95 protein-coding genes and 6 pseudogenes (1 of these 101 cut by a window edge) are annotated in these 113695 nt (G+C 73.2%); 39 read left to right on the forward strand and 62 right to left on the reverse strand.

All coding sequences use genetic code 11. The features are described from left to right. The 11 genes and pseudogenes from AB0I68_RS11410 to betA all read right to left on the reverse strand — a co-directional run. A protein-coding gene (locus tag AB0I68_RS11410; RefSeq protein WP_363177008.1) for a SpoIIE family protein phosphatase crosses the window boundary here: on the reverse strand, positions 1 to 819 show its start. Its footprint begins 1368 nt before the window's first position; 819 of the gene's 2187 nt are visible here — the first part of the coding sequence; its start codon is at positions 817 to 819; its stop codon lies beyond the left edge, outside the window. A gap of 136 nt (positions 820 to 955) precedes the next feature. Then, positions 956 to 1615, reverse strand: a complete 660-nt coding sequence (locus tag AB0I68_RS11415) for a sarcosine oxidase subunit gamma family protein (protein WP_363177009.1) — start codon at positions 1613 to 1615, stop codon at positions 956 to 958. Then, positions 1608 to 4708: pseudogene (locus tag AB0I68_RS11420) on the reverse strand (sarcosine oxidase subunit delta family protein). The gene AB0I68_RS11415 and the pseudogene AB0I68_RS11420 overlap by 8 nt, the downstream one beginning before the upstream one ends. Positions 4709 to 4720: 12 nt before the next feature. Continuing rightward, entirely contained in the window at positions 4721 to 5953 is a 1233-nt protein-coding gene (locus AB0I68_RS11425; protein WP_363177010.1) for a sarcosine oxidase subunit beta family protein, read from the reverse strand. After that, the gene (locus tag AB0I68_RS11430; protein WP_363177011.1) at positions 5950 to 8424 is read right to left on the reverse strand and encodes an FAD-dependent oxidoreductase; all 2475 of its coding nucleotides are present in this window, start codon (positions 8422 to 8424) and stop codon (positions 5950 to 5952) included. The genes AB0I68_RS11425 and AB0I68_RS11430 overlap by 4 nt, the downstream gene beginning before the upstream one ends. Before the next feature lie 207 nt (positions 8425 to 8631). Beyond that, positions 8632 to 9648, reverse strand: a complete 1017-nt coding sequence (locus AB0I68_RS11435; RefSeq protein ID WP_363177012.1) for an ABC transporter substrate-binding protein — start codon at positions 9646 to 9648, stop codon at positions 8632 to 8634. Between the two features lie 23 nt (positions 9649 to 9671). Next, positions 9672 to 11696: an ABC transporter permease subunit gene (locus tag AB0I68_RS11440; protein WP_363177013.1), complete on the reverse strand. Its 2025-nt coding sequence runs from the start codon at positions 11694 to 11696 to the stop codon at positions 9672 to 9674. After that, positions 11696 to 12778: a glycine betaine/L-proline ABC transporter ATP-binding protein gene (locus AB0I68_RS11445; RefSeq protein ID WP_363177014.1), complete on the reverse strand. Its 1083-nt coding sequence runs from the start codon at positions 12776 to 12778 to the stop codon at positions 11696 to 11698. Before AB0I68_RS11445 ends, AB0I68_RS11440 begins: the two co-directional genes overlap by 1 nt. Before the next feature lie 28 nt (positions 12779 to 12806). Next, on the reverse strand, positions 12807 to 14276 hold the full coding sequence (locus tag AB0I68_RS11450; RefSeq protein WP_363177015.1) for an aldehyde dehydrogenase family protein: 1470 nt from the start codon (positions 14274 to 14276) through the stop codon (positions 12807 to 12809). Positions 14277 to 14432: 156 nt separating this feature from the next. Further along, the gene (locus AB0I68_RS11455; protein WP_363177016.1) at positions 14433 to 15317 is read right to left on the reverse strand and encodes a 5,10-methylenetetrahydrofolate reductase; all 885 of its coding nucleotides are present in this window, start codon (positions 15315 to 15317) and stop codon (positions 14433 to 14435) included. Positions 15318 to 15328: 11 nt separating this feature from the next. Then, the gene (gene betA, locus AB0I68_RS11460; RefSeq protein WP_363177017.1) at positions 15329 to 17023 is read right to left on the reverse strand and encodes a choline dehydrogenase; all 1695 of its coding nucleotides are present in this window, start codon (positions 17021 to 17023) and stop codon (positions 15329 to 15331) included. Positions 17024 to 17191: 168 nt separating this feature from the next. On the opposite strand from betA, the gene AB0I68_RS11465 reads away from it, so the two are divergent. Beyond that, a complete protein-coding gene (locus AB0I68_RS11465; RefSeq protein WP_363177018.1) occupies positions 17192 to 17989 on the forward strand; it encodes an IclR family transcriptional regulator in 798 nt (265 codons plus the stop codon). 57 nt (positions 17990 to 18046) lie between these two features. On the opposite strand, the gene AB0I68_RS11470 is transcribed toward AB0I68_RS11465, so the two are convergent. From AB0I68_RS11470 to AB0I68_RS11480, 3 genes are all read right to left on the reverse strand, one after another. Beyond that, complete coding sequence (locus AB0I68_RS11470) at positions 18047 to 19186, reverse strand: aromatic ring-hydroxylating dioxygenase subunit alpha (RefSeq protein ID WP_363177019.1); 1140 nt, start codon at positions 19184 to 19186, stop codon at positions 18047 to 18049. A gap of 99 nt (positions 19187 to 19285) precedes the next feature. Continuing rightward, positions 19286 to 20470: an FAD-dependent oxidoreductase gene (locus AB0I68_RS11475; protein ID WP_363177020.1), complete on the reverse strand. Its 1185-nt coding sequence runs from the start codon at positions 20468 to 20470 to the stop codon at positions 19286 to 19288. Further along, positions 20467 to 20847 (reverse strand): bifunctional 3-phenylpropionate/cinnamic acid dioxygenase ferredoxin subunit, encoded by a 381-nt coding sequence (locus AB0I68_RS11480; protein WP_363177021.1) that lies wholly within the window; start codon positions 20845 to 20847, stop codon positions 20467 to 20469. The genes AB0I68_RS11475 and AB0I68_RS11480 overlap by 4 nt, the downstream gene beginning before the upstream one ends. Before the next feature lie 290 nt (positions 20848 to 21137). Between AB0I68_RS11480 and AB0I68_RS11485 the strand changes: the two genes are divergently transcribed. The 4 genes from AB0I68_RS11485 to AB0I68_RS11500 all read left to right on the forward strand — a co-directional run bounded on the left by AB0I68_RS11485 (position 21138) and on the right by AB0I68_RS11500 (position 24077). After that, positions 21138 to 21854, forward strand: coding sequence for a response regulator transcription factor (locus AB0I68_RS11485; RefSeq protein WP_363177022.1), 717 nt, complete (start codon positions 21138 to 21140; stop codon positions 21852 to 21854). Continuing rightward, entirely contained in the window at positions 21851 to 23296 is a 1446-nt protein-coding gene (locus AB0I68_RS11490) for a HAMP domain-containing sensor histidine kinase (RefSeq protein ID WP_363177023.1), read from the forward strand. Before AB0I68_RS11485 ends, AB0I68_RS11490 begins: the two co-directional genes overlap by 4 nt. Positions 23297 to 23442: 146 nt before the next feature. After that, positions 23443 to 23862 carry a hypothetical protein gene (locus AB0I68_RS11495; RefSeq protein WP_363177024.1) on the forward strand — a complete coding sequence of 140 codons (420 nt, stop codon included), beginning with the start codon at positions 23443 to 23445 and terminating at the stop codon, positions 23860 to 23862. Continuing rightward, positions 23859 to 24077 carry a hypothetical protein gene (locus tag AB0I68_RS11500; RefSeq protein ID WP_363177025.1) on the forward strand — a complete coding sequence of 73 codons (219 nt, stop codon included), beginning with the start codon at positions 23859 to 23861 and terminating at the stop codon, positions 24075 to 24077. The genes AB0I68_RS11495 and AB0I68_RS11500 overlap by 4 nt, the downstream gene beginning before the upstream one ends. Positions 24078 to 24140: 63 nt before the next feature. Here AB0I68_RS11500 and AB0I68_RS11505 read toward each other — a convergent pair whose 3' ends face one another. Both AB0I68_RS11505 and polX read right to left on the reverse strand, forming a co-directional pair. Next, positions 24141 to 24230: a hypothetical protein gene (locus tag AB0I68_RS11505; RefSeq protein WP_363177026.1), complete on the reverse strand. Its 90-nt coding sequence runs from the start codon at positions 24228 to 24230 to the stop codon at positions 24141 to 24143. A 12-nt stretch (positions 24231 to 24242) separates the two neighbouring features. Then, complete coding sequence (polX, locus tag AB0I68_RS11510; protein ID WP_363177027.1) at positions 24243 to 25967, reverse strand: DNA polymerase/3'-5' exonuclease PolX; 1725 nt, start codon at positions 25965 to 25967, stop codon at positions 24243 to 24245. Between the two features lie 172 nt (positions 25968 to 26139). Here polX and AB0I68_RS11515 point away from each other — a divergent pair, with 172 nt between their 5' ends. Then, positions 26140 to 27513, forward strand: coding sequence for a GH1 family beta-glucosidase (locus AB0I68_RS11515; protein WP_363177028.1), 1374 nt, complete (start codon positions 26140 to 26142; stop codon positions 27511 to 27513). Next, the gene (locus AB0I68_RS11520; protein ID WP_363177029.1) at positions 27510 to 28748 is read left to right on the forward strand and encodes an MFS transporter; all 1239 of its coding nucleotides are present in this window, start codon (positions 27510 to 27512) and stop codon (positions 28746 to 28748) included. Before AB0I68_RS11515 ends, AB0I68_RS11520 begins: the two co-directional genes overlap by 4 nt. 50 nt (positions 28749 to 28798) lie before the next feature. On the opposite strand, the gene AB0I68_RS11525 is transcribed toward AB0I68_RS11520, so the two are convergent. Continuing rightward, on the reverse strand, positions 28799 to 29035 hold the full coding sequence (locus AB0I68_RS11525) for a chaplin (protein WP_363177030.1): 237 nt from the start codon (positions 29033 to 29035) through the stop codon (positions 28799 to 28801). 413 nt (positions 29036 to 29448) lie between these two features. Here AB0I68_RS11525 and AB0I68_RS11530 point away from each other — a divergent pair, with 413 nt between their 5' ends. The 3 genes from AB0I68_RS11530 (at position 29449) to AB0I68_RS11540 (ending at position 33538) form a co-directional block, all read left to right on the forward strand. Next, a complete protein-coding gene (locus AB0I68_RS11530) occupies positions 29449 to 31314 on the forward strand; it encodes an ABC transporter ATP-binding protein (protein WP_363177031.1) in 1866 nt (621 codons plus the stop codon). Further along, on the forward strand, positions 31311 to 32198 hold the full coding sequence (locus AB0I68_RS11535) for a serine/threonine-protein kinase (RefSeq protein ID WP_363177032.1): 888 nt from the start codon (positions 31311 to 31313) through the stop codon (positions 32196 to 32198). The genes AB0I68_RS11530 and AB0I68_RS11535 overlap by 4 nt, the downstream gene beginning before the upstream one ends. Before the next feature lie 68 nt (positions 32199 to 32266). Beyond that, complete coding sequence (locus AB0I68_RS11540) at positions 32267 to 33538, forward strand: pyroglutamyl peptidase (RefSeq protein WP_363177033.1); 1272 nt, start codon at positions 32267 to 32269, stop codon at positions 33536 to 33538. Between the two features lie 55 nt (positions 33539 to 33593). Here AB0I68_RS11540 and AB0I68_RS11545 read toward each other — a convergent pair. After that, positions 33594 to 33719 (reverse strand): annotated as a pseudogene (locus AB0I68_RS11545) (DUF885 domain-containing protein); the annotation flags it as partial. 124 nt (positions 33720 to 33843) lie between these two features. On the opposite strand from AB0I68_RS11545, the gene AB0I68_RS11550 reads away from it, so the two are divergent. From AB0I68_RS11550 to AB0I68_RS11560, 3 genes are all read left to right on the forward strand, one after another. Further along, the gene (locus AB0I68_RS11550; protein WP_363177034.1) at positions 33844 to 34842 is read left to right on the forward strand and encodes a WGR domain-containing protein; all 999 of its coding nucleotides are present in this window, start codon (positions 33844 to 33846) and stop codon (positions 34840 to 34842) included. 114 nt (positions 34843 to 34956) lie between these two features. Then, positions 34957 to 35364, forward strand: a complete 408-nt coding sequence (locus tag AB0I68_RS11555) for a hypothetical protein (RefSeq protein ID WP_363177035.1) — start codon at positions 34957 to 34959, stop codon at positions 35362 to 35364. A gap of 630 nt (positions 35365 to 35994) precedes the next feature. Next, a complete protein-coding gene (locus AB0I68_RS11560) occupies positions 35995 to 36192 on the forward strand; it encodes a hypothetical protein (RefSeq protein WP_363177036.1) in 198 nt (65 codons plus the stop codon). A 42-nt stretch (positions 36193 to 36234) separates the two neighbouring features. Here the strand turns inward: AB0I68_RS11560 and AB0I68_RS11565 are convergent. From AB0I68_RS11565 to AB0I68_RS11590, 6 genes and pseudogenes are all read right to left on the reverse strand, one after another. Beyond that, positions 36235 to 36507 (reverse strand): annotated as a pseudogene (locus AB0I68_RS11565) (MFS transporter); the annotation flags it as partial. Between the two features lie 10 nt (positions 36508 to 36517). Next, complete coding sequence (locus AB0I68_RS11570; RefSeq protein ID WP_363177037.1) at positions 36518 to 38533, reverse strand: prolyl oligopeptidase family serine peptidase; 2016 nt, start codon at positions 38531 to 38533, stop codon at positions 36518 to 36520. Positions 38534 to 38617: 84 nt separating this feature from the next. Then, positions 38618 to 40267 carry a glutamate synthase subunit beta gene (locus AB0I68_RS11575; protein ID WP_363177038.1) on the reverse strand — a complete coding sequence of 550 codons (1650 nt, stop codon included), beginning with the start codon at positions 40265 to 40267 and terminating at the stop codon, positions 38618 to 38620. Positions 40268 to 40370: 103 nt separating this feature from the next. Next, entirely contained in the window at positions 40371 to 41213 is an 843-nt protein-coding gene (locus AB0I68_RS11580) for an alpha/beta hydrolase (protein ID WP_363177039.1), read from the reverse strand. A 407-nt stretch (positions 41214 to 41620) separates the two neighbouring features. Continuing rightward, on the reverse strand, positions 41621 to 42502 hold the full coding sequence (locus tag AB0I68_RS11585) for a GNAT family N-acetyltransferase (RefSeq protein WP_363177040.1): 882 nt from the start codon (positions 42500 to 42502) through the stop codon (positions 41621 to 41623). 298 nt (positions 42503 to 42800) lie between these two features. After that, positions 42801 to 43283: a MarR family transcriptional regulator gene (locus AB0I68_RS11590; protein ID WP_363177041.1), complete on the reverse strand. Its 483-nt coding sequence runs from the start codon at positions 43281 to 43283 to the stop codon at positions 42801 to 42803. Between the two features lie 61 nt (positions 43284 to 43344). On the opposite strand from AB0I68_RS11590, the gene AB0I68_RS11595 reads away from it, so the two are divergent. After that, a complete protein-coding gene (locus tag AB0I68_RS11595) occupies positions 43345 to 44193 on the forward strand; it encodes an alpha/beta fold hydrolase (protein WP_363177042.1) in 849 nt (282 codons plus the stop codon). A gap of 45 nt (positions 44194 to 44238) precedes the next feature. On the opposite strand, the gene AB0I68_RS11600 is transcribed toward AB0I68_RS11595, so the two are convergent. Continuing rightward, positions 44239 to 44526 (reverse strand): DUF6225 family protein, encoded by a 288-nt coding sequence (locus AB0I68_RS11600; protein ID WP_363177043.1) that lies wholly within the window; start codon positions 44524 to 44526, stop codon positions 44239 to 44241. 74 nt (positions 44527 to 44600) lie between these two features. Continuing rightward, the gene (locus tag AB0I68_RS11605; RefSeq protein ID WP_363177044.1) at positions 44601 to 45203 is read right to left on the reverse strand and encodes a TetR/AcrR family transcriptional regulator; all 603 of its coding nucleotides are present in this window, start codon (positions 45201 to 45203) and stop codon (positions 44601 to 44603) included. A 146-nt stretch (positions 45204 to 45349) separates the two neighbouring features. Between AB0I68_RS11605 and AB0I68_RS11610 the strand changes: the two genes are divergently transcribed. After that, the gene (locus AB0I68_RS11610) at positions 45350 to 46765 is read left to right on the forward strand and encodes an amidase (protein WP_363177045.1); all 1416 of its coding nucleotides are present in this window, start codon (positions 45350 to 45352) and stop codon (positions 46763 to 46765) included. A 175-nt stretch (positions 46766 to 46940) separates the two neighbouring features. Here AB0I68_RS11610 and AB0I68_RS11615 read toward each other — a convergent pair whose 3' ends face one another. The 3 genes from AB0I68_RS11615 to AB0I68_RS11625 form a co-directional block, all read right to left on the reverse strand. Next, positions 46941 to 48077 carry a S8 family serine peptidase gene (locus AB0I68_RS11615; protein WP_363177046.1) on the reverse strand — a complete coding sequence of 379 codons (1137 nt, stop codon included), beginning with the start codon at positions 48075 to 48077 and terminating at the stop codon, positions 46941 to 46943. Between the two features lie 268 nt (positions 48078 to 48345). Then, positions 48346 to 48552, reverse strand: coding sequence for an aldo/keto reductase (locus AB0I68_RS11620; RefSeq protein ID WP_363177171.1), 207 nt, complete (start codon positions 48550 to 48552; stop codon positions 48346 to 48348). 64 nt (positions 48553 to 48616) lie between these two features. Then, entirely contained in the window at positions 48617 to 49231 is a 615-nt protein-coding gene (locus AB0I68_RS11625) for a TetR/AcrR family transcriptional regulator (RefSeq protein WP_363177047.1), read from the reverse strand. Between the two features lie 74 nt (positions 49232 to 49305). Here AB0I68_RS11625 and AB0I68_RS11630 point away from each other — a divergent pair, with 74 nt between their 5' ends. Then, entirely contained in the window at positions 49306 to 49818 is a 513-nt protein-coding gene (locus tag AB0I68_RS11630; RefSeq protein WP_363177048.1) for a DUF3995 domain-containing protein, read from the forward strand. A gap of 311 nt (positions 49819 to 50129) precedes the next feature. Here AB0I68_RS11630 and AB0I68_RS11635 read toward each other — a convergent pair whose 3' ends face one another. The 3 genes from AB0I68_RS11635 to AB0I68_RS11645 all read right to left on the reverse strand — a co-directional run bounded on the left by AB0I68_RS11635 (position 50130) and on the right by AB0I68_RS11645 (position 53909). Then, positions 50130 to 51764 carry an isovaleryl-CoA dehydrogenase gene (locus AB0I68_RS11635; protein ID WP_363177049.1) on the reverse strand — a complete coding sequence of 545 codons (1635 nt, stop codon included), beginning with the start codon at positions 51762 to 51764 and terminating at the stop codon, positions 50130 to 50132. Then, the gene (locus AB0I68_RS11640; protein ID WP_363177050.1) at positions 51748 to 52362 is read right to left on the reverse strand and encodes a TetR/AcrR family transcriptional regulator; all 615 of its coding nucleotides are present in this window, start codon (positions 52360 to 52362) and stop codon (positions 51748 to 51750) included. Before AB0I68_RS11640 ends, AB0I68_RS11635 begins: the two co-directional genes overlap by 17 nt. 203 nt (positions 52363 to 52565) lie before the next feature. Beyond that, positions 52566 to 53909 (reverse strand): cytochrome P450, encoded by a 1344-nt coding sequence (locus AB0I68_RS11645; RefSeq protein WP_363177051.1) that lies wholly within the window; start codon positions 53907 to 53909, stop codon positions 52566 to 52568. A 173-nt stretch (positions 53910 to 54082) separates the two neighbouring features. Between AB0I68_RS11645 and AB0I68_RS11650 the strand changes: the two genes are divergently transcribed. Continuing rightward, the gene (locus AB0I68_RS11650; protein WP_363177052.1) at positions 54083 to 54775 is read left to right on the forward strand and encodes a formylglycine-generating enzyme family protein; all 693 of its coding nucleotides are present in this window, start codon (positions 54083 to 54085) and stop codon (positions 54773 to 54775) included. A 173-nt stretch (positions 54776 to 54948) separates the two neighbouring features. Here AB0I68_RS11650 and AB0I68_RS11655 read toward each other — a convergent pair whose 3' ends face one another. After that, positions 54949 to 56322, reverse strand: a complete 1374-nt coding sequence (locus tag AB0I68_RS11655; protein ID WP_363177172.1) for an MFS transporter — start codon at positions 56320 to 56322, stop codon at positions 54949 to 54951. 209 nt (positions 56323 to 56531) lie between these two features. Between AB0I68_RS11655 and AB0I68_RS11660 the strand changes: the two genes are divergently transcribed. Beyond that, a complete protein-coding gene (locus tag AB0I68_RS11660; protein WP_363177053.1) occupies positions 56532 to 57413 on the forward strand; it encodes a helix-turn-helix domain-containing protein in 882 nt (293 codons plus the stop codon). A 27-nt stretch (positions 57414 to 57440) separates the two neighbouring features. On the opposite strand, the gene AB0I68_RS11665 is transcribed toward AB0I68_RS11660, so the two are convergent. Together AB0I68_RS11665 and AB0I68_RS11670 are read right to left on the reverse strand one after the other, a co-directional pair. Next, positions 57441 to 59717, reverse strand: a complete 2277-nt coding sequence (locus AB0I68_RS11665; RefSeq protein ID WP_363177054.1) for a helicase — start codon at positions 59715 to 59717, stop codon at positions 57441 to 57443. Positions 59718 to 59859: 142 nt separating this feature from the next. Then, positions 59860 to 60996, reverse strand: a complete 1137-nt coding sequence (locus tag AB0I68_RS11670; protein WP_363177055.1) for a permease — start codon at positions 60994 to 60996, stop codon at positions 59860 to 59862. Positions 60997 to 61210: 214 nt separating this feature from the next. Here AB0I68_RS11670 and AB0I68_RS11675 point away from each other — a divergent pair, with 214 nt between their 5' ends. Next, the gene (locus tag AB0I68_RS11675; protein ID WP_363177056.1) at positions 61211 to 61402 is read left to right on the forward strand and encodes a hypothetical protein; all 192 of its coding nucleotides are present in this window, start codon (positions 61211 to 61213) and stop codon (positions 61400 to 61402) included. A 12-nt stretch (positions 61403 to 61414) separates the two neighbouring features. Here AB0I68_RS11675 and AB0I68_RS11680 read toward each other — a convergent pair whose 3' ends face one another. Continuing rightward, a complete protein-coding gene (locus AB0I68_RS11680) occupies positions 61415 to 61657 on the reverse strand; it encodes a hypothetical protein (protein WP_363177057.1) in 243 nt (80 codons plus the stop codon). Between the two features lie 106 nt (positions 61658 to 61763). Here AB0I68_RS11680 and AB0I68_RS11685 point away from each other — a divergent pair, with 106 nt between their 5' ends. After that, the gene (locus AB0I68_RS11685; RefSeq protein WP_363177058.1) at positions 61764 to 62486 is read left to right on the forward strand and encodes an aspartate/glutamate racemase family protein; all 723 of its coding nucleotides are present in this window, start codon (positions 61764 to 61766) and stop codon (positions 62484 to 62486) included. Here AB0I68_RS11685 and AB0I68_RS11690 read toward each other — a convergent pair. Together AB0I68_RS11690 and AB0I68_RS11695 are read right to left on the reverse strand one after the other, a co-directional pair. Then, positions 62467 to 62565, reverse strand: a pseudogene (locus tag AB0I68_RS11690) (SGNH/GDSL hydrolase family protein); the annotation flags it as partial. The gene AB0I68_RS11685 and the pseudogene AB0I68_RS11690 overlap by 20 nt on opposite strands. Next, a complete protein-coding gene (locus tag AB0I68_RS11695) occupies positions 62552 to 63121 on the reverse strand; it encodes a PadR family transcriptional regulator (RefSeq protein ID WP_363177059.1) in 570 nt (189 codons plus the stop codon). The gene AB0I68_RS11695 and the pseudogene AB0I68_RS11690, both read right to left, overlap by 14 nt. Positions 63122 to 63221: 100 nt before the next feature. On the opposite strand from AB0I68_RS11695, the gene AB0I68_RS11700 reads away from it, so the two are divergent. From AB0I68_RS11700 to AB0I68_RS11710, 3 genes are read left to right on the forward strand one after another with little or no spacing between them, the layout of a single operon-like run. Next, entirely contained in the window at positions 63222 to 63668 is a 447-nt protein-coding gene (locus AB0I68_RS11700; protein ID WP_363177060.1) for a nuclear transport factor 2 family protein, read from the forward strand. A 44-nt stretch (positions 63669 to 63712) separates the two neighbouring features. After that, positions 63713 to 64051, forward strand: coding sequence for a hypothetical protein (locus AB0I68_RS11705; RefSeq protein WP_363177061.1), 339 nt, complete (start codon positions 63713 to 63715; stop codon positions 64049 to 64051). Beyond that, on the forward strand, positions 64048 to 64923 hold the full coding sequence (locus AB0I68_RS11710) for a hypothetical protein (protein WP_363177062.1): 876 nt from the start codon (positions 64048 to 64050) through the stop codon (positions 64921 to 64923). The genes AB0I68_RS11705 and AB0I68_RS11710 overlap by 4 nt, the downstream gene beginning before the upstream one ends. 104 nt (positions 64924 to 65027) lie before the next feature. On the opposite strand, the pseudogene AB0I68_RS11715 reads toward AB0I68_RS11710, so the two are convergent. After that, positions 65028 to 65648: pseudogene (locus tag AB0I68_RS11715) on the reverse strand (endonuclease/exonuclease/phosphatase family protein); the annotation flags it as partial. 21 nt (positions 65649 to 65669) lie between these two features. Then, on the reverse strand, positions 65670 to 67619 hold the full coding sequence (locus AB0I68_RS11720; protein ID WP_363177063.1) for a glycoside hydrolase family 9 protein: 1950 nt from the start codon (positions 67617 to 67619) through the stop codon (positions 65670 to 65672). Between the two features lie 72 nt (positions 67620 to 67691). On the opposite strand from AB0I68_RS11720, the gene AB0I68_RS11725 reads away from it, so the two are divergent. Both AB0I68_RS11725 and AB0I68_RS11730 read left to right on the forward strand, forming a co-directional pair. Further along, entirely contained in the window at positions 67692 to 68402 is a 711-nt protein-coding gene (locus AB0I68_RS11725) for a response regulator transcription factor (protein ID WP_363177064.1), read from the forward strand. Continuing rightward, a complete protein-coding gene (locus AB0I68_RS11730) occupies positions 68399 to 69664 on the forward strand; it encodes a HAMP domain-containing sensor histidine kinase (protein WP_363177065.1) in 1266 nt (421 codons plus the stop codon). Before AB0I68_RS11725 ends, AB0I68_RS11730 begins: the two co-directional genes overlap by 4 nt. A gap of 163 nt (positions 69665 to 69827) precedes the next feature. On the opposite strand, the gene AB0I68_RS11735 is transcribed toward AB0I68_RS11730, so the two are convergent. Further along, positions 69828 to 71849, reverse strand: a complete 2022-nt coding sequence (locus AB0I68_RS11735) for a SpoIIE family protein phosphatase (RefSeq protein ID WP_363177066.1) — start codon at positions 71847 to 71849, stop codon at positions 69828 to 69830. A 558-nt stretch (positions 71850 to 72407) separates the two neighbouring features. On the opposite strand from AB0I68_RS11735, the gene AB0I68_RS11740 reads away from it, so the two are divergent. From AB0I68_RS11740 to AB0I68_RS11755, 4 genes are all read left to right on the forward strand, one after another. Continuing rightward, a complete protein-coding gene (locus AB0I68_RS11740; protein ID WP_363177173.1) occupies positions 72408 to 72773 on the forward strand; it encodes a hypothetical protein in 366 nt (121 codons plus the stop codon). A gap of 290 nt (positions 72774 to 73063) precedes the next feature. Beyond that, a complete protein-coding gene (locus AB0I68_RS11745) occupies positions 73064 to 76873 on the forward strand; it encodes a helix-turn-helix domain-containing protein (protein WP_363177174.1) in 3810 nt (1269 codons plus the stop codon). Between the two features lie 192 nt (positions 76874 to 77065). Then, positions 77066 to 77908 (forward strand): NlpC/P60 family protein, encoded by an 843-nt coding sequence (locus AB0I68_RS11750; protein ID WP_363177067.1) that lies wholly within the window; start codon positions 77066 to 77068, stop codon positions 77906 to 77908. Positions 77909 to 78036: 128 nt separating this feature from the next. Then, positions 78037 to 79299, forward strand: a complete 1263-nt coding sequence (locus tag AB0I68_RS11755; RefSeq protein ID WP_363177175.1) for a serine hydrolase domain-containing protein — start codon at positions 78037 to 78039, stop codon at positions 79297 to 79299. A gap of 105 nt (positions 79300 to 79404) precedes the next feature. Here the strand turns inward: AB0I68_RS11755 and AB0I68_RS11760 are convergent, their stop codons facing one another. The 5 genes from AB0I68_RS11760 to AB0I68_RS11780 all read right to left on the reverse strand — a co-directional run bounded on the left by AB0I68_RS11760 (position 79405) and on the right by AB0I68_RS11780 (position 83662). Then, positions 79405 to 80232 carry a hypothetical protein gene (locus AB0I68_RS11760; RefSeq protein ID WP_363177068.1) on the reverse strand — a complete coding sequence of 276 codons (828 nt, stop codon included), beginning with the start codon at positions 80230 to 80232 and terminating at the stop codon, positions 79405 to 79407. Continuing rightward, the gene (locus tag AB0I68_RS11765) at positions 80216 to 81142 is read right to left on the reverse strand and encodes a sigma-70 family RNA polymerase sigma factor (RefSeq protein ID WP_363177069.1); all 927 of its coding nucleotides are present in this window, start codon (positions 81140 to 81142) and stop codon (positions 80216 to 80218) included. Before AB0I68_RS11765 ends, AB0I68_RS11760 begins: the two co-directional genes overlap by 17 nt. After that, complete coding sequence (locus AB0I68_RS11770) at positions 81139 to 81366, reverse strand: hypothetical protein (protein ID WP_363177070.1); 228 nt, start codon at positions 81364 to 81366, stop codon at positions 81139 to 81141. The genes AB0I68_RS11765 and AB0I68_RS11770 overlap by 4 nt, the downstream gene beginning before the upstream one ends. A gap of 144 nt (positions 81367 to 81510) precedes the next feature. Continuing rightward, positions 81511 to 82992: a HAMP domain-containing sensor histidine kinase gene (locus AB0I68_RS11775; protein ID WP_363177071.1), complete on the reverse strand. Its 1482-nt coding sequence runs from the start codon at positions 82990 to 82992 to the stop codon at positions 81511 to 81513. Next, the gene (locus tag AB0I68_RS11780; protein WP_363177072.1) at positions 82985 to 83662 is read right to left on the reverse strand and encodes a response regulator transcription factor; all 678 of its coding nucleotides are present in this window, start codon (positions 83660 to 83662) and stop codon (positions 82985 to 82987) included. The genes AB0I68_RS11775 and AB0I68_RS11780 overlap by 8 nt, the downstream gene beginning before the upstream one ends. Before the next feature lie 133 nt (positions 83663 to 83795). On the opposite strand from AB0I68_RS11780, the gene AB0I68_RS11785 reads away from it, so the two are divergent. Next, positions 83796 to 84425, forward strand: coding sequence for a hypothetical protein (locus tag AB0I68_RS11785; RefSeq protein ID WP_363177073.1), 630 nt, complete (start codon positions 83796 to 83798; stop codon positions 84423 to 84425). A 161-nt stretch (positions 84426 to 84586) separates the two neighbouring features. Here the strand turns inward: AB0I68_RS11785 and AB0I68_RS11790 are convergent, their stop codons facing one another. Further along, positions 84587 to 85495: an aldo/keto reductase gene (locus AB0I68_RS11790; RefSeq protein ID WP_363177074.1), complete on the reverse strand. Its 909-nt coding sequence runs from the start codon at positions 85493 to 85495 to the stop codon at positions 84587 to 84589. Between the two features lie 111 nt (positions 85496 to 85606). Between AB0I68_RS11790 and AB0I68_RS11795 the strand changes: the two genes are divergently transcribed. Beyond that, positions 85607 to 86557: a DUF5937 family protein gene (locus AB0I68_RS11795; protein ID WP_363177176.1), complete on the forward strand. Its 951-nt coding sequence runs from the start codon at positions 85607 to 85609 to the stop codon at positions 86555 to 86557. On the opposite strand, the gene cynS is transcribed toward AB0I68_RS11795, so the two are convergent. Both cynS and AB0I68_RS11805 read right to left on the reverse strand, forming a co-directional pair. After that, complete coding sequence (gene cynS, locus AB0I68_RS11800; protein ID WP_363177075.1) at positions 86554 to 87024, reverse strand: cyanase; 471 nt, start codon at positions 87022 to 87024, stop codon at positions 86554 to 86556. The genes AB0I68_RS11795 and cynS overlap by 4 nt on opposite strands. Positions 87025 to 87106: 82 nt before the next feature. Next, positions 87107 to 87739, reverse strand: a complete 633-nt coding sequence (locus tag AB0I68_RS11805) for a carbonic anhydrase (RefSeq protein WP_363177076.1) — start codon at positions 87737 to 87739, stop codon at positions 87107 to 87109. 123 nt (positions 87740 to 87862) lie between these two features. Here AB0I68_RS11805 and cynR point away from each other — a divergent pair, with 123 nt between their 5' ends. Continuing rightward, positions 87863 to 88750 carry a transcriptional regulator CynR gene (gene cynR / locus AB0I68_RS11810; RefSeq protein ID WP_363177077.1) on the forward strand — a complete coding sequence of 296 codons (888 nt, stop codon included), beginning with the start codon at positions 87863 to 87865 and terminating at the stop codon, positions 88748 to 88750. Between the two features lie 65 nt (positions 88751 to 88815). On the opposite strand, the gene AB0I68_RS11815 is transcribed toward cynR, so the two are convergent. Further along, positions 88816 to 89514: a hemerythrin domain-containing protein gene (locus AB0I68_RS11815; RefSeq protein ID WP_363177078.1), complete on the reverse strand. Its 699-nt coding sequence runs from the start codon at positions 89512 to 89514 to the stop codon at positions 88816 to 88818. A gap of 116 nt (positions 89515 to 89630) precedes the next feature. Between AB0I68_RS11815 and AB0I68_RS11820 the strand changes: the two genes are divergently transcribed. Beyond that, positions 89631 to 90374, forward strand: a complete 744-nt coding sequence (locus AB0I68_RS11820) for an IclR family transcriptional regulator C-terminal domain-containing protein (protein ID WP_363177079.1) — start codon at positions 89631 to 89633, stop codon at positions 90372 to 90374. An 86-nt stretch (positions 90375 to 90460) separates the two neighbouring features. Next, the gene (locus AB0I68_RS11825; RefSeq protein WP_363177080.1) at positions 90461 to 90787 is read left to right on the forward strand and encodes a putative quinol monooxygenase; all 327 of its coding nucleotides are present in this window, start codon (positions 90461 to 90463) and stop codon (positions 90785 to 90787) included. Positions 90788 to 90898: 111 nt separating this feature from the next. Here the strand turns inward: AB0I68_RS11825 and AB0I68_RS11830 are convergent, their stop codons facing one another. The 6 genes from AB0I68_RS11830 to AB0I68_RS11855 all read right to left on the reverse strand — a co-directional run bounded on the left by AB0I68_RS11830 (position 90899) and on the right by AB0I68_RS11855 (position 100075). Further along, complete coding sequence (locus AB0I68_RS11830) at positions 90899 to 92164, reverse strand: hypothetical protein (protein ID WP_363177081.1); 1266 nt, start codon at positions 92162 to 92164, stop codon at positions 90899 to 90901. Between the two features lie 6 nt (positions 92165 to 92170). Further along, positions 92171 to 92758: a hypothetical protein gene (locus tag AB0I68_RS11835; RefSeq protein ID WP_363177082.1), complete on the reverse strand. Its 588-nt coding sequence runs from the start codon at positions 92756 to 92758 to the stop codon at positions 92171 to 92173. A gap of 93 nt (positions 92759 to 92851) precedes the next feature. After that, on the reverse strand, positions 92852 to 95752 hold the full coding sequence (locus AB0I68_RS11840) for a M56 family metallopeptidase (RefSeq protein WP_363177083.1): 2901 nt from the start codon (positions 95750 to 95752) through the stop codon (positions 92852 to 92854). After that, positions 95752 to 96372, reverse strand: a complete 621-nt coding sequence (locus tag AB0I68_RS11845; RefSeq protein WP_363177084.1) for a hypothetical protein — start codon at positions 96370 to 96372, stop codon at positions 95752 to 95754. The genes AB0I68_RS11840 and AB0I68_RS11845 overlap by 1 nt, the downstream gene beginning before the upstream one ends. A gap of 116 nt (positions 96373 to 96488) precedes the next feature. Further along, on the reverse strand, positions 96489 to 98132 hold the full coding sequence (locus AB0I68_RS11850) for an AMP-binding protein (RefSeq protein WP_363177085.1): 1644 nt from the start codon (positions 98130 to 98132) through the stop codon (positions 96489 to 96491). Between the two features lie 119 nt (positions 98133 to 98251). After that, the gene (locus AB0I68_RS11855) at positions 98252 to 100075 is read right to left on the reverse strand and encodes a hypothetical protein (RefSeq protein WP_363177086.1); all 1824 of its coding nucleotides are present in this window, start codon (positions 100073 to 100075) and stop codon (positions 98252 to 98254) included. A 214-nt stretch (positions 100076 to 100289) separates the two neighbouring features. On the opposite strand from AB0I68_RS11855, the gene AB0I68_RS11860 reads away from it, so the two are divergent. Together AB0I68_RS11860 and AB0I68_RS11865 are read left to right on the forward strand one after the other, a co-directional pair. Beyond that, positions 100290 to 101495 (forward strand): serine hydrolase domain-containing protein, encoded by a 1206-nt coding sequence (locus AB0I68_RS11860; protein ID WP_363177087.1) that lies wholly within the window; start codon positions 100290 to 100292, stop codon positions 101493 to 101495. A gap of 113 nt (positions 101496 to 101608) precedes the next feature. Next, on the forward strand, positions 101609 to 103135 hold the full coding sequence (locus AB0I68_RS11865; RefSeq protein ID WP_363177088.1) for an alpha/beta hydrolase: 1527 nt from the start codon (positions 101609 to 101611) through the stop codon (positions 103133 to 103135). 54 nt (positions 103136 to 103189) lie between these two features. Here the strand turns inward: AB0I68_RS11865 and AB0I68_RS11870 are convergent, their stop codons facing one another. From AB0I68_RS11870 to AB0I68_RS11885, 4 genes are all read right to left on the reverse strand, one after another. After that, complete coding sequence (locus AB0I68_RS11870; protein ID WP_363177089.1) at positions 103190 to 103882, reverse strand: RraA family protein; 693 nt, start codon at positions 103880 to 103882, stop codon at positions 103190 to 103192. 98 nt (positions 103883 to 103980) lie between these two features. After that, entirely contained in the window at positions 103981 to 104229 is a 249-nt protein-coding gene (locus tag AB0I68_RS11875; RefSeq protein ID WP_363177090.1) for a hypothetical protein, read from the reverse strand. A 91-nt stretch (positions 104230 to 104320) separates the two neighbouring features. Beyond that, the gene (locus tag AB0I68_RS11880; protein ID WP_363177091.1) at positions 104321 to 105541 is read right to left on the reverse strand and encodes a cytochrome P450; all 1221 of its coding nucleotides are present in this window, start codon (positions 105539 to 105541) and stop codon (positions 104321 to 104323) included. A 20-nt stretch (positions 105542 to 105561) separates the two neighbouring features. Then, positions 105562 to 106671 carry an alpha/beta hydrolase-fold protein gene (locus tag AB0I68_RS11885; RefSeq protein WP_363177092.1) on the reverse strand — a complete coding sequence of 370 codons (1110 nt, stop codon included), beginning with the start codon at positions 106669 to 106671 and terminating at the stop codon, positions 105562 to 105564. 361 nt (positions 106672 to 107032) lie between these two features. Here AB0I68_RS11885 and AB0I68_RS11890 point away from each other — a divergent pair, with 361 nt between their 5' ends. Then, entirely contained in the window at positions 107033 to 107533 is a 501-nt protein-coding gene (locus AB0I68_RS11890; protein ID WP_363177093.1) for a hypothetical protein, read from the forward strand. Between the two features lie 115 nt (positions 107534 to 107648). On the opposite strand, the gene AB0I68_RS11895 is transcribed toward AB0I68_RS11890, so the two are convergent. After that, positions 107649 to 109295 carry a phospholipase D-like domain-containing protein gene (locus AB0I68_RS11895; protein ID WP_363177094.1) on the reverse strand — a complete coding sequence of 549 codons (1647 nt, stop codon included), beginning with the start codon at positions 109293 to 109295 and terminating at the stop codon, positions 107649 to 107651. A gap of 318 nt (positions 109296 to 109613) precedes the next feature. Between AB0I68_RS11895 and AB0I68_RS11900 the strand changes: the two genes are divergently transcribed. Both AB0I68_RS11900 and AB0I68_RS11905 read left to right on the forward strand, forming a co-directional pair. Next, the gene (locus tag AB0I68_RS11900; RefSeq protein WP_363177095.1) at positions 109614 to 110255 is read left to right on the forward strand and encodes an RDD family protein; all 642 of its coding nucleotides are present in this window, start codon (positions 109614 to 109616) and stop codon (positions 110253 to 110255) included. 176 nt (positions 110256 to 110431) lie between these two features. Then, positions 110432 to 110740 (forward strand): annotated as a pseudogene (locus AB0I68_RS11905) (transcriptional regulator); the annotation flags it as partial. A 132-nt stretch (positions 110741 to 110872) separates the two neighbouring features. Here the strand turns inward: AB0I68_RS11905 and AB0I68_RS11910 are convergent. Continuing rightward, positions 110873 to 113539 (reverse strand): DUF6493 family protein, encoded by a 2667-nt coding sequence (locus tag AB0I68_RS11910; RefSeq protein ID WP_363177096.1) that lies wholly within the window; start codon positions 113537 to 113539, stop codon positions 110873 to 110875. Between the last annotated feature and the right edge of the window lie 156 nt (positions 113540 to 113695).

The raw sequence follows: 113695 nt of genomic DNA on the forward strand, positions 1-113695 counted from the left end.
CCGGGGCAGCCGGCTGATCGCCGTGGCCCGGTAGTGGTCCTCGATGGTGGGGGTGTCCATCCAGGGAAGGGCCTCCCAGGGCAGGGCTCCGAGCAGCCGGGAGACGGGTGCGCCGAGCAGCTCGGCCGCCTCGGGGGTGATGAAGGTGATCGTGCCGTTCAGATCGAGTGCGCAGTTGCCTCCGGGCAGCCGGCGGATGAAGGCCATGGCGACGGCCGCCTCGACCGGTCCGGGTGTGGGAGGGGGAAGGGGCCGCAGGATGACCGGGTGCGCCGGCGGATGGATCGGGCGGCCGTCGTCGGCGGCCTGTCGCAGGATGTGTGCGAGTCGGATGCAGGCCGACTCCACGCTGTGACGTTCCCGGTCGGTCAGGTGGGGCTCGTGCGAGCCGGGCCACAGGAGGACGAGACCGGCCCCCGTGGGCCCGGCCCGGTCGCAGGCGTGTGCGGCGAGCGGGGCGGCGGCCAGGGCGAAGTCGTACGGCAGGACGATGCCGACGCGCGGGTAGCGGCGGGCCGTCTCCTGCATGCCGCCCAGCCAGACGAGCCTGCTCTCACGGACCGCGTCGGCCACCGGAATGGGGTCGTCCAGGCCGACGCGGGACCAGGGCAGCGCGAACTCGCGGGACAGCCCGCAGACCGTGGCCAGATGCAGGACGCGCCGGGCGGGGTCGGGCAGGTAGAGCATGCCGATGGACGCCCGAGTCTCACTGCAGGCCTCGAGCAGCGCCTCCCCCAGTGCCCGCCGGCCGGGCTCCTCGGCCCGCTCGGCAGCCGCGTCCCCCGCGGCCCCCTGGTCACGCCCTGGAAGGTTTCGCACCCGACCATGTTCCCTCCACACCCTCCCGCACGTCTGCACCCGCCGCCCCGGGCGAGCCCGCGACCGGGTCGCCACGGGTGACCGCAGCGTGCCGGGCTGTCACGGCCGTCGGCTCGGGTTCCCCCGGGGCCGGTGGTCAGGACCGGGTCGGGTCCGTTGCTCCCCGGGTGTACTCGGATGCGGCGTCTGCTCCCCGGGTGTACTCGGATGCGGCGTCGAGGAGCCAGTCGGCGAGGTAGCCGGCGAACGAGGAGCGCACCAGGACCCGGAATCCCGGCCTGTGTCCGTCGCGCGGGACCAGCACCACCTGGGCCCGGGCCAGTGTGGTCTGGGCGCAGCGGCCGGCGCCGAAGGAGCGGGGATGCAGATCGAGGGAACAGCCGTGGGCGAGGAGTTCGGCGGCCCGGGCCCCGCCGACGAGCAGGGTGGTGCGCTGCGCCGAGACGTCGACGACTGCCGCGTGCCGGTCGCCGACGGCCTCGCGCAGCCGGGCTTCTAGGTGCGTCCGGGTTCCGGCCGGGCCGACGACGAGCCATTCGTCCGGGCCCAGCCACAGCGCCGCGAGCTCGCCGCCGCGCGCGACGGTGCCGGGCTCCAGCGGCAGCGGGAAGCCGAGCGCGAGTCCGGCGGCGTCCGCGGCCGGGCCCTTGGGGTCGAGCCGCACGTCGACCTGGGCGAGGAAGGGGAGTTCCGCCAGGCGCAGTGCCCCGCCCGAGGCCCGGGTGGCGGCGGCGAAGCGTTCGGCGTACTGCGCCAGCGGGCTCGGCCCGGCTCGACGGGCGGCGGTGTCAGCCATCGCGGCGGGCCCCCTCGGGGTCGTAGAGAACGGGACCGGTGACCGTGACCGGGACGAGGCCGCCGGCCACCGGTGCGTACAGCCGGTCCCCGATGCGGTCCCGGCCGCCCTTGACGAGGGCGAGTGCGAACGTCCGGCCGAGCGCCGCGCTGCGGTAGCTGGAGGTGACGTGTCCGAGCATCGGCACCGGAGGTTCGGGGAGCGGGGCGGCGGCGACGAGTTGGGTGCCTTCGGGCAGCAGGGTGCCGGGGTCGTCGGGCAGCAGCCCGACGAGGTGCTTGCGGTCGGGCCGGGCGGTGTCCGTCCGCGCGTGCGAGCGCTTGCCGATGAAGTCGGGCTTCTTCCGGGACACGACCCAGCTCATGCCGAGGTCCTGCGGGGTCACGGTGCCGTCGGTGTCCTGGCCGACGATCGGATAGCCCTTCTCGGCGCGCAGGACGTGCATGGTCTCGGTGCCGTACGGGGTGATGCCGAGGGGGCGGCCCGCCTCGTACAGCGACTCCCACAGCTCGGGGGCTTCCCACGGCAGTACGTTGATCTCGTACGCCAGCTCGCCGGAGAAGCTGATCCGGCACACGCGGGCCGGGATTCCCGCGACGGCCGTGTCCCGCCAGGCCATGAACGGGAAGTCGGCGGCGTCCACGGCGAGCCGGGGGGCGAGGCCGCGCAGGACGTCCCGGGAGCGGGGCCCGACGAGGGCGACGGTGGCCCACTGCTCGGTGACCGAGGTGCAGTGCACGCGCAGTTCGGGCCACTCCGTCTGGAGCCACTCCTCCATCCAGTCCAGTACGGCCGCGGCGTTGCCCGTCGTGGTGGTGACGAGGTAGCGGTCGTCGGCGAGGCGGATCGCGGTGCCGTCGTCGAAGACCATGCCGTCCGGGCGGCACATGACGCCGTAGCGGATCATGCCGGCCTTCAGGCTGCTCATCACGTTGGTGTAGAGCCGGTCCAGGAAGACTCCGGCGTCCGGCCCCTGTACGTCGATCTTGCCGAGGGTGGAGGCGTCCATGAAGGCGACGCCCTCGCGGGCGGCGCGGCATTCGCGCAGCACCGCCGCCGCCTTGTCCTCGCCGGCCCGGGGGTAGTACCAGGGCCGTTTCCACTGGCCGACGTTCTCGAACTCGGCCCCGTGCGCGACGTGCCAGTCGTGCAGCGCGGTCACGCGTACGGGGTCGTGCAGCGGGCCGCGGTCGCGGCCGGCGAGCGCGGCGAAGGAGACGGGGGCGTACGGGGCGCGGAAGGTCGTCGTGCCCAGCTCGCCGACGTCGATGCCCAGCAGGTGCGCGACGACTCCGCTCGCGAGCACGCCGGAGGTCTTGCCCTGGTCGTTCGCGGTGCCCGCCGTGGTGTAGCGCTTGAGGTGTTCCGCCGAGCGCAGGCCCGCGCCCGTCGCGCGGGCGAGGTCGTCGACGGTGACATCGCGCTGGAGGTCGACGAAGCAGCGGGCGGTGTCCGCCCCGGGGACCACCCACAGGTGCCGGGCGGGTGTCCGGTGCTGTTCGGCGACGGACGGGAGCGGGAGCGCTTCGTGGGCGGCGAAGCCCTCGGCTTCGAGTGCCCGGACTCCCGCGGCCCGGCCGTCGGCCAGGCAGCGGGCGAGGTCGAACTCACCGCGTGCGGAGCCTGCGGCCTCCACCGCCTGGCGGCAGCCGTCGGGTACGAACGTCCCGAGCGCCGGGTCGTGGCGCAGGCGGCCGCCGGCCTGGCTGAACAGGTGGACGACCGGGTTCCAGCCGCCGGAGACGAGCAGGAGGTCGGCGGGGATCTCGCGGGCGGCGGAGCCTTCCCCGAGCGCGGACACGGTCACCGAGGAGATCCGGGGTGCGCCTGCCGTGCCCGTCACCGCTTGCCCGGCGAGCACCTCGATGCCGGCCTGCGCGGCCCGGCCCGCCCACTCCCCCGGCTCGGACCGGGCGTCGACGACCGCCGCGATGTCCACACCGGCCGCGGCCAGGTCGAGTGCCGCCTCGTACGCGCTGTCGTTCGTGGTGAACACGACCGCGCGGCGGCCCGGGACGACGCCGAACCGGTGGAGGTACGTACGAGCGGCCCCGGCGAGCATCACGCCGGGGCGGTCGTTGTCGGCGAAGGCGAGCGAGCGTTCGTGCGCGCCGGTCGCGAGGACGACCCGGCGCGCCCGGATCCGCCACACCCGCTCGCGGGAGACGTGCGCGGGGGCCTGCGCGCCGAGGTGGTGGGTGCGGCGTTCCACGGCGAGCACGTGGTTGTCGTCGTAGTGGCCGAAGACGGTGGTCCGGAGCAGCACCCGGACCTCGGGCGCCGTGTCGAGCTCCGCGCCCGCCGCGACGGCCCACTGCGACAGCTCGCCCGTGCCGAGCAGGCTGCCGCCCGGCTCGGGGCGGTCGTCGGCGAGGATCACGCGCGCCCCGCTGCGGGCGGCCGCCGTCGCCGCGGCGAGGCCGGCCGGGCCGGCGCCGACGACCAGCAGGTCGCAGTGGGCGTGCAGGGCGTCGTAACGGGCGGGGTCGGGTGTGGTGGCGAGCCGGCCCTGGCCGGGGAGGCTGCGCGCGACGAGCCCGTCGTACAGCTCGATGGTGGTGGCGGGCAGCATCGGTTCGGGGAAGGGCGCCTCGATCTGTACGACGGCGTTCGGCTCCTCGGCTCCGGCGGTGAAGATCCCGCGCGGGCGGCCGAGTCTGACGCTGCTGCCGGTTTCGTGGACGCCGTGCGCGAGCAGCGCCGAGGCGAGGGTGTCGCCCCGGTAGCCCTGGTAGTCGACGCCGTCGAAGCGGAAGCGGAGCGGCTGGTCCCGCCGGATGCGGCCCCGGTCGGGCAGGCGGAAGGCGTGTGCCGTCATGAGGTCACCGGCCTCGGCTCGCCGGTCCGGTGGACGGAGAGGATCTCGTTGGTCGCGGTGTCCCGGACGGCGTTGAACCAGCGGCGGCAGCCGTCCGCGTGGCTCCACCGCTCGGCGAAGGGGCCCTTGGGGTTGTCGCGGAAGAAGAGGTAGCGGGCCCATGCCTCGTCGCTCAGGGCCGCGGGGTCCGCGGGGTAGGGCACGTGCGCCTGGCCTCCGTAGTGGAACTCGGCCTCGTCGCGAGGTCCGCACCAGGGACAGGGGATGAGCAGCATCGTCTCGGCTCCTCAGTGGGCCACCGCGGCCGCGCCGTGCTCGTCGACGAGCGCGCCGGTGGTGAAGCGTTCGAGCGTGAAGGGGGCGTTGAGCGGGTGGGGGGCGTCGTGGGCGACGGTGTGCGCGAAGGCCCAGCCGACTCCCGGTGTGGCCTTGAAACCGCCGGTGCCCCAGCCGCAGTTGAGGTAGAGGTGCTCCACGGGGGTGAGTCCGGTGATCGGTGACGCGTCGGGGCTGACGTCGACGATTCCGCCCCAGGTGCGCAGGACGTGCGCGCGGGCGAAGACGGGGAAGAGCTCGAGGGCGGCCGCCATCTGGCGTTCGATGATGTGGAACGCGCCGCGCTGCGTGTACGCGTTGTACGCGTCGATACCGGCGCCCATGACCAGCTCGCCCTTGTGGGCCTGGCTGACGTACACGTGCACCGCGTTGGACATGACCACGGTGGGGTGTACGGGCTCCAGCAGCTCGGAGACCAGCGCTTGCAGGGGGTGGCTCTGGAGGGGTACCTCGAAGCCGGCCATCGCGGCGAGAACGGAGGAGTGGCCGGCCGCGCAGAGGGCGACGCGGCCGGCGGCGATCGGGCCCAGCGAGGTCTGCACCCCGGTGACCCGGCCGCCCTGCACGTCGATGCCCGTGACCTCGCAGTTCTGGATGAGGTCGATGCCGGCGGCGTCGGCCGCGCGGGCGAGACCCCAGGCGACGTGGTCGTGCTTGGCGATGCCCGCGCGCGGCTGGTAGGTGGCGCCCATGACCGGGTACCGCACGTCCGGCGAGGTGTCGACGATCGGGCAGACCTCCTTGACCTGCGCGGGGTCGAGCCATTCGGCGTCCACGCCGTTCAACCGGTTGGCCTCGACGCGGCGCACGCTGTCCCGTACGTCCTGGAGGGTGTGCGCCAGGTTCAGCACGCCGCGCTGGGAGAACAGGAGGGGGTAGTCGAGCTCCTCCTCCAGCCCTTCCCACAACTTGAGCGCGTGCTCGTAGATGCCGGCGCTCTCGTCCCAGAGGTAGTTGGAGCGGATGATGGTGGTGTTGCGGGCCATGTTGCCGCCGGCGAGCCAGCCGCGTTCGAGGACGGCGACGTCGGTGATGCCGTGGTTCTTCGCCAGGTAGTGGGCGGTGGCGAGGCCGTGTCCGCCGCCGCCCACGATGACCACGTCGTAGCTGCGCCTGGGCTCGGGCGTGCGCCACAGCCACGCGGGGTGCTCGGGCAGGTCGGCGCCCGGCGTCCGGGGGCTCATCGGGCGTCTCCCGACGGGCCGCGCAGGCGCCGCATCGCCGGGTCGAACAGCGGCTCGGCGGCGACGACGGCCGCGATGCGCCGGTCGAAGTAGCCGATGTCCAGGGCACGGCCCGGTGTGGAGAGTTCCGCGGGCAGCCAGGCGTAGGCGATGCCCTTGCCGATCGTGTATCCGTAAGCGGCGCTGGTGACGTGGCCGACCGGCCGGCCGCCGTCGTACACGGGCTCCTTGCCCATGACCACGGCGGCCGGGTCGTCGATGGTCAGGCAGGTGAGGCGGCGCCGTACGTCGGCGGCGCGCCGCTCCAGTGCGGCCCGGCCGATGAAATCGCCCTTGCCCCGCTTCACGGCGAAGCCGAGGCCGGCCTCGTACGGGTCGTGTTCGTGACTCATGTCCGTGCCGAAGGCGCGGTAGCCCTTCTCCAGGCGCAGGCTGTTGAAGGCGCCCCGGCCGGCCGCGATGCCGCCGTACGGCTGTGCGGCCTCCCAGAGGGTGTCCCACAGCTTCAGCCCCAGGTCGGCGGTCGTGTACAGCTCCCAGCCGAGCTCGCCCACGTAGCTGAGGCGCATCGCGGTGACGGGGACGGCCCCGATGTGGGCGCTCCGGGCCCGGAAGTAGCGCAGGCCCTCGTCGGAGAAGTCGGCGTCGGTGAGCGGCTGGAGCACCTCGCGCGCCTTCGGCCCCCACAGGCCGATGCAGCAGGTGCCCGCGGTGATGTCCCGTACGGTCACGGAGCCTTCGTCGGGGAGGTGGCGGGTGAACCAGTCGAGGTCGAGGTTGCCGTTGGCCCCGACCTGGAAGCGGTTCCGGGCGAGCCGCGCCACCGTGATGTCGCTGCGGATGCCGCCGGCCTCGTCGAGCATCAGCGTGTACGTCACCGAGCCGACGGACTTGTCCACGTCGGAGGTGGTCAGGCGCTGGAGGAAGGCTGCGGCTCCGCGGCCCGAGACCTCCAGGCGTTTCAGGGCCGACATGTCGTACAGGGCGACGCTCTCCCGGGTGGCCAGGGCTTCGGCGCCCACGATCGGCGACCACATCCGTGCGGCCCAGTCATTGGGGACCGGGATGTCCCACCGGTCCAGGAGGGGCTCGTTGGCGGCGTACCACTGGGGCCGTTCCCAGCCGGAGGCCTCCAGGAAGAAGGCTCCGAGCTCGCGTTCGCGGACGTGGAACGGGCTGGTGCGCAGCGGACGGGGCGCCCCGGCGGGCTCGAGCGGGTGGAGGATGTCGTAGACCTCGGCGAAGTTCTGGCAGTCGCGGGCGAGGACGTACGCGGGGGCGAGCTGGTGCGGCTCGAAGCGGTTGACATCGCATGCGTGCAGGTCGAAGGAGGAGCAGTGGCCGTCCACGAGCCATTCGGCCATGGCGCGGCCGACTCCGGCGGAATGGGTGACCCAGACGGCCTCGGCGACCCAGAAGCCCTTGACGTCGGGTGATTCGCCGAGCAGGGGCATGCCGTCGGTGGTGAAGGAGAAGAGCCCGTTGATGCCCTCCTCGACCTTGGCGTCGCGTGTCGCGGGCAGCAGCGACTGGGTCTCGGTCCACGCGTCGGCGAAGTCGTCGGCCGTGAACCGCAGTACGGAGGGCATCTGATCGGAGGAGTCCGGCCGGGCGATGTCGTCGGCGGAGACCGGCATCGGGCGGTGGCCGTAGAAACCGATGCCGAGCCGGTCGAAGCGGTCGCGGTAGTAGAGGTCGGCGTCCTGGTGGCGCAGGATGGGGCGGACCGCTTCCTCGGTCTGCCCGGCGAGTGCGGGGACGGGGCCCGTCCATGCGAGCTGGTGGGCGAGGGGGGTCAGCGGCAGGCTCATCCCGGCCATGCGCGCGACCTTGGGGCCCCAGATGCCGGCGCAGCACACGACGATGTCGGCGGGGATCTCGCCGCGGTCCGTGACCACGGCGGTGACGCGGTCGCCGCCGGTGGTGTCGTCGGTTTCGGTACGGATGTCCAGGACCTCGTGGCGGTCGAGGAAGCGTACGCCCCTGGCCCGGGCGGCCCGGATCTGCGCCTCCACGGCGAGCACGGCCTTGGCCAGGCCGTCGGTGGGGACCAGCAGTCCGCCGAGCACCCGTTCGCGGTTCACCAGGGGGTGCAAGGCCACGCATGCGTCCGGGTCCACGAGCCGGCCCTCGACGCCCCAGGACGTGAGCCAGCCGTGCCGGCGCCTCAGGTCGGTGAGGCGCTCCGGGGTGGTGGCCACTTCGAGGCCGCCGACCTGGAGGAAGCACGGCTGCCCGTCGACGTCGAGGGCGCAGAGCTTCTCGACGGTGTAGCGGGCCAGTTCGGTCATGGTCTTCGACGGGTTGGCCTGGAACACGAGGCCCGGGGCGTGGGACGAGGAGCCGCCGGTGGCGGGGAGCGGACCCTGGTCGACGACGGTGACCTCGGTCCAGCCGCGGGAGGACAGTTCGTCCGACAGCGCTGCGCCCACGACACCCGCTCCGATGATGACCACGCGCGGTCCCGCCATCTCCGCCCCTCCGATTCGAACGCAATCGAGTTGCCGTCAGCGCAACGTGGTGCAGGTTGCGCAACTCACACTGCCGGTCGCCCCGTGCGGTGTCAAGAGGACCGATCGCGCCGCAACTCCCCTGTGCGGACTGCGGAAACAGCCGTGCCCGGCGGGCTGTCGCAGCAGCCCGCCGGGCACGGTGCGGTACGGGGGAACGCGGCCGGCTCAGCCCTTTTTCCCGAGCCAGGCGTCGGCTTTCGCACGGTTGGCCTCCACCCATTTCCGCGCGGCGTCCTCCGGCGACATCTTGTCCTGCGCGATGTACTTCGCCACGAGGTTCTGGTCCTCGTTCGACCAGCTGAAGTTCTTCACCAGCTGGTACGCCGGGCTGCCCGAATCCGCGAACTTCTTGCTGACGATCTTGTCCAGCGCGTACACGGGGTAGTCGCAGGCGACCTTCTCGAGGTCGTCGTCGCAGCCCGCCTTGTACTCCGGCAGCTCCACCTTCACGAGCTTCAGCTCGGAGAAGAGCCACTGCGGTTCGTAGAAGTAGCCGATGACGGGCGTCTTCTTGGCCTCGGCCTGGCGGAACGCCTGGATCAGCGCGGCCTCGCTCCCCGAGTACACCACCTTGAAGTCGAGGTTCAGGTTCTTCACCAGAGCGCCGTCGTTGGTGACGAACGACGGGTCCCCGTCGAGCAGTTGACCCTTGTCGCCGGACTCCGAGGTCTTGAACTGTTCCGCGTACTTGTTGAGGTTCTGCCACTTGGTGACGTCCGGGTACTTCTGCGCCATCCACGGCGGGACGTACCAGCCGATGACCCCCTTGTTGCCCGTCTCCCCGGCGGCGACGGCCGTCTTCTGCTGCTCGATGTACTTCTTCTTCAGGTCCGGGTGGCCCCAGTTCTCGACGATCGCATCGACCTCACCCGTGCCGAATCCCTGCCAGGCGACCTCTTCCTTGAGATCCTTCTTGGTCACCTCGCAGCCGAGGTCCTTCTTCGCGACGTAGGCGATGACCGCCGCATTGGCCTCGTACCCGACCCACGGGTTGACGGCGAGGCTGAAGGAGCCGCACTTCCCGGCGCCGGCGCCGCCGCCCGAAGGCCCGGCGCCCGCCTCCCCCACCTTCGCGCCGCTGCATCCGCCGAGCGCGAGGGCCAGCGCCGACAGTCCGGCCAGAGCGGCCAGCCGGCCCGGGCGCCGTAGCGGCGCCGGTCCTGTGTTGAGGTTTCCTGCCATGTGTCCTGCCCCTTCTTTCCGCCTCAGCGCCCGCCGGGGGCTGTTGCCGCCCGGTGCGCCGCCGCCTGGGTGATCCGGTCGAACATGACCCCGAGCAGCACGATGGCCAGGCCCGCAGCCAGCCCCTTGCCGTACAACTGGCCCTGCGAGAAGCCCGCCACGACGTCGTAGCCGAGGGCGCCCGCCCCGACCAGCCCGCCGACGACGACCATCGACAGCACGTAGACCAGCCCCTGGTTCGCGGCGAGCGCGAGGGAGCCGCGCGCCATCGGGAGCTGCACCTTCGTGATGATCTGCCAGGTGCTGGAGCCGGCCGACAGCGCCGCCTCCACCGTGCTCTGCGGCACTCCTCGCACCCCGTCCGCGATGATCTTCACGGTCACCGGGGCCGCGTAGACGATCGCCGCCACGATCGCCGTGAACCGGCTCGCGCCGAACAGGGCCAGGAACGGCACCAGATAGACGAACGCCGGCATCGTCTGGCCCGCGTCGAGTACGGGACGGATCAGCCGGTCGGCCACGGCGCTGCGCCCCATCCACACGCCCACCACGACGCCGAGGGCCATGACGATGACCGTGGCGACCATGCTGGAGGCCAGCGTCGTCATACTGTCCCGCCACAGGCCCGTGCCGACGATCAGCGCCACGCACACCGCCGCGGTGGCCGCCGCACGCCGGCCGCCGAGCAGGGCGCCGACGGCCACGGCCACCGCGCCGACGAGCCACCACGGGGAGCCCGTCAGCAGCGCCTCGAACGGGTTGAGCAGCAAGGTGGTGACCACCTCGCGCAGAGCGCCCGTCACACCGGCGAAGCTGCCCTGCGCCCAGGCGGTGGCGGAGTCCGCCGTACGGGCGATCGCCGCTCCGACACCGGTGTCGGAGGGGAACTGCGCCGCCCAGACGTAGGTGTGGGAGAGCCAGATGCACACGGCGGTGAGCACGCCGCCGGCGAGGAGCAGGGGGCGGCGCCACCGCGCCGAGCGGCCGCCGCCCCGCCGGGCGTCCTCGGCCCTCCCCCGGCCCCCGGCCGGAGGGACCCGTATCTCGCTGCGCTCGCTCGCCGCGGTGGTCACGCGGTCGAGCACGATGGCCAGTACGACGATGGCGAGGCCGGCGTTGAACGCCGTGCCCACGTCGAGCGTCTCCAGCGCCTTGACGACGGTCTTGCCCAGCCCGGGCGCGTCGATGAGGGCGGCGATGGTGACCATGGACAGCGCGGCCATGATGGTCTGGTTCACGCCCAGCACGACGGTCCGCCTCGACATCGGCAGCAGCACGGTGGCGAGCGTCTGACTCCGGGTCGCACCGAGCGACTCGGCCGCCTCGACCGCGGCGGCGGGGACCGAGCGGATCGCGTGGGCGGTGATGCGTACCGCGGGCGGGGTCGCGAAGATCAGCGTCGCGATCGTCGCGGACGCCGGGCCGATGAGGAAGAACAGCGTCAGCGGGGCCAGGTAGACGAACGTCGGCATCGTCTGCATGAAGTCGAGCACGGGGGTCGCGAGGCGGTGCACCCGGTCGGACAGCCCGGCCCAGACACCGAGCGGAATGCCGACGAGCAGGGAGACGAGGACGGCCGCCACGGTCAGGGCGAGCGTGTCCATGCTCTCGCGCCACAGTCCCTGGAGGCCGAAGAGGACGAACCCGGCGACGGCGAGGGCCGCCACCCGTACGTTCCCGAACACCCACGAGACGTATCCGACGAGGGCGACGACGCCCAGCCAGCCGACCACCGGGACCGGGCGGCCGTAGGACGGCTGCGCGACCAGAGCCTGGAGGAAGGTGACGAGGTCGTCGATGACCAGCCGGATCTCGTTGAAGACGTAGAGGAAGACCGGGTTGCTGTTGCGGTCCGCGCCCACGGCATCGTTGATCTCGTTGAACCGCCGGTGGAGCGGGGTCAGTTCGGCGGTGCCGAGGGGAAGCGTGTGGATGCCGCGCAGCACCAGCCACAGGACGACCCACCCGATGAGGACCGCGGCCGCGACCAGTGCGCGCCCGCCGCGTACCGGCGCCCGCCGCGCGGTCGCCGCTGCCAGGACGGCCATCACGCACCGCCCTCGGCGCCGGCGACGACCGCGAGGATCTCCTCGTCGCCGACGAGGCCCAGCAGCCGCCCGTTCTCGACCACCTTCACGGGCCGGTCCGCGGCGAGGACGGCACGCGTCGCCGCGCGGACGACGGTGTCCGGGCCGAGCTCCGGTCCGTCGAGTGCGTCGTCCGGGCGGGCCGGGCGCATGATCCAGCGCAGGGTGAGCACGTGCGAGCGCGGCACGTCCGCCACGAAGTCCCGGACGTAGTCGTCGGCGGGCGCACCGACCAGCTCGTCGCCCGTACCGCACTGGACGGTGCGCCCGTCGCGCATGATGAGGATGCGGTCGCCGAGCTTCAGCGCCTCGGACAGGTCGTGGGTGACGAACACCATCGTCTTGCCGACCTCGCGGTGCAGCCGGATGACCTCGTTCTGCATGTCCCGGCGGATCAGCGGGTCGAGCGCGGAGAACGGCTCGTCGAAGAGGAGCACGTCCGGGTCCCCGGCGAGGGCGCGGGCGAGGCCGACCCGCTGCTGCATGCCGCCGGAGAGCTGGTCGGGGTAGGAGTGCTCGTACCCCGCGAGGCCGACCAGCTCGACCACCTCCATGGCACGCCGGGTGCGCTCGGCCCGGCCGGTGCCGCGGATCTCCAGGCCGTACGCGACGTTGTCCAGGACCCGGCGGTGCGGCAGCAGACCGAAGTGCTGGAAGACCATCGCGAACTTGCGCCGGCGCAGCTCGCGCAGCCTCTTCTGATCGGCGGCGCGGATGTCCTCGCCCTCGAAGACGAGCTCGCCCGCAGTCGGCTCGATCAGCCGGGTCAGACAGCGCACCAGCGTCGACTTCCCGGAACCGGACAGGCCCATGACCACGAAGACCTCGCCGGGCGGCACGTCGAAGTCCACGTCCCGCACGGCAGCCGTGCAGCCGGTGCGGTCCATGAGTTCGCGGCGGGAGAGGGCGCACAGCTCGGGCGAGTCGGGTACCCGCGCCGCCTTGGGCCCGAAGACCTTCCACAGGCCGCGCACGGAGATCACGGGGGTCCCGTTCCCGGACGCGCCCCGCTGCGACGGCAGTTCTGTCTTCGTTGCGGTCACTGTCGGCCTCTCTTCGGATGGCACCGGCTCAGCCGCGGAACCAGTGCTGCGCCCTGGGCTGGATGTTCTGCCAGATGTGCTTGGGTTCGCGGTACTCGTCCAGGCCGGTCGGGCCCAGCTCGCGGCCGACGCCCGAATGCCCGAAGCCGCCCCACTCCGCCTGGGGGACGTAGGGGTGGTAGTCGTTGATCCAGACCGTGCCGTGCCGCAGCCGCCGGGCGACCCGCTGCGCCTTGCCCGCGTCCTGGGTCCACACCGCCCCGGCGAGCCCGTACTCCGTGTCGTTGGCGATCCGTACGGCCTCCTCCTCGCCGGAGAACCGCTCGACGGTGAGCACCGGTCCGAAGGACTCCTCCCGTACGACGCGCATGTCCCGGCGGCACGCGTCCAGCACGGTCGGCGGGTAGTAGAAGCCGTCGGCGAGCGCGGGGTCCTCGGGGCGCCGGCCACCGCAGCGCAGTACGGCGCCCTGCGCGAGGCCCGCCGCGACGTACTCCTCGACCTTGGCCCGGTGCGCGGCGGAGATCAGCGGCCCGGTGTCGGCGGCGGGGTCGAAGGGGCCGCCCAGCCGGATGATGCGGGCGCGGCGCACGACCTCGTCGACGAAGGCGTCGTGCAGCGGGTCCTCGACGATCAGGCGGGCGCCGGCCGAGCAGACCTGCCCGGAGTGCAGGAAGACGGCGGTGAGGGCGAAGTCCACGGCCGCCTCGAAGTCGGCGTCGGCGAAGACCACGTTGGGGTTCTTGCCGCCCAGTTCCAGCGCGACCTTCTTCACGGTGGCCGCGGCGGCCGCCATGACCCGCTTGCCCGTCTCGAGCCCGCCGGTGAACGAGACCAGGTCCACGCCCGGGTGCTCGGCGAGCGGCGCGCCGGCCTCGGCCCCCGCTCCCAGCACGAGGTTGGCCGCACCGGCGGGGAGTCCGGCCTCCTCCAGGGCGCGCATCAGCAGGAGGGAGGTGGACGGCGTGAGCTCGCTGGGCTTGAGGACCACGGTGTTGCCGGCGACGAGGGCGGGCGCGACCTTCCACGCGGCTTGGAGCAGGGGGTAGTTCCACGGGGTGATGAGCCCGCACACCCCGACGGGCTCGTAGACGACCCGGCTGACGGCGTCCTCGCGGCCGGTGTCGACCACCCGGCCGGCGCTGGTGCCCGCGATCCCGCCGAAGTACCGGAAGCAGGCCACGACGTCGGCGATGTCGTACCCGCTCTCCACCAGGCGTTTGCCCGTGTCGAGGGATTCGGCGCGGGCGAACGCCTTCGCCTCGCGCTCCAGCACGTCGGCGGTGCGCAGCAGCAGCGCGCCGCGCTCCCGCTCGGGTGTGTGCGGCCACGGCCCCTCGTCGAAGGCACTGCGCGCGGCGGCGATCGCAGCTTCGGTGTCGGCCCGCGTCGCCTCGGACACGGTCCGCACGTGTGTGCCGTCGGCGGGGCAGTGAATGTCCCGCCGGCCGCCCGCCACCGCTTCGCGCCACTTTCCACCGACGTACAGATCTGCCACGCGCGGAGCCCTTCTTACGGGTGACACCGGTATGTGCGTTGCGTATTGCGCATCGTATTGCTCGGAATGGAACGACACGATCGCCCACGAGGTGCGGTACGTCAAGGGGACGGACGGCCGGGCGGCGTCGGGCCCGCCGGTTCCGGGGCGCCGTGCTCAGCCGCCGATGCGCTCCAGCATCGCGCGGCGCCAGCGCTCGGTCTCGGCGATCTGGTTGAACGTGAACAGGTGCAGCCCGGCCACTGCGGCCTCGGGCGTGCCCAGCGCGGAGGCGCTCCGGCGCAGCAGCCGCTCCGGGGAGTAGCCGCCGGGCGCCGCGAAGCGCAGGAACCACGAGGGGTGCCGGGTGAGGAACTTGGCCGACTCCCCCACGCCGATCTTCGTGGCCATGGACAGCAGCTTCGCCCGCTCGACGGGGCCGGCGACGCCGATGTGCACGGGCAGCTCGATCTGCCGGCGGCGTATCCGTGCGAGCCAGTGGCGCAGGGTCGCCGGGTCGAAGCACAGGTTGCTGACGATGTACGTCGCATGGCGCTGCTTGTCCCACATCGCCTGGACGGTGACGTCGTCGTCGATGAGGGGATGGCTCTCCGGGTAGCCGGTGATGCCGACGTGCGCGAACGGGCTGCCCAGCTCGCCGAGCCGGCGCAGGACGGGCAGGGCCGCGTCGTACGCCCCGGCCGGCGGGTCGGCGTCGCCGGCGGGCACGAAGACGTCCTCGATGCCGGCGGCGACGAGCCGGTCCACGATCTCCGCGAGGTGGCCGGCGCCGGCGATCTGCCGGGCCGGGACGTGCGGGACGACCCGGTAGCCGTGCCCGGCCAGGCGGACGGCGAGGTCCAGGGTCGGGCCGAGGCCCTTGGCCGGGGAGGCGGTGACCGTGACGGGCACGTCCGCCGGGACGTGGGCCAGGACCTTGTCCTCGGTGGCCTTCGCCGGCAGGACCTCGTAGCGGACCCTGCGCAGGAGCTCGGCCAGGCCGCCCCCGGTGACCGGGGCCTGCGCGGGACGTTCGGGATACGGCGTGGGCCGGGCGGACATGCCGCTCCTCCTCAGGTGTGGCCGGGGCTCTGCCCCTGCTCTGCCTCGCTGCGGAGGCGGTGGTGCCGGTAGAACTCGGCCTTGGACGGCGGCAGCGGCTCGTTGCCCAGGATGAGATCGGCGGCCTTCTCGGCCACCATCATGACGGGTGCGTAGATGTTGCCGTTCGTCACGTAGGGCATCACGGAGGCGTCCACGACGCGCAGCCCCTCCAGGCCGTGCACCCGCAGGCTCGCCGGATCGGTGACCGCCCCGTCGCCGGTGCCCATCCTGCAGGTGCAGGACGGGTGCAGGGCGGTCTCGCCCTCCCTGGCCACCCAGTCGAGGATCTGCTCGTCCGTTTCGACCTCCGGCCCGGGCGAGATCTCGCCGTCGTCGTACGGGGCCAGTCCGGGCTGGCCGAGGATGGCGCGTGCGCTGCGGATCGCCTCGATCCACTCGCGTCGGTCCTGCTCGGTGGAGAGGTAGTTGAACCGCAGGGCCGGGTGCACCCGGGGATCCTTGCTCCTGATCTTCACCGAGCCGACGGCGTCGGAGTACATCGGGCCGACGTGCACCTGGTAGCCGTGGCCCCCGGCGGGCGCGGAGCCGTCGTAGCGGACCGCAATGGGCAGGAAGTGGAACATCAGGTTGGGGTACGCGACGTCGTCGTTGCTCCGTGCGAAGCCGCCGGCCTCGAAGTGGTTGGTCGCGCCGGGACCCGTACGCAGCAGCCACTGGAGGCCGATCCAGGGCCGGTGGCGCCACTTCAGGTAGGGCTGCATCGAGACCGGCTGCTTGCAGGCGTGCTGGACGTACACCTCCAGGTGGTCCTGGAGGTTCTCCCCCACGCCCGGCAGGTCGTGGACGACGTCGATGCCCAGGGCCCGCAGCTCGTCGGCGTTGCCGACCCCGGACAGCTGGAGCAGCTGCGGGGAGTTGATCGCGCCGCCGGAGAGGATCACCTCGCCGGCCCGGACCCGCCGGGGCGCCCCGCGGCCGCGGCGGTACTCGACGCCGACCGCGCGGTTGCCCTCGAAGAGGATCCGGGTGACGAAGGCCCTGGTCCGCACGTCGAGGTTGGGCCGCTTCATGACGGGGTGGAGGTAGGCCCGGGCGGCGGACAGCCGGCGCCCGCGGTGGAGGGTGCGGTCGAAGGCCGCGAAGCCCTCCTGCCGGTAGCCGTTGACGTCGTCGGTCAGCGGGTACCCCGCCTGCCGGACCGCCTCCATGAAGGCGGGGAAGAGGGGGCTCGAGGCCGGGCCGCGCTCCAGGACGAGGGGGCCCGAGCGGCCGCGGAACTCGTCCTCCGGGTCCGCGGCCAGGCAGTTCTCCATCCGGTTGAAGTACGGGAGGCAGTGCGCGTAGTCCCAGGTCTCCATGCCGGGGTCGGCGGCCCAGCGCTCGTAGTCCAGGGGGTTGCCGCGCTGGAAGATCATTCCGTTGATGCTGCTGGACCCGCCCAGCACCTTGCCGCGGGCGTGGTGGATGCGCCGCCCGTTCATGTGCGGCTCGGGCTCGGACGCGTACTTCCAGTCGTAGAAGCGGCTGCCGATGGGGAACGTCAGCGCCGCGGGCATGTGGATGAAGACGTCCCACGGGTAGTCGGGGCGGCCGGCTTCGAGGACCAGGACGCGGTTGCCGGGGTCCGCGGAGAGCCGGTTCGCCAGGGCGCTGCCGGCCGAGCCGCCGCCGACGATGACGAAGTCGTAACGCTGGGGCACCATCGGAGTCTCGTCCCTCCCCGTCGTCTCCGGCCGAGGGCCGCCCCCAGCCGTCAAGATGCGGCGCATGCTAGTACGGGTATCGCCTGACGCACCAGGTTGCGTTCCGCGCAACTTTTGGACCTCGACTCCTCCCGGCCTGCCGTTGGTGACGGCGCGTATAGTTTCGCCATGAGCAACTACGAGGCAGCCACCGAAACCGCAGGCGCCCCGGCGGGCGGGGTGCAGTCCGTCGACCGCGCCGTCAGCGTGCTGGAGATCCTCGCCCAGCGCGGCGAGGCGGGCGTCAGCGAGGTGGCTGCGGAGATCGACGTCCACAAGTCGACGGCGTTCCGGCTGCTCGGGGCGCTGGAGGCGCGCGGTCTCGTGGAACAGGCCGCCGAGCGCGGCAAGTACCGGCTCGGCTTCGGGATCGTGCGGCTGGCGGGTGCGGTGACGGGGCGGATCGACATCACCCAGGTGGGCCGCCCGGTGTGCGAGCGGCTGGCCGAGGAGCTCGGCGAGACGGTCAACATCGCCATCCTGGAGGAGCGGTACGCGATCAACCTCTGCCAGGTGCGCGGCCCGGGCGCGGTCACGGCGCACAACTGGGTCGGCCAGCTGACCCCGCTGCACGCCACCTCCAGCGGCAAGGTCCTCCTGGCCCATCTCCCGGCGAAGCGGCGCGTGCAGCTGCTGGCGGAGGCCGGTCTGAAGAAGTACACGCCGAGCACCCTGACGGCCAGGACGAAGCTCGAGAAGAACCTCGTCGAAGCCCTGGACCGCGGGTACGCCATGACGTTCGAGGAGTACGAGATCGGGCTCCACGCCATGGCCGCCCCGATCCGCGACCGCGACGGCGTGGTCATCGCCGCGATCAGCGCATCGGGGCCGAGCTACCGCTTCACCGAGGAGCGCATGCACGAGCTCGCCCCGCTGCTGGTGAAGGGCGCGCGGGAGATCAGCCACCGCATGGGACACCTGGGCTGAGCCGCCCGCCCGGGATTCCGGGCCGCCGGGGCGGCCGACGGCTGCTGCGGGCCGGTCCTACCGCGGCTGTTCGCGCCCGGCGCCCAGGCGGTCCCGCACCCAGTCGTGGAATGCGCCGATGTGGTGTTCGCTCGGCACCAGCACACCGCCCTTGGCGTACATGCGGGAGCTCATCGCGGGCTGGCAGCGCTCGCAGGCGTCGAAGTCCTGCCGGTTGACCCGGTCGAAGAGCTCGACGGAGCGGCTGACGTCCTTGCCGCCCTCCACCACGTCCTTGAGGTAGAGCCAGTCGCACTCGACGATCGTGCGGTCGGCCGCGACCGGGTACATCCGGTGGAAGATCACGTGGTCGGGCACCAGGTTGATGAAGACCTGCGGCCGCACGGTGATCGCGTAGTACTTGCGGTCCTGGTCCGGCGACACGGTGGGAATCCGGTCGAGGCCCTCCGCGCCGTCCACGGTGAACCCCTGGATGCCCTCGCCGAAGGCGGCGCCGTGGCCGACGTAGTACTGCGCCGCGTAGCCGTCGGCGAACTCCGGGAGCACTTCGGTGAGTTCGGGGTGGATCGTGGCGCAGTGGTAGCACTCCATGAAGTTCTCGATGATCAGCTTCCAGTTCGCCTTGACGTCGTAGACGATCCGCCGCCCGACCTCCAGGTCCGCGATGCCGTACCGCTCGATCGACTCCGCGTCGCCGAGCCGCTCGACGGCCGCGCCCACGACCTGCTCCTCGAAGGAGGGCGGGCTGTCCGCGAGGCAGACCCAGACGTACCCGAGCCACTCGCGTACGGGCACGGGCGCCAGCCCGAACTCGGTCCGGCCGATGTCCGGCATCTTCGTGAGGTTGGGGGCGGCGATCAGCTTGCCGTCGAGGTCGTACGTCCAGGCGTGGTACGGGCATTGGAACGCCCGCCTGACCGCGCCGGCCTCCTCGGTGCACAGCTTCGCGCCGCGGTGCCGGCACACGTTGTAGAAGGCGCGGATCGCGTGGTCGCGCGCACGCGTCACCAGGATGCTCTCACGGCCGACGTCCACGGTCCGGAAGGCTCCCGGCCCGGCCAGCTCGGACGAGCGCCCCACACAGAACCACATCGCCTCGAAGATGCGTTCCTGCTCCAGCCGGAAGATGGCCGGGGCGGTGTAGTAGTCGCCGGGGAGGGTGGCGATCAGGCTCTCCGGCAGGCTGGTCGTTGTCACGTGCACTCCTCGCGGAACGTCGTGGTTCGGGGCGTCGGGGGCATCGGGGCGTCGGGCGCGTCAGGGCATCAGGGTGTCGGATCGGGACACGCCGGTGGGTCAGCCGGCCGTCCGGGCCTCGGCGGTGGCCAGCCGGCGCCGCCACCGGGTGAACAGCCGCGGCTGGTCCAGCCCGAGCACCGCGACGGGCCGGCCCGCGCTCCGGTAGACCGCGAGGAAGCTGCGGTCGGCCGCCGCGCCCTCCTCGACCGCGACGCTGTCGGCTTCCGCGGCGTACCCGGCGAACTGGATCCGGATCCCGTACTGGTCCGACCAGAAGTACGGGGGCCGGGGCGCCTCCGGCACACCCTGCGTTCCGCAGAGCAGGGCGGCGACCGCCGCAGCCGGGCGCTCCCGTGCACCGGTCCAGTGCTCGACCCGGCGGTGGGCTCCGACCGCGGGCTCGTACCAGGCCGCGCAGTCCCCGACGGCGACGATGCCGGGGATGTTCGTACGGCCGGCCGCGTCGCACCGTACGCCGTTGTCCAGCTCCAGGGCGGATCCCGCCAGCCAGTCGGTGCACGGGCGGGCGCCCACACCGACGACCACGGTGTCGGCGTCGAGGCGGCGGCCGTCGTCGAGCAGGACGGCCTCCACCCTCCCCGTGCCGGCGAGGGCGCGTACGCCCGCTGCGCACAGCAGGCGTACGCCGTGGTCGGCGTGCAGCCGGGATACGAGGGAGCCCATCTCCGTACCGAGCGGACCGGCCAGCGGTGTGGGCGCCGCCTCCACGACGGTGACGTCGAGGCCGATCCGCCGCGCGGTGGAGGCGACCTCGGCTCCGATGAACCCGGCGCCGACGACGACCAGCCGGCCGCCGCGGGCCAGATCCGCCCGCAGGGCGCGGGCATCGTCCAGGGTGCGCAGGACGTGCACGCCGTCGAGTGCCTCGCTTCCGGGCAGGGTCCGGGCGGCCGCGCCGGTGGCGATCACGATGCCGTGCGCCCGGACCGACCGGCCGTCGGCGAGCCGTACGTGGTGCTCGGCCCGGGACCCGGTGTCGAGGCCGACGGCTCGCGCACCGAGCTCCCAGACGGCCGCGAGGTCCTCGCCCTCCGCTTCGAGGGCGAGTGCGTCCTCGTCGATCTCGCCTGCGAGGTACTCCTTCGACAACGGGGGCCTGTCGTACGGGCGGTGGGTCTCCTCACCGATGACGACGAGACGCCCGTCGTAACCCTGCTCGCGCAGCGAGCGGGCGGCGGACAGGCCGGCCAGCGAGGCGCCGACGACGGCCACGGTCTTCACGCGCGGCCTTCCACCCGGCGGGCGGCCGCGCGGGGCGGCAGGTGCGGCTGGTGCGACTGGTTCTGCGCCGCGTCCGACGGCACGACGTACACCATGCCGTCCTCGACGAGGACCCGGTGCGTGCGGACGGGGCGCTTGGCCGGCGGGCAGTCCACGCCTCCGGTGCGCAGGTCGAACTTCGAGGCGTGCAGGGGGCATTCGACCTCGCACCCCTCCAGCCAGCCGTCGGACAGCGAGGCGTCCTGGTGGGTGCACGTGTCGTCGATGGCGTACACCTCGCCGTCCTCGGTATGGAACACCGCGATCGGGGGATCGAAATCGAGTCGGCAGGCCTCGCCTCGCGGAAGATCGGCGAGTCGGCACGCGGGAATCTTCATGACACCTCGGTGCGTATAGCGAAACGGATTGCGGTGAACGCAACGCCAGTTTGAGGGCGCCCCTATACCTTGTCAAGAAAGGTTTCACGACATCGGGAGGCCCCGTCCCGGGCGCCCCGCCGGCACGCGGGCCGGGCCGCACACCTGACCGGCCCGCCCCGGATGCCCACGCCCCGCCCGGGCCTGCGGACGCCCACGCCCGCACGCCCTCCGGACCCCGGCTTCCGCGCGGTCCGGCGGCCGTGAGAGGGTCGGCCGGGCCTCGGACGGGGTCGCGCGAGGAGGGCAATGTGACCGGCAGCACATCCACCGGACTGGTACTGGTGGCGGACGACGACGCCGCCATCCGCCGCTCGCTGGAGCGCGGGCTGCGGCTGAGCGGCTTCACCGTGCTGCTCGCCGAGGACGGGCCCGCCGCGCTGGGCCTGCTCGCCGGCCAGACCCCGGACGTCCTCGTACTCGACGTCTCGATGCCCGGCCTGACCGGCACGGAGGTCTGCCGCAGCCTGCGCGCCCAGGGCGACGAGACTCCCGTCCTGATGCTGTCGGCCCTCGACGAGGTCGCGGACCGGATCTCCGGGCTGCAGGCCGGGGCCGACGACTACCTCGTCAAGCCCTTCGCCCTGGAGGAGCTCGTGCTGCGCCTGCACGCCCTGCTGCGGCGCCGGCCGACCCAGGCTCCTGCGCAGGACGTGCTGCGCGCCGGCCCGCTGGTGATCGACGAGGCCAGCCGGCAGGTACGCCAGGAGGGAGCCGACCTCCACCTCACCCGGCGCGAGTTCGAGCTCCTGGTCCAGCTGGTGCGCAACGCCGGGATCGTCCTCACGAGGGACCAGCTGCTGGACCGGGTGTGGGGCTACGACTTCGAGGTCCGCAGTGACGCCGTCGACACCTTCGTCAGCTATCTGCGCCGCAAGCTGGAGGAGGGCGGGCGCCCGCGCCTGATCCACACCGTGCGCGGCGTCGGCTTCGTCCTGCGCGTACCCGAAGCCCGGAGCGGGTCGTGAAGCTCGCCGCGCGCATCGCGCTCTCGGTGACCGTGGTGGTGCCCCTGCTGGTGCTCGCCGCGGGCCTGCTGGTGCTCGGGCTGGTCAGCCGCGACCTGCACGAGCAGCAGGACACCCGCCTGCAGGACCGGGCCTCGGCCGTCCTCCCGGACGTCAAGACCATGCTCTCGGCCGACCTGAACGGGCGGCCCAAGGCGGAGCAGAACCAGCACCGCAAGGTCCTCGGCGACGTCCTCGACGCCGGCATCCGGATACGCACGGCGGACGGAACGGTCGTCCTGGAGGGCGGCCCGCAGCCCGCCGACCAGGTACGGCTTCCCGAGCAGACCCCGGGCGGGCCGGTCACCGTCCGGGCCAAGGGACATGCCTGGCGGGTGCTGACGGTCCCGGTGGCCGGGCCGGCGCCCGGCACGTTCTGGCTGTTCACCCCGGCCTCGGCCGCCGACCCGCAGGTCGTCGCCGTGCGCCGCAGGGTCCTGCTGGTCGCACTGCTGGCGGCGCCGGTCTCCGGGCTGCTCGCGTACGGGCTGGCCGGCCGCGCCACCGCCTCCGTACGAAGGCTGAGCCGTCGGGCCGCCGAACTCGACCCGGGGGCGGGCGCGGCCGCCTTCGCCACCGCGCCGGTGAACATCGCCGAGGTGGACGAACTGTCCTCCGCCATCGGCCAGTTGCTGGCCCGGTACGAGGAGCAGGCCGCCCGGACGGCGCAGGCGCTCGACACCGCCCGCTCCTTCTCCTCCGCCGCCTCGCACGAGCTGCGCACACCGCTGATGAGCATGCGCACCGACCTGGACGTCCTCGCCGCCCACCCCGACCTCTCCCCCGCCGAACGGGCGGAGATCCTAAGGGACTTGCAGAGCGACCACGCCCGTCTGCTGGACCTGCTCACGGCCCTGCGGATGCTCGCCCGGGGCGATCTGGTGGAGGTGTCCGCCTTCGCCCCGCTCGACCTCTCCGAGCTGGTGGACACGGTCGTCGGCGAGACGGCCCGCCGCCATCCCACGGCGGAGCTCGACGTGGAACTTCCCGCGGAGCTGAGGGTGTTCGGCTGGGATGCCGGACTGACCATCCTGCTCGCCAACCTGCTCGGCAATGCGGTGGTGCACGGCCACCTGCCGGACGAGCCGTCCAGGATCTCGGTACGGCTGAGCGCGGACGGCGGGTACGCGGTGCTCACCGTGGACGACGCGGGGCCCGGCATCCCGCCCGCCGAGCGGGAAGCCGTCTTCCGGCGGTTCCACCACCGTCCGGGCAGCCCCGGCTCCGGGCTCGGGCTGACGCTCGTCGCCCAGCAGGCGGCGCTGCACCGGGGCACGGTCGCCATCGGGACGCCGCCCCGCGGCACGGGCACCCGCTTCGAGGTGCGCCTGCCCCTGTCGGCCGCGGACGCCCCGACCCTGCGGCTGCCGAAGCGGCGCGACTGGATCTCCCGGGGCGACTGAGCGAGCGGACCCGGCGGGGACCGCGGCCGCCACGGATTCCCGGGGGCTCCTGTGGACTCACAAAGATTCCACAAAGACACCCCCTACCGTCCTGCTCAGTCGGCCGCCCGTGAGCCGGCCCCGTTCGCACTGAAGGAGATCCGACCATGCTCCCGAACCGTAAGACCGCCGTTGCCGCGATCGGCGCCGTCGCGCTGGCCGGCGCGCTGCTCGCCGCCGCCCCCGCGCAGGCCGACACCACCGGCCCCGCCCCCGCCAAGACGGCGAAGACGGCCAAGTCCGCGCCGAAGGGCGACGGAGCCAAGGCGATCTGCAAGCGCCTGCCGAAGACCGAGACCCGCATCAGCGCCGCGATCACCCGGCTCAACGGCGACGTCACCGTGCCCGGCTCCATCGCGCGACTCGAGCAGCGCGCCGCGAACGCCCAGACCGCCGGCCACACCGAGATCCACACCTACCTGAACGATCGCCTGACGTTCCGCAAGAGCCTGCTGCCGACCCTGCAGAAGCGCCAGGACGACCTGAAGGCCGTCAGCACCTGGTGCTCCGCGCAGGAGTCCAAGTGACCGTGCCCCGCCGCGCCGCCGCCGGTCTCGCCACCCTGGTCGCAGCGGCCGCGCTGCTGCTGACCGGCTGCACGCCCGGCGCGAAGGCCCAGCCGCAGGGGACACAGTCCGTGAGCGGCGCCGACGACGCCCAGGCCAAGGACATGCAGCAGAAACTGGACGACGCCGAAAGCGCGGCGGCCCAGGCGGACTCGGACGCCACCCAGAACAACTGATCCACCCCACGCGGCCTGCCCCCGATCCCCGGGGGCAGGCCGCTCCGCGTCGCGCGGGGCACGTCACGGCAGGTCGAGCGCCCCGGCCTGGACGCCCACCGCGTCGGCCAGCCGCCGCACGGTGAGCGCGTCCGGTCCGGCCTCGTCCAGCAACCGTAAGGGATGTCAGGCCCGCTTCCCGTGCAGGAACCGGCGCAAGCGGGCCCACGGCCAGGTGTTGACGACGTCGTCCTTCATCAGCCAGCCGCGCTGCGCCGTGCCCACCCCGTAGCGCAGGTACGGCAGGTGCGTGGTCGCGTGCGCATCCGAGTTCACCGCGAACTTCACCCCGTGGCGCTTCGCCCGCAGGATGTCCTCGTCGCCGAGGTCGAGCCGCTCCGGATGCGCGTTGATCTCCAGGGCGGTACCCGTCCGCGCGCAGGCCTCGAAGACGGCCTCGAAGTCGGCGTCCACACCGGGGCGTCGGCCGATCCGCCGGGTGGTCGGGTGGCCGATGACGGCGACGTGCGGGTTCTCGCAGGCGCGGATGAGGCGCCGGGTCATGGCCTGTCTGCTCTGGCCGAAGTGGGAGTGGACGGACGCCACGCAGAGGTCGAAGTCCGCGAGGAAGGCATCGGGCCAGTCCAGGCCGCCGTCCGGGCCGATGTTGAGTTCCGTGCCGTGCAGCAGCCGCATCCCGTGCACCGTGCGGTCCAGTTCCCGTACCTGCTCGCGCTGCGCCAGGATCTTCTCCTCCGTCATGCGCTGCATGGCGAGGTCCGGCGCGTGGTCGGTGACCGCGTAGTACGCGTAGCCGCGGGCGGCAGCGGCGGCCACCATGTCCTCCAGGGAGGCGAGTCCGTCGGTGAGGTCCGTGTGGGTGTGCAGGTCGCCCCGGATGTCTCCCTCGGCCAGGAGGGCGGGGAGTTCGCCCCGCAGGCCGGCCGCGATCTCCCCGCGGTCCTCCCGCAGCGGCGGCGGGATCCAGGGCAGGCCCAGCCGGGCGTAGACCTCCTCCTCCGTCTTCGAGGCGAGGTTCTCGCCGCTCTCGGCGTCGAAGAGCCCGTACTCGGAGAGCTTGAGCCCGTGCCGCACCGCCAGCGCGCGGGTGCGGATGTTGTGCGCCTTGGACCCGGTGAAGTACTGGAGTCCCGCTCCCCAGGAGGCGGGCGGCAGGACGCGCAGGTCGACCTGGAGGCCTGCGCCGGTGCGGATGGATGTCTTCTTCGCCCCGTGTGCGATGACCTCGGCCGCGTACGGGAGCTCGGCGAGGGCCGTCATGAACGGTGCGGACCGGTCGGCCGCCACCAGGATGTCGATGTCGCCGATCGTTTCGCGCATCCGGCGCAGCGAGCCCGCGTACGTGCACCGCACGCAGCCCGGGATCCGCGACATCTCGTCGACGATCTGCTCGGCGATGTCCATCGCGGCGCCGAGCAGGATGCGGCCGTCGGCGTTCCGGAGTACGGAAATACCGTGGAGGATGTTCTGCTCGGTCTGCTCGCCGAACCCTTTCAGATCGCGCAGCCGCTCCTCCCGGATGGCGTCCTGCAGCTGCTCGACGGACGAGACGCCCAGCTCCTCGTACAGGACGAGGGCCTTGCGGGGCCCGAGCCCGGGGATGGCGGTCAGCTCGCGCACCCCGGCCGGGACGGCGGCCCTGGTCGCCTCGATGTCCGGGACGTGCCCGGTGCTCAGGAACTCCATGATCTTGTCGGCGATCGACTTGCCCACGTGCGGGATCTCCCGCAGGCCCTTGGCGTCGAGCTGCGCGACATCGGCCGGGTGGCCGCCGACGGCGCGGGCGGCCTTCTCGTACGCGCGCGCCTTGAAGGCGTCGCCGCCGCTGATGGCGATCAGGTCGGCGTACTCCCGGAGCAGTGCCTCGACCCGTTCGTTGGCCCTGGCCATACCTCCAGGGTACGGGCCGCAGCGCCGCGCGGATAAGTTGAGGATTGTTCACTTTCCATTGACAGGGCGGGCTCCGGGGCCAAAAGTGTGCCGTCAGCGATGCATCCAACGGCGTGTGCGCACAGCCCTGTTGGCGTCCCGTACGCGCACCCCGCGACCGAAGTGAGTCCGCATGACAGCGTCCGTACCCGAGTTCCCCGCCGATTTCCTCTGGGGCGTCTCCGCCTCTGCCTTCCAGATCGAGGGCTCGCCGACCGCCGACGGCCGGGGCCCCTCCGCCTGGGACGCCTTCACCAGGGAGCCCGGGCGCATCAGAGACGGCTCGCACGCGGACGTGGCCACCGACCACTACCGCCGCTACCGCGAGGACGTGGCCCTGATGGCCGGACTGGGCGTCGGCGCCTACCGGTTCTCGGTGTCCTGGTCGCGGGTCCTGCCGGACGGCCACGGGCAGGTCAACGGCAAGGGGCTGGACTTCTACGACCGGCTGGTCGACGAGCTGTGCGCCTGCGGCATCCGCCCGGTGCCCACCCTGTTCCACTGGGACACCCCGCTCGCCCTCGAGGAGAAGGGCGGCTGGCTCAGCCGCGACACCGCCGAACGGTTCGCGGCGTACGCCTCGGTGGTCGCGCAGCGGCTCGCCGACCGCGTCCCGATGTGGATCACCATCAACGAGCCCGCCGAGGTCACCCTCCTCGGATACGGCCTCGGCGAGCACGCCCCCGGCAAGCGCCTCGTCTTCGACGCCCTGCCGGCGGCCCACCACCAGCTCCTGGCCCACGGGCTGGGCGTACAGGCCCTGCGCGCCGCGGGCGCCCGCGAGATCGGCATCGCCGCCTCGCACAGCCCCGTGTGGACCGCCGGCGACGGCGAGGGCGACCGCGCCGCCGCCGAGCTGTACGACACGCTCACGAACCGCCTCTTCGCCGACCCGATCCTGACCGGCGCGTATCCGGACGAGGGGCTGGCCTCGCTGCTGCCCGGCCCGGTGGCGGAGGACCTGAAGACCATCTCGGCCCCGCTGGACTGGTACGGGATCAACTACTACAACCCGATGCTCGTGGGCGCCCCGCAACCGACCGCCCCCGCAGGCGAGTTCGGCGGCATCGAGATCCCGGCGGACCTCCCCTTCGCCATCCGGCCGATCGAGGGGTGCGAACACACCGACTTCGGCTGGCCGGTGGTCCCGGACGGGCTGCGCGAACTGCTCGTCTCCCTGCGCGAGCGCTACGGCGACCGGCTGCCGCCGCTGTACATCACCGAGAACGGCTGCTCGTACGGTGACGGGCCCGATCCCGCGACGGGGCGGATCGCCGATGCCCGCCGGATCGCGTACCACGAGGGCCATGTGGTCGCCCTGCGCCGGGCGATGGCGCAAGGGGTCGACGTCCGCGGCTACTTCATCTGGTCGATCCTCGACAACTTCGAGTGGGCGGAGGGGTACCGGCAGCGGTTCGGGCTGGTCCACGTCGACTACGACACGCTGGAGCGGACCCCGAAGGAGTCGTACGCCTGGTACCGCGACCTGATCAAGGGCGGCAGATGACCGTCGAACGGACGGCCGCGGAGACCGGCAGCCCGGTCGGCGGGCGGTGGGTCGGTGCGCTGTCCCTCGCCAATCTCGGCGTCTGGGCCGGCTGGTTCGGCCCGCTCCAACTGCTCCTGGCCCGCCAGGCCGAACAGCTCACCCCGCACCACAAGGCGTCCACGCTCGCCCTGGTGACGGGGGTGGGGGCGGCCGTCTCGATGGTGGCGAACCCGGTCTTCGGGGCCCTGTCGGACCGTACGACGGCGTCGGTGGGCCGACGGATCCCCTGGGTGGTGGCGGGAGTCGCGGGCGGGGCGGGCGGGCTGCTCGTCCTCGCGCGCGCTTCGAGCGTCGCCCTTGTGATCGCGGGCTGGTGCCTGGTCCAGCTGGCCCTCAACGCGGCGTTCGCCGCCCTCACCGCCGCCGTGCCCGACCAGGTACCGCCCCGGCAGCGCGGTCTGGTCGGCGGCTGGCTCGGCGTCTCCCAGGTCGGCGGCATCCTGGCCGGCACGGCGCTGGCCACGGTCGCGGGCGGCATCACCGCCGGGTATCTCGCGTGTGCGGCCTTCTCGGTGCTCGCGGCCGTCCCGTACGTGGTGATGCGGCGCGACACGCGCCTCCCGCCCGCCGCCCGGCCCGCCTTCCGGTGGGGGACCTTCGTCACCGGCTTCTGGATCGACCCGCGGCGCCATCCCGACTTCGGCTGGGCCTGGCTGACGCGCTTCCTGATGAATCTTTCGTACTCCGTCAGCACGATGTACCTGCTGTACTACCTCACCGACGCCGTGCACTACGAGGACGACGCGGACACGGGCGTGCTGATCCTGACGGCGCTCAACGCACTCACCCTGCTGGCCACGGTGGTCGTCAGCGGCATCCGGTCGGACCGTACGGGCCGCAGGAAGGTCTACGTCATCGGGTCGGGGCTGGTCATCTCGGCCGCCACCCTGCTGCTCGCCGTCTGGCAGACCTGGACGGGGGCGATCGTCGCCTCGCTCGTCCTCGGGGTCGGCTTCGGCGTCTACACGTCGGTGGACTTCGCCCTGCTGACGGACGTGCTGCCGACGGCGGAGGACCGGGGCCGGGACCTCGGCGTCATCAACATCGCCAATGCGCTGCCCCAAGTGCTGGCTCCGGTGATCGCCGCGCCGGTGGTCACCCACTTCGGCGGGTACACCGCGCTGTACGCGCTCGCGGGCGCTCTGGCGCTGGCGGGGTCGGTGCTGGTCCGCCGCATCCGCGGGGTTCCGTAGCACCCGGCGGTGCCACCGGACGGTTCCGGTGACACCGCGCGCTGGGCGTGTCAGGCGTTGATGCAGGTGTTGCCGCCGGTCGGGTTCAGCACCCCGAGGTAGTTGATGCCGTTGCCGCAGACGTTGATCGGGATGTGGGTCGGAAACTGGATCACGTTGCCCGAGAGGAAGCCCGGCGAGCCGATGGCATAGCCCTCGGCCGTCGCGTCAGCGGAAGCAGCACCGATCCCGCCCAGCGTCGCACCGACGACCAGGCAGGCCGCAACGGCCAGGGTACGGATCTTCATGTGGATCTCCCATCGAATAAGGGTGTTCCGGGCCATCCCATACCAGCACGGCCCGAACCCGGCCGATTCACCCACTCGTGGGCCCTGTCCGCGGCGAGGTGCCGATCGGGAGAATTTTCCGGAAAGGGCAATCTCCCGAGCCCTCTGGCCCGTATGCCCCTGTGGAACCCTCTCCAGGAGGAAAGCTCATGGCGATCTTCACTCATCTCATCCCAGCGAACCACCGTCACGGAAAGAGGGACATGACCTCGGAGCGCGATGACAGCACCGAAATGCGCCGTCACCGTCGCCACCGCCGGAACACCACCCACGGCCACCACGGCCACCACGGCCACCGCTGGTGACCGCCGAGGACGGCTGGGCGGACCCCGCTTCTTGATCCGCTCAGCCGTCAATCGTTGAGGAACGCGTCCATGAGGCGGGTCGCGCGGCATGCACTGCACCGGCTGCTGTCGGTGGCCGATGATCCCGAAGCGGTCGTCGCCGCCGCGCCGCCCGTCGCCCCGCGCGAGGCGTTCCGGCGGTTCTGGCCCTATACCCGCGGCGGCAGGCGCTGGCTCGTCCCGATCCTCCTCTTCAGCATGATCGGCCCGCTGATCGACGCGGCCGAGATCTGGCTCTTCAAGATCGTGGTGGACGAGGTCCTCGTTCCGCGCGATCTGCGCCCCTTCCTGTGGATCGCGCCGGTCTACCTGGGACTCGTCGTGTGCTCCGGCGTTCTGGAGTTCGCCGACGACGTGATGTCCACCTGGGTCGGCGAGCGTTTCCTGCTGGCCCTGCGGGCGGATGTCTACCGGCACGTCCAGGGGCTCTCGCTCGGGTTCTTCGAACGGCGGCGCCTGGGTGACGTGCTGTCACGCATCACCGGCGACGTCGATGCGATCGAGACGTTCCTCCTCTCCGGGGTGGCCGACGCCCTCTACCACGTGATCCGGCTGGGCGTCTTCCTCGGTCTGCTCTTCTACCTGCGCTGGGACCTGACCCTCCTCGCGCTCGTCATCGTGCCGCTCTTCTGGGGCGCGGCCCGGCGCTTCTCCCGGCTGGTCAAGGCCGCGTCGCGGGAGCGGCGGCGGCGCAGCGGCTCGATCAGCGCGATAGCCGAGGAGTCACTCGGCAACATCGCGCTGGTGCAGGCCTACAACCGGCAGGACACGGAGGAGGGCCGGTTCGCACGCGAGAGCATGGGCAGGTTCCGCGCGGCGATGGTCTCGGCCCGTATCCGCTCCGTCTACGGCCCGGTCGTCGAGATGATCGAGCTGACCGGCGCGCTGGCCGTGCTGGGCCTGGGTACGTGGAAGCTGGCGCAGGGGCAGCTCACGCTGGGTGGGCTGCTGGTCTTCCTCGCGCTGCTGGGCAAGCTCTACAGCCCGATCCGCGACCTGTCCCAGCTCACGAACACCTTCTACGCGGCGTCCGCGTCGGCCGAGCGGATCATCGAACTGCTCGACCAGCGCCCCCAGGTCGTCGAGGTGGCAGCCGCCCGTGCCCGGAGGATCGGGCGCGCCCGGGGCAATGTCGAGTTCCGCGGCGTCTCCTTCCGCTATCCGGGCACGTCGCGGTGGGCCCTGCGCGACGTGTCGTTCCGTGTGCAGCCCGGTACGACGCTGGCGCTGGTCGGTGCGAGCGGCGCCGGCAAGTCCACGGTCGGGAAGCTGCAACTGCGCTTCTACGACCCGGACCAGGGAGCGGTCCTCCTCGACGGCACCGACCTCAGGGAGCTGCGGCTGTCCGAACTGCGCGCGAACGTCGCGGTGGTGCTGCAGGAAACGCTCGTCTTCCACGGCACCGTACGGGAGAACATCGCCTACGGCCGGCCCGGCGCGACCGAGGCGGACATCGTCGCGGCGGCCCGCGCGGCCGACGCCGACGCGTTCATCCGGCTGCTCCCCGAGGGCTACGACACCGTCGTGGGCCAGCGGGGCCGGACCCTGTCCGGCGGGCAGGCCCAGCGCCTGGCGATCGCCCGCGCGATGGTCAGGGACGCACCCGTACTGCTCCTGGACGAACCGACCACCGGCCTGGACGCCGAGTCGGGCCGCCGGATCATGGAACCGCTGCGCCGGCTGATGGCCGGGCGGACCACCGTCGTGATCTCGCACAACCTGCTCTCCGTGCGCGACGCGACGTCCACGGTGGTGCTGGAGCGGGGCCGGGTCGTCGAGTGCGGCACCCACGAGGAGCTGCTCGTACACGGCGGTGTCTATGCCCGCCTGCACCGTATGAACGGCGGCGCGCCCGGCCCGGCCCCGGCCGGCTCCCCCCTGAAGGTCCTGTCATGAGCCCTGCCACCACCACCCGTCCCGCGGCCCCGCCCCTCGCGCCCGGCACGGCCCCCGCGCCGGGGTACGAGGTCCTGGCACACCTGGCCCGGACGGGCTGGCTCGACCTCTACGACGCCTGGAGCGAGGAGCGGGACTGCCGGTGCGTCGTGAAGGTCCTGCGCCCCGACCGCCGCGACGAGCCGCGGCTGGGCGACCGGCTCGTCCGTGAGGGCCGCTGGCTCCAGGCCTTCACGCATCCGCACCTGGTCCGCGCGTACGAGACCTTCGAGTCGCCCGAGCCGCTCGTCGTACTCGAAACGCTGACGGGCGAGACGCTGTCCCACCTCATCGGCCGTCTGCCCCGGCGGGCGGCCGCCGAGGACGTGGCCGTGCTGGGCGTGCAACTGTGCTCCGCGCTGCACTACCTGCACGGGCAGGGCCTGCTGCACCTGGACGTCAAACCGTCCAACGTCGTGGTGGAATGCGGTCACGCGAAGGTGCTCGACCTCAGCGTCGCCCGCGCGCCCGGCATCGCCCCCGCAGGTGTCGGCACGTTCAGCTACCTCGCCCCCGAGCAGGCGCGCGGGGGAACCCTGTCGGCCGCGGCCGACGTCTGGGGCGTCGGCGTCACGCTGTACGAAGTCGCCACCGGGGACGTCCCGTTCGACCCCGGCGACACCGGGGCCGGGACGACTGACGGCGAAGCCGCGCCCTGGTACCCGCAACTCGAGGGACCGGCACCGCCCGTCACCACCCGGCGACGCCTCCCCCGCGCCCTGGCGGCGGCCATCGACGCCTGCCTCCGCCCCGATCCGGCGGCCAGGCCCTCGATCCCCGAACTGTCGGCCGCCCTCGACGGGGCGCTGCGCCGGCGGCGCCGCGACACCCCCGTGCCGGAGTGACCGGAACACGCCATGCCCGAACGGGGGCGTCTGGTGGGGGTGATGGTGGCTATGTAATGTCACATCGCATGATGCTTTTACGGCGTGCCGCGTCGATCGCGGTCCTTCTTGCCACCGTCCTTCCCCTGGCCGTCACCGTGCCGGCGCACGCGGACGACACCTCCTCGTGCCGCACCGCCGACTCCGCGCCCATCGACTCCGAGCAGGCACGGCTCGCGGATGCGCGGACCACGGCGCTCGTCGAACGGGCCGGGTTCGGGGACTTCGTACGGCGCTTCCCCGCAGCGCTCTGCGCGGTCCGGAGCCCAGCCGAGGCCGGGCGGCTGCTCGACGGCTGGGGCGAGGCCCTCTGGCAGGCCGCCGTACGCCGCGCCCAGGGCCAACGGCCCGGTGGTGATCTCCCGGCCGGGGACGACCGGCCGCTGTACTGGACGCGGCTGGCCATGACCACCGCGCTCGCCCGCTGGGAACCGGAATTCGCCGTCGACCGTCCCGCGCTGCGCGCCCGCTTCGAGGACGCCTCCCGCGGCCTCACGGACAACGCCTTCCGGACCGCGCCGGGCGTGCGGCGCGTCTTCATCAGCGGCTTCGACCCCTTCGGACTGGACGCCGAGCTCCGCCGCGCCAACCCCTCCGGTTCCGCCGCCCTCCAGCTCAACGGCCGCCGCGTCACCCTCGCCGACGGCAGCCGCGCCGAGATCCGCGCCGTCGTCCTGCCCGTGCGGTACGCCGACTTCGACGCCGGCATCGTGGAGCGCGCCTTCGCCCCGCGCCTGGCCGGCGGACCCGGCGCGGCGGACGTCATCACCACCGTCAGTCAGGGCTACCCCGGCATCTTCACCCTGGAGGCCTGGGCGGGCCGGTCCCGGTCGGCGGATCCGTACCCCGACAACACCGGCTCCCTCTCCGGAGGGACCCGCGAGCACCCGGTGACCGCTCCCGGCCTCGCCCCGGGCGCGGAGTTCATCCGGACCACGCTCCCCGCCGACGCGGTCACGAGCGCCGTGCGGACGCCGTACCCGGTGCTCCTCAACACCGCCGTCACCGAGATCCCTGCGGGCGCCGCCGCGCCCGTGGACCGCGCCGACGGCCCGACGCCGGGTTCCCGGGCGGTGGCGGGCGGCGGAGGCGGCTACCTGTCCAACGAGGTGGCCTACCGCTCCAACCGGCTCCGCGGCGACCTGGCCCCGCAGCTGCCCGGCGGCCACCTGCACACCCCGGTCCTCACCGGCCTGCCGGCGGACCCGGACCTGCTGACCGGCCCCGAGTTCGAGCGCACCGAGACCGCGATCACCACGGAGGTCCGCGCCATCCTCGAACACACCGCCGCCCGCCCGTGACCCCCGCCGCCGCGGTCGGACGTCCGGAGGTCCTGGCCACAGGGATCCGAGTTCGTCGCTCGCCGAGTTTGTACGAGACGGCCTGGCCGGGCCTGCCCAGGTAGCGGACGACCTCGCTGTCCAGGTAGGCGGTGGGCCGGCTCGAGTAGCGGCCGAGGAACTCCCGCGCCAGCGCGGGCGTTACAGGGCCGCGGCGCCGCCACCCGCAGCCCCGGACGCCGGTGGCGGGCGGGCGTCACAGCCCGCCCGGGCGCGCGGGGCAGGCGCTCGACGAGGTGTCGGACCCCCCTGACACCCTTGGGCACATGACTGAAGGCGGGCAGGAGAGGACGGACCCGGTGGCGGGCTGGCGGCGGTTCGAGCGTCTGCAGGGCGATGGGTCCGAGTACCGGGAGATTCGCCGGAACGGGATCCGCTGTTTCCTCCGGTGGGGTGCCGTAGGCACCGGCGGCAAGGCGAGCACGTCGACTCTGCTTGATGCGGAGCACGCGGGACGCCATGCCTCCCGCAAGATCAACGAGTGGCTCCGGAAGGGGTTCGCCGAGGTCGACCGGCCGCCGTTCGACGCGGCCGAACTCGATCGGCAGACGCCGGTCCTCGCCGTGATCAAGGCAAGTACCGGGCCCCACGCCCCGCAACCCGCGTACCTGCCGGTGGACGGCTTCGACGAGGTGTACCACCACGCCCACGCGCCGGACCATCCGATGGGATTTCACGAGTACTTCGTCCTGCGGGACGAGGGACGCAGCGCGGTGCGGTTCGCCGTACGGGCACAGTGCCACGACCCCGCAGGCGTGCACGCCTTCCTGAGCTTCCTCGACACCCGGCGCGATCTGGCCTTCGACGGCCGGTCCCACCACAAGGTGCCCTTGCCGGAGCCGGTAGGACCGTTCACTCACGCGCTGTTCTGCGCCCCGGCTCTGGGGCAGGCGTGCGTGGCGTATCCGGCGATCGCGGCTCGCGTCGCAACGGCCTTCCCGGTCTTCGACTGCGAGATCGGCGATGCCGACTCCGAGGCGCTCGTCGATGCGCGCATCCGCGGCCACGGTTCGCTGCCGTACGGCGACTGGGCCCGTCGGCCACACCCGGCCGCCGACGTCAGGTTCGACATCCAGCCTTCGTTCCACCGGCGGACGCAGACCTTCAAGGTCTACGGATCCGCCGGCCTCGAACGGCTCATGGAACTGCTACCGGCCGCGACACCGCAGAGTTGGCTGGAGGTCCGCTCCTTCCGGGGTGAGACCAGGCGGTTCACACCCGACACCGCCGTATCCCCCGCCGAAGCCGTCTCCTTCCTCCTCTAGAACGGACCGGCCCTCGTCCCGACGTGCGCCCGGCGCTGCTCGTGCGCAGGATGGATGAGCGGGACCGATGTGTCATCGAGACCTGGGTCCCACACTCGAGAGAGAGGCGGCGCAATGAGCAGCACGCCGAGCAGTACCAGCAGTGCCTGGGCATCGGGCGGCACGACGTTCGCAGGCGTCGTGATGATCGTCACCGGCGTCTTCGGCATCATCGAAGGCATCGTCGCCATCGCCAACGACCAGGTGTACCAGCACATCGGCAACTACACCTTCAAGTTCGACCTCACGACCTGGGGCTGGATCCATCTCATCGTCGGCATCCTCGTGGTCGGCGCCGGCGCGGCGATCCTCAAGGGCTTGGAGGCCGGCCGGATCGCCGGTATCGCCCTGACCAGCCTGTACGTGATCTTGCACTTCATGTGGCTGCCGTACCAGCCGCTCTGGTCGATCATCGCCATCGGCATCGGCGTGTTCGTCATCTGGGCCCTGTGCACCGACGTCCCACGGACGAGGACGCCCTGACGGCGTATCGGCGGCAGCCGAACCCGGGCTCTGCGACACGGCGGTGGCCTGTCGATACGACTGGAGGCGACCACCGGGGCGCAGAGCCGCGGAATCCACCGCACCGGCCACGGGTTCGACGACTCCGGGCTCCGTCTCGACGACGCCGACTGCACGTGGTGGACCCTGGCCCGCATGGGCCAGGGTCGCTTCGTGCCCTCAAGGACGGCGGACGAGAACCGGGGACCCGCCCGCCGTGCACCGCGCGCTGCACCGCGCCGGCCTCACGGCCGAGGACGTCCCCGCTCCCTGGGACCGGCCGCGCCCTCACTCCAATGGCCCAGCGGGCGGTGAACTCCTGCGGGCCGGCCGTGGCGAAGCCGGTGTCGCCGAGCCCTGCGTCCCTGCCCCGGGCGACGGCTTCCGCGCGGCGTCCCGTCTGTGGCAACGGTCCGTACGACGGCGTGCAGGACGTCCTCCGATCCCGCACCCTTGACCACGTACCCACGGGCGGCGAGGCGGCGCCGCCGCGACCGGCGGTCACCATGGAGCACTGCGATCGGACGATTGCGCAGGCCGGGGAGAGGGCCCACTCCTCGTGCGGCCGGGCCACCGGGACCTGCAGGGTGGTCCACAGGAGAGGTGAGAGCAGTGAAGAGTCCGACTCCGGCCCAGTTCCGGGCCGTCCACGGAGACATGGGGCGGTGGCAGGCCGTCGACTTCGAGGTATACGAGCACCTCGTCGAGAACCAGTACATCGTGGGCCCGAAGCCCCCGACGGAACCCGCCGACCGGAACACGGCCCGCCAGGACCCCAACCCGCCGACCGGGTCCAGGCCGGCAGGCTAGGCACGGCCGTGCTCCATGCCCGCCGCGCGGGCCGCGGCGCGGTCAGGCCGCCGGCTGGCCGGCGCGCTTCGCCTCGCGGCGCCGCAGCGCGTCCTCGTCCGTGTCCGCGTCGTAGGTCACCGGCTTCGGCAGCAGGACGGACAGGGCCGCCACCGCCGCCGCGCACATGAGGCCGCCGCTCAAGAACGCCGGCCGGGTGCCCGTCCAGCCCGCCACGCTGCCCGCGCGGACCTGGCCCAGCTGCGGGCCCACGCTGTACGACGGCACCTCGATGCCCGCCGGCCGCCCGCGCAGCTCCTCCGGGATGGTCTGGTTCCGGGACCGGTCACGGCGTGCCGACGCCCAGGTGCTGCCACAGGAAGGTGTACGCGAGCGCGTGGTTGGCGGCGGCCTGTTCGTTGTCGCTGGCTCCGCCGTGGCCGCCGCCGGTGTTCTCGTGGAAGAGCACCCGGTGGCCCAGTTCCCGCAGCCGGGCGGCCGTCTTGCGGGCGTGGCCGGGGTGGACGCGGTCGTCGCGGGTGGAGGTCATCAGGAGCAGCGGCGGGTACGGCCGGTCCGCGGACAGGTTGTGGTACGGGGAGAGGGCCTCGAGGTGGGGCCGGTCGGCTTCGCTGTCGGGGTCCCCGTACTCGGCGACCCAGGAGGCCCCGGCGAGCAGGCGGTGGTAGCGGAGCATGTCCAGGAGGGGCACCTTGGCCACGACCGCGCCGAAGAGCTCCGGGTACCCGACGAGCATGGCGCCCATGAGCAGGCCGCCGTTGCTGGCGCCGGTGATGCCGAGCCGGTCGGGGGTGGTGATGCCCCGGGCGGTGAGGTCGGCGGCGACGGCCGCGAAGTCCTCGAAGGCCCGTACCCGGTTCGCGCCGAGGGCGGCCCGGTGCCAGGCGGGGCCGTATTCGGCGCCGCCGCGGATGTTGGCGACCGCGTACGTACCACCGCGGGCGAGCCAGGCGCGGCCGGTCAGCGGGCTGTAGTACGGGGTCTGCTGGTCCCGGAAGCCGCCGTACCCGTAGAGGAGCGCGGGCCCCGGCCGGTCCTGGCCGGCGGGGCCGACGACGAAGTACGGGACCTGTGTGCCGTCCGCGGAGGTCGCGAAGAACTGCCGGACCGACAGGCCGCGGGCGTCGAAGCGGGCGGGGGCCTGCTTGAGCGGCCCGGAATCGGCGCCGATGTGGCCGTACGTCAGGGTGGAGGGCTGCAGGAAGCCGTCGACGTTGAGGAAGTACTCGTCGCTGACGTCCGGGTCGGTGTCGGTGACGGTCGCCGAGGACAGCGGCGGCACGTCCGCCAGCGGCCGGCGGCTCCAGCCGTCCGGGCCGGGGGTGAGGACCTGGATGCGGGTCGAGACGTCGGCCAGCGTCTCCAGGATCAGGTGGTGGCGGGTCCAGCTGTGCCCGGCCAGCGCGGTGCGCTCGTCCGGCGCGAACAGCACGTGCGCGGTGCGGTCCCCGGCGAGGAACGCGTCGAATTCGAAGGCGAGGAGCGAGCCGGCCGGATGTCCGAGCCACGGGGTCTTCGGGGTGACGATCAGCCACTGTCGGTACGCGTACTTCCCGGCGTCGTCCGGCACCTCGATCCTGACGAGCCGGTCGCCGTCGGCGAGCAGGTGGAGCTCGTCGTGGAAGAAGTCGGTGGAGCGGCAGACGAAGTCGCGCTCGTATCCGGGGGTGGCGTCGTGCCAGCCGGCGGCGGACACGTCCCCGGCCTCGGCCTCGAAGACGACCTCGGCGTCCTCCGCGGCGGTGCCCCTGCGCCAGCGCCGGACGGTACGGGGATAGCCGGACGCGGTCAGCGAGCCCGGTCCGAAGTCGGTGCCGAGGAAGACGGTGTCCTCGTCGATCCAGCCGATCCGGGTCTTCGCCTCCGCGACCTCGAAGCCGCCGTCGACGAAGGCCCGGTCCCCGAGATCGAACTCGCGGACCACGACGGCGTCGGAGCCGTCCCGGGACAGCTGGACCAGTGCCCGCCGGTAGTCCGGGTACCGCACCCGGGCGCCGGCCCACACCCACTCCTCGCCCTCCTGCGCCGCGAGGGCGTCGATGTCGAGGAGCACCTCCCAGGCGGGGTCGTCCTTGCGGTACTGCTCCAGCGTCGTACGCCGCCACACGCCCTTCGGGCGGTCGGCGTCCCGCCAGAAGTTGTAGAGGTGCGCCGCGCGGCGGACGGTGTACGGGATCCGGTCGGCGTCGTCGAGGACCTCGCGCAGCTCGGCGCGCAGCGCCTCGAATCCGGGGTCGCCGGTGAGCGCGGTGGCGGTCTCCGCGTTCCGCTCCCCCACCCAGGCCAGCGCGGCCTCGCCCTCTACGTCTTCAAGCCACAGGAAACGATCTTCAGCAGTCACCCCACGATTGTGCAGCCCCGCGGGGCCGGCCGGAGCCGCGTCCGGCGAGCCGGGGGCGCCGGGCCCGGGTCCCGGCCCGCCCGGTCACGCCGACAAGGGCCGGTCGTGGGCACCGACGGGGGCGGGCAGGGCCGTCGAGCCGGTGAGGTAGCGGTCCACGGCGGCGGCCGCCGCGCGGCCCTCCGCGATGGCCCACACCACCAGGGACTGGCCGCGCCCGGCGTCGCCTGCCACGAAGACCCCGTCGGGCCTGCGGCGGGACGGCCGCTCCGGCGGCTTGCCCCAGGCCGGCGCCGCGCCCGGTGCCGGCGCCTCGGCCCACGGCGGCACCCTGACGGGCGGCGCCGCGTCGCCCGGCGCCGCCTCGCCCGGCGCCCGGGCTCCCGACGGGGGTACGTCCGAGGGCGGCAGCGGCGGCTCGCCGAGGGCCGCGAAGTCCGCGTCCCGTGCGAAGTTGCCCCGGCCGTCCCGGGTGAGCCCGAGCTGCTCGCCGAGCCCGCAGGCCCGCTCGGGACCCGAGAAGCCGAGCGCCAGCAGGACCAGCCCGGCCTCGATCACCCGCTCGGTGCCCGGCATCGGCTGCCTCTGCGCGGGCTCCACCGCGGTCAGGTGCAGGGCCCGTACGCGGCCCTCCGCATCCCCCTCGAAGTGCAGGGTCGCGCTGGAGAAGACCCGGGGATCGGTGCCGTGGCGTCCGCGTGCCTCCTCGTGGGCGTGGGAGATCCGGTACACCTGCGGGTGCACCAGAGGCCAGGGCTCGGTGTCCGGCCGGCCGGGACCGGGCTCAGGGCGGATGTCGAGCTGGACCACCGACAGCGCTCCCTGCCGCAGGGCGGTGCCCAGGCAGTCCGAGCCGGTGTCCCCACCGCCGACGATCACCACGTGCCGGCCATCGGCCGTGATCCCGGGCGCCGCCCGGTCGCCCTCGCCGACCCGGTTGGCGCAGGTCAGGTAGTCCATGGCCTGGTGGATGCCGCGCAGCCCGCGGCCCGGCGCGGCCAGCTCCCGGCGCTCGGAGGCCCCGACGGCGACGACGACCGCGTCATGGCGCCGTCGCAGTTCGGCCGCGTCCATCCGGCCGCCGATGTCCGCGTCCGTACGGAAGACCGTGCCTTCGGCCTGCATCTGGGCGATCCGCCGGTCCAGGTGCGTCTTCTCCATCTTGAACGCGGGGATGCCGTAGCGGAGCAGCCCGCCTATGCGGTCGGCCCGCTCGTAGACGACGACGGTGTGGCCGGCCCGGGTCAGCTGCTGGGCCGTGGCGAGCCCTGCCGGGCCGGAGCCGATGACGGCGACGGTCTGCCCGCTGAGCCGGCCGGGCGGCGCCGGCGGGGTGTACCCGAGTTCCCAGGCCTGGTCGGCGATGGTCTGCTCGACGTTCTTGATGGTCACCGGATCGGCGTTGATCGCCAGCACGCAGGCGTCCTCGCAGGGGGCCGGACAGAGCCGGCCGGTGAACTCCGGGAAGTTGTTGGTGGCGTGCAGCCGCTCGGACGCGGCCCGCCAGTCGCCGTGCGCGGCGTACGCGTTCCACTCGGGGATGAGGTTGCCGAGCGGGCAGCCGCCGTGGCAGAAGGGGACGCCGCAGTCCATGCACCGGTTCGCCTGCTCGGACACCAGGGGCAGCAGCGTCTGCCCGGCGTGCACCTCGCGCCAGTCGCCGAGTCGCTGGTCCGCGGGGCGGGACGGGACGGGGTTCCGGGGGGTCCTGAGGAAGCCGTACGGGTCGGTCATGCTCCGCCTCCCTGGTCACAGGCGGATACGGCGGTCAGACCAGGCTACGCCGCGTTCGCCTCGGCTTCCCGGCGGCCGGTCGGTGGTCCTGCCGCAGCGGTCCTCAGGACAGGAATGCCGTGGTGGCGGCCAGGAACCGCCCGGCGTCGTCGAGCCACGGGGCATGGCCGGCCCCGGGCTGGACGACGAGACGGGCGTGCGGGAAAAGCCCGGCGTACTCGGCCGCGGCGGACTGCGGTACCGACACGTCGTACTCTCCCGCGAGCACGAGTACGGGGGCCTCGAACCCGGCGAGTGCCGTGCGGGTGGCGTCCGGGTCGAAGGCGCCCTCACCGGCGTAGCCGGCCGCGGCCTCGCCGTTCTTCTGCACGTCGTCGGCGGCCTCGAAGGCGCGGGCCGCGTCGTCCCAGCGCCCGTGGAGGAACGGGGCGATCACCTGCCGGCTGTCCGCGGTCGCCCGGCCGGCGACGACGGCCTCCAGGGCTGCGTACGCCGCCGGGTACCAGGGTTCGTCCCGGCGCAGCCGCGCGGTGTCGAGCCGGGTCTCGCCCGTGATCGTGATGCCGACCCCCATGACGCTCGGAGTGAGCAGGACGAGCTTGCCGAGGCGCTCCGGGTGGCGGCCGGCGTACAGGGCCGCCAGGTTCGCGCCGGCCGAGTGCGCGAGCAGGTCCATCCGGTCGAGGCCGAGGTGCTCGCGCAGGGCCTCCACGTCCTCGACCTGCCGGTCGCAGCGGTAGGACGAGGGGTCGGCGGGTACCTCCGACCGGCCGGTGCCCCGGAGATCCAGCATGATCAGCTGCCGGTGCGCGCAGAGCCCGCCGAGCTCGCCGAGGTACGCGGAGTCCCGCATCGGCCCTCCGGGGAGGCAGACGAGCGGCGGCCCGTCCCCACCGAGGACGCGGTAGGCGAGCGTGGTCCCGTCAGGGACGGTGAAGGAAGGCATGCCCCGGACCTTGCCAGTGGCTCCCACCTGGGGCAACCGTATTTCCCGGCGACGGCCGACCGTTCGGGCGGCGGGCGGAGCCCGGCGCTGCGCGGCTCACGGCGGCAGCCCGCCTTCCCCGTCGGCCGCCGCCCCGCGCCCCGCGGTCCGGCCGTACCCGGCTGCGCTCTGGTGCGCAGCCTGCCGGGGGGAGGCCGAACCCCGGTGCGCGCCGGGTCAGAGCCCCGCGCGGGTCCGAGCGACCAGGGTGCGCGACGGCGACTTCGCCAGCCGCGACGACCTGATCGACGAGCTGGAGGCACCAGGGCGTGTATCGAAAGTGTCGACGGGCCGGGCGAGGTGATGTCCAGGTCCGGCCCGTCTGTTTGCAGCTAGGGGGTGTCCGGCCCTGATCCGCCGGACACCCCCTAGAGGTCGAGCTGGTGCTGGTGCGTCGTGTGCGTGGGCGTGTAGCCCAGATCGTCGTTGATGTGTCTCATGTGCCTGTTGCTGTCGGCGGTGTCGGTCAGGAGGCCACCGAGGCCCGGATAGTGCCCATGGGCCTGTCGGATCGACTCGGCCTTCATCCATCGGCCAAGGCCGTGTCCACGGTGCTCGGGCAGCACGCCGGTGCCGTAGTGCTGACCATCACCTGTGCCGTTGCCGGGAATGACGAGTTCTGTGAATCCGGCGATCGAGCCGTTGGAGGTGTCGATGGCGACGACGGTGCGCAGCTGATCGCCGCGCCGTTCGACGGCCTTCGCCGCGGCCCGGACCCGGTCCACGTCCCAGGTCACGGTGCCGTAGTCGGTGTCTTCCATGGGCATGTCGTCCATGGCGCGACGTGCGGCGGCAAACGTTTGGGCGAGGTCGTCGGGGACGGCTCCCTGCCATGCCGCCAGCCGGTAGCCGGGATGCGAATGCTCGATGATCCCGGCGAGGGCGGTGGTGTCCACATCGGCCAGTGGCAAGCGGGAGAACCTCAGGGTGAGGACCTTGCGAAAGCCGCGCGCCACAAGGAACTGGTCGCCGGGCGCTCCGGCCTCGGCCTGCGCAATGACGCAGCGGCGGGCGTTGTCCCGGGCGGCGGCCACGGCGGCGTCGAGGAGCTGCGAGCCGACGTGATGGCGTCGCTCCGCCGGATGGACCTGGAGGGTCAGTTCGGCCAGGTGATCCTGTCCGGGACTGTTGAACAGGCGCAGAAAGGCGGTTCCGATGGGGATGGAATCGGCGTCGGACGCCAGCCATGCAAGGCGCCGGCTGTTCGGGCCGTGAGCGGGGTCGGTCAGTGGGGTGATGCGAGACGACAAGGTGTCTCCGTCGTGAGGAAGTGGCAAAGGTCAGTACGCGGACTCAACTGCTGGGCACTCCTGCGCATGTGCTCCACACCTCCTCGTCGACAGCGCCGGTCCGGAACATCCGGGACGGCTGGGAGAGGCTAGCCGACCCATTTGGTCCTCGGCAAACGTGCCATCGATCAGCTGCCGTCTGGTCCAGGTCGGAGGTCGACCTGGCTACTTGCCCCCGCGCAACAGCGGTGCCGGCCGGGCCCACTGCGCGTCCGTCAGATCTCCGCGCGCCACAAGCGAGATCATCCCCCTGCAAGATCTACTCTCGGTACACGCCCTGGTTCTCCGGCACTCCGGCGGGCGACGCAACGTCGAGGGCGGCAGTCAAGTAGCGCTGCACGACGTCCAGTTCGGCGGGCGTGAAGTCCTCGGCCACATCGACCAGGCCGCTGATGAGCGGGCCAAAGAAGGACCAGCCGAGCTCGACCGCCTTCGGCTCCACCACCAACAGCACCCGGCGCCGGTCGTGTTCGTCGCGGATGCGGCGCACCAGGCCCGGCCGTTCCAGCCGGTCGAGCAAGGCGGTGGTGCCCGCCGAGTTGAGATTCAAGGCCTCACCGAGCCGCCCCGGGGTGACGGCGTCCCCCGCCCGGTCGGCGTCGAGCAGCCGGATCAGGGCGCGCAGGTCGGTCGGGTGCAGGCCGTTGCGCGCGGCGAACTCGGAGCCGCGCAGGTGGAATTCCACCGTGACCGCACGCAGGAGGTGGACCAGTCGCATGGCGGGGGTGTCGTCATCGCTCACTCGGCTAGTATCTCGCCGAGCGAGACAATTGGTCAACGAGACGATGCCCAGGGGGGCCACCGTGTCCGCATCCCGTCAATTCTTCGCCGCCTACGATGCGCTGCTCGCCCGCTGGCCGGACGGCACCGCCGAGATCGACGTCCCGACCCCGTACGGCACCACCCGCGTCCACGCGTACGGGCCCGCCGAGGCCCCTCCGCTTCTCCTCCTGCACGGCGGCGGCTCCACCGGCGCCGTCTGGTTCGCCAACGCCGCAGCGCTCGGTGCGCACCACCGGGTGCTGGCCGTCGACATCCTCGGCGACGCCGGCCGGAGCGTGCGCGCGGGCCGCCCCCTGCGCAGCACCGCCGACCTGATGGCCTGGCTGGACGCGCTGCTCGACGGCCTCGGCGCCCGGCGCGTCAGCCTGCTGGGGCACTCGTACGGCGCCTGGATCGCTCTGACATACGCCCTGCGAGCGGCGCAGCGGGTCGACCGGCTGGTCCTCCTCGACCCGACGCAGTGCTTCGCCGGCTACCGCCCCGGTTTCCTGCTGCGCTCACTGCCCGTGCTGGTGCGCCCGACAGCGGCCCGCGTGCACGGCCATCTCGACCGCGAGACGGCAGGCACGGACACCGACCCGGACTGGAAGCGGCTCTTCGTCCTGGCGGCCACGGATGTCACGCACCGCCGGCCGGTCGTCGGCCGCCGCCCGGACCCGAGGACGCTGAGCGCCCCGCTGCTGGTGCTCCTGGCCGGCCGCAGCGGCGCCCATGATCCGCGGAAAGTGGCGGCCCGCGCCCGCAAGGCCGTACCGCACGCCCGGATCGAGACGCTCCCGCACCTCACCCACCACGCGCTGCCCACCGCGGCGCCGGCGCAGACGAACCGCCTGGTCGCGGAGTTCCTCATGGCCGCCGACCGGACGTGAACAGGCCCCGTACGGGAGACGGACGGGGCCGCGCACTCGGGAAGGTCAGTCCAGGTCGAGGTGGTAGGCCCCGGCCGCGGCGTCGGCGAACAGCGTGAAATGGACCCGCGGGCCCGGCTCGCCGTCCCGGTCGCCCTCACCGTCCCCCTCGCCGTCGAGGTCCACCTCGACCGGCTCGGCGTCCACGAGGACGTACTCCCCGTAGCCCTCGAAGTCCCCGGGGCCGTCCGCGACACCGATGTGGATCGGCGTCTCGTCGGGCAGCGCCGCCAGCACCTCGCGGAGCCGGCCGGCGGTCCACACCTGCGGATTGTGATCGAACATGTCAGCCATGCGGCGACATTAGAGCGCGGAGGGTGCACCGCGGGCACGGCGCGCCGGAGGGTTCCCCGCATCCGCGACGACCGTCACCCGGAGTGCGTCCAGAGGCCGTCCAGGTGTGCGTGGAGGACGTCCTGCGCCTGGTGCGGGGTGAGGTGGCCGATGAGGACGTGCGTGGTGAGGCCGTCCGCGAGGGCGAGGAGGGCACGGGCCTCGCGTTGCGGATCGAGGGCCCCGCTGCGGCCGGCATCGTCCGCCGCCTCCGCCATGAGCTGCGTGAACGACTCCTGCAGGGACGCGTAGTTCACCTTGAGCATCCCGGCGAGCGGTGCGCTGACCGCCGCTTGCGCGACGAAGGCCAGCCAGACCCTCGCCTCGGCCCGGTGCTCCTCGCGCAGCAGCGAGATCTCGGTGGCCGCGTGCCCGAGGGCGGTGGCGGCCGACTGGGCCGGACTCCTGACGAGCCGGGCACGCACCCGCTCGCCGATGCGCTCGCCGACGTACCCGAGGGCGAAGACGAGCATCTCGTCCTTCGTGCGGAAGCACCGTTGCACGGCGCCCATCGACACCTGGGCGCGGGCGGCGACGTCGCGCAGGGTCACGCCTTCGAGCCCGCTCTCGTCGGCGAGGCGGCAGACGGCCTCGGCGATGAGGCGGCGTCGGCCCTCGTGATCGACCTGCCTGGGCATACCCGGTCTCCTCCCGCCCGCTGCGCAGCCTGGTGCGCCGTGTGCCTGTCACGCACCGCCGAGTTTATTCGATGCGGCCGCATCGGTTCCCGGGTTAATGTTCCGATGCAAGTGCATCGGAACGTGGAGGGGAGAGGGTTCACACCATGCTGGATCCCTTGTGGAAGATGACGGCCGCCGCGCAGGCGGAGGCCGTGCGCCGCGCGAACGTGTCGGCAGTGGAACTGATCGACAGCCACCTGGAGCGCATCGCCGAGGTCAACCCGCAGGTGAACGCTGTCACTCAGCTCCTGGCGGAGCGCGCCCGCGCGGCCGCGGCTCACACCGATCGGCTGCGGGCCGCGGGCGCGGCACTGGGGCCGCTCGCGGGCGTGCCGTTCACGGTGAAGGAGACCACCGCCGTCGAGGGCGTCCCGACCACCTTCGGCACCCCGCGCTTCCGTGATCTGGTGGCCCCGGCCGACGCGCTCCCGGTGGCCCGGCTGCGCGCGGCGGGGGCCATTCCGATCGGGCACGCGAACATGCCGACGCTGGTCCTGGCCGGGATGCACACGCGCAGCGAGCTGTTCGGCGACACGGTCAACCCGTGGGACCGCAGCCGGACCCCGGGCGGCAGCAGCGGGGGCGATGCGGTGGCCGTCGCCACGGGCATGGCGGCTCTCGGGCTCGGCAACGACTCGGGCGGATCGGCGCGCGTCCCGGCCCAGTTCTGCGGGGTGGCGGGGCTGAAGCCGTCCACGGGCCGCTTCCCGGCGGACCAGCGCGTGCTCGGCCCGGACGACCCCGGCCCGGCGTCCCAGATGCTCGTCACCGAAGGGCCGATGGCGCGGTCGGTGGGCGACCTGCGGCTGGCGTACGAGGTGCTGGCCGGCACCGATCCGCGCGACCCGCGGGCCGTGCCGGTGCCCCTCTACGGGGAACCGCTGCCCGGGCCGGTGAAGGTCGCCGTGGTGGCGGACCCCGGCGGGCAGGGCGTCCACCCCGCGGTGCGCGCGGCCGTGGAGGCCGCGGCCGGCGCGCTGCGCGATGCCGGCTACGACGTACGCGAGGTGGCGGACGTACCGCGCATGGCCGAGGCCCTCGACGCCTACGGCCGGATCGCCGTGACCGAGTTCGCCCCGAGCTGGCCGGTGGTGCGCACGCTGCTCGGTGAGGGCGGGGACCGGTACATCGCGATGATGATGGAGCAGACCCCGCCCGCGAGCGCGGACGAGCTGATGCGGCTGATGGGCACCTGGCAGGGCGTCCGCCGCTCATGGGCCGAGTTCCTGCACGAGTACCCGCTGCTGCTCGGCCCGACGTTCACCGAGCCGCCGGTCGAGCCGGGGCTGGAGTCGCGCGACCGGGCGGGCTGGGACCGGGTCGGGGCGGGCCTGCGCCTGTGCTCGGTGACCAGCTTCGTGGGCGTGCCCGCCGTGGCCGTGCCGACGGGGGTGTCCGACGGGCTCCCGTACGGGGTCCAGATCATCGGGCGGGCGTTCCGCGAGGACCTGTGCCTGGACGCAGCCCAGGCGGTAGAGGACCGGCTCGGGGTCCTCACACCCGTGGACCCGCGCAGGTAGGCCGTCACTTTTGGATCTCGCCGGTCAAGCCCGCGCCGTCCGGTGCCGTGCATCGCAAGGCGGAGAGGCTCCCGACTACTGGACGTACTCGGGTGCCTCGACAACTGGGGGCACCTCCCGGCGGTAGCCGGAGGAGCGAGATCCGAAAGAGACGGCCCGGCGCGGGCTGGAGGCGTCACAGGCCTCCGGTGTGGAGCAGCCGGTTCGGGGTGTCCGCCGGGACCCCGGTCAGGACGTCTCGTACGGCCTGTCCGGTGAGCCAGGAGCGGACCTGGGCGGGCGTCGCACCCGGATGCGCGGAGAGATAGAGGGCGGCGACGCCGGTGACGTGCGGGGCGGCCCACGAGGTGGCGGCGGAGTCGCTGGTCGCGGTGGCGCCGCCTGCGACTGCGGAGGTGATCTTCTCGGCGGGGGCGTAGAGGTCCACGCAGCTGCCGTGACCGGAACCGAATGCGTCCGTGTCGGTCCAGTGGCGGTCGGCGGCGGTCGCGGCGGCGACCACGATGGCGCCGTGGGCGCCGGCCGGGGAATGGCCGCAGGCGTCGTCGTTGAAATTGCCTGCGGCGACGACCGTGGTGATCCCCGACTCGACCATGTGCCCGACCGCGGTGTCGAGGGCCGTGGAGCGGTTCTTGAGGTTGAGTGACATGTTCACCACGGCCGGGCGCTGGGCGTGGGCGGTCACCCACTCCACGGCCTTGACAACGGAGTCCTCCGGCGCCGTCCCCGGGGAGACGTCCTTGGCGTGGGGGCCGCTGCCCTCCTCGCAGGCGATTCCCTGGACGCGCACGATGCCCGCCTTCGGGGCGACGCCGTAGGTGCTACCGCCGATGATGCCCGCGACGAAGGTGCCGTGGCCCAGTCCTTCGCTGTCGGAGCAGTCACCGGCGTCCGGATCCCCGACGAAGTCGGCGCCGAGGACCGCCCGGCCGCCGAACTCCGCGTGCTTCACGTCCAGCCCGGTGTCGATCACGTAGACGTGTACTCCCCTGCCGTCGGCGCGCGTGGTGAACTTCCCGTCGAGCGGGCGGTTGCGCTGGTCGAGGCGGTCGAGGTTCCACGGCACTCCGGTGCGTACGACGGGTTCCGCCGCCGGCGCACCGGAGGGCCGGGGACTCGGCAGGCCACTTCCCGGGGTCCCGGTGGGAACGGCCGTCGGCCGCGGCGTACCGGACGGGCCCGACGGCGGGGACACCGCGCCGGACCCCGGTCCGCCGCCGGGCACCTCCTCCGGCGAGCACGCCGACACCGCCAGTGCCGCCAGTGCCGCGACTGCTCCGAGCATCGCCCTGCTGCTGCGTCCGAGCCTCATGGCCGCCCCCCCCCTGTCGCTCTGCGGCTTCGCGCCGTCGGGGGCGGAGACGTACGGAGCGGCCGTGCCGGTTGCCGTGCGGCGCGATTCCGTTGCAGCCGGCCAGGCTGCCGGGAGGCCGGTCAGCCGTTCAGGGACTTCATCAGCTCGGGGCGTAGCGGTCGCCCGCGACCACCCCGTGCGGGGCGACCGCGTCGATGGCGGCCAGGTCCGCGTCCGTGATCGTCACGTCGGTGGCGGCGATGTTCTCCTCCAGGTAGCGGCGGCGCTACGTGTCCGGGATCGGCACGGCGCCCTGCCGCAGCGTCCAGGCCAGGGCCAGCTGCGAGGGGGTGACGCCCTTCTCCGCGGCGAGACGGCGCACCTGCTCGACGACGGCGAGGTTGCGGCCGAGGTTCTCGCCCTGGAAGCGGGGGTCCGTGCGGCGGAAGTCGTCCGCCGCGAAATCGTCCGGCGTGGTGATCGCACCCGACAGGAACCCCCGGCCGAGCGGCGATCACCCTCGTCATGGCGGCCGACGACCGAGCCGGTCGCCGGCCTCAGGCCGGTGCGGGACCGGTGTCCTGCGAGGGCGGCGCCGGCGGAAGGGCCAGGATCATGCCGATGAGGTGGTCCAGCGCGGCCTGTGCACCCGGGCCCTCCGGCAGCGCCTCGGGGGCCGTGTCGGGGGCGGTCCGGCGCAGTTCCAGCCAGCCGAGGTAGGCGGCGTACCCGGACAGGGCGCGACGGCGGGCCTCCTGCGGCCCGAAACCCAGTCCGTCGAAGATCTCCGTCAGGAAGTCGAGCCGGGTCCGGGTGACCCGGGTCACCACCTCGGCGACCGCCGGATGGGCGGTGTGCGCGACGAGCGCCGGCTCCAGCCCGGCTATCTCCTCGGTGCCGAGCGCGACGGCGAACAGCATCCGCGCCCGCGTCCAGGCATCCCCCTCTTCCCGGACGGCGGTGATGACCTCCGCAGTGGCGCGCCGCTCCCACGTCTCCAGGGCCGCGACGAGCAGAGCCTCCCGATTCTCGAAATGCCAGTAGAAACTGCCGCGCGAGACCGCGAGTTCCCGGGCGAGCACGTCGACCGCCACCGCCGGGAGCCCGCCCCGGGCCAGCGCGCGGAGCGCCGCCATCGTCCAGTCGTCCTTGGTGACTCTCCCCTTGGCCATGTTCCGTACAGTACTGTACGGAACATCCATACAGAGGTGTATGGAACTGGGGAGAGGGGTGCGCCATCAGCGGTATGGCCAGGTGGCTCGGTGCGGCGGACGACGAGACGGCGGAGCTCCGTACGGAGCCGACAGGCGCCGCGGTGCGCGGTGCGGCGGTGGCCGCGGCCGGCGGACTGCTCGCGGCAGGGGCCTTGCACGCGGTGTGGGTGTTCTCCCCTTGGCCGCTCGCCTCGCGGGCCGAATTCGCGGCCGTGGTGGTCGGCGTGGAGGAGGCTCAGCTGCCGTCCGGCCCGCTGACACTCGCCGTGGCGGGGCTGCTGGGCGCCGCCGCAGGTCTGGTGGCGACCGGCGCCCGGCCGACGACCCGGTTCGCCCGGTCCCGGGTGGTCCGGGCCGGACTGTGGACGGTGTCCGGTGTGCTCGCCGCGCGCGGGCTCGGCGGACTGGCGGCTTCGGGGCTGGGCCTGGGGTCCGCGCCGGCCGAGTTCCGGCACTGGGACCTGGCGCTGTACTCCCCGCTGTGTGTCGCGCTGGGCGGGCTCAGCGGATACGTGGCCCTGCGGACCCGGCGGCGCCGCGCCTGACCGGGAGCGGCACGGCCGCTGGGCGACGGGGCGCGACGGCGGCCGGGGCGACTTCGGCCGGGGCGCGACTTCGGCGCGGGCGCAGTGCATGACGGGGCCGCGGGGCGCGAGGGCGGCGCGAGGCACGAGCCACGACGCGGCATGGGGCACAGGGCGGAGTGCCGCGCGAGGCACGGCACGGCACGGCACGGCACGGCACGGCACGGCACGGCACATGGCACGACCGCGGCGCGGAGCGCGAGGTGCCGGGCACGACCGCGGCGCGGTGTCCGCCTGGCCGGCAGGCACCGCGCCGCGGCGTGACGGGCGGGTCAGACCTGTGCGGTCCGGGCCCGGGCCAGGATCGCCTCGGTGTCCACACCCGTCGGCAGCGTGCCGTACGCCCCGCCGTGCTCGCCGCCCAGCCGGGAGGCGCAGAAGGCCTCGGCGACCGCGCCCGGGGCATGGCGCAGCAGCAGCGACGCCTGGAAGACCAGGGCCATCGTCTCGGTGAGCCGCCGGGCCCGGTACTCGGCCTCGGCGGGGTCGGCCAGCTGCTTGCGGAGCCCGGCCACCGCCGCATCGAGATGCCGGTCGGCGCCCGCCGCCTGCGCGACCTCCTCGAAGAAGGCTTCGACGGTCTCGGGCTGCCGGGCCATGGCCCGCAGCGAGTCCAGGGCGGCGACGTTTCCGGAGCCCTCCCAGATCGAGGACAGCGGGGCCTCACGGTAGAGGCGGGGCATGCCGGAGTCCTCGATGTAGCCGTTGCCGCCCAGGCATTCGAGGGCTTCGGCGGCATGGCCGGGGGCGCGCTTGCAGACCCAGTACTTGGTGACGGCCAGCCCCAGCCGGCGCAGCAGCGCCTCGTCCTGGTCGCCCCGGACGACCCGGTCCGTGGCGCCCGCGAGGCGCAGGGCGACGGCCGTCGCCGCCTCGGATTCGAGGGCGAGGTCGGCGAGGACGTTGCGCATCAGGGGCTGGTCGATCAGGGCCTTGCCGAACGCCCGCCGGTGGGTGGCGTGGTGGACGGCGCGGATCACACCGAGGCGCAGGCCGGACGCCCCGCCGAGCACGCAGTCGAGGCGGGTCATGTTGACCATCTCGATGATGGTCGCGACGCCGCGCCCCTCCTCCCCCACCAGCCGGCCGAAGGCCTCGTCGTACTCGATCTCGGCGGAGGCGTTGGAGCGGTTGCCGAGCTTGTCCTTGAGTCGCTGGAGCAGCAGGCGGTTGCGGCTGCCGTCCGGCAGCACCCGCGGGAGCAGGAAGCAAGACAGCCCTCCCGGGGCCTGCGCCAGGGTCAGGAAGACGTCCGACATCGGCGCTGAGGTGAACCACTTGTGCCCGGTGAGACGGTAGGTGCCGTCCGGGGCCGGGACCGCCGTGGTGGTGTTGGCGCGTACGTCGGAGCCGCCCTGCTTCTCGGTCATCGACATGCCCGCGATCAGCCCCTGCTTGGTGTCGGGCCGGCGGAGTCCGAAATCGTAGGTGCGGGAGGCGAGCAGCGGCTCCAGCCACCCGGCGAGCTCCGGGGTCGCGCGCAGCGCGGGCACCGCGGCGTACGTCATGGACACCGGGCAGGAGTGGCCCGCCTCGACCTGGCCCCAGACGAGGAACTTCGCGGCCCGCGCGACGTGGGCTCCGGACCGGTCCTCGGCCCAGGGCGCCGCGTGCAGTCCGTGGGAGACGGCGGTGCCCATCAGCTCGTGCCAGTACGGGTGGAACTCCACCTCGTCGATCCGGTGGCCGTAGCGGTCGTGGGTGCGCAGCACCGGCGGGTTCTCGTTGACCACGCGGCCCCAGTCCGCGGCCTGTTCGGAACCGGCGAGGGCGCCGAGGCGGTGGATGTCGGGTATCGCCCATGCGGCGCCCTCGCGGGCGACCGCCTCCAGCAGGGCCGGGTCGGCGGCCGCGTCGTAGCCGTGGTGCGGCGGCACCTGGTTGGTGACCTCATGCGTCTGCGGCATCGTGTCCTCCAAGGGCACGCAGGGTGAAGGTGATCAGACCGGGGATGACGTCGCCCGGGGCCGCGTCTCCGTCGGCCAGCGGCCCGACGAGTGCTTCGGCGATCGCGCCGACGAGTGCGGCGGCCGTCAAGTCGGGTGACTGCGGCGGGAGTTCCCCGGAGGCCACGCCCATCGCAATCTGTTCGGCGTACACATCGCGAAACGCCCGGCGGAAGACGAGGCGTTCGGTGTCGACGGCAGGGTCGGCGGGCTCCGCCAGCAGGGCGAAGGCCCGGCGCGGCGCCTGCAGCGCTCGGTACGCGAAGGTCTCGACGGCGGCGGCCACCCGCTGCGCCGCGCCGCCCGGGCGGTCCGTCGCGGCAGCCACCGCCTCCAGCTCCCGGGCCACCAGGGTCCGGAAGAGGGCGGCGGCCAGCTCGGACTTCCCGGAGAACGACTGGTACACGCTGCCGGTGGAGATTCCGGCTTCGGCCGCGATCGCGGCGACCGAGCATCCGCCGTAGCCCTCACGGGAGAGCAGGCGAACGGCGGCCTCGAGCACCTGGTCGCGCCGGGCGTCGAGGCGGGCCTGTACCGCTGGGGGGCGGCGATAGGGCATAGAAGAATTGAAGCACTGATTCACTGCTTCATGCCAGACCCTCACCGGGGTGCTCCACGGGTGAGGCCGCGGCTCCTCACCGGCGCCGTGGACCGCTGCCACGTTCGGGTGCCCGAGCGCCGCCGTCGCCCGCGCCTCGCGCCGGGACATTGCCGGACAGCGGTCATCGGGCGCGATGCGGGGCCGGTACGGCAGGCGACTCGTCAGGACACGGTCGGCCGGTCGCCTGCGGCGAGGGTCGCCGGGGTGGGTCCGTCGGGGCGGACGGTGATGCTGTACGCGGCCCGTGCGGGGACGGAGCGGAAGCTCAGGGTGTGGGCGGGCAGCAGCTGTTCGAGGAGGACGGTCGACTCACGGAGGGCGAACTGCAGGCCGAGGCAGGCGCGGGGGCCGATGCCGAAGGGGAGGTAGGAGCCCGGGTGGGTGGGCCGGCCGTCGGGGGTGGTGAAGCGCCGGGGATCGAAGTGCTCGGGGTCCGGCCACAGTTCGGGGTCGCGGTGCGTGAGGTACGGGCAGACCACCACGTCGGAGCCCGCTTCGACGGCGTAACCGGCGACGATGTCGTCCTCGGCGGTGTACCGGGGCAGGATCCAGGCGGACGGGTAGAGCCGGAGCGTCTCGTGGACCAGGGCCTGGACGGCCCGGCGGCGTTCCGCCGAGCCGGGGGCGCCGGCTGCGAGGGCCCGTTCGCGGGCCGCGGGGTGGCGATCGAGCAGCAGGTAGAGCCAGGTCAGGGTGGTGGCGGTGGTTTCGTGGCCGGCGACGAGCAGGGTGATCAGTTCATCGCGGATCAGGCGGTCGGTGTACTCGGGGCGCTCGGCTGCCGCGCCCAGCAGGAGGTGCAGGAGACCCGGGCCGTCGGGTCCGCCAGCGCCGCCGCGGGCGGCCCCGATCGCGTGGTGCGCTACGGCGTCGATCCTGGCGAGGTCCGCGGCGACGGCTTCCCGGGCGTCGCCGGCGTCGGCCGGCAGCGTCGGCAGGACGGCCACCACGGCGGCCACGGCGTTCAGTTCGTGCTCGGTGCCGGCGTCGAGCGGGTGCCCGGTGAGGGAGCGCCAGATGGTGTCCAGGGCGAAGCGGCGCATCTCGCCGCCGACGTCGAACGTCTGGCCGGTACGGGCGTATCCCGCCCAGCGCTCGGCGGTGACCCGGGCGGCCTCCGCGATCCGCTGCTCGTAGCGGCGCATCCCGGTGCCGGTGAACTGGGACTGCAGCAGGCGCCGTTGGCGCTTCCAGGCCTCGCCGGTGGCGGCGAGCACGCCGTCGCCGATCAGCAGGCGGGCGCGGTGGGAGCGCTTGACGTACCGGTCCGGGTGCAGGGCCAGGACGTGCTGGACCGCCTGGGGACCGGTGACCAGGACGGTGGGGCTCGCCCCGAGGCGGAACGCGGCGACGCCGCCGAGCCGCTCGCGCACCAGGCCCAGCAGATCGACCAGTTCGGCCTTGTCGGAGCGCCACTGCTCCACGAGGGCGGAGTCCAGCTCAGGGACCGGCCGGCCCGTGCGGGAGGCGTACGGGCGGGGGTCGGAGCCGGCTTCGGTGGCCACGGGTCTTCTCCTGTTCGACCGCTGGTCCTGGTCCCTGACGGAGTGTTGGCCTCACGGACTGTACGCGAGCCGGTGTGTCCCGTGACAGCCCGCCTCGGCGCGGGGTGCGCGAGAGCGGGCGGTCGCACGCGGCCGTCAGGGCCGCCCCCGGTCCCCGATAAGATCACCTGCTCATGGAAACCGGTGCAGGACACGAGTTGACCGCCATACCACCCGGGTTGGTGACATTGTCGGACCGGCGGACACAGCGCAGCTGGTCCGTCGAGCTCACGGCCTACGAGCTGGCGGCCTTCCCGGTCACCCAGGCGCTGTACGCGGAGGTCACCGGCCGGCGGCCGAGCAGCGTCCACGGGGACCGGCTGCCCGTCGAGGGCGTTTCCTGGTGGGACGCGGTGCGGTTCTGCAACGCCCTGTCCGAGCGCGACGGGCTGGCGCCGGCCTACCGCTTCGACGCCGACGGCGAGGGCGAGGGCATCGGCTGGGACGCCTCCGCCGACGGATACCGGCTGCCGACCGAGGCCGAGTGGGAGCACGCCTGCCGGGCCGGTACGGCCGGGCCGCGGTACGGGCCGCTCGACGACATCGCCTGGTACCGCGGCAACTCGGCCGAGCGCATCCACACCGTGGGCGGCAAACGGCCCAACCCCTGGGGCCTGTACGACATGCTCGGCAACGTCTGGGACTGGTGCTGGGACGTCTACGACGCCGAGGTCTACGGCAGCTACCGGGTGCTCCGCGGCGGCGGGTGGTTCGACGAGCACTGGAGCTGCCGGGCCTCCGCGCGCCGCCGCAGCCACCCGACGTTCCAGGTCGAGGACGTGGGCTTCCGCATCGCGCGCTCCGTCGTGGGCTCCGTCGTGGGCTGATCCAGCCGTCGGGGCCGGGGCCGGACGGGTCGAGGTCCGGCTCGGGCGGGCCGCGGGCGCCGACCCGGTCCCGGCCGCGGGACCTCCGGGCGATCCCGCGGACGCCGGGGCCGCTCCCCCGGCTCCGGGGCGCGGGTACGCACCGCCGGTGCCGGCCGGGTGCGGTGCGCGGTTCAGCGCATGATCCGCGGCAGCCGCAGGCTCAGCAGCACCGTCAGCACGACCATGCCCAGCTGGACCAGCAGCGTGACGGCGAGTGCGTCCCGCATGCCCATCGACGGGGCGAGCGTGAGGAAGAGGCTGCCCAGGGTCGCGACGCCGAGGGCGAGCGCGGACTGCTGGGTGGTGATCATGACACCGCCGCCCACGCCGGCCCGGTCGGCCGGTACGTCCGAGAGCATCAGCCGCATCAGCACGGGCAGTTGGAGTCCCTGGCCGAGGCCGGCGACGGCAACGCCCGGGGCGAGTGCGGCGAGCCCGAGGTCCGCCCAGCCGCGCAGGACCGCGAGGAGGACCAAGGCGATGCCGGCGGCCTGGAGGACGCCGCCCGCGGTGACGACCCGGCTGCCGAACCGGCCGACCAGCCGGGGCCCGGCGAGCGAGGCCGCGAAGAAGGCCAGCGCCATCGGCACGAGCGCGAGTCCCGCCGCCACCGGGCCCATGCGCAGGCCCTGTTGCAGCACCACCGCGATGACGAACATGAACCCGCTGAAGCCGATCGAGAACGGCACCACCATGACCAGGCCCCGCCGCAGCGACTGCAGGCGCAGCAGGCTCGGCGGCACCAGCGGGGTGTGTCCGAGCCGGTCGGCACGGCGCTCGGTCAGGTAGAACGCCGTGGCGGCGAGCGGGAAGACTCCGAGCGACACCCGGGTCCACAGCGGCCACCCGGTCGCCCGGCCCTCGGTCAGCGGCAGCAGCAGGGACACCAGGGAAAGGGCGAGCAGCAGCGTCCCCGGCACGTCGACCGAGGCGGGCCGGTCCGAGCGGGTCTCCGGAACGGCCCGGGCGGCGAGCACCAGCCCGAGGACCACCACCGGCACGTTGACCAGGAACACCGCGCGCCAGCCGAATCCGGCGACGTCGGCGGCGACCAGCACGCCGCCCAGGATCTGCCCGGCGACCATGGACAGCCCGGCGGTGGCCCCGTACAGGCTCATCGCCCGGGCCCGGCGCGGCCCCTGGGTGGTCGCCTGGATGGTGGCGAGCACCTGCGGCATCATCAGGGCGGCCGCGGCGCCCTGGGCCACCCGTGCCCCGACCAGGGTCCAGGCGGTGGGTGCCAGGCCGCAGCCGAGCGAGGTGAGGCCGAAGGCGGCCATGCCGATCAGGAAGAGCCGGCGCCGCCCGGCCATGTCGCCGAGGCGGCCGCCGAGGACGAGGAGGACGGCGTACGCGACGCCGTAGCCGCCGACGATCAGTTCCAGCGTGGCCGGGCCCGCCGCGAGATCGCTGTCGATGGCGGGCAGCGCCACGTTGACGATGAAGAAGTCGATCAGGGGCAGGGCCGCGCCCAGCAGTACGGTGAACAGCCCGAGCGGGCCGATCGCGTCCGCGTGCCGGGCGGTGCCGGGTGCGGACGGGGCCGGCCCGGGGGCCGGGCCCGCGGGGGCGGACGGGGAGGGGTGGATGGCACTTACCGTTGCTTCGCTCACAACGGCAACGATCGCCCGGCGCTCAGCCTGGTACCAGAGTCTCCTTATCCTGGTACAGGGACTACCTGGCAACGGGATGGGCGGTGCGGCACCCTGGTTACATGACCACTGTGGCCCCCGAGAGCGACGTACGCCGGCACGAGCTGGCCGATTTCCTGCGCAGCCGCCGTGAGCGGATCACCCCCGAGCAGGTGGGGCTGCCGCGCGGGCGCCGTCGGCGCACCCCGGGGCTGCGCCGCGAGGAGGTCGCCCAGCTCTCGGCCGTCGGTGTCACCTGGTACACCTGGCTGGAACAGGCCCGCGGGATCCAGGTCTCCCCGCAGGTCCTGGACGCCCTGGCGCGCGCCCTGCTGCTGGACGCCACCGAGCGCAGGCACCTCTTCGCGCTGGCCGGCACCCTCGATCCGACCCCGCACGCGACCTGCCCGAGCGTGACCCCGGCGCTGCGGGCGATGCTCGACCAGCTCGGGCCGATCCCCGCCTGCATCCAGAACAGCCGGTACGACATCCTCGCGTACAACGCGACGTACGGGCGGCTGATGTGCGACCTGGACGCGCTGCCGCGCGAGGACCGCAACAGCCTGTGGCTGGCGTTCACCAACGCGCAATGGCGGGCGTCCATCGTCGACGTCACCGAGCTGAACCGCACGTTCGCGGCCACGTTCCGGGCCTCGATGGCGGAACACCTCGCCGAGCCGGCCTGGAAGGACCTGCTGGCCCGGCTGGAGGCGGAGTCGGCGGAGTTCCGCGAGGTGTGGGCGCGGCACGAGGTGGTCGGGCAGGCCGGCAAGACGAAGTTCATCCGCAACAAGCACGTCGGTCTGCTGGAGCTGGAGCACACCAGCCTGTGGCTCGGGCCCGCGGCGGGACCGCGCCTGGTGACGATGGTGCCGCTCGACGCGGAGAGCCGCGCCCGCCTGGAGCTCCTGGAACGGCTCGGCCGCCCGGAGCCCTCGGAGCACATGTCCCCCGCAGCGGTCTGACGCCTTCCCGCCCCGCCCGCCCCGCGGCTACGGCTGCTCGTCCAGTCCCTCCGGCAGCCGGCCCGTGTGCACCACCCCGAGGGTCTGGGTGGCCCGGGTCAGGGCCACGTAGAGGTCGCTCGGCCCGTGGTCCGCGGGCTCCACGACGATCACCGAGTCGAACTCCAGCCCCTTGGCCTGGCGCGGGTCCAGCAGGACGACCGTACGGGTGAGATCCGGCTCCTCGCCCGCCCGTACGCCGGGCAGCCCGGCGGCCAGCGCCTCGTGCAGCGGGCGCGGCGCGATCACCGCCAGCCGGCCGCCCCGGCCCTCGGCTTGAGCGGCGCCGCGCACCGCGTCCGCGACCGTGCGCGCGAGGTCGTCCGTCGCCCGCACCCAGGGCCGCTGCCCCGTGGACCGCACCGAGCTGGGCGGCTCGAATCCGGGGTGGCGGGCCCGGAGCACGGCGGCCGCGACGTCCATGATCTCCGCGGGGGTGCGGTAGTTGACGCCGAGGCGCACCAGCTCGAAGCGGTCCCCGACGTACGGGTCCAGGATCCGCTTCCACGATCCGCAGCCGGCCTCGTCGCCGGTCTGGGCCGGGTCGCCCACCAGCGTCATGGAACGGGTGGGGCAGCGCCGCATCAGCAACCGCCAGGCCATCTCGGACAGTTCCTGCGCCTCGTCCACGATGACGTGCCCGAAGGCCCAGGTTCGGTCCGCCGCGGCCCGCTCGGCCGCGCTGCGGTGGTCGGCCTCCTCGTGCCGCTCCGCCATCCGCTCCGCGTCGATGATGTCGTGCGCGGCGAGGAACTCGTTCTCCATGTCCTCGAATTCGTACGACTCGGACCCCTGCGACAGGTCCAGGACGCCCTGCGCGTATGCGATGCGTTCCTGCCGCTCCCGCTCCTCGGCGGCGCGCCGCGCGCTGTCGTCGACGCCGAGGAGCTCGGCGGCCTCGTCGAGCAGGGGGATGTCGGCGGGCGTCCAGTCGTCCGTCGTACGCCGGATCAACTCGGCCTCATCGGCCGGGAGATGCGTGGGGTCGGCGAGGAAGTCGGCGATCAGCTGCCGGGGCGTGAGGGGCGGCCAGAGGCTGTCGATCGCGGCGTGGACGTCGGCGCTGGTCGCGATCTCCTTGCCGAGCTGTGCGATGTCGTCGGGTCCCAGCAGGTTGGGGCCGCCGTACGGGTCGGCGCCGAGCCGGTCGGCGAGCTGCTCCGTGAGGGCGTCGATGACGCGGAACGCGAAGTACGGGCGGGCCAGGTTGTGCGGCAGCCCGGTGGCGCGCGCCCGGTCCCGGGCCTCGTGCGCCATGGTCCGGTCCAGCAGCAGGGTGCCGTAGTCGTCGTGGTCGATCTCCAGGGCCGGTTCCGGGAGTACGGCGCTGTCCTCGCCGCTGCCGGCGGGTACCGTCTCCGGCAGCGCCTGCCGGTCGCGCACGACGTGCGCGAGGACCTCGGCCATCTCCGCGCGGCCCTTCACGGCGGCGGCGCCGGGCCGGTCGGTGCCGGTCGCACGGACGCCGGGGAACAGCTCGCCGAGGGTGGACAGCAGGACGCCGGTCTCGCCGAGGGAGGGGAGCACCTCGCCGATGTAGCCGAGGAACGCCGGGTTGGGTCCGACGATCAGCACGCCGCGCTTGGCGAGCAGCTCGCGGTGGGCGTAGAGCAGGTAGGCGGCCCGGTGCAGGGCGACGGCCGTCTTCCCGGTTCCCGGACCGCCCTCCACCACCAGCACGCCGCGGTGGGGCGAGCGGATGATGCGGTCCTGTTCGGCCTGGATGGTCTGCACGATGTCGTGCATCCGGCCCGTACGGGCGGCGTCGAGCGCGGCGAGCAGCACGGCGTCCGCGTCGGCCCCCTCGTGGCCCGTGCGCTCGGTGTCGGTGAGGTCGAGGATCTCGTCGTGCAGGGCCGTGACCTCACGCCCGCGGGTGGTGATGTGGCGGCGCCGGCGCAGTCCCATGGGGAAGTGCCCGGTGGCGAGGTAGAACGGGCGCGCCACCTCGGCCCGCCAGTCGAGGACGAGGGGGGTGCGGTCCGCGTCGTCCTGCCTGATTCCGATACGGCCGATGTGGTGGTCCTGTCCGTCGGAGAACTCGAGCCGGCCGAAACACAGTCCGTTCTCGCCCGCGTTCAGCGCGGAAAGCAGGCCCGACTGCTCGGCGACGACAACATCCCGCTCCAGTCGCGCCTGAAGCCCGCTCCCCGCCCCGGCCAGCGCCTGTTGTACGGCGTGTTCGGCCTGGTCGCGCAGGTCGTCGAGGCGCGCATAGAGCTCGTCGATGAATTGCTGCTCATTACGGAATTCCACGGTTGACAATTCCACTCCCGACCCGATACTATGTCCCCGTAAAGCTTCTTCGTGCCCTGATTTTGTCATGGCGCGAAACATCAAATATACGCAGACGAATACCCCGGCCGTCAATTGGTCCGGGGTATTTTTGGTATCGCGCGCTCGGGCGCTACCGGGCGGGTGCGCCGCCCATCATGCGGAGCATCGACAGCCCGCCGGTACGGAAGAACCTCCACAGCAGGGCTGCGGCGAGCAGGAGGAACACGATGTTGAGCCAGGTCGTGTAGTTCCAGGTCACGCCCTCCATGGGGATCTCCGCGTCCTCCCGGTCGGGGATGAGGCCGAGTGCGCCGAAGCCGAACTCCACGGCGTAGCCGGCGACCACCATGGCCGGGTAGAAGGTACCGAGCAGGAAGAGGGCCATCCGCCTCCCGTAGTACTTCCGGTAGATGTTGAGGATCGGCAGGATCAACAGGTCGGCGAAGATGAAGGCGACGACACCGCCGAAACTGATGCCTCCTTTCCAGAGCACCACGGCCAGCGGCACATTGCCGATGGAGCAGACGAACGAGGCGATCGCGACCAGCGGGCCGATGACCGGGCCCCACAGCTTCGACGCGAGCGGACGGCCTTCGAAGAAGAAGGACTGCCAGAAGGAGTCCGGCACCCAGGCGGCGATGGCCCCGGCGATGAGCAGGCCGACCACCAGGTCCCGCAGGATCGCGGCCCATTCCATGACGAAGATGTGCGCGGTCGAGGTGAAGCCCTCCCCGGACAGCAGCCGCCGGGCGAAGGAGCCCTCGCGCCGCACGGACATGTCCATCGCCGCGTGCCCCTCCATCGATCCGGACAGCCCCCGCTCCGCCTGCTCGCGCGCCTGGCGCAGCGGACCGTCGCGCAGGAACAGCCGGAACAGCACCGCCAGCACGATGATCATGATCGGGCCGCCGACGAACTCCGCCAGGGTGAACTGCCAGCCCAGCAGCAGGGCCAGGATGACCCCGAGTTCGACGACCAGGTTGGTGGAGGCGATCTCGAAGGCCATCGCGGCGGTGAAGTCGGCGCCCTTGCGGAACAGCGACCGGGCGAGCGCGACGGCGGCGTAGGAGCAGGAGGATGACGCCGCCCCGAGCCCGGCGGCGACGGCGAGGGTCCGGGGACTGCCGTCACCGAGCAGGGAGACGATGGTGGACTTCCGCACCACGGCCTGGACGACGGCGGACAGGGCGAATCCCAGGATCAGCGCCCACGTGATCTCCCAGGTCATCGCACCGGTGATCGACAGTGCGTGCAGGATCGCTTCCATGCCCCCAGAGCCCTTCTTCGGCGGCCGCGGGGCGCCACCTTAGGCCGTGCCGGGCCGCCGGGGCCGGCCGACGCGCGGAACCCGCCCCTTCGATGCGCCGGCGCGCCAGGGCGAGCGGCGGCCGCATGTCACCCGGACGGCTCACCCGTCAGGCTTCCGGCGCCGTGCACTGCTTTGGTGGGTACAAGAGCTGTCCACCACATGGAGCACTCTCATGTATGAAATGCAGGTCGGTGAGGCGGCCACAGGGCCTGGCCTCGTATGGCACGTCGTCGCCCGTGACCGCCGGGCCACCCTGTGCGGCCGCCCCCTCCAGCCGGGCGGCAACGCCGAAACGGACCACCACTGCGTGCCGTGCATGACGGCCTTCCAAGACGTCATGCGGCAAGGCTCCGCGGAGTCCTGACAGTGGGGGTGATCAGCCGCCGAACAGCGCGCCTCCGCCGTCGGCGCCGGGGCCCGGGAGGTAGTACGGGTGGTCGTGCGCGGCCACCGGGACCGACCGGGAGGTCCAGGCGCCGGCGGCGGGTGCGAAGGTGGCGAGGCCCGGCCCGAAGAGCCGCCGGGGGCGACCCGCGCTGGGCGGCCCCCCCGCACGCCTTCGTGGCAGGAACCCTCGATTTCGGCTGACGCGCAGCCGGCTCGCGGCATCCCCGAACAAGAGATCAAAGCAATCCTTATGGATGAATGGGCTGCTACGGTATCTGCTTATAGATGCGGCGCGCCGTGGCCGAAGGGTGCCGCCCGAGCTGCCCAGGGGTGCCGCCATGAAGACGATCGGACTGCTCGGAGGAATGAGCTGGGAGTCGACGGCCGAGTACTACCGGCTGCTGAACGAGCTCACCCGCGACCGGCTGGGGGGGCTGCATTCGGCCCGCTGCGTGCTGTACTCGGTGGACTTCGCCGAGATCGAGCAGCTGCAGGCCGAGGGCCGGTGGACGGAAGCCGGCGAGGTCCTGGCGGCAGCGGCCCAGCGGCTGGAAGCGGCCGGTGCGGACCTCGTGCTCATCTGCACCAACACCATGCACAAGGTCGCCGACCGCGTCCAGGCGGGCATCTCGGTGCCGCTGCTGCACCTCGCCGACGCCACCGCCGACGCCGTGAAGGCGGCGGGCCTGACCCGTGTCGGCCTGCTGGGTACCGCGTTCACGATGGAGCAGGAGTTCTACCGCGGCCGGCTCGCCGCGGGCGGACTCGAGGTGTGCGTCCCGGAAGCCGCCGGGCGTGCGCTCGTGCACCGGGTGATCTACGAGGAGCTGTGCCAGGGCGTCGTCCGCGAGGAGTCGCGCGCCGCGTACCGGCGTGTCATCAAGGGCCTCGTTGCCGCCGGCGCCCAGGGGATCATCCTGGGCTGCACCGAGATCGAGCTGCTCGTCGGCGCCGAGGACAGCCCCGTGCCCGTCTTCCCCACCGCACGGCTCCACGCCGAAGCCGCGGTCGAGGCGGCGCTGTCGGCCCCGCGTCCAGGAGCCCCCGCAGCCCGGTCGTGACGCCGCCGTCGCCGACGCCCTCGGTCTGGCTGCCGCCCAGGGCGACGTAGCGCAGGTACTGCCGCTCAGTGCCCGGCACGGGCCGCCTCCCGCTCTCGCAGGACCGCGATCGTACGCTCGCACCAGTCGCGGTTGCCCTGCTCGAAGGCGAGACCGCGCAGACAGGTCAGATAGGGGCCGATGCGGTCGCCGTGCCGCAGGAAGTCCTCCTCGCTGCGGTCGCCGCGCATCGTGCGCAGCAGGCCGCCGAACAGCCCGACCTTGGCCTGGGCGAAGGCGGCGCGCTCGGTGAGCTGCGCGATGAGTGTCGCGGTGTCGACGTGGTCGGCGGCCTGGACCTTCACGACCAGGTCGTCGCGGATGGAGGAGGGCTTGGCGGTGGAGGCGGTGAACTGCTCCAGCTCGGCGAGGCCTGCGTCGGTGACGGTGAACAGTCGCTTGTTGGGCCGGGTGTCCTGGACGACTTCCCGGCCCGTGATCAGCCCGTCCTTCTCCAGCCGGGTCAGCTCGGCGTAGAGCTGCTGCGGGAGCGCGTGCCAGAAGTTCGCCACACCGAGGTCGAATGCCTTGGCCAGCTGGTACCCGCTCAACTCCTCGTCCAGCAGCGCCGCCAGTACGGCGTGGCGCAATGCCATCGGATCGCCTCCTTCTCGCCCTGTCCACGGACACCTCTCGCATGATACTCATGAAAGTGAGTAATCACATTGATGAGTAGATGAGGATCGGGGAGAAGCCGTGACCGCAGCAGACCGTTTCCGCACCGCCGTCGACAGCCGTGACATCGCCGCCCTGGAAGCCCTGTTCACCGAGGACGTCCGCCTGTACAGCCCCGTGAAGTTCACGCCGTTCGAGGGCCGGCCGATGGTGCTGGGGCTGTTCGGGGTGCTGCTGCGCACCTTCGAGGACTTCCGGTACGTCGGGCAGTACGCCGGCACCGCCGAGACGAGCGTCGACGGCGCCGAGTCCCCGTCGGAGATCCTGCTCTTCCGGGCGACGGTGAACGGCAAGGCGATCCACGGCATCGACCTGCTGCACTTCGCCGACGACGGCCGGATCAAGGAGTTCACCGTCATGGTGAGGCCCCGGTCCGCGGTGCACGCCCTGGGCGAGGCGGTCCTCGCCGGGCTGGTCGCCGACGGCCTGGCCCCGGCCCCGGCCGAGGGCTCCGCCGCCCCTCGATAGGCTCGCGGGGCAGCCGACTGCCGTACGCACGCCCGGAGGAACCGGTGGACATCCGCTCGGCCCCGCAGCTCGCCCGGGACAACAAGCTCGCGAAGGGCTTCAACACCACCGACGTGCCGCTGAAGTCCGGGCTGCTGACGGCCGAGGTCGGGAAGGCCTTCACCGCCTGGCGCGAGAAACTGCCCGATTTCGGAGAAGAGCTCGCGGACGTGGTCCTGTACGCCGTGGCGCTCGCCGAGATGAACGGCATCGGCCTGGCGGCCGAGGTGGAGCGGGAGGCGGCCGAGAACCGCGACCGCGGCTTCGCCCGGGACGAGAGGGGCGTCCTGCTCCGCATCGAGACCCCGGGCGAAACCGGCGACGAGAGGAGGAATCGCGGATGACCGTCACCACCCGAGTGGCTCTGGCCACCTCGGCCATGGGACAGGCCTGGGACGCCGACCTGCCGCTGATGCTCGAAGCGCTGCGCGCCCGGGGTGTCGACGCCGTGGCGGCGGCCTGGGACGCCGGGGATTTCGACTGGTCTCAGTGCGCCGCCGTGGTCATCAGGTCCACCTGGGACTACGCCGAGCGGTGGCCGGAGTATCTGGCCTGGGCCGACGCGGTGCAGGGTGCGACGCGGCTCGACAATCCGGCCGGGCTCGTACGCTGGAACACCGACAAGCGGTATCTCGGGGAACTCGCCGGCCGCGGCGTGCCGGTCGTACCGACCCGGTTCATCGCCCCCGGCGAGGCCCTCGCCTTGCCCGAGCACGGCCAGTTCGTGGTCAAGCCGGCGGTATCGGCCGGCGCGCGCGACACCGCGCGGTACGCGGAGCACCATCACGACCTGGCGGCCGGGCACATCGCGGCGCTGCACGCCGCCGGATCCACCGCGATGGTGCAGCCGTACCTCTCCCGGATCGACGAGGGCGAACGGGCGCTCGTCTTCCTCGGCGGCGTCTTCAGCCATGCCATCCGCAAGGGACCGGTGCTGACCGATGTCGGGGTCGTCGACAACGGCCGTGCACCGCATCCGGATCTGGTGCCGTACCGGCCGTCCGCGGCCGAACTCACCCTGGCCGAGGCCGCGCTGGCGGCCGTTCCCGGGTCGCAGGCGTTGCTGTACGCGCGGGTCGACATCGCGTCGGCGGACGACGGTTCGCCGGTGGTGATGGAGGTGGAGCTCGTGGAACCCAACCTCTTCATGGGCCACAGCGCGCACGGGCTGCGGCGCTTCACGGACCTCGTCCACGAGCGCGCCGCCACCGGCTGAGCCGCGGGCCGCGGGCCGCTCTTGGATGTTGAGGTGCTCCGGGCCGACGAGGCCGGCGCCGGTCAGGAACCCCACGGCCGGGCCTCCGCTGCCCGAGCGGTGGATCACTGACGAGAGCCGGTTTCCCGCCGGCTTATGTGCGCGGCGACGGGCAGGTGGTCGCTTCCCGTCGCGGGCAGCGCCCTGATCCGGGTGACGGTCGCCGAGCGGGTCAGGACCTGGTCGATCCGGTCCACCGGCAGCGCCGCGGGCCGGCTGAACGCGAAGTCCCGGCTCGGCGGGTTCATCCGCGCGAGGACCGGATCCAGCCCCCGGTCGTCCACGGTGCTGTTGAGGTCCCCGAGCAGGATCAGCGGGTCGGTGCGCTCCGCGGCGATCGCCGCACCGAGCAGTGCGGCGCTCTCGTCCCGCCGTACGGAACCGAACCCGTGCGACGGGCCGAGGCGCACCGATGACAGGTGTGCCACGTACACGGCGGCTTCGCCCTGCGGCGTACGGGCGGTGGCCCGCAGTCCGCGGTTCCAGCCCTCCCCCACGCCCGCCGGCCGGATGTCCACCGGCCGCACCTCCGCCAGCGGGTGCTTCGACCGGAGTCCGACCGTGCCCTCCAGTGCGTGGTACGGATACTCCGGCGCCAGCATCGCCGCGAACGTCGGCGCGGCGGCGGGCGTCAGCTCCTCCAGGGCGATGAGATCGGCCCGGGTTCCGGCCAGGGCGCGCGCGGTGATCCGGTTCCCGCGGTCCGGCTACGCGGGCCCCCCGGGTGCGACGGCGAGGGTGAAGGCGAGCAGCGCCGTCGCGGTGAAGTCGTCCGCGGATTCGACGGACTGCCAGGCGCCCACGTGGTCCATGAAGGCGCTGCCGCGGCCGTCGAACGCCGCGTACGGGTTCTCCTGGTCGGCCGGGCACGGCCGCATGGAGGTGAAGGAGTTGAGGTCCCCCAGCCTGCCCGCCTCGTTGGGGCCGTTGACGACGCCGCCCCGGAGGATGTCGCCCGTACCGCCCAGGTCTCCGGCGAGGTTGGCGGCCTGGTGCTCGGGGCAGTGCGGGAAGGTGGTGCCCGCCCCGATGACGAAGGAGGAGCCCCACGCGTTGGCGCCGAGCGCCCAGTTGCGCTGCTGGGTGGCGAAGGCCTCGTAGCGCGGGTCGCCCGTGACCCGGTGGTACAGCCGGGCGGTGGCGGCCAGGCCGAACGTGTGGGGCACCGAGTCGAAATCGGTGGTGACGGCCCCTGCCCGGAAGGGGTCGCGGGCCGCGCGGGAGCGGCCTTCGTCGAGCTGGCGCCCGAGGTCGGCGACGAGCGCGTCGCGGGTCACCTCGGTGTACGGGGTGCCCGGCTCCAGCAGAGCGGCGAGGTCGGCGTGCGCGAGGGCGCTGACGTCGCCCAGCCCCAGGGTGCCGAGGCCGTCCGAGGCGAGGTACTGCCCGGCCCAGTGGCCGGCCTGCCGGATCCAGTCGGCGGTCCGGCCGTCACCGAGCGCCCGCCCGGCGAGGGCCAGCTCGGCGGCGCCGAACTCCATGTCGTCCTGCCAGGACGACTCGGGGTAGAAGCCGTGCGGGAAGGCGGTGACCAGGGGGCCCTTCGGCGCGGTGTCGGCGAGTGCGTACAGGTGCGCGGCTTTGTCCAGTTCGGCGCGGGCCCGGGACGGGTCTGCCGTCGCGTCCAGCTGTGCGGCCAGGGCGAAGGCGGCGGCGACGCGTCCGGCGAGGTTGGGGCTGACCGGCCGGCCCGGGGGCGCGGCACGGAACACCGGCCGGTGCTTGATCAGGTAGTCCGGATCGCCCGGCTCGACGCGGAGGGTGTCGTCCGCCTCCGGCAGCCGCCAGACGTCGTGGTCGGAGCGGACGGCGCCGCTGCCGTCCTCCGTGTCGCCCTTGCCGAGGCCGACTTGGACGTGGAGCGTGAGGGTCTCGTCGTCCCACATCCGGTCGAGCCAGTCCAGTCCGTGGCGGGCCTCGGCGGCCAGTTCCCTCCCGCCGAGGGGCGAGGTCCGCTGCGCGAGCAGCAGGGCGGCCGTGGAGTACGAGGCGGTGTGCGTGAACTTGAGGAAGTCGCCCGCGTCGGACCAGCCGCCGGACACGTCGACCGGGCCCGCGACCGGCTTGAGCGGCTCGGTCAGCACCTTCTCGTCGTCGCCGTACGCGGGGGTGTCGTACACGGTGGCCCGGCGGTCCGCGAGATGGGACGGCTTGCGCGACAGGACGGAGGGGACGACGTCGGCCCCGTCTCGCTGCGCCTGGAAGAAGCGCACGCCGTCCCGGACGAGCCCGCCGAACAGATCGGCGGCGGGCGCGATGCGGAACCGCGGGGAGCTCGCGGTGACCGGCCCGGACACTTCCACCCGGTAGTCGCCGGGCTCGGTGAGACGGGAGAGGTCCAGGGGGTGAACGGCCCGGTAGGTGGTGTTCCACCGTCCCGTGGAGGCGCCGGGCCTGCCGCTCAGCACCTCCTTTCCGGCTGCGTCGAGCACGCGGAAGGAGGCTTTGGCCCCGGAGCTCGCGGCCACCGAGGTCATGAGGTAGGCCTGCTTGGTCTCGCCGGGTGTGAAACCGACCTGGTCGACGCGCACTTCGGCGCGCGGTGGTCCCGCCGTGGTGTCCGCGCCCTGCGCGGAGGGGAATCCGTACACCGCGAGGACGGTGAGGGCCGCTCCTGCGGCGGTCATGCCGATGACGCCGGTTCGTGTCTTTGCCATGTACGCAGGCTGCCGCCCCGATCATGAGGCCATGATGAGGAAGGTCCGGCGCTCCCGGTACGCTCGCCGATCATGCGCGTACTGGTCCTGGAGGACGACCCCGAACTCGGCCCTGCCCTCACCCGCGGCCTGCGCGAGGCGGGTTTCGCGGTCGACCACGCCGGCGACCTCGCCGACGCCGACCTCAAGCTGGCGGTCAACACGTACGACTGTCTGATCGCCGACCGCGTCCTGCCCGACGGGGACGCGCTCGGCCTCCTGGCGGCGCAGCGCAAGGCCGGGTCCACGCTGCCGGTGCTCCTGCTCACCGCCCTCGACGCGATCTCCGACCGGGTCGCCGGCTTCGAGCACGGGGCGGACGACTACCTCGTCAAACCCTTCGCGTTCGCCGAACTGGCCGCGCGCGTCCGCACCCTGTGCCGGCGCGCCCGGCCCGCCCGGCTCCCCGAGCTGCGCGCCGGCGGCCTGGAACTCGACCTCCCGCGCCGCCGGGTGCGCCGGGACGGGGTCCTGCTCACCCTCACCGCCAAGGAGTTCGCGGTGCTTGAGGTGTTGATGCTGCGGGCGGGCGAGGTCGTGACCCGCAGCGAGCTCATCGAGCGGTGCTGGGACGAGCAGGCCGAGCCGATGTCCAACGTGGTCGACGTACTCGTGGGCCAGCTGCGCCGGAGGCTGGGCCCGCCGGACCCCGTCGAGACGGTGCGCGGAGCCGGCTACCGCCTCATCGCCCCGGACACCGGCGGGGACACCGGCACCCGGACCGGCACCGGGACCCGCCGGTGAGCTCGCCGAGCCCTGCGGCCGCGCGGCTGCACCGCGCCCGGTGGGTGGCGACCCTGCTGTTCGCCGCGACCACCGCCGCCTGCCTGCTGGTGCTCGCCGTCATCGCCGTGCGCACCGACGGCGTCTCCCGCGCGAACGACCTCGACCACGACGTCAGCCACCGCGCCGACGGGCTGGCCCGGACCGTGTACTACGACGACGGCGCCCTGCACCTGGAGGCCCTGGAGGACGACGACCTGGCCCGCAGCGCCGAGGTGCTCGGCGTCCTGGACTCGGCGGGTCAGGGCCGGCCGCGGATCCGCTCCGCGTCCCCCTCCCCGGCGGCCCTCCCCGACGCGGAGGCTCTCGACGACCTGTGGCAGCAGGTCCGCCGCGACGAGGAGACGGTCCTGGCCGACGCCCCGGGCGGCGGCCGGGACCACCACTGGGCCGCGGCCCCGGTCTGGGACGGCGACCGGATCGGCGCCGCCGTGCTCGTCGGAGCCGACCCCGCCCAGGGCCGGGCGGCCCACGACCAGCTGGTGCGCCGGCTGGCGCTGGGCAGCGCCGCCCTGGTCCTCGCGGCCGCGGCGGTGGGCCATCTGCTGTCCGGGCGGGCGATGCGTCCCGCGCTGCGCGCCCTCGAACAGCAGGAGCAGTTCCTCGCGGAGGCGGCGCACGAGCTCCGTACCCCGCTGGCCGCCCTGCGGCTGGTGGTGGAGGGCGGGGCCGCCTCCCCGCCCCGGGCCCCGGCCGCCCTCCACGAGGCGGTCCGGCTCGTCGACCGGCTGGGCCGGCTGGTCACCGGGCTGCTGGCCCGGGCCCGGGTCGAGGCCGGCACCCAGGAGGTGGAGCTGACCCCGCTCCGCCTGGACCAGGTGGTCGAGGCGACCGTCGAGGAGCTGCCGGACCGTACGGGGGTCACGGTCGCCGCCGAGGCCACCGTGGTCGAGGGAGACCCCGAGCTGCTCGCACAGGCCGTGCGCAACCTCGTGGAGAACGCGCTGCGGCACGGCGGCGGCCCGGTCGAGGTGTCGGTGACCGCGGGCCGGGTCGCTGTCCGGGACCACGGACCCGGCGTGCCGGACGCGCAGCGCGCACGGGTCTTCGAACGCCGCGTCACCGGAGCCGCGAGCACCGGGACCGGGACCGGCCTGGCCATCGTCCGCTGGGTGGCCGAGCTGCACGGCGGTACCGCCCGCCTCTCGGCCGCCCCCGGCGGCGGCCTGCTCGCCGAGCTGCTGCTGCCCGGTCACGCCCGCGCCGGACACCCCCTGCGCTGATGCGCGTGGACGAGCTGGACGCGGTGGACGTCATGTACGTGACCCGCCGGCCCAGGAGCCCGTGGTCGCAGGTGAACGTGGACGAGGTGTCGACGCCGACCGGTCGTCCTGCCCGTCCTCCAGGCGCTCGCGCCGGCTCGGCAGGCCCGCGTGGAGCGGGCCGTCACCCTGTCGGCGCACGGCCGGGAACCGCGCTGACCCGGGCGAGGACGAGGACCGTGTCGTCGGTCGCCGTGTCGGGCAGCAGGTTCGCGAGGATGCGGTCGGCCGCCTCCTCCAGCGAGCCCAGGGGCGCGCGCAGCTGAGCGCGCAGCGCGTCCATCCCGGTGTCGATGTCCTGGCCCGGGGCCTCGATGAGGCCGTCGGTGTACAGGGCCACGGTCGCGCCCTCGGGGAGCTCGATCTCGACCGACCGGTAGGGTACGCCGCCCACCCCGAGGGGCACCCCGAGCACGTCGCCGACGGTGTGCACCGTCCCGTCCCGGTGGCGCACCAGGGGCGGGGGGTGACCGGCGTTGGCGACGCGGGCGCGGCCGGTGTGGGGGTCGTAGACGAGGTACAGGCAGGTCGCCCACTCGATGCCGGCCTCCTGGGCGCAGACGTCGAGTTCCTCGAGCAGGGCCGCGGGCTCCGTGGTGTGCCGGGCGAGGGTCTCCGCGGTGATCCGCAGCTGGCCCATGGCCGCGGCGGCGGGGACGCCGTGTCCCATCACGTCTCCGACGACGAGTGCCACCCGGTCGCCGGGCAGGGTGATCGCGTCGTACCAGTCGCCGCCGACCTCGGTGAGGCGGCTGCCCGGCAGGTAGCGGTGGCTGATGTCCACGTACGGGCCGGACGCGGGGGCGCTGGGCAGCAGGGCCCGCTGGAGGGTGAGGGCGATCTCCCGGACCCTGCTGTACAGCCGGGCGTTGTCCAGGCACAGGGCGGCCCGGGAGGCCAGTTCGCCGGCGAGGCCGAGGTCCTCCTGTGCGAAGGCCGGGCGGGCGGCGGACCGGCCGAACATGGTGATGCCCTGCACCGTGCCGCGGGCGATGAGCGGTGCCATGAGGATGCAGGCCAGCCCGCTGTCCAGCAGCAGCTGCGCCCGCTGCCGGTGCACGACGGTGTGGGTCACGAACTCCTCGTTGACCGTGACGCACAGCGGGCGGCCCGTGCTCACCATCTGGTGGATGCTGGAGCCCGGCGGGTACGTGACCTTCTCCAGGCCGCTCACGAGCTCGACGGCGGGTTCGGGGAGCGTGGTGCCGGAGGCGATCCGGCGGGTGCTCAGGGGCAGCGCCGGGTCGAACGCCTCGGTCTCGTCCATCCACTCCACGAGTTCGACGACGCAGGCGTCGCAGAAGTCCGGGACGGCCGCGTCGACCAGCTCGCGTGCGGTGACGTTCAGGTCCAGGGTGGTGCCGATGCGGGCCGTGGCCCGGTCGAGCAGGGCGAGGCGCTGACGGGCGGCCGTCGCCTCCAGGATGGCCTGCTCCCGGTCGGTCACGTCCAGCAGCAGTCCGCCCACACCGCGCCGGGTGTCCCCCGCGCCGCTGAGCGGGAAGAAACTGACCGAACGCACCTGGTCGCGGTCCGGGTGGCCCGGTGTGCGCAGCCCCACGAGGGTGCCGATCACGGGCCGGCCCCCTTGGGCCACGGCCCGCAGCATGCGCTGGTACTCCCCGCCGTCCGAGGTGATCATGATGTCCGCCATCCGGCGGCCCAGGTGCTCCTCGAGCGGGACCCCGTCCATGTCGGCGAGTGCCTGGTTGAGATGGACGTAGCGCAGCTCCTCGTCCAGCATGACCAGGCCGATCGGGCAGGTCTCGAAGAGGGCGTCGAGGAAGGACAGGTTGGTCTTCACCCGGTCCAGCTCGTCCCCCCGGCTCGCCAGTCCCAGCACCACGGAGACGCCCGTGGCCCCGGTCATCGGGAAGACCCGGAAACCGCAGTCGAACACCGTGCCGTCGCGGTGCAGTGCGGGCAGCCGTACGCGGAAGTAGCCGAGGGCCCGGGCGCGCTCCGCGAGGTGCGCGGCCGCACCCGGACCCTCGCCGGGGGCCGGCTCGGGGAAGAGGAGCGCCGCGGGCCGCGACAGCACCGCACGGGTCTCGTGGCCGAAGAGGTTCTGGGCTCCGGGGCCCCAGTAGCAGACCCGGTCCTCGTCGTCGATGCCGAAGACGGCCACGACCACGTGTTCCAGCAAGGACCCCGGTTCGGACCGAATCGGGCCGGGATCCTCCGCGCCCACCAGCCGGTCCGGTGGCATCGGCAGGCCCCCTTCTGCGCACGGCTCGCGCGCGTGGCTGGCCGGAGCCCGCGCTGCGGACACGGGCTGCCCCCTCAATTCTGCCCGCCATCGGGAAGGAAGACATCACGGCGGCGCACGGGAGCCGCCCGGTGACCGTCCGTGGCACCGGCAGCCGGCGTGCGCGGGTGCGTGCGGGTGCGGGTGCGGGTGCGGGCCCGGCAGCATCGTGTGGGCGAACGGCGCGCTGCATTTCTGCACCGGCTGGGCGGGCGCCGGTCTTCGCCGTCGCTCCCCGGACGGCCTTCGGCTTCGGCCAGGGCGAGCCGCCGGCCGCGGTGGCGCTTCTGCGCGCCTGCGCCGAGTTGCCCCCGGTGCCGGGACCGGGCAGGTCACGGGCCGTTTCCCGGCCGGCCCGCCGATGGGCAACGGGAAACCCGTCGACCGCCGCGGGCAGCCGGGCAAGGCTGAAGGCGTCAGCACGTCAGCACCGAGGCAACCCAACAGGGGGACATGATGCGCAAGATGATCCGCGGCGCCGCCGCGCTCGCCACCGCCGCCGCGGCCGTCGTGGCACTGAGCGGCGCGGCCGACGCCAAGCCTGCCGACGACTGGGCCGGTTGTCCGTCCGGGGCGGTCTGCATCTACCCGCAGAACCAGAACCCGGCCGTCAAGCCGAGCCAGATCTTCTACAGCTACGGAGCCCACAACCTGAGCAACCAGTTCGGCAACCACTGGGTCCTCAACAACCAGTACGGCGGAGCCACCGCGAGCCTGTGCACCGGATCCAACGGCGCCGGCTGCGGATCCCCCATCGCCGAGGGGACGGGCGTCTACGCCGACCTCGGGCCGATCAACTCCATCACCCTCAACCGGCCGTAACCGAGCACCCGTTCGCAGCCTTCCGGATCCGCCGCCCCGGCGGCTCCGGAAGGCTGCTGTTCTGCGCGTTTTTCCGCCACGCACGGCAGAACGCATCCTCCGCCGTCCGACCCCCGCGGTAGCCTGGGACCTTCCATCTCACAACCTGGGCGCGCTGCGCCATGGGGGATGCCGTGGGGGACCCGGACCGCGGACGGAACACCGATCACCAGCACGATTCACCTGAGGCAACCAAGGCCGCCGAGGCCGCCGAGGCCGCCGAGCAATCCGCCGCGTCCTTTCCCGCCCGGTTGAGGCGGTTGCGGGTGCAGCGCGGCCTCTCGCTGGCCGACCTGGCCCGCCGGACGCACTACAGCAAGGGCTACCTGAGCAAGATCGAGACCGGCGCCAAGCGCGTCACCCTCGACGTCGCGCAGCGCTGCGACCTGGTACTGGGGGCCGGGGGCGCCCTCGTACGGCTGGTCCCGGAGGCGGAAGTCCCAAGGGCCCGGGCGGGATCCGGCCCGGGCGCGGGCGCCGGGGCCGGTTCCGGTTCCGGTTCCGGGGCGGGTTCCGGGGCGGGTTCCGGGGCCGGTTCCGCCCCGCCGGCCGGGCCCCAGTCGCCGGGCGAGTGCCCCTACCGCGGCCTCGCGGCTTTCACCCCACGTGACGCGGGCTGGTTCTTCGGCCGCGACCGGGTGACCGCCGCCCTGGTCGAGCGGGTCTTCGAGCGGATCGGCAGCGGCCCGCTGATGCTCGTCGGCCGGTCGGGCGCCGGCAAGTCGTCCCTGCTCAGCGCAGGTCTCGTACCGGCGCTGCGGTGCACCGGCGGCTTCCCGATGGCGGGCGCCGACGGGTGGCCGGTCGTACGGTTCACGCCGACCGCGCATCCGCTCCAGGAGCTGCTGGACTGCACCGCGAAGGTGCTCGGCGGCGATCTCGGCATCACCGTACGGGAGCTGCGGGACCGGCCGGAACGGCTGCTCGAAGCCGTCCACGGGCGGGCGGACGACACCACGGCGGAATCCGGGGGGCGCCGGCTCCCCACCGTCCGGCCGGTTTTGCTCGTCGATCAGTTCGAGGAACTTTTCACCCTCTGCTGCGACGAGGACGAGCGGCGCGCGTTTGTCCGGGCACTGTGCGCCCTGGCGACATCGGGGCCGGGGCCTGCGGCACACGACCCGGCCGTCGTCGTGCTCGGCGTCCGGGCCGACTTCTCCGGCAGCTGCCTGGACCTTCCCGAGCTGGCCCCGGTCTTCACCGACGGGCTGTTCGTCCTCCCCCCGATGTCCGTGGCGGAGCTGCGCGAGTCGATCACCCGCCCGGCGGAGCTCGCCGGGCTCACGCTCGAACCGGGCCTGGTCCCCCTGCTGCTGCGGGACGCGGGCTTGCGCGAGGAGCCCGGAACACCGGCCCCGGAGGCCGGGCCCGGGGACACGCCGTCCGGTGCGCTGCCGCTGGTGTCCCACGCGCTGATGGCCACCTGGCAGCGGCGCGAGGGGGCCGTGCTGACCGTCTCCGGCTACGAGGACACGGGCGGTATCCAGGGCGCGGTCGCGCATACGGCCGAGAGCGTGTTCGCCCGCCTGTACCCGGCCGAGCAGCGGACGGTCCGCCGCCTCCTGGTCGCGCTGATCCATGTCGCGGACGGCACGGGGGCGACGCGGCGGCGGATGGGCCGGGCCGCGCTGATGGAGCAACTGGCCGACGCGGACCGGGCCGCGGCGGCCCTCGACGCCTTCGTCCGGGCCCGGCTGATCACAATGGACAGCGACACCGTCGAGATCACCCACGAGGCGCTGCTGCACGCCTGGCCGCGGCTGCGCGCCTGGATCCACGCCGACCGGGACGGGCTGCTGGTCCACCGGCAACTGGCCCGTGCCGCCGAGGAATGGGAGCGCGAGGGCCGCGATCCGTCCGTCCTGTACCGCGGGACCCGGCTGGAGACCGCCCGGGCCTGGCCCGACGAGCTCGGCGGCAGGAGCCCGCTCAGCCCCCGGGAGGCGGCCTTCCTCCGCGCGAGCCAGGCCGCGGAGGACGCCCGGCGGACCCAGTCCAGGCGCCAGGTCCGGCTGCAGCAGCGGATGCTGGCCATGCTCGTCGCCCTGCTGGCCGTGGCCCTGACCGCCGGGGCGCTGGCGTACCGGCAGCGGGCGGGCGCGCTTGGCCAGGAGCGCATCGCCCGTTCGCAGGCCCTCGCCGTGCAGTCCACCTCCCTCGCCGCCGGTCAGCCCGAGGCCTCGATGCGGCTCGCCGAGGAGGCGTACCGCCTCGATGCGACTCCCCAGGCGCGGGGCGCGCTGCTGAGCACGCAGTCCCAGCCGTTCCTCGCCCGTCTCGGCGGGCACAGCGGACCGGTCAACGCGGTGGCCTTCGCCCCGGGGAACCGGCTGCTGGCGACCGCCGGTTCCGACGGGAAGGTGCTGCTGCGGCGGGTCGCGGACCGGCGGACGACGGTGACCCTGACGACGGCGGGCCGGGTCCGCGCGGTCGCCTTCGGCCCCGACGGCCGGACCCTCGCGGCGACGTCCACGGACGGTCCGGTACGGCTGTGGGACACGGACGGACACGGCCTCGCGGTGCTCCCCGCGCTGACGGCGGACGCCCGGGCCGTGGCCTTCGCGCCCGACGGGCACACCCTCGCCGTCGCGTGCGCCGACGGGACGGTCCGGCTGTGGGATCCCGCGGGCGGCCGGTCAGAGGTGGCGGCCCTGGCCGGGCACACCGCGAGGGTCAACGCGCTGGCGTACGCGCCGGACGGCAGAACGCTGGTGTCGGCGGGCGCCGACCAGACGGTACGGCTGTGGGATCCGGTGGGGGCCCGTCAGCTCGCCGTCCTCGAGGGGCACACCGGCGAGGTGCTGGGCGTGGCCTTCGCGCCGGACGGGCGGACGGTGGCCTCCGGGGGCGTCGACCGGACCGTGCGGCTGTGGGACGTGGCCGAGCACCGTACGACGGCGACGCTGACGGGGCACAACGACGACGTCAACGCGGTCGCCTACACCCCGGACGCCGCCACGGTCGTCAGCGCGAGCGGCGACGGCACCACCCGGCTGTGGGACGTACGCAGCGGCCGGCTGACCTCGACGCTGTCCGGGCACACCGACTACGTGCTCGCGGTCGCGGTGGACTCCGGCGGCACGATGCTGGCCACCGCCGCCTTCGACCAGTCGGTGGTGCTCTGGGACCTGCGCGGTCCGGTCCTGACCTCGCGCCCGTTCACGGAGATCTGGCATGCCGCGTACAGCCCGGACGGGAAGCTGCTGGCCACCGCCGACGCCGATCACACGGTGCTGCTGTGGGACGTCGCCGCGCGGCGGGTGGTCGCGACGTTCGAGGGTCACACCGAGACGGTGTTCTCGGTGGCCTTCTCCCCCGACGGGCGGATGCTGGCCTCGGCGGGCTCCGACGGGACGGTCCGGCTGTGGGACGTGGCCTCCCGTACGGCCCTGGACACGCTCACCGGTCACAACGGGACCGTGTTCGCGGTGGCCTTCGCCCCGGACGGGCGGACGCTGGCCTCGGCCGGCTCCGACCGTACGGTCCGGCTGTGGGACGTGGCCTCCCGTACGCCCCTGGGCACGCTCACCGGTCATACCGACTTCGCGAACGACGTGGTGTTCAGCCCGGACGGCCACATGCTCGCCAGCGCCGGCGACGATCTGACGGTACGTCTGTGGGACGTGCCCGGACGGCGGCCGCTGGCCTCGCTCACCGGTCACGCGGGCGCGGTACGGGCCGTCGCGTTCAGCCCGGACGGGCGGACGCTGGCGAGCAGCGGCAACGACGGCACCGTACGCCTGTGGGACGCCCGGCGGTTCGTGGCCGGGGCCGTGCTGGCGGGCCACACCGGCTCCGCGCGCGGCATCGCCTTCTCCCCCGACGGACGGACGCTGGCCAGCAGCGGCAACGACCGCACGGTGCGGCTGTGGGACGTGGCCGGGCGGCGGCTGTGGGCCGCCCTGACGGGCCACGGCAGCGCGGTGTGGGGCGTCGTGTTCTCCCCCGACGGGCGGACGGTGGCCAGCAGCAGCAACGACGGCACGGTGCGGCTGTGGAATCCGGACCCCGGGGCCCGGCTGGCGGAGACCGGCCGGCTGGGCGCGGCGGAACGGCCCTGACCGGCGGGGGTTTCCCAGGGGTTTCCCGTTGCCCGTCCGGGTGGGGTGACGCCGGGACCTCGACGCGGGGAGGCCGCGGCACGCAGGCTCGTCCCGTGTGCGGCACAGGTCAACGGCCGCCCCCGCCACGGCGCTTCCCCATGGCACTGCCCCACGGCGCTTCCCCACGGCAACGAGAAACGAGGATCCCGCATGCTTCGCCGGTCCGGTCTCATCGGCACACTCATCGCACTCCTGGTCTGCCTCCTGTGGACCCCCGCCTCGGCGGCGGCCTCCGACGGTTCGTGCCGGGTCCTGGCCCCGGGGGCGTCCGCCGCCGCCGAGCGGGCCGTCGGCGCCGCCTGCGCGCAGGTCTCGGCCGACGTCTGGTACACGTGGGGCGGCGGCCACGGTCCGCAGCCCGGCCCCACGTACGGGCAGGTGGACCCTACGGATCCGGCCAGCGAGCACGATCCCGAGCGGCTCGGCTTCGACTGCTCGGGACTGGTGCGCCACGCCTACGCCCAGGCCACCGGGTCGGACATCCTGAACGGGGTCGCCGGCGCCCAGTACTACACGCCCCACGCCGCCGAACGCTTCACCGCGGCCCAGGGTTTGGCACCGCTGCTCCCCGGCGACCTGCTGGTGTGGGGCACCTCCCGGGACCTGCACCACATCGCGATCTACCTGGGCGCGGGCAGGATGGCGGAGGCCCGGCAGTCCGGTACGAAACTCATGGTCAGCGACGTCCGGCTGAACGGCGGCTACTACGGGGCGGTCAGGATCGACCCCGGTCCGGTGACGGGGCACGTGTTCCGGACCTGGGGCACCGGTGTCTGGACCAAGGCCCAGCCGTCCACCGCGGCCGCGCGTGTCTACGCCTTCCCGGAGCCGACGACGATCCGCGTCGAGTGCCAGAAGCACGCGGAGAAGGTCACCTCCGACGGCCACACCAACGACGCCTGGTCCTATCTGCCCGACTACAAGGCGTGGGTCACCAACATCTACGTCCAGGGCCCCGCGTGGCTGGAAAACGTCCCTGCCTGCACGTTCTGAGGCGGCCCGTACCCGGCCCGCTCCGGCCGGCACGTACGATCGCAGGCTGCGGCCTTGATCACCCCTTCGGGTGAATCCGCGACCACGAAACCCTTCCCGTCACTCCGTAGTTGAGGAACAACGTGCGCCTGCCTCTCGACCGACGCCTGACTCTCAGTGCCGCCCTGCTCGCCGTGGTGGCCGGTGTGGTGCCGGCGACCGCCGCCCACGCCGCCACGGCCCCGTTCTCCGCGGCGACGGCCAAGACCGCTGCGCCGACGCCCGATCTCGAGGCCGTGACCCAGGCGCTGAAGAACACCACCGCGGTCGGTGCGCCCGGGGCCATGGTCCGGATCACCGGTTCCGGTGCGCCGCTGACCAGTGCGGTGGGTGTGCAGGACCGGACCACGGGTGCGCCCATGGACGTGAACGGCCGCTTCCGGATCGGCAGCGTCACCAAGACGTTCTCCAGCGTCGTGCTGCTCCAGCTGGTGGACGAGGGCAAGATCAGCCTGGACGCCCCGGTCAACCAGTACCTGCCCGGCCTGCTCCCCGACGACCGGATCACGGTCCGTCATCTGCTCACCCACCGCAGCGGGTTGGCGGACTACACGAACGCCATGTTCGACAAGACCGTGCCCGGCTTCGAGGCCGTCCGGAACAAGGTCTTCACCTATCAGGAGCTGGTCGCCCTCTCGCTGCGCGAGCCGCGCACGACCGAGCCGGGCGTCTCGTACAAGTACTCCAACACCAACTTCGTGGTCGTCGGCATGCTCATCGAGAAGGCCACCGGGAACGGCGTGGCCAAGGAGTACGAGCGCCGCATCATCAAGCCCCTGAAGCTGAAGAACACCTCGTACGTGCACCCCTCGACGGTGATCAAGGGTGCGCACCTGCACGGCTACCTCCACCCGGACGAGGCCGGGGCGCCGCTCGTCGACTCCACCGAGCAGACGGTGTCCTGGGCACAGTCCGCCGGTGCGATGATCTCGAACGCGGCCGACCTGAACACCTTCATGTCCGCGCTGCTCGGCGGCAAGCTGCTGAAGCCGGGCACGCTGGACGCCATGCTCACCATGACGCCGACGGACACCACGAACACCCGCTTCTACGGTCTGGGCCTGCGCCGCTACGACCTGTCGTGCGGCACCTCGGTGTACGGGCACACGGGCACGGTCCAGGGCTTCTACACGTACGCCTTCGCCACCCGTGACGGAAAGCGCAGCCTCGCCGCGGTGGCGAACACCTCGAACAAGGGCGATGCGAACACGGCCCTGGGCGGCACGCTCGAGGGCGCGTTCTGCGGGAAGAAGGCCCCGGCGGCCCCCACCGCCAAGCGCAGCTTCGCGCTGATCCCGCCCCTGACCGCGGCCCCGGCCGAGCAGGACCTCCCGGAGCACAGCGCGCGCTGACCTCCGCAGCCGAAAGCCCGGGCGGGGAAGGACCGCGCGTCCTTCCCCGCCCGGGTCCAGGTCGAACTCGCAGTCCCGCAGAGCCGAAGGGCTGCTCCTGCCTGATCAAGTAGCCGGGAACCGGGCCGGCAGCCGGGGCCGGGTGCGGCGGCCGGGCCGCACCGGCCGGGTGGCGGATGTCGTCAGTGCGCGGATCCGGTCGGTGAAGTCCGGGTCGGGCAGCGGCAGTTCGAGATCGTCGTCGACGTAGCTGACGGCGGCCGAGACGTACTCCATCACGGCCTTGACGGTGCTGGAACCGCGCCTCGACCCGCCCCCGCTGGGCCGCAGCGCCCGCAGGACGCGCAGGGTCGTGGGCAGGCTCGCATCGGCGGCGAGGTTGCGCGCAGCCCCGTCGAAGACCACGGTGGCCTCGTCCGGCGCGCGCGACGCATCCGCCGCATCCACCACGTCCCGTGGTGCGCGAAGGGCGCCGTCCGCTGCCTGCCTGATGGCGGACGGGGTCGTCTGGCGCCGCCACCAGACCGCTTCGTGGTTCTCCCCCAGGGCGAGGTGGTGGAGGTACAGGCAGTACGAGGCGATCGAGTCCCCGGCGCCGGCCGCGTACTGCCACCAGAAGCGGGCGGAGTCCTCGGCGTCGGTGAGCAGCAGGATGCATCCGAGGACGCGCGCGCCGGAGGGGTGGGGCAGCTTGTGCGTGAGGAAGTCGCCCAGGGCGACGACGGCGGCGCCGGTGACGGCCGTTTCGCACAGCGCCCGGAGGTCGCGCGCGGCTCCCCGCATGTCCTTCTGCGGTTCGCCCGTCGCCGCGCCGGGCTCCGGCGCACCCGCCCGGTGGTGCGGTGTGCAGCCGGTGTCGGCGATGTCGGCGGGCGCGCTCGAGGTGTCGTGGAGCCGGGCGCGGGCCAGCAGCTGGTCAATGGTCGAGGTCACCTGAGTGTCCCTCCTCGGTGGTGCTGTCCGGGTACAGGGCGGCGTGCAGGTTGCGCTTGGCGTGCCGTGCGGTGGACCGTACGGCGGCGAGGGAGACACCCAGTTCGTCTGCCGCCCGGACGTCCTCCAGGCCGCACAGGTACAGCAGGACGATGACGTCCCGCTGCAGGGGCGCGAGGTCTGCGACGGCCCGGAAGAGGGCCATGGACTCCTCGACCTGGGCCATCGGGTCCGGGGCGAGGTCGAGGGCGACCGTGTCGAAGGCGGCCTCGACGAGGGAGGGGCGGCCGTTGTCCTTCGGGGCGTGTTCGAGCACGGTCTGGCGCAGGATCGGCCACGCGAACCGCTCGGGGTTCTCGCTGGCGAGTGCGTCGTGCCACAGCATCAGCAGGAGCATGAAGACGTCGCCGACGGCCTTCTCGACGAGGCCGGGGCGGCGCAGGAACGCCGAGGCGTAGCAGGTGTAGTGCGGGCGGTGCATCTGCTGGAAGGCCAGGTAGTCCAGGGGGACCGAAGCGGCTGTGGCACGGTGGCGGGCGCCGCCCTCGTGGAGGCAGTCCTTGATCCACGAGGTGCGCTTGCCGACGTCCCGCGCGGCCAGTACCCAGCGCAGCCGCATCGTGTCGTACGGCAGGCCGGGCCGGTCCAGCGCGAGGAGCACCGTTCGGACGAAGACCCAGCGGGGATAGCGTCCGACGGCCCGCAGCAGTTCGGAGATGTGCCCCTTGGGCCGGCCGGTGCGCGCCTGGAGCTCGTCCAGCGTCACTCCCCTGCCGTGGACGGCATCGCGCAACGGCTCCAGCCAGGCGCGGTGCGCCGGTCCGGTGCCCTCGGCGATGGGCCCCAGCCGGCGGCCCGGCTTGCCGCGCCGGCCCTGGGGGACGTCCTGGGGTGCCGAATGGAGGTTCATCCCCGCGGCTCCTCGTCCCGGTCGGACGCCTGCCCGGAGGGCCGCTCGCGGCGGCTCTCGGCGAGCCCCGTGCCCGCCTGCACGATCTGCTGCACGCCCAGCGCGGCCGACGGGATGAGCGCGGTGATGGCCGCGACGGGCTGTCCCGCCACCACCATCACCACGCTGAATGCGAAGATCGCTAAGAGCGCCACCACGGTGACGATCATCCGGTTGTTCTTCATCGCGCCGTCCTCTGGCTGTTTGCGCCCTGGTTGATGTCTGTACGGGATCCGGCTCCTGGCGTTGCCGGCGCCCCCCTCAAGAGCCGAAGCAAGCATGGAGTGAACAGAGTTGGACACGTGCGAAAAAAGCAGAACGGGGAACAATCAGAACTGCGTGTCGGCCAGCGGGAGGCGGGCCACCAGACGGGCGCCGACCGGGGCGTCCTCGACGGTGAGGGAGCCGCCCAGCCGGGTCGCGATGTCGCGGGCTATGGCCAGGCCGAGGCCCGTGCCCCCCTCGTCGCGGCTGCGGGCGTCGTCGAGGCGGGTGAACCGCTCGAAGACCCGCTCCCGGTCGGCGGCCGGGATGCCCGGCCCGTCGTCACGGACCTCCAGTACGGCGGTGCGCCGGGCCGCATCGACCCGCAGCACGAGCCGGACCCGGCCGTCGGCGTGACGCTGGGCGTTGTCGAGGAGGTTGGTGACCAGCCGGGAGAGCCACAGCGTGCTGCCGCGCACGGTGGCCTCGGGAGCGATCTCCATGTCGACGGGGATCCGGTCCCGCCTGCGCGACCGGGCCGCCTCGCGGGCGACGTCCGCGAGGTCGACGACTGCGGCCGGCGGAGGCTCCCCGGTGTCCAGGCGGGCCAGCAGGAGCAGGTCGGCGGCGAGGTCCTGCAGTCGTACGGTGTCCTCCAGGGCCCCGCTGACCAGCTCGCCCCACAGCGCCGGATCGGGGTGGGCCTGGGCGACCTCCAGCTGGGTGCGCAGCACCGTGATCGGGCTGCGCAGCTCGTGCGAGGCGTCGGCGATGAACCGGCGCTGGCGGATCCCGGCGGCTTCCAGCCGGTCCAGGGTGGTGTTCATGGTGACGGCGAGCCGGGCGATCTCGTCCTGGCTGCGCGGCACCGGCACCCGGCGGTGCAGGTCGCGGTCGCTGATCTCGGCGACCTCGGCGCGGATCGCCTCGACGGGGCGCAGCGCCCAGCCGGTCACCCGCCAGGTGACCAGGGCCACGGTGAGCACGAGCAGCGGAACCCCGAAGGCCAGCGCGCCGGTGATGATGTCGTCGGCGGCGTCGGCCTGCCGCAGCGAGGTTCCCGCGTAGACGGTGACCAGTCCCTCCCCGGTGACGGTGGTGACCTGGACCACGCGGTGGCGGCGGTCGCCGCGGGCCGGGCCCTCCTTCCAGGTGCCGCGGACCGTGCCGGGTTTGCCCGGGCGGGCCGGGGAGAGGGCGGGGCGGCCGGCGAGGTTGGGGCTCGCCGCCAGGACGCGGCCCTCGGCGTCGACGACCTGGAGGAAGTCGGTGTCGCGCCCGGGTGTCAGTACGGTGTCGAGCCGGCCCGCGGCCACGAGCCCGGCGGTGGAGAGGGCCTGCCGTTCGGCGTCGGCCTGGGCTCCCCGCATCAGGTTGCCGTCCAGCATCCCGAGCAGGGCGAAGGAGGCGGCGCCGAGGGCGAGGGCCACCACCGTGGAGGCGCCGAGCGTGGCCCGGGCGCGGACGGACCGGGGGCGCAGGCGCCGCGCGAGGTCACGGATCCGCCCGAGGTCACGGATCTGGCGGAGGGCGCGGATCCGGCGGAGGGCGCGCAGGGGAACACGGCCGGGGGACCGGACGGCGCCACCGGTCTTCGGTTCAGCCACCGTCGGCCGCCAGCCGGTAGCCCGCGCCGCGGACGGTTTCCACTGCGGCCCTGCCGAAGGGTGCGTCGATCTTCCGGCGCAGGGCGCTGACGTGGACCTCGACGACGTTCAGATCGCCCTCGTAGGCGGCGTCCCAGACGTTCTCCAGTATCTCCCGTTTGGGTACGACCTCCCCGGCCCGCCGGGCCAGGTAGACGAGGACCGCGAACTCGCGCGAGGTCAGCCGGGCTTCGGTACCGGCGCGGGTGCACCGCTGCCGGGCCGGGTCGATCACGAGATCGCCGAACTCCATGATCTGCGGGCTGCGGCGGCCGGTGCGCCGGATGAGGGCGCGCAGCCGGGCGACCAGGACCACGTAGGAGAACGGCTTGGAGAGGAAGTCGTCCGCGCCCGTGTCGAGGGCCTCCGCCTCGTCGTACTCGCCGTCCTTGGCGGTGAGCATCAGGATCCCCGACTCGCAGCCGCTCGCGCGCAGCCGCGCGCAGACCCGGTAGCCGTTGAGCCCGGGCAGCATGATGTCGAGCACGATGGCGTCGTAGTCGTGCTCGCCGGCCAGCCACAGGCCCTGCGGGCCGTCGTGGGCGACGTCCACGGTGAAGCCCTCGGCCTGCAGACCCCGCTGGAGGGCCGCGGCGAGCCGTCGTTCGTCCTCGACCACCAGTACGCGCATGGGGACAAGGTTCTCAGGTCGCGTCGGCGGCTTGCTGAAGAGGTCTTCAGCCGGCTTCAGCGGGGCTTCAGCATCCGGCGGGCAGGCTCTGCCGAGCCGGGCGGCGTGCCCGGAGAACGCGAGGAGCATATCGATGACTCAGTCCAGTCCCCAGCCCCCCGAGCCGCCCGCGGTCACGGGCGAGGCCAAGGCCGACGCCGGTACGGCGGCGGGCCGCCGCGGCCGGGTGGTCCGGCTGGTCCGTGAGGGGCGTACGCGATGGGTCGCCCTCGGGCTGGTCGTCCTGGTCGGCGGCGGGGCGGCAGCGGTGGCGGCGGCCGAGCACGGCCACAGGGAGCACATGCGGGGCGGCTTCTCCGCCGAGGAGCTCGGGCACGGCCGCGGCGACAAGCCGGCGGAGGGCCGGATGGGCCCGAAGCTGCACAAGGGCGGCGCGCCCGAGGCCGTCGACGGCGACCGCGGCTTCCCGGGCCGGGCACCGGGAGGCCGCGGTCCCGGGGGCCGGGCGGACGGATCCGGGAAGGCCGCCCCGGTGCCGCTTCCCGCGCTGCCGGCGGCCCAGGCCCTGGAGAAGGCGACGGCCGCCGTTGAGGGCGGCAAGCTCGAATCGCTGCGGGTCGTCGCGCAGCAGGGCGGCGGCAGCGCCTGGCTGGCCGTGGTCCTCGGTCCGGACGGGGTGCGGCATGCCGTGACCCTGGCCGGCGCCGACGGCGCGGTCACCGGCAACACCGTTGCCGGGAAGGGACCGCTCGGTCCCCGCTGACCGCGCTCCCGGCCGTCCGCTCCGCACGGCGGGGCGGACGGCGGACGGCGGGGCGGCGGACCGGCCGGCCGGCAGCCGGTCAGTGCGCCGGTCGGTCGGAAGGGACTGCCGTCACGCTCCCCCGGAGTGGACCGGGTCCAGGACGGGGGAAGGGACTGCCGTCACGCTCCCCCGGAGTGGACCGGGTCCAGGACGGCGAGGTCCTCGGCGGAAAGGCGCAGGGCGCCGGCGGCCACGTTGGCGGTGAGGTGGTCCGGGTTGCCGGTTCCGGGGATGGCCAGGACGTGCGCTCCGCGGTGCAGGGTCCAGGCCAGCCGGATCTCGGCGGGACCCACTCCGTGGGCGCGGGCCACGGCGAGCACCTCCGCGCGTTCGGCGCCGCTCGCGCCTGCTTCGCGTCCCGCACCGGCGATCGAGTAGAACGGCACGAACGCCACGCCCTGCTCGCCGCAGGTACGCAGGAAAGCGTCCTGCTCGGGCCGGGCACCGAGCCCGTACGGGTTCTGTACGCAGACCACCGGTGCGATGGCCCGGGCTTCGGCGAGGTGCTCGGGCTGCACGTTGGAGAGGCCGAGGTGGCGGATCAGACCCGCCTCGCGCAGGTCGGCCAGGGCGCCGAAGCGCTCGGCGATCGAATCGGTCCCGACGATGCGCAGGTTCACCACGTCGAGGTGGTCGCGGCCGAGCTGGCGCAGGTTCTCCTCGACCTGGCCGCGCAACTGCTCCGGGGTGGCGTGGGGCAGCCACTGCCCCGACGGGGACCGGCCGGGGCCGATCTTGGTGGTGATGACGAGGTCCTGCGGGTACGGCGCAAGGGCCTGGTTGATCAGCTCATTGGCGGACCGCAGCGGGGAGAAGTAGAAGGCGGCGGTGTCGATGTGGTTCACGCCGAGCTCGACGGCGCGGCGCAGTACGCCGATCGCCCGGCCGCGGTCGCCGGGAGCGGCGCCGGGGTCGAACGCCGCGCCGTTCTGGGGCAGGCGCATCGCGCCGAAGCCGATGCGGTTCACTTCGAGGTCGCCGAGTTTCCAGGTGCCCGATGCACCTGCTGTGATCGTCCGAGAGGTCATGCCGGAATGATCTCCGCGCGGTAGGCTCGAGGCCATTGATTCAGGCATGTGCGAATCCAAGGAGGTCTCGTCCTGGCGGAGTTGGCCTTCTCGGCGGGCGATCTGGCGCAGATGCGGTTCGCCGTCTCGCCGTTGTGGGAGGTGGTGACCAGCTTCCGGCGCCTGCTGAACGCCGCCGCCGCGTCCCCTGTGTACCGGCCCTGGGCGGAGCAGGTGCAGCCCCGGGTGGCGGCCGCAGGGCTGGACCGGGGCTGGCTCGCCGAGCTGATCCCGCCCTCCGGATACCTGCCCCACTTCCTCAACCCTGCGCCCGCCGGACCGGCCCCCGCCCTGGCCGCCGAGCTGGCCGGGGTCCTGGCCGCTCCCGACGCCCCGGTCCGCCGCAATCTCGACCACCTGTGCCACCACCAGGGCCCGCTCGGCCCCCGGGCGCGGGCCCTCCACGCGGATCCGCAGGCCCGGCTGCCCCGGCTGGCAGAGGAGATCGAGGCGTACTGGCAGCTCGCGCTCGCCCCGTACTGGGCGCGGATCCGCTCGGTGCTGGAGGCCGATGTCTTCCACCGGGCCCGGCAGGCCGCCGAGCAGGGCGCCGGGCACGTCATCAACGAGCTGCACAGCGCGGTGCGCTGGGACGACAACGCGCTGCGTCTGGTGCGCCGCACCAGACCCCTGTCCCGGGAGACGGCGGGCAGGGGACTGCTGCTGGTCCCCTCGGCCTTCCTCGGGCCGGGCCTGCTCACCCGGATGACCCCGCCGGACCCGCCGCAGCTCGCCTACCCGGCGCGCGGGGTCGGCACGCTGTGGGCGTCACGGCCGCCGGCCGCGAAGGCGGACGCCGTCGCCGCGGTGCTCGGCCGTACGCGGACCCTGCTGCTGACGGAGCTCGAGGCGCCGGCCTCCACCACCGAGCTGGCCCGCCGTACGGGGCTCTCGGCGGCCGGGGTGTCGCAGAACCTGACCGCGCTGCGCGACGCCGGTCTGGTCAGCGCGCACCGGGCCGGCCGCTCGGTGCTGTACGCCCGCACCGCCGTCGCCGAGGCGCTCCTCGCCGCGTCCGCCTAGAACGGCTTGGTGGGGAGGTACTTGCCGTCGAGGGTGATGACGGCGCGATCACCGCCCTCGGGGTCCGCGACCTTCCTGACGTCCAGCTTGAAGTTGATCGCGCTGATGATGCCGTCGCCGCACTGCTCGTGGACCAGGGCCTTGAGCGTGGTGCCGTAGACCTGGAGCATCTCGTGGAAGCGGTAGACGGTCGGGTCGGTCGGGATGCCGCCGGGGATCGAGCCCCGGGTCGGGATGGTCTGCAGGAGCAGCGCGGCGTCGGCGTCGAGGCCCAGGAGCTCGGCGACGGCCTCGGCGGAGGCGGCCGGCAAGGGGTGCTGTCCCAGCACCGCGGCGGTGACGAAGGCGACCGACAGACCGGCCGCGTCGGCGATCTGCTGCCAGGTGAGGTCCTTGCGGGTCTTGGCGTCGACAGCGGCGTTGGCCAGGGCCTGACGGGCGGAGGGGTCGAACTGGGCGTGGATCACGGAAGGTTCCCTTTCAGGGGTGGGGTGGGTGGTTCAGTGCCCGAGCGGGGCAGGGCGGCCGGTCGGGGCGGGCCGGGCCGGATCAGGCCGTGAGGGCGGCGGACCGGCCGGTGGCGGGGTCGATCCGCTCGACCGTGCCGGTGGGGATGTCGTAGACCCACCCGTGCAGGGTGACGGCGTCCGCGGCCAGAGCGCGGGCCACCGCGGGGTGCGTGGCGAGGTTCGCGAGCTGCGCGGCGACGTTGTTCCGGATCAGGACCCCGACCTCGTCCTCGGGCGCTCCGGCGGGGGCCGCGTGGCGCAGCCACCGGGCGATGGCGGGCAGGTCGGCGAGGTCGTGGCCGGCGGCGAGTGCGGTCATGGCTCCGCAGGCGGAGTGTCCGCAGACCACGATGTCGCGGACGCCCAGGACGGCGAGCGCGTACTCGATGCCGGCGGCGACACCGTCCGCGCCGTCGCCGTGGGTGCCGTCGCCGTGGGTGCCGTGCGGGTGGGTGCCGTGCGGGTGGGCCGGTACGAGGTTGCCGGCGGTCCGGATGACGAACAGCTCGCCCGGCTCCCGCTGGGTGATCAGCTCCGGGACGACGCGGGCGTCGGAGCAGCCGATGAACAGCGTCTGCGGCCGGTGGGTGGTGGCCAGGCGGGCGAACAGCTCCGCCTTGGCCGGGAAGACGTCCTGCTGAAAGTGCGCGACGCCTTCGGCGAGGTCTTGCACGGTCACTCCCTTCGGTGGGCCGGCCCTGGTCGGGCTGACGAGATCCACCATGCATGACCTGCTTCTATAGTGTCCAAGACGTAGTGAGCATGATCGTTATTGGTGCGATCTATAGTGGTGCTCATGCCTCTGGAACTGCGCCATCTCCGCTATCTGCTGGCCGTGGCCGAACACGGCAGCTTCACCCGCGCCGCCGAGGAGCTGCACATCTCGCAGCCCACGCTGTCGCAGCAGGTCAGGCAGCTGGAGCGGACCGTGGGCAGGCAGCTGCTGGACCGTACGGGGCGCGCCGTACGCCTGACCGACGCCGGCGCGGCCTTCGTCCCGTACGCGCGCCGCGCACTCCAGGACCTGGCCGCCGCCGAACGGGCCGTCCTGGACGTGGCGGACCTCTCCCGCGGCAGCCTGCGCCTCGCCATGACACCGACCTTCACCGCGTACCTGCTGGGCCCGCTGGCCGCGGAACTCCATGCCCGGCATCCCGGGATCACCCTGAACGTCAAGGAGATGACACAGGGTCAGCTGGAGTCGGCGCTGCTGGCCGACGCCGTCGACCTGGGGATCGCCTTCCAGGGCACGCACCTCCCCGGCGTCGCCGCCACCGGCCTGTCCACCGAGACCCTCGGCCTGGTGGTCGGCCCCGCCCACCCGCACGCCGGCCGTACCGAGCCGCTGCCCGTGTCCGAACTGGCCGCCTGCCCCCTCGCGTTGCTCACCGGCGACTTCGCGACCCGGGCCCACATCGACGCGTACTTCCACCGGCACCGGGTCCAGCCGCCGATCGCGGTGGAGGCCAACTCCATCAGCGCCCTCTCCGAGATCGTCCGGCGCACCGGACTGGCCACGGTGCTCCCCGACGCCCTCACCCGCGACCGGACCCCGCTGCACCCCGTCCCGCTCGACCCCGCCCTCCCCGCGCGGACCGTCGTCCTCCTGCGCCGCGAGAGCGCGTACGAGAGCGCCGCCTCCCGCGCCTTCGCCTCGCTCGCCCGGCAGTGGCCGGGCGGCTGAGGCCCGACTTTCGGATGAGGCCGGCTCAGGGCGGCTCAGGGCGGCTCGGGGTGGCTCGGGGCGGCTCAGGCCGTGAACACCGCTGCCGCCTCGTCGGCGTACGCACGCAGCATCGGTTCCAGGGCCGCCGGGTCGGCGGCGCCGCCGAGCAGCAGCCGCCGGAGCTCGTCCTCGGTGGCGTGGCTCAGCAGCCATGCACGGGCCCACTCCGGGTGCGCGGACCGGTCGGCGCTGCGGATGCGCGCTTCCGCGGCGGCGTAGGCGGCGCCCGGCACCCGGCCGGTGATGACCGGGAAGAAGTGCGTCTCCTCGGCCGCGATGTGCTCGGCGAGAAGATCCCGCTGGTCGGCGAGGAGGCCGGCCAACCGCCGGGCGTGGCGGCCCGGTTCGGCGGCGAAGCGGTCCGCGGCCGCGTCGCAGTCGGCCTGGAGCGCGTCGAGGGCCTCGTGGTCGTCGGCGAAGCGGACGATACCCGCCACCGCGTCGGCCGCGTCGGGAACGGCGTCCAGGATCACCGGCCACAGGATCTCGTCCTCGCCGCGGTGGTGGCCGCGTACGACGGCGTTGTAGCGGTGCACGTACCCGGCGACGGCCTCCGCCCGCGCCGGCCCGGCCGGTTCCGCGGACGCGGCCAGAGCGGCGAGCAGCCGCGCGAGACGCTCGATGTCGGCCAGCATCGCGCGGTGGGCGAGCCGGATGCCGGTGAGGTCCGCAGTCGTCGGAGGGCCGTACGGCCTCGCGGGGGTGGGGTGTTCGCTGTCCATACGGACGACTGTGCGCGCTGTCCCTCTGCGTCGGGTCAACGTTCGATGAACGCCGCCCGTCCGCCGCGGCATAGGCTCGCAGGTCTGTACCGTCACCACCTCGGGGGGAACCCACCATGCCGCCCACCGGGCCACAGTCCGTCGACCGCGCACTGGCGATCCTCGACGCCGTCGCCGACGCGGCCGGGCCGGTCAGCGCGAAGACGCTGGCCCGCCGGATGGAGTGCTCGCTGTCCACCGCCTACCACCTGCTGGCCCCGCTGACCGGACGCGGGTACCTCGTCCGCACCGCGCGGGGATACGTGCTGGGACCGCGCATCCCCGGGCTGCACCGGAGCCTGCGAAGGCATCTGGAGCCCGCGCCGCGCATGGCCGATCTGCTGACCCGGCTGCGGCGCGCCACCGGTGCCGAGGCGTACTACACCGCCTACCGGGGCGGCCTGATCACCGTCGTCGACACCACCGCCCCGGTCACGGACACGGCGAACCCGTTCACCCCCGGGAGGGAGACCCGGGCGCACGCCACCGCGCACGGCAAGGCGCTGCTCGCGGAACTGCCCCGGCCGCTGCGGCGGCGGTACCTGGCCGAGCACGGCATGGCCCGCCTGACCGGGGCCACCATCACCAGCGCCGAGCTGCTGGAGGCGGAGCTTTCCCGGGTCCGCGGGCAGGGCTTCGCCGTCTCCATCGGGGAGGCCGATCCCGCGTACACCTGCCTGGCCGTCGCCCTGCCGCGCGGGAGCGGCCACGACGGCGACGTGGTGCACGCCCTGTCGGTGTCGCTGCCGGCCGAGGAGTTCCGGCGGCGTCCGCAGGAGATCCGGACCGCGCTCGCGCAGGCCGCGGCGGACTGCGCCTGACGCCCGGCCCGCCGGTTTTCCGGCTCTGCCGGAAATACGGTGCGATGCGGATGCGCGGCCGACGGCGGCCTGCCAGCCTGGTGGGCATGATCTTCATCGCCGTCAGGTTCGACGTCCGTCCGGAGCACAGCGACAACTGGCTCACGCTCGTCGACGACTTCACCCGGGCCACCCGCGACGAGCCGGGCAACCTCTTCTACGACTGGACGCGCAGCGTCGACGACCCCAACAAGTACACGCTCCTGGAAGCCTTCACCGATGCCGAGGCGGGCGCCGCGCACGTCGCGTCCGACCATTTCAAGGCCGGCATGGAGACCCTCGCCGGCGCGATCGCCGCCACGCCGGAGATCATCCACGTCGAGGTGCCAGGCCAGGGCTGGAGCGCCATGGCCGAGCTGTCTCCCCGTAGCTGAACCGCCCTGACCGGCCCGGCCGCCGGGTCCTGTCGGCAACGCAACGCGGTCGAGCCGGCGGCTCCCCCGGCCGCCGCCGGGAGGTGCGGCCGGGCTCCGGTGCGGGCGCGGTCAGCGGGGCGGCGGCAGGTCGGGGAGGGCCGCGACCTTCCGGCTGTTGTCGGCTGCCTGGCGCACCAGGCGCTCGTACTCCGCTTGGGTGAGTGCGACATCGGACGTGCGGATCTGACCGCGGTACTGGCCGCTGCTCGGCCCGCCGGCCGGGACCGAGGGGCCGGTGGCGGTGCACGACAGGTTGGTCGACTTGCCCGGCTTGATCAGGACGACGCCCGAGCAGTCCGGGCCGACGCCCACCGGCGCCCCGTCCCGGTCGATGACCCACGCGTAGTTCACCTGGACGGCTTCGGAGGCTTCGGCAGCCGCGGGGCCGAGGAACGTGACGGTCACCCGGGCGGTGAAGGTGCAGGCGGTCGGGGCGCAGTCGCCCTCGTAGTCGTGCAGGATCTGGGTGGTCACGTGGATCTGCTGGTTGACCGCTTCGTGCGTCATGGTGAACGCCGACTGGAAGTCGGTGGAGAACCGGTTCACCGCCTCCCGTGGCATCGCCTCGACGTTGACCACGGTCGATCCGCCGGAGAAGCTGATCCGGTCGACGAACCGCGCGCCACCCACCAGTTCCCTGCCCAGACAAATGGTCATGTCGTCGGCGTGGACGGGCGTGCAGGAGTGATCGCCGACGGTGACGGGGTCGCCGACGGTGATCTTCTCGTCGGGGACCTGCTCCAGCAGCAGGGTCTTCGCCAGCGCCGGAGGCGCCAGGGTCGTGGCGAGGTCTTGGGAGAAGAACACGCCCGGTGCCACCAGTGAGGGGTGTTCCGCGAGCACCGCGGATTTCTCGGCCATGCCGAGCGACTGCCACGCTTCGGCCTTTCCCCGCAGGAACGACTTGCCGTCGATGGCCACGTAGTCGAGTGGGGGGCTGCCGGGCATCGTCAACGTGCCCAGCGCGTCACCGGGGTTGCTGACGACCAGGTCCAGTTGGTCGTCGCCGTGGTCCTTGACGCGCATGGTGCCCGTGTAGTGCAGAGCCGGGGCGCCGCGCAACAGGGCCGCAGAGCGGGCCAAGTCGGCGCGCACGGAAGAAGTGGAGTTGCCCGGCCCGGTGTCGGTGGCCTTGAGGATCCACAGGAGCAAGGCGACGGCGACGGCGAGTGCGCCCAGTCCGATGAGGGCGGCACGCCGCCGTGAGCGGCGGCGTGGAGGTGGGGGTGGGGGTAAGAGCCCGTCGGCGTTCTCAGCGCGCCCGTCGTCGTCCTCACCCGCGGCAGCAGGCGGCGGGTCTTCCGGTGGGACGGGCCGCGCAAGGTCGTCAGTCATCTTCCCTCACTGGGATTGCCCGCTGCGTGGGGTGAGGCAGGTAACGGGGATGATCGTGGGCCAGGTGTAGGACTTTTCCTCTACGACCTTGCCGTCGATCGTGATGCGGCACGTGGTGGTGCCGGTCCCCGTGATGTCCTCGCGGTTGGGTATGGACCCGGTATCGCAGGAGTCGCCCCCGATCGCCCGGCCGATGCAGCCGGCCCCGTTGGCCGACAAGTGGACCCACGGGTCCTTGCCGTCCACGGTGAGCGTGACCTTCCACGGCGATTCCGCCGACAGTTCCCCCTTGCCTTCCTCTCCGATCATGACCATGCCCTGCGGTCCGGTAGCCGTACCGAAGTAGTTGATCACCATCGGCCGGCCGTAATCGGAGGTGGCCTCGAGTACGACGGTGTGGCGCTCGACCGGTTCCTTGTTCTTGGTGCTGCCGCTCTTGGCGCCGTTCTTGGCATCGCTCTTGGCGTCGTTCTTGTCGCCGCCGCACGCGGTCAGCGCGAGCGCTCCGCTCAGCACGATGACCGCGACCCGTCCGGCCGCACCCCGTAATCGCCGCCGACGCCTCCGGGCGGCATCCACTCCGGCATCCGTCATGGGCCGACTGTAGCGGCGAGCGCCGAGAGCGAGGAAGGGCGGACTCTGGGTGATTACCACGTGCCTGACATCCACTCATCCGGCACGGAGTATTCACGGGGATTTGCGCCGGATCGCGCCCGTCTCGGCGAGCCAGTAGATCATCGCGTCGGCCGAGTCGACGGCGTCCTGGTGCGCGGCCGTAGCGGCCTTGGCGGTCGCGGGGCTCGGCTGCGTGGCGAGACTCCGGCACGCGGTGGCCAACTGCCGGTAGCGGGTCACCACGCGTGACCACACCTGTTGTCCGGCCGGCTCGGGTACGGTGAAGTAGGCGTCGGCGCGTTGCGTCGCCCGGGCCAGCCCGTCGCATGTGGTGTTCAGCTTGCCCATCGCCGTGAGGAACTGCGCGTCGGAGGTGGAGTTCGCCCCGGCCGCGAACGCGGTGGCGTAGTCACGCTCCGCCGCGGAGAGCGCGTGGATGTGCTCCAGACCCCCGACCGCTGCCCACGCCTGGCCCTCGATCCGCGCCATCGACGCGGAGGGAGCCCACTTCGACTGATCCAGCATCAGCTCCGGCGGCCGGGAGGACCGGGTGCTCGAGCCGGACGTCTGGACGGTGAGCACCGTCGTGCCGATCCCGGCCGCGACGACCGCGACGGCCGCCACACGGGCACCGCGCTGCCACACCCGGCGAAGCGGCCGTTCCGCGGTGGGCCGCGCCGTCGGGTGCCGCCCGGTCCGGCCGGGCCGTCGCCGGAGCAGCCCGGCGCCACGGCCCGCGAAGGCGGCCAGACCCGCCACCAGCGTCCCCAGGGCCAGCGCGTAGGCCAGTTCGATCCTCACCAGGGGCCACGCGACGTCCGGCCACCATCTGCACGTGTTGGTCATGGTGTTGAGCGGACCCAGGCAGCCGTCCGTACTCATCAGGAGATAGGTGCCCCCCGCGCCCAGCAGTGCGGTGATACCCGCAGCGACCAGCCCGGCCAGCAGCCATGCCGAGTCCGTCACCGCGGCGACGACGGCGGCCGTCAGAGCCATCGCACCGCAGATCACGAGGACGGGCCACATCAGGTGCGCGAGCTGGAACGGGCCCGTCATGCGCACGGCCGCCGGGGTCGGCGTGTGCATGTGGGCCAGTGCCATGGCCAGCCCGGCCCAGCAGACGAGCCCGCCCGCCAGCCCGGCGGCCAGGAGCCGGCCCGGCCCGGACGGGTGGGGGGCGAGCGGCGCGACCGTCTCCGGCAACGCTCCGGCAAGCCATTTCGGGCGGCGCTCCGGCGGGCGGGTCGCCCGCGCGAGCAGCGGGAGCACCCAGAGCAGCACCCCGGCCCACCACAGGGTACCGGCGGAGGCGTCGGTGCCGGGAAGGACGCCCACCACCGCCACGGCTTCCAGCAGCGGGCCGATGTGCGCGGGTGGCAGCCCGGGCAGACCGTACGAGCCCAGAAGTCCGGCCGTCGTGAACGGCCACCCGTCGGTCAGGACTTCGCCCTGGACGTACCACCAGTACAGCACGGAGGCGAGCGCGAGCGAGGCGGCTGCCAGGCCCACGAGCATGGCCGGGCCCAGCGAGCGCCCGCGCCAGGACCTGATCCACCACTCGGCGTTCTGCGCGGTCCACGTCATCACCAGTACCAGCGCGGCCACCAGGATCAGAAGTGCCTCGGGATGCGCCGGCACCCAGTGGTTCCACGCGGCTCCCGGGCCGGCCAGCTCGCCCGTCACGATGCCGGAGCCGAGCCACAGGCCGACGGGCCATCCCGACGGGGCCGGCCGCCCCGTGAGGAGGGCGTACAGCACGGCACGCCACAGTGCGACGCCGCCGATGCCCACGACGAGTCCCGCGACAAGCACCGCTTTGGCCGGAAGGACACCGTACGACAGGCTCCCGAGCTGCCAGACGAGGATGTCGGCCGCGAGGCCGGTGAGGAACAGGGGCAGCGCCTCCAGCGCGAACAGCGCCTTCGGGTCGGTCAGCGACGCCCGGCGCAGCGCCCAGGACGGGTGCGTGCGCCAGAGTTCGACGAACCGGGTGAACAGTCTCGGCCACACACCGGAGCGCTGCGCGGCGGGGACCTCCCAGGGTTCCCGGCTCGCGCCCCAGCGCGCCGCCATGAGGTCGGCGTAGATCTCACGGTTGCGCAGGATCCCCGCCCGCGTGAGGTAGACCGCCACGACGATCAGGCCGCCGAGGACCCGTTCGTGCGTGTTGAACGGGGCGAACTGGCCCCGGGCGTCCGGGGTGCTGCTGAAGAAGAGGACGTCCAGGCCCACCGCGGCCCACGGAAGCAGGACCAGTACGAAGAACACCCGTCCGAGGGCGATGGTGGCGTAGGTGACACCGGTGTCCCCGTTGCGCAGGTGCGCGAGCTCGTGCAGCACCACGGCGCGGAACCGGTCGCGATGCGTGTCGCTCGTGGCGACCAGACCGCCGTCCAGGCAGACCGTGGGCCTGCGCCAGCGGCCGAACGCGACGGCGCCGGCCGTCGACGCGGCCGGGTCGACGACGAAACGCGGTGGGCGTGCGAGTCCGGCGATGGCCACCAGTTCGTCGAGCAGCGGTCGCAGCCCGCCGTGCACGTCCATCGCGTCCAGGGGCGCGACCTTGGAGCGCCGCGTCCTCCACACCGGCAGCAGCCAGTAGACCGCGACGGCCGTGGCGATCGCCACGGCCCCCACGCCCAGCGACACCCCGTCGAAGTCCTGGCTGTACTGCGCCGTGCACGCCTTGAGCGCGGCCTCGTTCCGGGTGTACTGGACGTAGCTCGCGTTCATGGACGCCTGGGGATCGAGTCCTGCGGCCAGCCAGCAAGCCGCCTCCTTGTCGGCCGTTGCGGACGACGCGAGGAGATGCCAGACGGTCCTGGGGACCATGCTCGCGCCGGCCGCCGCCAACAGCAGCAGGAGCAGGACGAAACGCAGGGTCGTACCGGCCGCGAGGACCCGCTCGTCGAGCGGGGCCGCAGTGGGCCGTTCCCCCGCCTCGGCAGCGGCATCGGCGGCTAAGCCGGCCACTACGCCTCGCCCCCGGCCGCACCGACCGGGCCATCCGGGCTGTCCGGGCCGTCCTGGCTGTCCGGGCCGGTCGGGCCGGTCGGGCCGGTCGGGCTGTCCGGGCCGGTCGGCTCCGGCCCGGAATCCTCCGGCCCGGCCAGCGCCAGTCTGGCCACCACCGCGTCGGCGATCGTCAACGCGCGCACCTCTTCCAGGCCGCGCTGCGCGGCCGTCTCCAGCACCGACTTCCTTACCTCGGCCAGCTGTTCACGGGTCAGCGGCGGTACCGTCACGGCCTCGGCCGGCCTGCGCAAGAGCTTGCGCAGCGCGGATCTCGCCCCGCTTGCCGCGCCGTCCACCGCGGCGCCGGCGATCCGCTGCGCCGCCTGGTCCACCGCCAGCCACACCACGGGAGTCACCAGCGCGGCGACCTCGCCGAGGCCGAAGCCCAGGGTCTCGCGCCGCCGGCCCCGGCCGCCCAGCCGCCGTACGGCCGTGGCGTCGTCGAACCCGGCGAGCCCCGCCACCAGCGGCAGTTCCTCCGGGGCCACCTCGGCCACCACGTCACGGACCACGTCGCGTACGCGCGTCCCGTCGCTCGTGACCGTCCGGCCGCCGGACCGAGCTGCTTCGGAACCCATGACACCCCCGCGATCAGTCCCGGTGCGCCGAGGCCGGGCACCGCACGGGCCCCCACCCTGGCCGAACGGACCCCACGAGGCAAGACCCGACAGCACTTCCGCGCCAGCGCGAGAGGCTATGAGGTCAGCCCCAGCAACCGGGCCGCCGTCTCCCGCATTTCGACCTTGCGGATCTTCCCGGTCACGGTCATCGGGAACTCCTCCACGACGTGCACGTACCGCGGGATCTTGAAATGGGCCAGCCGTCCGTCGCAGTACGCGCGGACGGCGGCCACGGTCAGCGGCTGCGCGCCCTCGCGCATCCGCACCCACGCCATCAGTTCCTCCCCGTACTTGGGGTCGGGGACGCCGATGACCTGGACGTCCAGGACGTCCGGATGAGCGTGGAGGAACTCCTCGATCTCGCGCGGGTACACGTTCTCCCCGCCGCGGATCACCATGTCCTTGATGCGGCCGGTGATGCTGAGGTAGCCGTCCTCGTCCATCACCGCCAAGTCGCCGGTGTGCATCCAGCGCGCCGCGTCGACGGCCTCGGCGGTGCGCTCCGGCTCGCCCCAGTAGCCGAGCATCACCGAGTAGCCGCGGGTGCAGAGTTCCCCCGGTTCGCCGCGGGGCACGGTCCGCCCGGAATGCGGATCGACCACCTTGACCTCCAGGTGCGGTCCGACGCGGCCGACGGTGGACACCCGGCGGTCGACGGAGTCGCCGGCGCGGGTCTGCGTCGACACCGGCGAGGTCTCCGTCATCCCGTAGCAGATGGACACCTCGCGCATGCCCATCCGGTCGATGACCTCCTTCATCACCTCGACGGGGCAGGGCGAGCCCGCCATGATCCCCGTGCGCAGGCTGGACAGGTCGTACGCGTCGAAACCGGGTGCGGCCAGCTCGGCGATGAACATGGTGGGGACCCCGTACAGGGAGGTGCACGACTCCGCCTCGACCGCGGCGAGGGTGGCCTCCGGGTCGAACGACGGCGCCGGGATGACCATCGCCGCGCCGTGGCTGGTGCACGCGAGGTTGCCCATGACCATGCCGAAGCAGTGGTAGAACGGCACCGGGATGCAGACCCGGTCCTGCTCGGTGTAGTGGCACAGCTCGCCGACGAAGAAGCCGTTGTTGAGGATGTTGTGGTGCGACAGGGTCGCCCCCTTGGGGAAGCCGGTGGTCCCCGAGGTGTACTGGATGTTGACGGGGTCGTCCGGGCTCAGCCCGGCCCCCGCCCGTACGAGGTCGGCCGGGTCGCCCCGGCGGCCCCGCTCCAGCAGGGACGACCACCGCGGCCCCTCCAGCAGGACCGTGAACTCCAGCTCGGGGCAGCGCGGCCCCACCTCCTCGATCATCCCGGCGTAGCCGGAGGTCTTGAAGCGCTCCGCCGCGACGAGCAGCCGGATCCCCGACTGCCGCAGGACGTACTCCAACTCGTGAGAGCGGTACGCCGGGTTGACGGTGACGAGGATCGCCCCGATCTTCGCGGTGGCGTACTGCACCAGCGTCCACTCGGCGCGGTTGGGAGCCCAGATGCCGACCCGGTCCCCCTTGGCGATGCCCAGGTCCAGCAGGCCCAGTGCGAGGGCGTCGACGTCGGCGGCGAGCTCCGCGTACGTCCACCTGCGCCCTGAGGCCAGGTCGACGAGGGCGTCGCGGCCGGGGAACCGGCGGACGGTGCGGTCCAGGTTCTCGCCGATCGTGTCGCCCAGCAGCGGGACTTCGAAGACCCCGGACGCATAGCTCGACGACGCAGTGCTCGACGCGGCAGACACACGTACCTCCTGGACTCGGTGGCGGGGCGGGGCGGGGCCCGGCGGGCCGGCGCCCCCTCATGATCCTCTGCGTCCGGACCCCCGGCCACCCTCGTGCCGCCGTTCCCCCGAAGGGGGGTTCAGCGCAGGCAGCCGACGACCCTGACGGACACCTCGGCGCTGCCGGTGAGCCCGCCCGACGGGTCGGTGGCACTGAGCACGAGCTTGTACGTCCCGTCGGGCAGCAGGGGGACGAGGAAGCGGCCGGACGCGCCCGCGCCCAGCGTCACCGGCCCGTTCGGCCCGTTGATGCGCCAGCTCGTGTACTGCGGGTCGGTGACGGGCTGGTTGTCCGGGCGCGTCCGGGCCGTCCCGGCGAACGACTCCTCGCAGCCGCGCCGCAGTTGTCCGCCGGCGGCGGGCTGCTGGATGCTCACCGCCGGGGCCTGCGGCTGCTGCCGGGTCGGCGAACCGCTCTGGGAGGGGGTGGCCGGCCGGCTCGGGTTGCCCGTGGCCGGGGTCCCGGGGCTGTTGGGGCTGCCGGGCGTGGGCGACGCACCGGTCGGGCCGGTCGTCGGCGAGGCCCCGGGGGCCGGGGCGGAGGGCGACGCGGTGGACGGCGCGGAGCCCGATGCGGCGGGCGCCGGGTCCAGTGCGTGCGGCAGTTCCGGCCGGGTGACGGCGGGCGGCGAGGGGGCCTTGGCGGGCTCGGTGGGCTTGGCGTCGATCTCGGCGCAGACCGCGCTGGCGACCATTTCCTGGCTGTCGGGCACGGGCAGGGCGCGCAGTACCTGGTCGTCGGGACCCCGGCCGTGTGTGTCGAAGTAGCCGTTGCCGGTGAGCGTCTCCCGGTCGCTGTGCTCGATCCAGACCGAGTTGTAGTAGTAGAGACCGGCCTTCTGCTGGTTCCTGCCAGTGACGTGCCAGGCCTTCACCTTGCTGCCCGAGGACTCACCGGCCGCCGGCGCATCGGCCGGCGCGTACAGCCAGCCGTCGCCGAAGAAGCGCGTCGGGGCCTCCTCGGCGCCCGTCTCGTTGTCGGCGGGGAACTGGAAGCCGCCGCCGACGATCAGCTTCCCCTTCGGACAGGACACGGCCGCGTCCGCGGTGCCGCCCGCGGCCACCGCCACCTTCACGGTCGCCACGGACGCACTCTTCAGCCGGACGCAGATCGGACGGACGGCGACCGCGTAGTTCGCTTCCGGTGGCTGCGGGTCCTCGATCCGGGTCTGGTGCGTGATGAACTCGGACGAGCGGAGCGCAAACACGTCGGTGCTCAGCCGGGTGCCCGGGTTGAGCGCGACCTTCGGCGCGGGCTTGGTGACGCCCGCCCCCGCCGACTTCGTGGTCAGGCTGTCGAGTGGGGCCGGCGCGACGGCGCGGCCCGACACGGTGCGCCCCGCCCGGAACTCGATGCCCACCAGGGTGAAGTCGCCGTAACACGAGGGCCAGGCGGTGGCGTGCTCGGCCGTGTCCGCGAACGGCCCGTCGGTCGTGAGGTCGTGGATCGTCCCGCCACCGCTGGCGCTGGTCATCTTGTTGCCCCGGTCGTGGAACGCGTGCGCCGTTTCGGACCAGCCGACATCGCCGCGGAACTCCGGTTTCGCGTTGATGCACAGGGCGTACGAGGTGAGCGTGGCGGGCGTGTCGTCCGGGTTGTACGCGGCCGCCAGCCACGCGTCGCCCACGAAGAGGCTGCTCGTGGCGAAGCCCGTACCGGTGATCGCGTACCCGCCGCCGAGCGCCTTCTCGTGGGGCTGGCAGGCGGCGACCGCGGACTGCTCGCCGCCCGCCGCGACCGACACCGAGACACTGCGCTGGACGACCGCCAGCTGCGGCCCGCCGCTGACCGACCACACGCCGACCCCCACCGCGCCGGACACCACCAGGGCGCCCGCGGCCGCCACGGCGGCCGTCTTGGCGGTGACCGCGCTGCCCAGCTTCGCAAAGACTCCAGAGCCCATCGTCGATTCCCCTCCCCCGCCACACGGCCCGCACCTCCCCGCAGCTGCGGGGGCGTGGGCAATGTAGCGCTGCGTGCGATACGAGTCACAGAGGCCTGAAGTATCGGTTCTGCTACGGGCTCCCCGCCCGGAGGCAAAGCCGCCCCGGGCGCGGCGGGCGGTGCGGGGCGCCGACCGGTCTGCCCCGAGGGACGAATCGGAGCATAGTGAAAACATGAGCCGCATACGGACGGCGCTGCTGTGCACGGCCGCTCTGATCGCCGCCACCCTCCAGGCGGCCGGCACCTCCACCGCGGCCGTTCGGGAGCCGCCCCTGACACCCTGCGTCAGTTCTCCCGGCCCCGCCCGCGGCGAAGCCCGGCAGATCCTCGACATCGCCCGGCAGGCGCAGAAGGACCTCGGGCTCCAGGCCGTCGTCCTGCGGGTCACCCGCGACGGGAAGGAGGTCGTCACCGGCGCGCTCGGCGAGTCGATGACCGGCGTTCCCGCCACGGCCGACATGCACTTGCGGTCCGGCTCGGTCGCCATCGCGTACATGGGCGACGTCCTGCTCCAGCTCGTCGACGAGCACAAGGCGGGCCTCGACGACCCCGTCTCCCGCTGGCTGCCCGATCTGCCGCACGGCGACGAGATCACGCTGCGCATGCTCGCCGCCAGCACTTCTGGACTGCACGACTACGTCACCGACCCGAAGTTCGTCGCGGCGCTGGAGGCCGCTCCGTTCCGGCAGTGGACCCCGGAGGAACTCGTCGCCTACTCCCTCGGCCATCCGCTCCGGTACAAGCCCGGCACGAACTGGAGCTACTCGCACGCGAATTTCGTCCTCCTCGGGGCCGCCCTGGAGAAGATCACCGGCACCCGGCTCGACCGGCTCCTCCAGCAGCGGATCATGGGCCCGCTGGGACTGCGCGACACCCGTAACTTCTTCACTCCCGAGATCACCCCGCCCGTCCTGCACGCCTTCACCTCCGAGCGCGCCCCGTACGAGGAGTCCACCTTCTGGAACCCCTCCTGGACCACGGCTCCCGGAGCGGTCCAGATCACCCACATCTGCGACATGGCCCGGTCGGCCGTGGCCATCGGCTCCGGTGAACTGCTCTCCCCCGGCAGCTACCGGCTCTCGCTCGACCCCGGCACCGTGGGCCTGGGCAAACCCACCGCGCAGTGCCCGGCCACCGTCTGCCTCACGATGACACCGGCACACCACTTCGGGATCGGCCTCATCGTCCAGAACGGCTGGATCCTGCAGAATCCCTCGTTCTCCGGCTACGCCGCGATCATGGCCTACCTCCCCTCCGAGCGGCTCGCCATCGCCGTCTCCACGACCCTCGGACCCGACGCCGCCGAGGGCAACACGGCGCAGACGACCGCCTACCGGATCGCGGACGCCCTCTCCCCGGGCCACCCGCTGGAGAAGTAGCCGCCGGGGTGGCACTACTGCCACCACCGATGCGGATGGCAGTGGTATCGAGGGCGGGGGGGCCGGCACGGGACGATCAAGGGGACCTGCCGGCCCCGAGGGGGAGTTCAGACATGCACGTGTTCACAAAGCCCGCACGATGGCTCGCGGCGGCTGCCTGCGGGCTGCTCGCCGCCGCGGTCCTGCCCGTCGGCCCCGCGAGCGCCACGCCCCCGGGCGGCGGGAGCCCGCAGATCCCCGGCCGGTACCGGCATCAGCAGCTCGACTGGCAGCCCTGTCCCGGCGGTTCGCTGGAATGCGCCTCGATGTCCGTGCCGCGGGACTGGTACCACCCGGACGCCGGGCCGAGCCTGACGATCGCGGTCTCCCGGCACCGCGCGGCCGATCCGGCGAAGCGCCGGGGCGTGCTCATGATGGCGGCCGGCGGCCCCGGGGCCTCGGGGCTCCCCCGGCCGGCCCGGCTCGCCTCCTACAGCCCGAAGCTGGCGGACGCGTACGACATCGTGGGATTCGACCAGCGCGGGGTGGGCGCGAGTACGCGCGTGGTCTGCTCGGACCAGGAGAAGGTCGACACCATATTCGGCGGCGGCGATCTGCGCGACCGGTCGGCGGCCGCCGTCCGGCAGACCTTCGACCGCGCCCGCGACTTCGTACAGGACTGCAAGCACAACTCGGGCGGGCTGCTCCCGTACATCACCACCGATCAGGCCGTGCACGACATGGACCTGTACCGGGAACTGCTCGGCGTGGAGAAGATCTCGTACTACGGGCCGTCCTACGCCAGCTTCCTCGGGGCGTACTACGCGACCGAGTTCCCGCGCCGCGTGGAGCGGGTCGTCCTCGACAGCAACGTCGACTTCACCGGGGACTGGCAGTCCTTCCTGAGGGGGCAGCCGATGAGCTTCCAGCGCCGGTTCGAACAGGACTTCCTGCCGTGGCTGGCGAAGAACGACGCCACGTACCACCAGGGGAGCACCCCCGAGGAGGCGAAAGCCTCGTACGAGCGGCTTCGGGCCGCCCTGCACGACCGGCCGCTGAACGTCGAGGGGACGGTCATCACCCCCAACCACCTCGACGCGGCGGCCACGGACGCCCTGTACAACGCCGACAAGTTCGCGGGCTTCGCCTCACTCCTCGGATTCCTGGAGCATCCGGACCAGGCGCCGACGGAGACGAGGAAGGCCGTCGCCGCACAGCTGAGGCATCTCATGAGTGCGGACTTCGTCGCCGACTTCTTCGCGGTCACCTGCGGCGACACCCCGTGGAACCGCGACGGCCGGTACTGGGCCGAGGAGAGCGCCGAGGCCACGCGCGCCCACCCGCTCGCCGGAGCACGGGAGTTGACGTACGCCTCGGTCTGCGCGAACTGGCCGCACTCCAAGACTCCGCGCGTCAAGGTCACCGGCGAGGGACTGCCGCCGGTGCTGATGCTCAACTCGAAGGACGACCCGGCGACGTACTACGAGGCCGCGGTACGTGCCCACCAGGGGCTGGCCGGGTCGCGCCTGGTCACCGTCGAGGGCGGCGACCACGGCCAGTTCCAGAACCGCAACGCGTGCGTCGACGCCCACGTCGAGGGCTACCTGCTGGACGGCACGCTGCCGGCCGAGGACACGGGGTGCCCGGCGGCGCAGAGGTGATCCGCTCCCCCGCCGGGTGACCGGTCCGTCCTCGCGGCCGGTACGGCGGCGCCGTCACTCCTCGATGGCGCCGCCGGTCCGGCGCAGGTGCCGGCGGAAGGTGTACGAGGGATCGGCCTCGCGCAGGACCAGGTAGTCGGCGAAGGCCGTCTGGCTGCGCAGGGACTCGCCCGAGCGGATCCGGCGGGCCTGTTCGCGCTCGGTCGCCTGGATCCGCAGTGCGGTTTCCAGCACCTCCTCGACCCGTTCGGCGGCGACGAACAGCACGCCGTCGGCGTCGCCGAAGACGAAGTCCCCGCCGCCCACCAGATGCGGCCCGAACCGGGCGGTGACCAGCGCCTCGGGTTCGCGTTCGTCCAGCCGCAGCGGCCCGGGCGGATGGCTTCCGTAACTGAACACGGGGAGGCCGATCTCGGCCAGCTCGGGCGTGTCGCGGTGCAGCCCCCACACCACGAGGCCCGCCACGCCCGCGGTCTCGGCCTCGAGTGCGGCGAGGTCGCCCACGCAGGCCTCGTCCGACCGTCCGCCGTTGTCGATGACCAGGACGTCGCCGCGCTCGGCGGATCCGTACGCCTCCAGGAACACGTCGACACTGCCGTAGTGGCGTGCCGGAAGCACACGTCCCGCGACCCGGTGCCTGGGCAGCACCGCGCGGATGCCGGGCGGTGCGACGCGCAACGGCACGCCGGTACGGACGCAGGCATCGGCCACGAGCGGCGTGGACAGGTCGGCGAAGGCCTTCAGCATGCCGTCTCCCCTTCTCTCCCGAACGGACGGCTTGGGTCAGCCACCGCCCCCCATGGTGCCTTCCCGGCCGCCCGGGGTGCGGGGTCCGGGGCGCGGCGTCACGGGATGTCGGTGTCCGAGGGCTCCGCCTCGTAGGTGTGCGGCTCGTCGCCCTGCCATTCGACGAGCGCCGAGCCGCCGAGGACCACCTCGTCGGGATCGGGTACGCCGGCCCGGCGCAGGAACTCGATCACGTCGGCGTCGTTGAAGGCGAGGCCGAGGACCGTGTCCTGTCCGTCGGCGCGCAGGGAGACCCGGCGGCCGCCGGCCGGCGCGATCGGGTGGACGAGGATCGGCGCATGGTGCATGGGCCCAGCCTCCGCCCGGTCGGACCGGGCCGCATCCGGACGGCGCGGCTCCGTCCGCCGTCCGGGCCCGGCGCCGGTTCTCAAGCACGGCCTAAAGGTCCGCCGTGACCGGGAGGGCGCGGAGGGCATGGAAACGGAACGTGCTCGTCCAGGGGAGCTGGTCCACGGGTCGGGCCGGACGGAGCCCGGGCAGCCGGTCGAGGAGTGCGCCCAGCGCGAGCGTGATCTGCAGGCGGGCCAGCGGCGCGCCGAGGCAGTAGTGCAGCCCGTGGCCGAGCGCGAGGTGGGCCTTGTCCTCCCGGTCGATGTCGAAGCGGTCGGGGTCCGGGTAGCGGGCCGGGTCGCGGTGCGCCGAGGCCAGGCAGAACAGGACCGTGTCGCCTGCCGGGATGCGGACGCCGGCGATCTCCACCGGCTCGGTCGGGAAGCGGCGGATCGCCGTCTGGTGGGGGCCTGCGTACCGGAGCAGCTCCTCGACGGCTTCGGGCAGCCGGGCCGGGTCGGCGCGCAGGGCGGCGAGCTGGTCCGGGTGGGTGAGCAGGGTGAGGACCCCGCTGCCGATGACGTGCTGGACGGTCTCGCTGCCGGCCATCAGGATCAGGAAGGCGAGCGAGACCAGCTCGTCCTCGGTGAGCCGGTCCTCCTCGTCGCGCGCCGCGATCAGGCTCGACAGCATGTCGTCGCCGGGGCGGGCCCGCCGCCGCGCCACCAGGTCGACGAGGAACCGGTGGACGTGGCCGACGGCCGCCACGAGCTCCTCCTTCGAGCGCGGGGCGAGCATGGTGGCGACCCAGTCGGAGAACCGGTCCTGGTCGGGGGCGGGTACGTGCAGCAGTGCGCCGACGGTCCGCAGCGGCAGCGGTGTGGCGAACTCGGCGACCAGGTCCACCTCGCCTGAGCGGGCGATCCGGTCGGCGAGCCGGGTGATCAGGTCGTCGACGGAGTCCTGGATGCCGGCGCGCAGCAGCTCGACGTGCCGGGAGGTGAACCCCTTCGACACGAGGCGGCGCAGCCGCAGGTGGTCCTCCGGGTCGATGTTGAGGAGGTTGCTGTCGAGGGCCGGCGGGAGGGAGAAGCCGCTGAACCCGGTCGTCGCGTGCCGCTTGTTGACGGAGAAGCGGGGGTCGGCGAGCCCGGCCCGTACGTCCGACGCGTGGGTGACCAGCCAGACCGGGGAGCCGTCGGGCAGCGCGATGCGGTGCACCGGCCCTGCGGTGCGCAGGCGCGCGTGGACGGCGTGGGGGTCGCGTGCGAACGACTCGTCGAACGGGCACGGCAGTGGTGGGGTGGTGGTTGCTGCGTTCCGGGTCATGCCCTGTCCTTGTCGGGAGGTCACTCGGCGCCGATGCGGCCGCCGAGCCACTGCAGTGCGGGCGGGATCTCCCGTTTCCACGTGTTGAAGTTGTGCCCGCCGTGGTCGAGGGTGATCGACGAGACGCGCGCCGGCGCCTTCACCTTCTCGATGAACTTCTGGGTCGGCTTGTAGTTCCCCTCGCCCTGCTGCGAGGTGGACACCAGGAAGGAGGACTTGCCCTGCGGCAGGTTGTCCAGGCTCCACAACAGGTCGGATCGTTTCTCCTCGGCGGTGTTCCCGTGGAAGAGATCACCGGAGTCCTTGTCCAGCTCCGGCTTGTAATCCGCCGACAGACCCACTCCGGCCGCGTACTTCTCCGGGTGCTGCAAGGCGAGCTTCAGCGCGCAGTAACCCCCGGTGGAGTCCCCCATGATGGCCCAGTTCGAGGGCGAGGTGCCGACGCGGTAGGCGCCGGAGATCGCCTTGGGCAGGTCCGTACCGAAGAAGGTCTCGCTGGGCGGGCCGCCGGGCACGTCGATGCACTGGGTGTTGCGGGTCGGCACCACGGAGGGCTGCATCATCACCAGGACCATCGGCGGCATCTTCTTCTGTTTGGCGAGCGTCCACGCCGTCTTCGGGTACGGCAGCGGCTTGAGTAGGTTCTCCGCCATCCCCGGGAATCCGGTGAGTACGACGGTGGCCGGGAACTTCCTTTTCTCGTTCCCCTTCTGGAAGTACTCCGGCGGCAGGTACACATAGGCCTGGACGACGGCCTTGGACCGCTCGCCCCGCACCGTGATCTTCTCGATCTCACCGCCCACGTGCGGTGTCCCGCCGCCGCGCACGTCGGTCGGCTGCCGGCCGAGGAGCCGCACGGCCGAGCCTCCGGGCGCTTCGTGGCCCGTGGAGGGCATCCGCTGCGTGCCGGCCAGGTCCGCCCAGGAACCGTAGAGCAGGAAGGTCCGGTTGGCCGTGAGGCCGATCGAGGCGAGCAGCAGCACCTGCAGTGTCAGCAGCAGACCGACCCGGCCGAGCACCGGACGCCGCCCCCGGCGGCCGAGGCGTGGCCACAGCCACACCGCGGCCGCGAAGGCCAGCACCGTGGCGAGTACGACGGCGGTCAGGAGCGTGCTGCTTGTCAGACTCACGAATCAGGGAAGCTCTCTGCGTTGTGTCGGCACGGACCTGTGGATCGGGCGGCGCCGCCCGTGGGGGCGCACAGGGCTAGACAGCAACGGGAGTCGATCCGTTCCACACCGCTCACAGGACTCTTCCACGCTACGGCGCGATGGCGACCCCCCGTCCCGGCTCGGGAACGCAGCCATCCAGCCAATCCATTGACATGGGCCTGACATTTCAAGGTCCCTGTGGGACCTTCCCTGGCGTGTCTCGAAAGCTCTCTCCCCCGGCCGTGACGGAAACCGCCCCCGACGGCCGGGCGCACGCCGGCGAGGCCCCCCAAGGCCCCGCTTCACACCCCACGAGGACATGGCGAAGAGGAGCGACAGGATGAAGATCTCGACATGGCCGGGCGTGACCGCCCTGGCAGCAGCGGTGATCGTCGGCGGAGCGACGTCGGCGACGGCCCTGGGCCCCACGGCCGACCAGCGGCTCGACGGCGTCATCGTCGTCGCCGGCAACACCTGTACGTGGACCAACGCGCACACCAGCGCCGACCCCCCGAGCGCACTGAGCGTCGACCGCACCACGATCAACACACCGGGCGGCAGTCTCAGCTGCAACGGCGGCATCACCGCCACCCTCAACAACAACCCCGCGTTCACCTTCGACGACGCCGCAGGCCTCGCCACAACGGACGCCATCGACATCACCGGCAAACAGAGCTTCGTGTCCTGCCGTTTCAAGGCCGCGAACATCGCGTGGAACCGCGACGGAGCCACCCGCAAGTACGTCAACCAGGCCTTCACCGCGACCAAGGTCTCGGGCAGTTTCCTCTGCCCCGGCTCGGTCACGACGGCGGCCGGGGACGCCTCCATGCTGTTCCACTGATCCCGCATCTGCCGCAGCTCTGCCGCAGCCCCGCCCGGGGCTGCGGCGCACTCACGAAAGGTACCGGTCAGGGCCGGATCTCGAGGGTGCAGCACGTGCATGACTGTCTTGCAGGTCAGGCCGGGCAGATGCCGCGTTCGTGGTCGACCGTGGCCGTCGCGCGCGAGAACTGCCACTGCGGGGTCAGGAGCCGGGCGTCCAGCTGCCCGGCCGCCGTCGGGCTCTCCACCACGTAGCCGAAGTCCTGGAGCCACGCCGGGTAGAGGTTCTTGGAGCCGATGTAGAAGGCCGAGTCGTCCACGGAGACCACCTTGTGGTGCAGCGCGTAGGGGTGGCCGTCCGCCCACGTCGGGCTCTGCGCGCTGCGGAACGTGGCCAGCTGGAGGTTCGAGCACATCGCGGCCTTGGCCGTACGCCGGTCGCCGGTCAGCAGGGCGAGACGGTCGCGGAGGGTGTCGCTGATCTCCGAGAGCGACTTGATCTGCGAGTAGCCTCCGCTGCCCACGGCGCCGCGGTTGGCGGGGTCGCTGACGACGATGCGGACCTTCACGCCGGCGGCGATCCGCGCGGCGAGGGCGTCGTAGACGCGGATGTCGTAGCGGGGCAGCGGCGGGCAGGTCGCGTTGAGGTCCTGCTGGGAGATCTCGATGTGCCGGTTCGCGCTGGAGATCAGCGTCCGCAGGGCGCTCTCCTCCGGGTTGACCGTGTCGTAGTCGCGGTCGGCGTTGGTGTTGTCGTGCAGGCCGACGACGCACTTGGTGTCGGGGGCGCTCGGCAGGGCGGGCCGGAAGGCCGACGACGGATCGTTGCGCTTGATTCCGACGCCGAGTCCGCCGACGGCGATGGCCGGTACGTTGCCCGGGCTCGCCGGGGGCGTGGCGGGAGCGGTGTCCCCGGCCAGCGTGGGCATGCACCCGGCGCCGTTGGACGAGGCGAACCAGACGCCGGCGATGTTCCCCTTGTTCCGGCAGGTCCAGGACCACAGCTCGTCGAGGTAGCGGCCGGCGGACGCGGCGGCCGGCCCGCGCAGGGCGAGGTCGACGTCGGCGACCGGGTGGGCGGTCTCCAGGTAGTCGTCCTTCCATCCGTTGATGCCGCCGGTGATCACGGACTGGCCGTCGACCACGAGGATCTTGGAGTGGTTCCACGAGAACGCCGTCTTCGAGGTCGTCGTCGAAGCGATGTTCAGATCGATGTTGCGGGCGTCCGCGCCCAGCTTGGCGACGAGTTCGTCACGGTACTTCGACGGCAGCACGTTCAGGTGGTAGACCGGCGCGGCACCGACCAGGACGCGGACCTTGAGCTTGTTCCCGCGCGCGGCCGAGGACTTGAGGCCCGCGATGACGGCGTCCTGGAACGCGCCGTCGGGGAACGGCGCGAGGGTCGATAAGTCGACGGTCTGCGTCGCCTGGGAGATGTTCTCCGTCATCTTCGAGAGGAGCCGCCCGGTCCCCGGCCGCGCGGCGCAGGTGTCGTCACCCCAGCAGCCGGGGGTCTGCAGCAGCCAGTCGGCGCCGCCGGGCGCCCCGGCGTCGAGGAGGTTGCCGCCGGTGCGTTCCCACACCTGGCCTTCGAGGCCGGGGGAAACCCGGCGGAGCGTCTGCTCCACCGCATCGAGGTGGGGCGCCGGGGTGGCGGCGGGCGCGGAGCCGGCCGCCGTGGCGGCCGGGGCCGGTACGGCGGTGAACAGGGCCAGCAGGGCCGCCGATACCGCTGCGCGGGTGGCGGGAGCGGACGGGCGGTGAAGGGAATGACGGTGCAATGTGACTTCCTTGCAGGAGGGATCGCCGTCGCCGCGCGGGGGCGACCGGCAAGATCAACTCGCGGAAGTTACCACCGGGTCAGAAGGGCCTGGAATTCACGGCCGTCGGATTCGGCCACGCCGGCGCGGCGGGCGCGGCAGCCGCGCACAGCCGGTTCGAAGCGGGGCCGAACTGGCCGGATTGGACAAGTGGTCGATCGGGTGACCACGATGATGCGCGCTAGATCGCGGCAGCCCAGGTGGCAAAACCACCCACATGGTGATGTTCCTCCGATCGTTGCGCTACGTCCCCGTTTCCGACACCGGAGAGTTTTCGCCATGAGCTTCGGCGACCCGAACAACCCGTACGGCCAGCAGCCCCCACAGGGTCAGCCCGGTTATCCGCAGCAGGCCCCCCAGGGCGTGCCCCCGCAGTACGGCTACCCGCAGCAGCCTCCGCAGGGTGTCCCCCCGCAGTACGGCTACCCGCAGCAGACCCCGCCGCCGTACGGCGCCTACCCGCCGCCGGGCATGCCCGGCATGCCGGGCTCCGGCATGCCGCCGCTCGCCCACTGGGGCCAGCGCTTCGGCGCGTACCTGCTGGACGCCCTGATCATCGCGGGTCCGATGTACGCCCTCGGCTTCATCGATCTGGCCACCAGCAGCGACCCGGCGAAGTCCGGCCCCGGCGTGTTCTTCGCCATCGGCTGGGTGTACGCGATGGGCATGGCCATCTTCCAGCTCTACAAGGAGGGCGCCACCGGCCAGTCGATCGGCAAGAAGGTCCTCGGTATCAGCGTGCGCCGCGAGGCCGACGGCAACACGCTGGGCTTCGGCATGGCGTTCGTCCGCAAGCTGGCCCACTTCCTCGACGGCATCGCCTGTTACATCGGCTTCCTGTGGCCGCTGTGGGACGAGAAGAAGCAGACCTTCGCCGACAAGGTGTGCAGCACCGTCGTCATCCAGGTCCCCAAGGGCTGAGGCCGCCCCTCTCCCCCTTTTCCCCACCCGGCAGCGGAGCCCGTCCGCTGCCGGGTGGGGACGTTTGCGGTCCCGCCGTCGCAGGTGCGCCGCGGTCCGGGAGCGCGGCTCAACTGCCGTGCGGCGGTTCGGGCGCGGCGCAGCGGTGGGCGAAGCGGTCCGCCGCCCGGCGGCCGCTGCTCGACATGCTGGGCTGGACGACCGCCCGGGAGCTCGGCTCCCTCTCGCCGGTCCACCGGTCGCTGGTCGTGGCGGTGGCCTCGCTCATCCGGCTCGGCTATCCCTGGCGGGCAGAACTGATGGCCCCGTACGCACAGTTGATGCACCAGGCGGCGATCCGCGATCTGGATTTCGTGGAGACGCATCCCTCCGAGGCCGAGAAGGTCGAGACCGCCGTGGCGGCGGCCGTACTGTTCCAGCCTGTGATGAAGGCCCTGCACCGGCTGGCCCAGGAGGAGGAGTCGGCCCGGCGGTACGGACTGTGAACCGGGGCGGGCTGCCGGATCCCGGCCCCCGGCCGGACCCGCCCCGCCCCTCGCGCCCGCCCCGCCCCGCCCCGCCCTCGGACCGTCCCTCCCTCGGACCCGTCCCGGCCCCGGGCCTCCCGGCCGACGCGGCTACGGAGCCGCCGCCAGTGCCGCCCGCAGCCGCCGGGCCTGCGTGACCAGTTGCGAGGAGCCGGTCCGCGCGGCGGCCTCCGCCAGCCCCGCCGGGACGGGACCGCGCGCACCGCAGCGCTCCACACAGTCCGCGGCCACCGCCAGCAACTCGCCCGTGCCCCGGGCGGCGGTGGCCGCCGCCAGCAGGGGCGCCAGCGCCTCCGCGAGCACCGCCCAGGTCGTGGCGTACGCACCGGTGGCGGCGGCCGTGCGCGCCGCCTCGGCCAGCCGGCTGGGCTTCACCGTGCCCAGACCGAGCAGCTCGGCCAGGTCCCGCCCGGCCCTCGGGGCGTCCAGCTCACCGCGGGCCGCCAGGAGCAGCAGCGCGTCCACGGCCGCACGGCGGTCTTCGGCATGGCCTGACCCGAGACCGGTGGCCACCGCCAGGTGCAGGGCGGGGCCCGCCGGTCCGCCCAGCTCGGCCAGCCGCGGCAGCGGCGCTCCGCCGCCGCGCTCCCGGGCCGTGGCGCCCGCGGTGACCTCGGGCAGCAGCCAGGCCGCCTGCGTCTCGCGGTCCTCGGGCAGGACGGCCTGCTGGATGAGGCCGCCCCCGCACGTGCGGGAGCAGCTGCGGCCCGTCTCGGTGAACGCCAGGCCCAGCCTGCGGAACGCCGCCGGGAACTCCTGCCGGACGACACACCGTTCCCCGGTCTCGAGCACGATCTGCCGGGCCGCCGCCGGCGGCCGGTCCCACCGGAGGCGGCCGGCCTGCGGGTCCGGGTCCAGGAGCGGGTCCGTCACCCGGCGCAGCACCGCGGGCGGTTCGCCCGCACCCGTGAGCCAGGCCGCCAGCCGGTCGCCCTCGGGGGTGCCGAGCGCGGCTGCCGCGGGCGCGGTCCCGGGGTCGCGCCGTACGCGCAGCAGCGCCTGGGCGAAGTCGGCCGGGGCGGGCTCCGCTCCGAGCCGCCGGTACGCGGTGAGCCGTACGACGAGCTCCTCGGGCTCCAGGGACCCCGTCTCCCAGGTGGGGGTGGCGAGCAGGAACGGCAGCGGGTCGGTGAGGAGGCGGTACGCGGCCTCCGCCAGCCGGGAGGCCGTGACGGCGCTCAGCGCGGCGTGGACGCAGTCCGGCCGGCAGCCGTCTGCGCGCAGGCCCCGCTCCGGTCTCAGGTCGTGCGCGCGGACCCGGCCGAGCACCGCGGCGGCCATCAGTTCCAGCCCGGACAGCTGCTCCGGATCCACCGGCCGGCCGCCCTCCGGACGCCACCAGCGGCCGCCGAGAGCCGGGCGCAGGGCCTCGGCCAGGGCGGCGCGGTCGTGGTGGGCGCGGCGGACGAGGCCGTCGAGGGCGGACTCGAACGCGGCGGCGGTCCGCTCCCCGGACGTGACGCAGGCCGCCACCAGGTCAACGGTCTCGGCGAGCGTCGGGGGCTCGGCGCCGAGGCGGCGGCGTACCGGCGCCGGGGGCAGGACCTCCTCGTACGCCGGCTCCTCACAGGTGCCCGCCGCGGACCCCAGCAGCTCCGCGGCCGCGCGCCGGTGGACGGGGCTCAACGCATCGGCCTGGACGGCGAGTTCCCGGCGCAGATCCCGGTCGCCGGGCCGCAGGTGCCTGACGAGCAGCCCGAGGGCGCGCTCCTGCAGGGCGGTGTCCTCGTGCCCGAAGGCGTCGGCGACGGCCGGCAGCAGCGCCTGCCGGGCCGCCGGGTCGCGCCGTAAGGCCTGGCCCAGGAGCACCAGTTGGGCGCGTACGAGCTTCTTCTCCGGCCGGCGGAGCACTGCGCGGGACATCTGCGCGAGCCGCTGCACCGGCAGCTCGCCCGCCTCGGACAGCCGGGCGAGCACCTGCTGCGCGTGTCCGGCGAGCGGCGACGGCGCATCGGCGGCCATCGCGATCCAGTCGGCCGTGCGCTCCCGTTCCTCGGCCGGGGTGAGTGCGAGGCGCTCCAGCATGGCGAGGAAGAACTTCAGCTGGTTCTGCCGGCCGCCGCGCGCCAGACGTGCGACGCAGCCATCCACGAGGACGCGGCGCTCGACGATCCCCTCCTGCGCGAGCGCCGCCAGCTCGGACGGCCAGTGGTTCGGGGCCGTCGGGTCGCTGCACCAGTGGAGCGCCTCGGGGGATTCGGCCGTCACGAAGAGCAGGGGCACCAGATCCCGTGCGTACGGATCCTGGCGCAGGACGATCGACAGCGGGCTGTGCGTCGTGCGGGCGCGGTCCATCGTGAAGATCGACCGGACCCAGCCGTGCACGAACGCGTCGGTGGTGGGGACCGGGCAGCCGGCGAGCCCGACCAGCTCCCGGATCAGGGGATAGTCCGCCTCGGCGGTCGCGGTGCGGTCCGCGAGGCGGTGGGCGAGGTCACCGAGCCAGCCGGGGTCGCGGTCGGCGAGCAGGTCGAGCAGCAGTCCGGTGGGCGGCTGCCGGCCGTCGCGCAGATCGGGCGCGCCGATCCAGGCGGCCGCGGCGGCCGCGCCGGTGTGGCAGCCGGCGCCCGCGACGAGCAGGCCGGAGCGGATGCGGTCGCGTTCCTGCCAGTGACTCCAGTCCCAGCCGCGTATCTCCCGGCGCAGATCGGCGAGTCGCGCGAGCAGGTCCCGCCGCTCGGGCGCCGTCAGCGGCTTGAGCAGGCCGGGGATCAGGTCGGTGCGGCCTTCGCGGACCGCGTCGAGTATCGGGTTCATCGGGCCCCTCCGGTGGTGGGTACGGGGGTGGTGACGGCCTCGCGCCGCACGTGCGCCGCGCCGCGCGGACGGCGGTGCGTGTGTGCGTGCAGGCACATCGGCGGCCACCGTAATCCGGCCCGCCCGCGGCGGGTGCCGGCTCGGGCCCGTGCTGGC

This window comes from Streptomyces sp. NPDC050448, from assembly GCF_040655295.1.
Taxonomy (GTDB): domain Bacteria; phylum Actinomycetota; class Actinomycetes; order Streptomycetales; family Streptomycetaceae; genus Streptomyces.

What these genes read in the sequence shown, in the direction of transcription:
- AB0I68_RS11795 (WP_363177176.1), top strand. Translation starts at nt 85,607, where the DNA reads ATGCGGTTCGCCGTCTCGCCGTTGTGGGAGGTGGTGACCAGCTTCCGG.
- AB0I68_RS11580 (WP_363177039.1), bottom strand. Translation starts at nt 41,213, where the DNA reads ATGCCTTCCTTCACCGTCCCTGACGGGACCACGCTCGCCTACCGCGTC.
- AB0I68_RS11785 (WP_363177073.1), top strand. Translation starts at nt 83,796, where the DNA reads ATGACTCAGTCCAGTCCCCAGCCCCCCGAGCCGCCCGCGGTCACGGGC.
- AB0I68_RS11790 (WP_363177074.1), bottom strand. Translation starts at nt 85,495, where the DNA reads ATGACCTCTCGGACGATCACAGCAGGTGCATCGGGCACCTGGAAACTC.
- AB0I68_RS11880 (WP_363177091.1), bottom strand. Translation starts at nt 105,541, where the DNA reads ATGACCCGGAACGCAGCAACCACCACCCCACCACTGCCGTGCCCGTTC.
- AB0I68_RS11910 (WP_363177096.1), bottom strand. Translation starts at nt 113,539, where the DNA reads ATGAACCCGATACTCGACGCGGTCCGCGAAGGCCGCACCGACCTGATC.
- AB0I68_RS11835 (WP_363177082.1), bottom strand. Translation starts at nt 92,758, where the DNA reads ATGACGGATGCCGGAGTGGATGCCGCCCGGAGGCGTCGGCGGCGATTA.
- AB0I68_RS11845 (WP_363177084.1), bottom strand. Translation starts at nt 96,372, where the DNA reads ATGGGTTCCGAAGCAGCTCGGTCCGGCGGCCGGACGGTCACGAGCGAC.
- AB0I68_RS11770 (WP_363177070.1), bottom strand. Translation starts at nt 81,366, where the DNA reads ATGAAGAACAACCGGATGATCGTCACCGTGGTGGCGCTCTTAGCGATC.
- AB0I68_RS11900 (WP_363177095.1), top strand. Translation starts at nt 109,614, where the DNA reads ATGAGCTTCGGCGACCCGAACAACCCGTACGGCCAGCAGCCCCCACAG.
- AB0I68_RS11640 (WP_363177050.1), bottom strand. Translation starts at nt 52,362, where the DNA reads ATGCCCTATCGCCGCCCCCCAGCGGTACAGGCCCGCCTCGACGCCCGG.
- cynR (WP_363177077.1), top strand. Translation starts at nt 87,863, where the DNA reads ATGCCTCTGGAACTGCGCCATCTCCGCTATCTGCTGGCCGTGGCCGAA.
- AB0I68_RS11465 (WP_363177018.1), top strand. Translation starts at nt 17,192, where the DNA reads ATGAGCAACTACGAGGCAGCCACCGAAACCGCAGGCGCCCCGGCGGGC.
- AB0I68_RS11615 (WP_363177046.1), bottom strand. Translation starts at nt 48,077, where the DNA reads ATGAGGCTCGGACGCAGCAGCAGGGCGATGCTCGGAGCAGTCGCGGCA.
- AB0I68_RS11575 (WP_363177038.1), bottom strand. Translation starts at nt 40,267, where the DNA reads ATGACCGACCCGTACGGCTTCCTCAGGACCCCCCGGAACCCCGTCCCG.
- AB0I68_RS11855 (WP_363177086.1), bottom strand. Translation starts at nt 100,075, where the DNA reads ATGGGCTCTGGAGTCTTTGCGAAGCTGGGCAGCGCGGTCACCGCCAAG.
- AB0I68_RS11710 (WP_363177062.1), top strand. Translation starts at nt 64,048, where the DNA reads ATGACCGTCACCACCCGAGTGGCTCTGGCCACCTCGGCCATGGGACAG.
- AB0I68_RS11720 (WP_363177063.1), bottom strand. Translation starts at nt 67,619, where the DNA reads ATGGCAAAGACACGAACCGGCGTCATCGGCATGACCGCCGCAGGAGCG.
- AB0I68_RS11820 (WP_363177079.1), top strand. Translation starts at nt 89,631, where the DNA reads ATGCCGCCCACCGGGCCACAGTCCGTCGACCGCGCACTGGCGATCCTC.
- AB0I68_RS11555 (WP_363177035.1), top strand. Translation starts at nt 34,957, where the DNA reads ATGAGCAGCACGCCGAGCAGTACCAGCAGTGCCTGGGCATCGGGCGGC.
- AB0I68_RS11890 (WP_363177093.1), top strand. Translation starts at nt 107,033, where the DNA reads ATGAAGATCTCGACATGGCCGGGCGTGACCGCCCTGGCAGCAGCGGTG.
- AB0I68_RS11725 (WP_363177064.1), top strand. Translation starts at nt 67,692, where the DNA reads ATGCGCGTACTGGTCCTGGAGGACGACCCCGAACTCGGCCCTGCCCTC.
- AB0I68_RS11660 (WP_363177053.1), top strand. Translation starts at nt 56,532, where the DNA reads ATGACCACTGTGGCCCCCGAGAGCGACGTACGCCGGCACGAGCTGGCC.
- AB0I68_RS11530 (WP_363177031.1), top strand. Translation starts at nt 29,449, where the DNA reads ATGAGGCGGGTCGCGCGGCATGCACTGCACCGGCTGCTGTCGGTGGCC.
- AB0I68_RS11765 (WP_363177069.1), bottom strand. Translation starts at nt 81,142, where the DNA reads ATGAACCTCCATTCGGCACCCCAGGACGTCCCCCAGGGCCGGCGCGGC.
- polX (WP_363177027.1), bottom strand. Translation starts at nt 25,967, where the DNA reads ATGGCCAGGGCCAACGAACGGGTCGAGGCACTGCTCCGGGAGTACGCC.
- AB0I68_RS11600 (WP_363177043.1), bottom strand. Translation starts at nt 44,526, where the DNA reads ATGGCTGACATGTTCGATCACAATCCGCAGGTGTGGACCGCCGGCCGG.
- AB0I68_RS11440 (WP_363177013.1), bottom strand. Translation starts at nt 11,696, where the DNA reads ATGGCCGTCCTGGCAGCGGCGACCGCGCGGCGGGCGCCGGTACGCGGC.
- AB0I68_RS11675 (WP_363177056.1), top strand. Translation starts at nt 61,211, where the DNA reads ATGTATGAAATGCAGGTCGGTGAGGCGGCCACAGGGCCTGGCCTCGTA.
- AB0I68_RS11525 (WP_363177030.1), bottom strand. Translation starts at nt 29,035, where the DNA reads ATGAAGATCCGTACCCTGGCCGTTGCGGCCTGCCTGGTCGTCGGTGCG.
- AB0I68_RS11815 (WP_363177078.1), bottom strand. Translation starts at nt 89,514, where the DNA reads ATGGACAGCGAACACCCCACCCCCGCGAGGCCGTACGGCCCTCCGACG.
- AB0I68_RS11865 (WP_363177088.1), top strand. Translation starts at nt 101,609, where the DNA reads ATGCACGTGTTCACAAAGCCCGCACGATGGCTCGCGGCGGCTGCCTGC.
- AB0I68_RS11430 (WP_363177011.1), bottom strand. Translation starts at nt 8,424, where the DNA reads ATGGCGGGACCGCGCGTGGTCATCATCGGAGCGGGTGTCGTGGGCGCA.
- AB0I68_RS11750 (WP_363177067.1), top strand. Translation starts at nt 77,066, where the DNA reads ATGCTTCGCCGGTCCGGTCTCATCGGCACACTCATCGCACTCCTGGTC.
- AB0I68_RS11650 (WP_363177052.1), top strand. Translation starts at nt 54,083, where the DNA reads ATGGAAACCGGTGCAGGACACGAGTTGACCGCCATACCACCCGGGTTG.
- AB0I68_RS11435 (WP_363177012.1), bottom strand. Translation starts at nt 9,648, where the DNA reads ATGGCAGGAAACCTCAACACAGGACCGGCGCCGCTACGGCGCCCGGGC.
- AB0I68_RS11860 (WP_363177087.1), top strand. Translation starts at nt 100,290, where the DNA reads ATGAGCCGCATACGGACGGCGCTGCTGTGCACGGCCGCTCTGATCGCC.
- AB0I68_RS11780 (WP_363177072.1), bottom strand. Translation starts at nt 83,662, where the DNA reads ATGCGCGTACTGGTGGTCGAGGACGAACGACGGCTCGCCGCGGCCCTC.
- AB0I68_RS11695 (WP_363177059.1), bottom strand. Translation starts at nt 63,121, where the DNA reads ATGGCATTGCGCCACGCCGTACTGGCGGCGCTGCTGGACGAGGAGTTG.
- AB0I68_RS11520 (WP_363177029.1), top strand. Translation starts at nt 27,510, where the DNA reads ATGACCGTCGAACGGACGGCCGCGGAGACCGGCAGCCCGGTCGGCGGG.
- AB0I68_RS11610 (WP_363177045.1), top strand. Translation starts at nt 45,350, where the DNA reads ATGCTGGATCCCTTGTGGAAGATGACGGCCGCCGCGCAGGCGGAGGCC.
- AB0I68_RS11455 (WP_363177016.1), bottom strand. Translation starts at nt 15,317, where the DNA reads ATGTCCGCCCGGCCCACGCCGTATCCCGAACGTCCCGCGCAGGCCCCG.
- AB0I68_RS11630 (WP_363177048.1), top strand. Translation starts at nt 49,306, where the DNA reads ATGGCCAGGTGGCTCGGTGCGGCGGACGACGAGACGGCGGAGCTCCGT.
- AB0I68_RS11685 (WP_363177058.1), top strand. Translation starts at nt 61,764, where the DNA reads ATGAAGACGATCGGACTGCTCGGAGGAATGAGCTGGGAGTCGACGGCC.
- AB0I68_RS11515 (WP_363177028.1), top strand. Translation starts at nt 26,140, where the DNA reads ATGACAGCGTCCGTACCCGAGTTCCCCGCCGATTTCCTCTGGGGCGTC.
- AB0I68_RS11535 (WP_363177032.1), top strand. Translation starts at nt 31,311, where the DNA reads ATGAGCCCTGCCACCACCACCCGTCCCGCGGCCCCGCCCCTCGCGCCC.
- AB0I68_RS11740 (WP_363177173.1), top strand. Translation starts at nt 72,408, where the DNA reads ATGCGCAAGATGATCCGCGGCGCCGCCGCGCTCGCCACCGCCGCCGCG.
- AB0I68_RS11625 (WP_363177047.1), bottom strand. Translation starts at nt 49,231, where the DNA reads ATGGCCAAGGGGAGAGTCACCAAGGACGACTGGACGATGGCGGCGCTC.
- AB0I68_RS11670 (WP_363177055.1), bottom strand. Translation starts at nt 60,996, where the DNA reads ATGGAAGCGATCCTGCACGCACTGTCGATCACCGGTGCGATGACCTGG.
- betA (WP_363177017.1), bottom strand. Translation starts at nt 17,023, where the DNA reads ATGGTGCCCCAGCGTTACGACTTCGTCATCGTCGGCGGCGGCTCGGCC.
- AB0I68_RS11480 (WP_363177021.1), bottom strand. Translation starts at nt 20,847, where the DNA reads ATGAAGATTCCCGCGTGCCGACTCGCCGATCTTCCGCGAGGCGAGGCC.
- AB0I68_RS11550 (WP_363177034.1), top strand. Translation starts at nt 33,844, where the DNA reads ATGACTGAAGGCGGGCAGGAGAGGACGGACCCGGTGGCGGGCTGGCGG.
- AB0I68_RS11605 (WP_363177044.1), bottom strand. Translation starts at nt 45,203, where the DNA reads ATGCCCAGGCAGGTCGATCACGAGGGCCGACGCCGCCTCATCGCCGAG.
- AB0I68_RS11495 (WP_363177024.1), top strand. Translation starts at nt 23,443, where the DNA reads ATGCTCCCGAACCGTAAGACCGCCGTTGCCGCGATCGGCGCCGTCGCG.
- AB0I68_RS11830 (WP_363177081.1), bottom strand. Translation starts at nt 92,164, where the DNA reads ATGACTGACGACCTTGCGCGGCCCGTCCCACCGGAAGACCCGCCGCCT.
- AB0I68_RS11870 (WP_363177089.1), bottom strand. Translation starts at nt 103,882, where the DNA reads ATGCTGAAGGCCTTCGCCGACCTGTCCACGCCGCTCGTGGCCGATGCC.
- AB0I68_RS11635 (WP_363177049.1), bottom strand. Translation starts at nt 51,764, where the DNA reads ATGCCGCAGACGCATGAGGTCACCAACCAGGTGCCGCCGCACCACGGC.
- AB0I68_RS11540 (WP_363177033.1), top strand. Translation starts at nt 32,267, where the DNA reads ATGATGCTTTTACGGCGTGCCGCGTCGATCGCGGTCCTTCTTGCCACC.
- AB0I68_RS11875 (WP_363177090.1), bottom strand. Translation starts at nt 104,229, where the DNA reads ATGCACCATGCGCCGATCCTCGTCCACCCGATCGCGCCGGCCGGCGGC.
- AB0I68_RS11425 (WP_363177010.1), bottom strand. Translation starts at nt 5,953, where the DNA reads ATGAGCCCCCGGACGCCGGGCGCCGACCTGCCCGAGCACCCCGCGTGG.
- AB0I68_RS11825 (WP_363177080.1), top strand. Translation starts at nt 90,461, where the DNA reads ATGATCTTCATCGCCGTCAGGTTCGACGTCCGTCCGGAGCACAGCGAC.
- AB0I68_RS11415 (WP_363177009.1), bottom strand. Translation starts at nt 1,615, where the DNA reads ATGGCTGACACCGCCGCCCGTCGAGCCGGGCCGAGCCCGCTGGCGCAG.